This is a genomic window from Halomonas sp. SSL-5 (assembly GCF_030708455.1).
Classification (GTDB): Bacteria; Pseudomonadota; Gammaproteobacteria; order Pseudomonadales; family Halomonadaceae; genus Halomonas.
In genome coordinates, this window is the sequence record NZ_JAUYWF010000011.1 from 57672 (window position 1) to 173014 (window position 115343).

Annotated in this window: 106 protein-coding genes, 1 tRNA gene and 1 pseudogene (2 of these 108 cut by a window edge); 41 read left to right on the forward strand and 67 right to left on the reverse strand. The window is 61.9% G+C overall.

The window, feature by feature from the left end; all coding sequences use genetic code 11:
- Both RAN53_RS13625 and RAN53_RS13630 read right to left on the reverse strand, forming a co-directional pair.
- Positions 1–42, reverse strand: partial view of a Tfp pilus assembly protein FimT/FimU gene (locus RAN53_RS13625; RefSeq protein ID WP_305797361.1) — the start only. It extends 429 nt beyond the left edge of the window; 42 of the gene's 471 nt are visible here — the first part of the coding sequence; it begins with the start codon at positions 40–42; its stop codon lies off the left edge, out of view.
- A complete protein-coding gene (locus RAN53_RS13630) occupies positions 14–529 on the reverse strand; it encodes a type IV pilin protein (protein ID WP_305797362.1) in 516 nt (171 codons plus the stop codon). Before RAN53_RS13630 ends, RAN53_RS13625 begins: the two co-directional genes overlap by 29 nt.
- Before the next feature lie 300 nt (positions 530–829).
- On the opposite strand from RAN53_RS13630, the gene RAN53_RS13635 reads away from it, so the two are divergent.
- Positions 830–2071 carry an OmpP1/FadL family transporter gene (locus RAN53_RS13635; RefSeq protein ID WP_305797363.1) on the forward strand — a complete coding sequence of 414 codons (1242 nt, stop codon included), beginning with the start codon at positions 830–832 and terminating at the stop codon, positions 2069–2071.
- Between the two features lie 301 nt (positions 2072–2372).
- Here the strand turns inward: RAN53_RS13635 and ispH are convergent, their stop codons facing one another.
- From ispH to rplU, 11 genes are all read right to left on the reverse strand, one after another.
- Positions 2373–3326, reverse strand: coding sequence for a 4-hydroxy-3-methylbut-2-enyl diphosphate reductase (gene ispH / locus RAN53_RS13640; protein WP_305797364.1), 954 nt, complete (start codon positions 3324–3326; stop codon positions 2373–2375).
- Between the two features lie 185 nt (positions 3327–3511).
- Positions 3512–3973 (reverse strand): FKBP-type peptidyl-prolyl cis-trans isomerase, encoded by a 462-nt coding sequence (fkpB, locus tag RAN53_RS13645; protein ID WP_305797365.1) that lies wholly within the window; start codon positions 3971–3973, stop codon positions 3512–3514.
- A gap of 253 nt (positions 3974–4226) precedes the next feature.
- Positions 4227–4715, reverse strand: a complete 489-nt coding sequence (lspA, locus tag RAN53_RS13650; RefSeq protein WP_232912663.1) for a signal peptidase II — start codon at positions 4713–4715, stop codon at positions 4227–4229.
- 91 nt (positions 4716–4806) lie between these two features.
- Complete coding sequence (gene ileS / locus RAN53_RS13655) at positions 4807–7644, reverse strand: isoleucine--tRNA ligase (protein ID WP_305797366.1); 2838 nt, start codon at positions 7642–7644, stop codon at positions 4807–4809.
- Between the two features lie 10 nt (positions 7645–7654).
- Entirely contained in the window at positions 7655–8704 is a 1050-nt protein-coding gene (ribF, locus tag RAN53_RS13660) for a bifunctional riboflavin kinase/FAD synthetase (RefSeq protein ID WP_305797367.1), read from the reverse strand.
- 316 nt (positions 8705–9020) lie between these two features.
- A complete protein-coding gene (gene murJ / locus RAN53_RS13665) occupies positions 9021–10544 on the reverse strand; it encodes a murein biosynthesis integral membrane protein MurJ (RefSeq protein ID WP_305797455.1) in 1524 nt (507 codons plus the stop codon).
- Between the two features lie 195 nt (positions 10545–10739).
- Positions 10740–11006 (reverse strand): 30S ribosomal protein S20, encoded by a 267-nt coding sequence (gene rpsT / locus RAN53_RS13670; protein ID WP_305797368.1) that lies wholly within the window; start codon positions 11004–11006, stop codon positions 10740–10742.
- Between the two features lie 184 nt (positions 11007–11190).
- Positions 11191–12330 (reverse strand): glutamate 5-kinase, encoded by a 1140-nt coding sequence (gene proB / locus RAN53_RS13675; protein ID WP_305797369.1) that lies wholly within the window; start codon positions 12328–12330, stop codon positions 11191–11193.
- A gap of 13 nt (positions 12331–12343) precedes the next feature.
- A complete protein-coding gene (gene cgtA, locus RAN53_RS13680) occupies positions 12344–13531 on the reverse strand; it encodes an Obg family GTPase CgtA (RefSeq protein ID WP_305797370.1) in 1188 nt (395 codons plus the stop codon).
- Positions 13532–13616: 85 nt separating this feature from the next.
- Positions 13617–13874, reverse strand: coding sequence for a 50S ribosomal protein L27 (gene rpmA, locus RAN53_RS13685; RefSeq protein ID WP_305797371.1), 258 nt, complete (start codon positions 13872–13874; stop codon positions 13617–13619).
- Positions 13875–13906: 32 nt separating this feature from the next.
- Positions 13907–14218, reverse strand: a complete 312-nt coding sequence (rplU, locus tag RAN53_RS13690) for a 50S ribosomal protein L21 (RefSeq protein ID WP_305797372.1) — start codon at positions 14216–14218, stop codon at positions 13907–13909.
- Between the two features lie 272 nt (positions 14219–14490).
- Here rplU and ispB point away from each other — a divergent pair, with 272 nt between their 5' ends.
- Positions 14491–15489: an octaprenyl diphosphate synthase gene (gene ispB, locus RAN53_RS13695; protein ID WP_305797373.1), complete on the forward strand. Its 999-nt coding sequence runs from the start codon at positions 14491–14493 to the stop codon at positions 15487–15489.
- Positions 15490–15596: 107 nt separating this feature from the next.
- A tRNA-Pro gene (locus RAN53_RS13700) sits at positions 15597–15673 on the forward strand.
- Positions 15674–15770: 97 nt separating this feature from the next.
- Here RAN53_RS13700 and RAN53_RS13705 read toward each other — a convergent pair.
- The 3 genes from RAN53_RS13705 to RAN53_RS13715 form a co-directional block, all read right to left on the reverse strand.
- A complete protein-coding gene (locus RAN53_RS13705; RefSeq protein WP_305797374.1) occupies positions 15771–16223 on the reverse strand; it encodes a universal stress protein in 453 nt (150 codons plus the stop codon).
- A gap of 128 nt (positions 16224–16351) precedes the next feature.
- Positions 16352–17830 (reverse strand): SLC13 family permease, encoded by a 1479-nt coding sequence (locus RAN53_RS13710; RefSeq protein WP_305797375.1) that lies wholly within the window; start codon positions 17828–17830, stop codon positions 16352–16354.
- Positions 17820–18050: a hypothetical protein gene (locus RAN53_RS13715; RefSeq protein ID WP_305797376.1), complete on the reverse strand. Its 231-nt coding sequence runs from the start codon at positions 18048–18050 to the stop codon at positions 17820–17822. The genes RAN53_RS13710 and RAN53_RS13715 overlap by 11 nt, the downstream gene beginning before the upstream one ends.
- Before the next feature lie 164 nt (positions 18051–18214).
- Between RAN53_RS13715 and RAN53_RS13720 the strand changes: the two genes are divergently transcribed.
- Positions 18215–19018 (forward strand): TlpA disulfide reductase family protein, encoded by an 804-nt coding sequence (locus RAN53_RS13720; protein WP_305797377.1) that lies wholly within the window; start codon positions 18215–18217, stop codon positions 19016–19018.
- Between the two features lie 378 nt (positions 19019–19396).
- Positions 19397–22345: an RNA polymerase-associated protein RapA gene (gene rapA, locus RAN53_RS13725; protein WP_305797378.1), complete on the forward strand. Its 2949-nt coding sequence runs from the start codon at positions 19397–19399 to the stop codon at positions 22343–22345.
- On the opposite strand, the gene RAN53_RS13730 is transcribed toward rapA, so the two are convergent.
- Entirely contained in the window at positions 22342–23247 is a 906-nt protein-coding gene (locus RAN53_RS13730; RefSeq protein WP_305797379.1) for a TIGR01777 family oxidoreductase, read from the reverse strand. The two genes, rapA and RAN53_RS13730, sit on opposite strands and share 4 nt — an antisense overlap.
- 83 nt (positions 23248–23330) lie before the next feature.
- Here RAN53_RS13730 and RAN53_RS13735 point away from each other — a divergent pair, with 83 nt between their 5' ends.
- The 11 genes from RAN53_RS13735 to fabB all read left to right on the forward strand — a co-directional run bounded on the left by RAN53_RS13735 (position 23331) and on the right by fabB (position 33826).
- Positions 23331–24371 (forward strand): NAD(P)/FAD-dependent oxidoreductase, encoded by a 1041-nt coding sequence (locus RAN53_RS13735; RefSeq protein ID WP_305797380.1) that lies wholly within the window; start codon positions 23331–23333, stop codon positions 24369–24371.
- The gene (locus RAN53_RS13740; protein ID WP_305797381.1) at positions 24368–25288 is read left to right on the forward strand and encodes a MerR family transcriptional regulator; all 921 of its coding nucleotides are present in this window, start codon (positions 24368–24370) and stop codon (positions 25286–25288) included. Before RAN53_RS13735 ends, RAN53_RS13740 begins: the two co-directional genes overlap by 4 nt.
- 24 nt (positions 25289–25312) lie before the next feature.
- Positions 25313–26728: a deoxyribodipyrimidine photo-lyase gene (gene phrB, locus RAN53_RS13745; RefSeq protein ID WP_305797382.1), complete on the forward strand. Its 1416-nt coding sequence runs from the start codon at positions 25313–25315 to the stop codon at positions 26726–26728.
- Between the two features lie 17 nt (positions 26729–26745).
- Positions 26746–27186, forward strand: coding sequence for a nuclear transport factor 2 family protein (locus tag RAN53_RS13750; protein ID WP_305797383.1), 441 nt, complete (start codon positions 26746–26748; stop codon positions 27184–27186).
- A gap of 40 nt (positions 27187–27226) precedes the next feature.
- Positions 27227–28012 (forward strand): SDR family NAD(P)-dependent oxidoreductase, encoded by a 786-nt coding sequence (locus RAN53_RS13755; RefSeq protein ID WP_305797384.1) that lies wholly within the window; start codon positions 27227–27229, stop codon positions 28010–28012.
- On the forward strand, positions 28009–29355 hold the full coding sequence (locus RAN53_RS13760; RefSeq protein WP_305797385.1) for an NAD(P)/FAD-dependent oxidoreductase: 1347 nt from the start codon (positions 28009–28011) through the stop codon (positions 29353–29355). Before RAN53_RS13755 ends, RAN53_RS13760 begins: the two co-directional genes overlap by 4 nt.
- Positions 29352–30128, forward strand: a complete 777-nt coding sequence (locus RAN53_RS13765; RefSeq protein WP_305797386.1) for a DUF1365 domain-containing protein — start codon at positions 29352–29354, stop codon at positions 30126–30128. The genes RAN53_RS13760 and RAN53_RS13765 overlap by 4 nt, the downstream gene beginning before the upstream one ends.
- A gap of 11 nt (positions 30129–30139) precedes the next feature.
- Complete coding sequence (locus tag RAN53_RS13770; RefSeq protein ID WP_305797387.1) at positions 30140–31426, forward strand: SAM-dependent methyltransferase; 1287 nt, start codon at positions 30140–30142, stop codon at positions 31424–31426.
- Positions 31419–31955: a DUF2878 domain-containing protein gene (locus RAN53_RS13775; RefSeq protein WP_305797388.1), complete on the forward strand. Its 537-nt coding sequence runs from the start codon at positions 31419–31421 to the stop codon at positions 31953–31955. Before RAN53_RS13770 ends, RAN53_RS13775 begins: the two co-directional genes overlap by 8 nt.
- A 124-nt stretch (positions 31956–32079) precedes the next feature.
- A complete protein-coding gene (gene fabA / locus RAN53_RS13780; RefSeq protein ID WP_305797389.1) occupies positions 32080–32595 on the forward strand; it encodes a 3-hydroxyacyl-[acyl-carrier-protein] dehydratase FabA in 516 nt (171 codons plus the stop codon).
- A 13-nt stretch (positions 32596–32608) separates the two neighbouring features.
- The gene (gene fabB, locus RAN53_RS13785) at positions 32609–33826 is read left to right on the forward strand and encodes a beta-ketoacyl-ACP synthase I (protein ID WP_305797390.1); all 1218 of its coding nucleotides are present in this window, start codon (positions 32609–32611) and stop codon (positions 33824–33826) included.
- A 135-nt stretch (positions 33827–33961) separates the two neighbouring features.
- Here the strand turns inward: fabB and RAN53_RS13790 are convergent, their stop codons facing one another.
- From RAN53_RS13790 to RAN53_RS13820, 7 genes are all read right to left on the reverse strand, one after another.
- A complete protein-coding gene (locus RAN53_RS13790) occupies positions 33962–34711 on the reverse strand; it encodes a lysophospholipid acyltransferase family protein (RefSeq protein ID WP_305797391.1) in 750 nt (249 codons plus the stop codon).
- On the reverse strand, positions 34708–35595 hold the full coding sequence (locus RAN53_RS13795; protein WP_305797392.1) for a sugar nucleotide-binding protein: 888 nt from the start codon (positions 35593–35595) through the stop codon (positions 34708–34710). The genes RAN53_RS13790 and RAN53_RS13795 overlap by 4 nt, the downstream gene beginning before the upstream one ends.
- Positions 35596–35635: 40 nt before the next feature.
- Complete coding sequence (gene ssb, locus RAN53_RS13800) at positions 35636–36274, reverse strand: single-stranded DNA-binding protein (RefSeq protein ID WP_305797393.1); 639 nt, start codon at positions 36272–36274, stop codon at positions 35636–35638.
- An 83-nt stretch (positions 36275–36357) separates the two neighbouring features.
- Positions 36358–36951 carry a hypothetical protein gene (locus RAN53_RS13805; RefSeq protein WP_305797394.1) on the reverse strand — a complete coding sequence of 198 codons (594 nt, stop codon included), beginning with the start codon at positions 36949–36951 and terminating at the stop codon, positions 36358–36360.
- Complete coding sequence (locus tag RAN53_RS13810) at positions 36948–38735, reverse strand: tyrosine-type recombinase/integrase (RefSeq protein ID WP_305797395.1); 1788 nt, start codon at positions 38733–38735, stop codon at positions 36948–36950. The genes RAN53_RS13805 and RAN53_RS13810 overlap by 4 nt, the downstream gene beginning before the upstream one ends.
- Positions 38736–38738: 3 nt before the next feature.
- Positions 38739–40580: a hypothetical protein gene (locus RAN53_RS13815; RefSeq protein WP_305797396.1), complete on the reverse strand. Its 1842-nt coding sequence runs from the start codon at positions 40578–40580 to the stop codon at positions 38739–38741.
- On the reverse strand, positions 40580–41662 hold the full coding sequence (locus RAN53_RS13820; protein WP_305797397.1) for a hypothetical protein: 1083 nt from the start codon (positions 41660–41662) through the stop codon (positions 40580–40582). Before RAN53_RS13820 ends, RAN53_RS13815 begins: the two co-directional genes overlap by 1 nt.
- 358 nt (positions 41663–42020) lie before the next feature.
- On the opposite strand from RAN53_RS13820, the gene RAN53_RS13825 reads away from it, so the two are divergent.
- The 13 genes from RAN53_RS13825 (at position 42021) to RAN53_RS13885 (ending at position 63418) form a co-directional block, all read left to right on the forward strand.
- Complete coding sequence (locus RAN53_RS13825) at positions 42021–42635, forward strand: DUF1819 family protein (protein WP_305797398.1); 615 nt, start codon at positions 42021–42023, stop codon at positions 42633–42635.
- Positions 42636–42764: 129 nt separating this feature from the next.
- Complete coding sequence (locus RAN53_RS13830) at positions 42765–43373, forward strand: DUF1788 domain-containing protein (protein WP_305797399.1); 609 nt, start codon at positions 42765–42767, stop codon at positions 43371–43373.
- A 143-nt stretch (positions 43374–43516) separates the two neighbouring features.
- Positions 43517–47236, forward strand: a complete 3720-nt coding sequence (brxC, locus tag RAN53_RS13835; protein WP_305797400.1) for a BREX system P-loop protein BrxC — start codon at positions 43517–43519, stop codon at positions 47234–47236.
- 96 nt (positions 47237–47332) lie between these two features.
- Complete coding sequence (gene pglX / locus RAN53_RS13840) at positions 47333–50995, forward strand: BREX-1 system adenine-specific DNA-methyltransferase PglX (protein WP_305797401.1); 3663 nt, start codon at positions 47333–47335, stop codon at positions 50993–50995.
- A 26-nt stretch (positions 50996–51021) separates the two neighbouring features.
- Entirely contained in the window at positions 51022–51327 is a 306-nt protein-coding gene (locus RAN53_RS13845) for a hypothetical protein (protein WP_305797402.1), read from the forward strand.
- 41 nt (positions 51328–51368) lie between these two features.
- Entirely contained in the window at positions 51369–52340 is a 972-nt protein-coding gene (locus tag RAN53_RS13850; protein ID WP_305797403.1) for a toll/interleukin-1 receptor domain-containing protein, read from the forward strand.
- Positions 52341–52381: 41 nt separating this feature from the next.
- Positions 52382–55012, forward strand: a complete 2631-nt coding sequence (gene pglZ / locus RAN53_RS13855) for a BREX-1 system phosphatase PglZ type A (protein ID WP_305797404.1) — start codon at positions 52382–52384, stop codon at positions 55010–55012.
- A 105-nt stretch (positions 55013–55117) separates the two neighbouring features.
- Complete coding sequence (gene brxL / locus RAN53_RS13860) at positions 55118–57169, forward strand: protease Lon-related BREX system protein BrxL (RefSeq protein ID WP_305797456.1); 2052 nt, start codon at positions 55118–55120, stop codon at positions 57167–57169.
- Positions 57170–57222: 53 nt separating this feature from the next.
- The gene (locus RAN53_RS13865; RefSeq protein WP_305797457.1) at positions 57223–57441 is read left to right on the forward strand and encodes a BPSL0761 family protein; all 219 of its coding nucleotides are present in this window, start codon (positions 57223–57225) and stop codon (positions 57439–57441) included.
- A gap of 61 nt (positions 57442–57502) precedes the next feature.
- Positions 57503–57739, forward strand: coding sequence for a hypothetical protein (locus tag RAN53_RS13870; protein WP_305797405.1), 237 nt, complete (start codon positions 57503–57505; stop codon positions 57737–57739).
- 691 nt (positions 57740–58430) lie between these two features.
- The gene (locus tag RAN53_RS13875) at positions 58431–60134 is read left to right on the forward strand and encodes a hypothetical protein (protein WP_305797406.1); all 1704 of its coding nucleotides are present in this window, start codon (positions 58431–58433) and stop codon (positions 60132–60134) included.
- A gap of 139 nt (positions 60135–60273) precedes the next feature.
- On the forward strand, positions 60274–62022 hold the full coding sequence (locus RAN53_RS13880) for a hypothetical protein (protein ID WP_305797407.1): 1749 nt from the start codon (positions 60274–60276) through the stop codon (positions 62020–62022).
- Positions 62023–62242: 220 nt separating this feature from the next.
- Complete coding sequence (locus RAN53_RS13885; protein WP_305797408.1) at positions 62243–63418, forward strand: PIN domain-containing protein; 1176 nt, start codon at positions 62243–62245, stop codon at positions 63416–63418.
- A 766-nt stretch (positions 63419–64184) separates the two neighbouring features.
- Here RAN53_RS13885 and RAN53_RS13890 read toward each other — a convergent pair.
- Positions 64185–64379, reverse strand: a complete 195-nt coding sequence (locus RAN53_RS13890; RefSeq protein WP_305797409.1) for a hypothetical protein — start codon at positions 64377–64379, stop codon at positions 64185–64187.
- 246 nt (positions 64380–64625) lie between these two features.
- On the opposite strand from RAN53_RS13890, the gene RAN53_RS13895 reads away from it, so the two are divergent.
- The 3 genes and pseudogenes from RAN53_RS13895 (at position 64626) to RAN53_RS13910 (ending at position 68415) form a co-directional block, all read left to right on the forward strand.
- Positions 64626–65033: a hypothetical protein gene (locus tag RAN53_RS13895; RefSeq protein ID WP_305797410.1), complete on the forward strand. Its 408-nt coding sequence runs from the start codon at positions 64626–64628 to the stop codon at positions 65031–65033.
- Between the two features lie 12 nt (positions 65034–65045).
- Positions 65046–66296, forward strand: a pseudogene (locus RAN53_RS13905) (putative bifunctional diguanylate cyclase/phosphodiesterase); the annotation flags it as partial.
- Between the two features lie 1411 nt (positions 66297–67707).
- A complete protein-coding gene (locus tag RAN53_RS13910) occupies positions 67708–68415 on the forward strand; it encodes a hypothetical protein (RefSeq protein ID WP_305797411.1) in 708 nt (235 codons plus the stop codon).
- A gap of 275 nt (positions 68416–68690) precedes the next feature.
- On the opposite strand, the gene RAN53_RS13915 is transcribed toward RAN53_RS13910, so the two are convergent.
- The 5 genes from RAN53_RS13915 to RAN53_RS13935 all read right to left on the reverse strand — a co-directional run bounded on the left by RAN53_RS13915 (position 68691) and on the right by RAN53_RS13935 (position 74829).
- Positions 68691–70790: a TonB-dependent receptor family protein gene (locus tag RAN53_RS13915; RefSeq protein ID WP_305797412.1), complete on the reverse strand. Its 2100-nt coding sequence runs from the start codon at positions 70788–70790 to the stop codon at positions 68691–68693.
- A gap of 105 nt (positions 70791–70895) precedes the next feature.
- Positions 70896–71804: an ABC transporter ATP-binding protein gene (locus tag RAN53_RS13920; protein WP_305797413.1), complete on the reverse strand. Its 909-nt coding sequence runs from the start codon at positions 71802–71804 to the stop codon at positions 70896–70898.
- Between the two features lie 3 nt (positions 71805–71807).
- Complete coding sequence (locus tag RAN53_RS13925) at positions 71808–72899, reverse strand: FecCD family ABC transporter permease (RefSeq protein WP_305797414.1); 1092 nt, start codon at positions 72897–72899, stop codon at positions 71808–71810.
- Positions 72896–73927, reverse strand: coding sequence for a FecCD family ABC transporter permease (locus RAN53_RS13930; RefSeq protein ID WP_305797415.1), 1032 nt, complete (start codon positions 73925–73927; stop codon positions 72896–72898). The genes RAN53_RS13925 and RAN53_RS13930 overlap by 4 nt, the downstream gene beginning before the upstream one ends.
- Positions 73924–74829 (reverse strand): ABC transporter substrate-binding protein, encoded by a 906-nt coding sequence (locus tag RAN53_RS13935; protein ID WP_305797416.1) that lies wholly within the window; start codon positions 74827–74829, stop codon positions 73924–73926. Before RAN53_RS13935 ends, RAN53_RS13930 begins: the two co-directional genes overlap by 4 nt.
- Positions 74830–75575: 746 nt before the next feature.
- Here RAN53_RS13935 and RAN53_RS13940 point away from each other — a divergent pair.
- The 6 genes from RAN53_RS13940 to RAN53_RS13965 all read left to right on the forward strand — a co-directional run bounded on the left by RAN53_RS13940 (position 75576) and on the right by RAN53_RS13965 (position 80239).
- On the forward strand, positions 75576–76595 hold the full coding sequence (locus tag RAN53_RS13940; RefSeq protein WP_305797417.1) for an ABC transporter substrate-binding protein: 1020 nt from the start codon (positions 75576–75578) through the stop codon (positions 76593–76595).
- Positions 76592–77356 (forward strand): ABC transporter permease, encoded by a 765-nt coding sequence (locus RAN53_RS13945; protein WP_305797418.1) that lies wholly within the window; start codon positions 76592–76594, stop codon positions 77354–77356. The genes RAN53_RS13940 and RAN53_RS13945 overlap by 4 nt, the downstream gene beginning before the upstream one ends.
- Positions 77353–78123 (forward strand): ABC transporter ATP-binding protein, encoded by a 771-nt coding sequence (locus RAN53_RS13950; protein WP_305797419.1) that lies wholly within the window; start codon positions 77353–77355, stop codon positions 78121–78123. Before RAN53_RS13945 ends, RAN53_RS13950 begins: the two co-directional genes overlap by 4 nt.
- A gap of 37 nt (positions 78124–78160) precedes the next feature.
- The gene (locus RAN53_RS13955; protein WP_305797420.1) at positions 78161–78460 is read left to right on the forward strand and encodes a hypothetical protein; all 300 of its coding nucleotides are present in this window, start codon (positions 78161–78163) and stop codon (positions 78458–78460) included.
- A 241-nt stretch (positions 78461–78701) separates the two neighbouring features.
- Positions 78702–79247 (forward strand): ankyrin repeat domain-containing protein, encoded by a 546-nt coding sequence (locus RAN53_RS13960; RefSeq protein ID WP_305797421.1) that lies wholly within the window; start codon positions 78702–78704, stop codon positions 79245–79247.
- Between the two features lie 254 nt (positions 79248–79501).
- Positions 79502–80239: a hypothetical protein gene (locus RAN53_RS13965; RefSeq protein WP_305797422.1), complete on the forward strand. Its 738-nt coding sequence runs from the start codon at positions 79502–79504 to the stop codon at positions 80237–80239.
- Between the two features lie 78 nt (positions 80240–80317).
- Here the strand turns inward: RAN53_RS13965 and RAN53_RS13970 are convergent, their stop codons facing one another.
- Both RAN53_RS13970 and RAN53_RS13975 read right to left on the reverse strand, forming a co-directional pair.
- Entirely contained in the window at positions 80318–80692 is a 375-nt protein-coding gene (locus RAN53_RS13970; RefSeq protein WP_305797423.1) for a histone-like nucleoid-structuring protein, MvaT/MvaU family, read from the reverse strand.
- 241 nt (positions 80693–80933) lie between these two features.
- Positions 80934–81161, reverse strand: coding sequence for a helix-turn-helix domain-containing protein (locus tag RAN53_RS13975; RefSeq protein WP_305797424.1), 228 nt, complete (start codon positions 81159–81161; stop codon positions 80934–80936).
- Between the two features lie 100 nt (positions 81162–81261).
- Between RAN53_RS13975 and RAN53_RS13980 the strand changes: the two genes are divergently transcribed.
- Together RAN53_RS13980 and RAN53_RS13985 are read left to right on the forward strand one after the other, a co-directional pair.
- Positions 81262–81849 (forward strand): hypothetical protein, encoded by a 588-nt coding sequence (locus tag RAN53_RS13980; protein WP_305797425.1) that lies wholly within the window; start codon positions 81262–81264, stop codon positions 81847–81849.
- A 2-nt stretch (positions 81850–81851) separates the two neighbouring features.
- Complete coding sequence (locus RAN53_RS13985; RefSeq protein ID WP_305797426.1) at positions 81852–83237, forward strand: DEAD/DEAH box helicase; 1386 nt, start codon at positions 81852–81854, stop codon at positions 83235–83237.
- 567 nt (positions 83238–83804) lie between these two features.
- Here the strand turns inward: RAN53_RS13985 and RAN53_RS13990 are convergent.
- Positions 83805–85193, reverse strand: a complete 1389-nt coding sequence (locus RAN53_RS13990; RefSeq protein WP_305797427.1) for an MFS transporter — start codon at positions 85191–85193, stop codon at positions 83805–83807.
- A gap of 175 nt (positions 85194–85368) precedes the next feature.
- On the opposite strand from RAN53_RS13990, the gene uvrA reads away from it, so the two are divergent.
- Positions 85369–88230 (forward strand): excinuclease ABC subunit UvrA, encoded by a 2862-nt coding sequence (uvrA, locus tag RAN53_RS13995; RefSeq protein ID WP_305797428.1) that lies wholly within the window; start codon positions 85369–85371, stop codon positions 88228–88230.
- Between the two features lie 318 nt (positions 88231–88548).
- On the opposite strand, the gene rplQ is transcribed toward uvrA, so the two are convergent.
- The 34 genes from rplQ to rpoB form a co-directional block, all read right to left on the reverse strand.
- Positions 88549–88938 carry a 50S ribosomal protein L17 gene (gene rplQ / locus RAN53_RS14000; protein ID WP_161430193.1) on the reverse strand — a complete coding sequence of 130 codons (390 nt, stop codon included), beginning with the start codon at positions 88936–88938 and terminating at the stop codon, positions 88549–88551.
- A 39-nt stretch (positions 88939–88977) separates the two neighbouring features.
- Positions 88978–89976: a DNA-directed RNA polymerase subunit alpha gene (locus RAN53_RS14005; RefSeq protein ID WP_305797429.1), complete on the reverse strand. Its 999-nt coding sequence runs from the start codon at positions 89974–89976 to the stop codon at positions 88978–88980.
- Between the two features lie 86 nt (positions 89977–90062).
- Positions 90063–90683, reverse strand: a complete 621-nt coding sequence (gene rpsD, locus RAN53_RS14010; RefSeq protein ID WP_305797430.1) for a 30S ribosomal protein S4 — start codon at positions 90681–90683, stop codon at positions 90063–90065.
- Between the two features lie 12 nt (positions 90684–90695).
- Positions 90696–91082, reverse strand: a complete 387-nt coding sequence (rpsK, locus tag RAN53_RS14015) for a 30S ribosomal protein S11 (protein ID WP_132044117.1) — start codon at positions 91080–91082, stop codon at positions 90696–90698.
- Between the two features lie 39 nt (positions 91083–91121).
- Positions 91122–91478: a 30S ribosomal protein S13 gene (gene rpsM / locus RAN53_RS14020; RefSeq protein WP_161430190.1), complete on the reverse strand. Its 357-nt coding sequence runs from the start codon at positions 91476–91478 to the stop codon at positions 91122–91124.
- 126 nt (positions 91479–91604) lie between these two features.
- Positions 91605–91718 (reverse strand): 50S ribosomal protein L36, encoded by a 114-nt coding sequence (gene rpmJ, locus RAN53_RS14025; RefSeq protein WP_031384759.1) that lies wholly within the window; start codon positions 91716–91718, stop codon positions 91605–91607.
- Between the two features lie 72 nt (positions 91719–91790).
- Complete coding sequence (gene secY / locus RAN53_RS14030) at positions 91791–93122, reverse strand: preprotein translocase subunit SecY (RefSeq protein WP_305797431.1); 1332 nt, start codon at positions 93120–93122, stop codon at positions 91791–91793.
- On the reverse strand, positions 93123–93557 hold the full coding sequence (gene rplO / locus RAN53_RS14035; RefSeq protein WP_161430189.1) for a 50S ribosomal protein L15: 435 nt from the start codon (positions 93555–93557) through the stop codon (positions 93123–93125). It abuts the gene before it with no gap.
- A 3-nt stretch (positions 93558–93560) separates the two neighbouring features.
- A complete protein-coding gene (rpmD, locus tag RAN53_RS14040) occupies positions 93561–93746 on the reverse strand; it encodes a 50S ribosomal protein L30 (protein WP_305797432.1) in 186 nt (61 codons plus the stop codon).
- Positions 93747–93751: 5 nt separating this feature from the next.
- Positions 93752–94252 (reverse strand): 30S ribosomal protein S5, encoded by a 501-nt coding sequence (rpsE, locus tag RAN53_RS14045; RefSeq protein ID WP_213311999.1) that lies wholly within the window; start codon positions 94250–94252, stop codon positions 93752–93754.
- Positions 94253–94263: 11 nt separating this feature from the next.
- Positions 94264–94614, reverse strand: a complete 351-nt coding sequence (gene rplR, locus RAN53_RS14050) for a 50S ribosomal protein L18 (RefSeq protein ID WP_023007536.1) — start codon at positions 94612–94614, stop codon at positions 94264–94266.
- Positions 94615–94623: 9 nt separating this feature from the next.
- A complete protein-coding gene (gene rplF, locus RAN53_RS14055; protein ID WP_305797433.1) occupies positions 94624–95154 on the reverse strand; it encodes a 50S ribosomal protein L6 in 531 nt (176 codons plus the stop codon).
- Positions 95155–95163: 9 nt separating this feature from the next.
- A complete protein-coding gene (rpsH, locus tag RAN53_RS14060) occupies positions 95164–95556 on the reverse strand; it encodes a 30S ribosomal protein S8 (RefSeq protein ID WP_305797434.1) in 393 nt (130 codons plus the stop codon).
- A gap of 29 nt (positions 95557–95585) precedes the next feature.
- Positions 95586–95891: a 30S ribosomal protein S14 gene (gene rpsN, locus RAN53_RS14065; protein WP_161430184.1), complete on the reverse strand. Its 306-nt coding sequence runs from the start codon at positions 95889–95891 to the stop codon at positions 95586–95588.
- Positions 95892–95902: 11 nt separating this feature from the next.
- Positions 95903–96442: a 50S ribosomal protein L5 gene (gene rplE, locus RAN53_RS14070; RefSeq protein WP_305797435.1), complete on the reverse strand. Its 540-nt coding sequence runs from the start codon at positions 96440–96442 to the stop codon at positions 95903–95905.
- Positions 96443–96460: 18 nt separating this feature from the next.
- A complete protein-coding gene (gene rplX, locus RAN53_RS14075) occupies positions 96461–96775 on the reverse strand; it encodes a 50S ribosomal protein L24 (RefSeq protein WP_305797436.1) in 315 nt (104 codons plus the stop codon).
- 14 nt (positions 96776–96789) lie between these two features.
- Positions 96790–97161 (reverse strand): 50S ribosomal protein L14, encoded by a 372-nt coding sequence (rplN, locus tag RAN53_RS14080; protein ID WP_027962358.1) that lies wholly within the window; start codon positions 97159–97161, stop codon positions 96790–96792.
- Positions 97162–97201: 40 nt separating this feature from the next.
- Positions 97202–97462, reverse strand: a complete 261-nt coding sequence (rpsQ, locus tag RAN53_RS14085) for a 30S ribosomal protein S17 (RefSeq protein ID WP_023007543.1) — start codon at positions 97460–97462, stop codon at positions 97202–97204.
- 1 nt (position 97463) lies between these two features.
- Positions 97464–97655, reverse strand: coding sequence for a 50S ribosomal protein L29 (rpmC, locus tag RAN53_RS14090; protein WP_023007544.1), 192 nt, complete (start codon positions 97653–97655; stop codon positions 97464–97466).
- Complete coding sequence (gene rplP, locus RAN53_RS14095; protein ID WP_023007545.1) at positions 97655–98068, reverse strand: 50S ribosomal protein L16; 414 nt, start codon at positions 98066–98068, stop codon at positions 97655–97657. Before rplP ends, rpmC begins: the two co-directional genes overlap by 1 nt.
- A 15-nt stretch (positions 98069–98083) precedes the next feature.
- A complete protein-coding gene (gene rpsC, locus RAN53_RS14100; protein ID WP_305797437.1) occupies positions 98084–98782 on the reverse strand; it encodes a 30S ribosomal protein S3 in 699 nt (232 codons plus the stop codon).
- An 11-nt stretch (positions 98783–98793) separates the two neighbouring features.
- Positions 98794–99126: a 50S ribosomal protein L22 gene (rplV, locus tag RAN53_RS14105; RefSeq protein ID WP_010626471.1), complete on the reverse strand. Its 333-nt coding sequence runs from the start codon at positions 99124–99126 to the stop codon at positions 98794–98796.
- 18 nt (positions 99127–99144) lie between these two features.
- Entirely contained in the window at positions 99145–99420 is a 276-nt protein-coding gene (gene rpsS, locus RAN53_RS14110) for a 30S ribosomal protein S19 (RefSeq protein ID WP_084286553.1), read from the reverse strand.
- Between the two features lie 22 nt (positions 99421–99442).
- Complete coding sequence (gene rplB, locus RAN53_RS14115; RefSeq protein WP_305797438.1) at positions 99443–100270, reverse strand: 50S ribosomal protein L2; 828 nt, start codon at positions 100268–100270, stop codon at positions 99443–99445.
- 17 nt (positions 100271–100287) lie between these two features.
- Positions 100288–100584: a 50S ribosomal protein L23 gene (rplW, locus tag RAN53_RS14120; protein ID WP_305797439.1), complete on the reverse strand. Its 297-nt coding sequence runs from the start codon at positions 100582–100584 to the stop codon at positions 100288–100290.
- On the reverse strand, positions 100581–101186 hold the full coding sequence (rplD, locus tag RAN53_RS14125; RefSeq protein ID WP_305797440.1) for a 50S ribosomal protein L4: 606 nt from the start codon (positions 101184–101186) through the stop codon (positions 100581–100583). Before rplD ends, rplW begins: the two co-directional genes overlap by 4 nt.
- A 14-nt stretch (positions 101187–101200) precedes the next feature.
- A complete protein-coding gene (gene rplC, locus RAN53_RS14130; RefSeq protein WP_305797441.1) occupies positions 101201–101839 on the reverse strand; it encodes a 50S ribosomal protein L3 in 639 nt (212 codons plus the stop codon).
- Positions 101840–101990: 151 nt separating this feature from the next.
- Complete coding sequence (gene rpsJ, locus RAN53_RS14135; RefSeq protein WP_010626466.1) at positions 101991–102302, reverse strand: 30S ribosomal protein S10; 312 nt, start codon at positions 102300–102302, stop codon at positions 101991–101993.
- Between the two features lie 162 nt (positions 102303–102464).
- The gene (tuf, locus tag RAN53_RS14140; protein ID WP_305797442.1) at positions 102465–103658 is read right to left on the reverse strand and encodes an elongation factor Tu; all 1194 of its coding nucleotides are present in this window, start codon (positions 103656–103658) and stop codon (positions 102465–102467) included.
- A gap of 29 nt (positions 103659–103687) precedes the next feature.
- Positions 103688–105808, reverse strand: coding sequence for an elongation factor G (fusA, locus tag RAN53_RS14145; RefSeq protein WP_305797443.1), 2121 nt, complete (start codon positions 105806–105808; stop codon positions 103688–103690).
- Positions 105809–105853: 45 nt separating this feature from the next.
- Positions 105854–106324: a 30S ribosomal protein S7 gene (gene rpsG / locus RAN53_RS14150; protein WP_161430174.1), complete on the reverse strand. Its 471-nt coding sequence runs from the start codon at positions 106322–106324 to the stop codon at positions 105854–105856.
- A gap of 130 nt (positions 106325–106454) precedes the next feature.
- The gene (gene rpsL, locus RAN53_RS14155) at positions 106455–106829 is read right to left on the reverse strand and encodes a 30S ribosomal protein S12 (RefSeq protein WP_305797444.1); all 375 of its coding nucleotides are present in this window, start codon (positions 106827–106829) and stop codon (positions 106455–106457) included.
- A 180-nt stretch (positions 106830–107009) separates the two neighbouring features.
- Entirely contained in the window at positions 107010–111227 is a 4218-nt protein-coding gene (gene rpoC / locus RAN53_RS14160; RefSeq protein ID WP_305797445.1) for a DNA-directed RNA polymerase subunit beta', read from the reverse strand.
- Positions 111228–111312: 85 nt separating this feature from the next.
- Positions 111313–115343, reverse strand: the 3' portion of a protein-coding gene (gene rpoB, locus RAN53_RS14165) for a DNA-directed RNA polymerase subunit beta (protein ID WP_305797446.1). Its footprint extends 49 nt past the window's final position; 4031 of the gene's 4080 nt are visible here — the last part of the coding sequence; its start codon lies off the right edge, out of view; it ends in the stop codon at positions 111313–111315.

The window sequence follows — 115343 nt, forward strand, 5'->3', positions numbered from 1 at the left end:
ACCTTTTAGCCTTCTACTTCCAGCATTCATCGACTTTCCCATCAGGCCCTTTTTTTCCTGTCTGATCAAGTGTAAAGCTTGGACATGCCGCGTCATCACCCTGAGGTGAGCCGCTAGATGGTGAGGCACTTATAGTGTAACTGGAAGCCATTGCCGACACGTCTACATCGTAATAATCTTCGGAAGAATCAATTATAACTTGTTCAGTGGCATTTAGAGCAGACACATCCATTCCCTGTATACAAGGCGAATATGTTGCAACACCACCTGAGGAGGTGGCATTGCTAATACGGTAGTCGTTGGTCACGGTGTAACAACGTTCCAGTTGCCCCGCTGTCTGCATCAGGCTGGACATGGCATCGGTACGCCGCGTCTTCTGCACGTAACTGGTGTAGCTCGGGTAGGCGATGGAGGCCAGAATCGCGACGATAGCTACCGCAATCATCAGTTCGATGAGGGTGAAGCCGGCGCTGCGCCGGGTGCTGCCTGTGGGGCCCTGGGGCCTGCGTCGGGTGCTCGGTTGGGTCACGCCGCGCGTCTCCATGGTTCGTTACATTCGGTTTCAGTATGTATCAAGAGTGGCCATCCGGATAGGGTGGCGAGGCAAAATGCCGCCGCCTGACAAGGGGGGTGCCTACAGTCTAGCCGCTGATGGGCGGCGACACACACCGGGCGAGGCGACCACCCGGGCTGAGCGCTCGCCGGGCCATCGGGCTGGGCCCATGGCGCAACATATTTTGATATATATGAATAACCATTAATCACTTTTCATTATAACCAGCCTCCGGTAGAAAGATCCCCACTATTACCCTCCCCCGACAGGCACACCATGAACCGGAAGCACACCCTCCTGCTGCTGGCGGCGCTGGCACCCGCCCAGGCGCTGGCCACCAACGGCTACTTCTCCCACGGCTACGGCACCATCAACCAGGGCATGGCCGGTGCCGGCACCGCTCTGGCCCAGGACAGCATCGCCGCGGCCACCAACCCGGCGGGCATGGCCTTCATCGGCGACCGCGCCGATATCGGCGCCGAGCTCTTCTCGCCGCGCAGGGAGTACTCGGTGGAGGGTGGAGGCCCCCAGAGCCAGGAGACTTTCTACCTGATGCCCGGCACCCGCGAGAGCGAGAACGAGGCCTTCGTGATCCCCAGCGCCGGCTACAACCGCCAGATAACCGAGCGTCAGACCCTGGGCGTCTCGATCTTCGCCAACGGCGGCATGAACACCGAGTACAGCGGTCGCGACATGGGCACCTTCGGCGCCGGCGAGGCCGGGGTGAACCTGGAGCAGTTGTTTATCGCGCCCACCTGGACGTGGAAGCTCAACGAGGACCACGCCTTCGGCGTCTCACCGGTGATCGCCTACCAGCGCTTCTCTGCCGAGGGGCTGGGCAACTTCGCCCAGATGTCCTCGGACCCGAGCAGCCTCACCAACAATGGCACCGACGACGCCTGGGGCTACGGCTTCCAGCTCGGCTGGCAGGGCCAGCTCACCGATGATCTGCGCGGCGGCCTGAGCTGGCGCAAGGTGCTGAAGATGGAGGAGTTCGACGACTACCGTGGACTCTTCGCCGAGCAGGGCGATTTCGACATCCCGCAGATGTTCCACGCCGGCCTGGCCTGGTCGGGCATCGAGGATCACTGGCTGCTGCTGGACGTTCAGCATATCCGCTACAGCGAGATCAACAGCGTGGGCAATCACTTCGATCCCACTACCCGTCTGGGTGACGACAACGGCTCGGGCTTCGGCTGGGACGACATGACGGTGGTGAAGCTGGGCTGGCAGTGGCAGCAGAATGCCGATCACACCTGGCGCGCCGGGGTGAGCTATGGCGAGCAGCCGATCCCCGACAGCGAGGTGCTGTTCAATATCCTCGCCCCCGGGGTTCAGCAGTGGCATATCACCGGCGGCTTCACCCGCCAGATCGCCGATGGCCTGGAGCTCTCCGGCATGGCCTTCTACTCGCCGGAGGAGACTGTGCGCGGCGAGAACCCCATGGGGCCGGGCCAGGAGATCGAGCTCAGCATGCGCCAGATGGGCGCAGCGGTAAGCCTGGGGTGGCGGTTCTGATTATGCCAGCTTGTCCCAGGGGCGCCTGGCGGCGCCAGTCGCGATGCGGAGCATCCCTCTTACTAAGGAATTGCCACGGGCGCCTGACGGCGCCTTGCCGCTACGCGGCATTCGCCCGGCAAAGCCGGCCTCCCACAAGAAGCGTTTCGCCCGGGGAACCCTGGCTCCCACAAGGAGGGCTCTCATCGCCGTGCGGATGCGCGACGAGACCCTCGGCACCCTCACAGCAACGCCGCCGTCATCTACATGACGGCGGCGTTCGCTTTACTGCCCTTCCTGCTTTTTCTCTTGCCGTTACCCGCTACTCGCTGACGATGACGCGCTCGCGCAGTTCGCGGGGCATGGAGAAGGTGATGGTCTCCTCGCGGCCGGCGAGTTCCTCTGGGGCACTGGCGCCGAGGCTCTTGAGCCGTTCGATCACGCCCTGCACCAGCACCTCGGGGGCGCTGGCACCGGCGGTGACGCCGATAGCCTTCACGCCCTCGAGCCACGCCGGCTCGATCTGCTCGGCGCTGTCGATCAGGTAGGCGGGGGTGCCGACGCGCTCGGAGAGCTCGCGCAGGCGGTTGGAGTTGGAGCTGTTGGGGCTGCCCACCACCAGCACCAGGTCCGCGCCTTCGGCCAGCTCGCGCACGGCGTCCTGGCGGTTCTGGGTGGCGTAGCAGATGTCGTCCTTGCGCGGCCCCTGGATCTCCGGGAACTTGGCGCGCAGGGCGTCGATCACCCGGGCAGTGTCGTCCATGGAGAGGGTGGTCTGGGTGACGAAGGCGAGCCGGCTCGGGTCCTTGACCTCGAGGTTGGCGACGTCTTCCTCGTCCTCCACCAGGTAGATGGCGCCGCCGTGGGTGGTGTCGTAGCGCCCCATGGTGCCCTCTACCTCGGGGTGCCCCTCGTGGCCGATCAGGATGCACTCCTGGCCGCGCTTGGCGTAGCGCAGCACTTCCATATGCACCTTGGTGACCAGCGGGCAGGTGGCGTCGAACACCTTGAGGCCGCGGCGCTCCGCTTCCTGCTGCACGGCGCGGGAGACGCCGTGGGCGGAGAAGATGACGATGACGTCGTCCGGCACCTCGTGGAGCTCCTCGACGAAGATGGCGCCGCGTTCGCGCAGGCTGTCCACCACGAAGCGGTTGTGGACCACCTCGTGGCGCACGTAGATCGGCGGGCCGAACACGTCCAGGGCGCCGTTGACGATCTCGATGGCGCGGTCGACGCCGGCGCAGAAGCCGCGGGGGTTGGCCAGTTTGATCTGCATGGGTATCTGCCTTGATGCGTCTGGGGCATCTGCCTGAGATAAGAGGGAAAGCGCTGAGTTCCGTCGCGAGCGAAGAGAGGCTGGTCGCCGCCGGAGCACAGTCACCGGAATGTAGCCTGCTACATGAGGATGACGAGCACCGCCGGCGGCCAGGATATCGAGCGCAGCAGGAAGTCAGTGTTTTCCTAATGCGTGGTGGCGGGCTTCACGTTGATCACTTCCACCTCGAAGGTCAGGGTACGCCCCGCCAGCGGGTGGTTGAAGTCCACGTCCACCTGGTTGCCCTCGATGGCGCTGATCACGCCGGGCAGCTCGCCGCCGCCGGGATCGGCGAAGGACATCACGGTGCCGATCTCCAGCGCCTCCTCGTCGAAGTCATCGCGCTTGAGGCGCTGGATGTTCTGCGGGTTGTGCTGGCCGAAGGCGTGCTCCGGGGTGATCTCGAAGGTCGCGCTCTCGCCGGCGCTCATGCCCTTCATGGGGTGCTCGAAGCCGGGCGGCAGGTTGCCGTCGCCCACCTGGAAGGTGGCCGGGGCCTTGTCGCGGGTGGAGTCCACCACGGTGCCGTCTTCCAGCTTGAGGGTGAAGTGCAGGGTCACTTCCATGCCCTCGTCGATGCGGTGTTGGGGGCTATTCTGGTCGGTCATGGGTCTTGGGACTCGGTAAACAGGATTTCGGTTCGGTGGTCTCGCAGGGCGCCTTCGGCGCCATTCGCGCAGCGGAGCTGCCCTCCTACAGAAACTCGTCGTTGCTTTGGGTACCTCGCTGGGGCGCCTGACGGCGCCATTCGGCGAAACGTCGCACCGCCGGCGGAGCCGGCCTCCTACAGTGAGCCTGGTGACTAACCGGGGCGCCAGTCGCCCGATAGTCGGGCTCCTACGATGTCGATCACGGGTTATGTCAGCCCCGACGGCGGGCGCGGCGCTTCTCGCCGAACAGCGACTCCCAGATCAGGCCGATGGCGCCGAGGGTGATGCCGATGTCCGCCACGTTGAAGGCGGGGTAGTACCAGCCGGCCACGTGGAAGGAGAGGAAATCCACCACGTAGCCGTGCACCAGGCGGTCGTAGAGGTTGCCCAGGGCGCCGCCGATGATCATGGCGAGCGAGGCCGCCAGCAGCGTCTCGTCGCGCTTGAGGCGGCGCATCCATAGCGTTAGCCCGATGCTCGCCCCCACCGCGATGGCGGCGAAGAACCAGCGCTGCCAGCCGGGATGCCCGGCCAGGAAGCTGAAGGCGGCGCCGGTGTTGTGCAGCAGCGTCAGGTTGAAGAACGGCAACACCTCCACCGGCCGGGCATATGTGAGCCAGGCGCTGGCGGCGTACTTGGTGGCGAGATCCAGCACGATCACCGCCAGCGCCAGCCACAGCCAACGCAGCGGCTGCTGCATGGGAGCCACCTCCACGCCCCTTGCAGCACCCTGCCCTGCGCTCTCCTTGGCCTCTTCGCCCTTTTCTTCACTGCTGGCCATGCCGGGCACCTTACGCATAGCGGCGGGTTTCGCCGGGACCGTCCGGCAGATTGCTGATGCAGCGCCCGCAGAGGTCCGGATGCTCGGGGTGGGTACCCACCTCCTCGCGATGGTGCCAGCAGCGCTCGCACTTGTTGTTTGGGCTCTCGACCACGGCCACCTTGAGCCCCTCGAGCTCGGTGGCCTCGGCCTTTGCTCCTGCCTCGGCGAGGGGCGTGAGCGTCACCTCGCTGGTGAGCATCACGAAGCGCAGCTCGTCGCCCAGCTTGGCCAGCGTCTCGCGCAGGGTGTCGTCGACGTAGAGGGTGACCTCGGCGGCCAGGCTGCCCTTGATGGCCTTGGCGTTGCGGGCGTCCTCCAGGCACTTGTTGACCGCCTGCTTGACCTCCAGCACCCGCTCCCAGAAGTCGCGGCCCATGGCGGCGTCGCCTTCCAGGGTGGCGAGGCCGGTGTAGTACTCCTCCAGCAGCACGCTGTCGCCGCGGCGGCCCGGGATGTTCTCGAAGATCTCCTCGGCGGTGAAGGAGAGGATCGGCGCCACCCAGCGGCAGAGCGCCTCCACCACGTGATAGAGCGCGGTCTGGGCGCTGCGCCGCGCCACGGAATCGGCCTGGGTGGTGTACTGGCGATCCTTGATCACGTCCAGGTAGAAGCCACCCAGCTCCCGGGCGCAGAAGCCATGCACCTGCTGGTAGACGTCGAGGAAGCGGTACTCCTCATAGGCGATCTCGATGCGCGCCTGCAGCTGGGCGGCGCGGTCGACCACCCACTGATCCAGGGCCAGCATCTCGTCGAAGGGCAGCGCGTCGCGCTCCGGCGCGAAGCCGTTGAGGTTGGCGAGCAGGAAGCGCGAGGTGTTGCGGATGCGACGGTAGACGTCGGCGGTGCGCTTGAGGATCTCGTCGGAGACGGCCATCTCGCCGGAGTAGTCGGTGGAGGCCGCCCACAGGCGCAGGATGTCGGCACCCAGCTTGTCCATCACCTCCTGGGGTGCCACCACGTTGCCCACCGACTTGGACATCTTGCGGCCCTGGGCGTCCACGGTGAAGCCGTGGGTGAGCAGGCCGCGGTACGGCGGATGGCCGTCGATGGCGCAGCCGGTGAGCAGCGAGGAGTGGAACCAGCCGCGGTGCTGGTCGGAGCCCTCCAGGTAGAGGTCGGCCACCGGGCCGCTCTCATGGCCATGGGGGTGGGAGCCGCGCAGCACGTGGCGATGGGTGGTGCCGGAGTCGAACCATACGTCGAGGGTATCGGTGACCTTGTCGTAGTCGGCGGCCTCCTCGCCCAGCAGCTCGGCGGAGTCGAGGCGGAACCAGGCGTCGATGCCCTCGGCCTCGACACGCTTGGCCGCCTCCTCCATCAGCTCCACGGTGCGCGGGTGCAGCTCGCCGCTGGCCTTGTGCAGGAAGAACGGGATCGGCACGCCCCAGTTGCGCTGGCGCGAGATGCACCAGTCCGGACGGTTGGCGATCATGCTGTGCAGGCGCGCCTGGCCCCAGGCCGGGGTGAAGCGGGTGGCCTCGATGCCCTCCAGGGCGCGCTCGCGCAGGGTCTTGCCGTCGCGGCCGGCCAGGTCCATGCCCACGAACCACTGGGCGGTGGCGCGGTAGATCACCGGGGTCTTGTGGCGCCAGCAATGCATGTAGCTGTGCACGATGGGCGTGTGGGCCATCAGCGCGCCCACTTCCTCGAGCTTGGCGACGATCTGCGGGTTGGCCTTCCAGATCATCTGACCGCCGAAGAACGGCAGGTCGTCGACATAGACGCCGTTGCCCTGCACCGGGCTCTCGATCTCCTCGAACGCCATGCCATGGGCGCGGCAGGTGACGAAGTCATCCACGCCATAGGCCGGGGCGGAGTGGACGATGCCGGTGCTGCCCACCTCGCTTTCGACGTAGTCGGCGAGATACACCGGCGACAGGCGCTCATAAAAGGGGTGGCGGAAACGGATGCCATCGAAGGCCTCACCCCGGGCGGTGGCGATCACCTCGCCTTCCAGGCCGTAGCGCTCCAGGCAGGATTCCACCAGTTCCTCCGCCAGCACCAGCAGGCGGCTGCCGGTGTCCACCAGGGCGTAGGTGAACTCGGGATGCATGTTGAGCGCCTGGTTGGCGGGGATGGTCCAGGGCGTGGTGGTCCAGATCACGATCACCGCCGGCTTGGGCAGTTCACCCAGGCCGAAGGCGGCGGCCAGGCGGTCGGCGTCCTCCACCCGGAAGGCCACGTCGATGGCATCGGACGTCTTGTCCTGGTATTCCACCTCGGCCTCGGCCAGCGCCGAGCCGCAGTCGAAGCACCAGTTGACGGGCTTGAGGCCCTTGAACACGTAGCCGGCCTCGACCATGTCGGCCAGCGCGCGGATCTCGCCGGCCTCGTTGGCGAAGTCCATGGAGCGGTAGGGGTTGTCCCAGTCGCCGATCACGCCCAGGCGCACGAAGTCCTTGAGCTGGCCCTGGATCTGTTCGACGGCGTACTCGCGGCAAAGTTCGCGGGCGCGCGCCGGCTCCAGGTGCTTGCCGTGGGTGGTCTCCACCTTGTGCTCGATGGGCAGGCCATGGCAGTCCCAGCCCGGCACGTAGGGGGCATCGAAGCCGGCCAGGTTCTTCGACTTGACGATGATGTCCTTGAGGATCTTGTTGACGGCATGACCGATATGGATGCTGCCGTTGGCATAGGGAGGGCCGTCGTGCAGCACGAACAGCTCCCGGCCCTGGCGCTCCTCGCGCAGGCGGTGGTAGAGGTCGAGCTGCTGCCAGCGGGCCAGCCGCTCGGGCTCGCGCTTGGGCAGCATGCCGCGCATGGGAAAGTCGGTTTCTGGCAGGTTCAGAGTGGGCTTGTAGTCGCTCATATCCTGGGGGTCAGCCGTCGTCATGGTCGGCGGGCATGCCCGCCGAGGAATCGAGTGTCACGGCCTCGCGCGCCAGCGGCGCCGATGCCAGAGGAAGAGAATCGTCGTTATTGAGGCCGGGGCGCTGTAAAGGCTGCTGCGCAAAGTAGCCGCGCGCCCGCCGCTGATCGAGGCCGATCTGGTGCTTCAGGGCCGCGAAGTCGTCGAACTTCACCTCGCCGCGCAGCTTGGCGCAGGGAAACACCGCCAGGCGCTCGCCGTACAGCTCGCCGTCGAAGTCGAACAGGTGTACCTCGAGCACCGGGCGCGTGCTGCCCACGGTGGGGCGCCAGCCGATATTGGCCACGCCGGGCAGGCGGCGGCCGTCGGGCAGTTCGGTGATCACCGCATAGACGCCCTGCAGCGCCAGGGAGCGCACCGGCTGGGGCAGGTTGGCGGTGGGCACGCCGATGGTGCGGCCGAGCTTCTGGTCGGGCACCACTCGGCCGCCCAGGCGATAGGGGCGGCCCAGCAGGCGCGCGGCGGCCTCGAAGTTGCCGCTGGTCAGCAGGGTGCGCACCCGACTGCTGGAGACCCGCTCGTCGTCGACGGTGAAGGTGCGGGTGTGCTCCACGCCGAAGCCGTTGGCCTCGCCCACCGCGGTGAGCAGGTGGAAGTCGCCGCGGCGATCGCAGCCGAAGCGGAAGTCATCGCCGACCACCAGGTGGCGCACGCCCAGGCCGTCGATCAGCACGCGCTCGATGAAGGCCTCGGCGGTCAGGCTGCGCAGGGCGTCGTTGAAGGGCAGGCAGAGCACCCGCTCGACCCCCGCCTCGCCCAGCAGGCGCACCTTGTCGCGCAGGCGAGTGAGCCGCGGCGGGGCCTGCTCGCCGGCGAAGAACTCCCGGGGCTGGGGCTCGAAGACCACTACCACGACCGGCAGCCCGAGGCGGCGGGCCTGTTCGCGACACTGCTCGAGGATCGCCTGGTGGCCGCGATGAACGCCATCGAAGTTGCCGATGGTGGCCACGCAGCCGCGGTGCTCGTCGCGCAGGTTGTGCAGTCCTCGAATCACTTGCATGGCGTGGTGGAGCCCCGCTCGGCGTCGGTTGGGTGGTCAAAACGTCGATTATACCGGACAGCCGGCCCCTTGACAGCCGGGGCGGGCCACTGCATGCCATCTTGCTCGGGGCTGATCTGGCGACAGGCTTTCGAGGAGGCGCTGTAAATACCTCCCTGTACGCTACCTCGGCCCTGCAGCGCTCTCGCGTCCCGCTCCGCTTGCAGGTCCGGTGCTGGCCATCCTTGGCCAGCCCGTTCGGAGCGTTGCTCCTCACCCCTGGTCCTCGGACCTCCTCTTCAGCCTATCCCCAGCGCCCCTCGCGAGACGGTCGCGATCAGCTCTTCATCCTGAAATGCCGCAGGCGCACCCCGGTGGCGGCCAGCCAGGCGAAGTAGAGCGCCGCCCCGCCCACCACCAGCGCCGCCAGCCAGGCGACGCGCTGCCAGATGCCCCAGCCCAGCCACGCCTGCCAGTCGGGCGCGGCCCAGGCCAGGCCCAGCCCCATCACCGCGCAGCCGCCCAGCAGCTGCACCGCGTAGCGCCCCCAGCCCGGCTGGAACACCAGCACGCCCTGCTTCCTGAGCAGCCAACCCAGCAGGCCGGCGTTGAGGAAGGCCGAGAGCGCAGTGGCCAGGGCCAGGCCGGCGTGGGCCAGGGGCCAGATCAGGATCAGGTTGAAGACCATGTTGGCGACCATGGCGATGATGCCCACCTTCACCGGCGTCTTGGTGTCCTGGCGGGCGAAGAAACCCGGCGCCAGCACCTTGATCAGCATGAAGGCCACCAGGCCCAGGGAGTAGGCACGCAGGCTCATCGCCGCCATGGCGATATCACGCTCGGTCATGGCGCCGTAGTGGAACAGCGAGATCAGCAGCGGCTCGGCGAGCACCGCCAGGGCCAGCGCCGCGGGCAGACCCAGCAGCAGCACGGCGCGGATCGCCCAGTCGAGCATGGCGCTGAAGTGCTCGCCGGACTGCGCGGCATGGCGCTTGGAGAGCGCCGGCAGGATCACGGTGCCGATGGCGATGCCGAACACCCCCAGCGGCAGCTCCACCAGGCGGTCGGAGTAGTAGAGCCAGGAGACGCTGCCCGCCGCCAGCAGCGAGGCGAGCACGGTATCCAGCAGCAGGTTGATCTGGGACACCGAGACCCCGAACAGCGCCGGCACCATCAGGGTCATGATGCGCTTGACGCCGGGATGGGCGAAGCTCGGCCAGGGCCGCGGCGCCAGCCCCAGCCGCACCAGGAACGGCACCTGGAAGGCGAGCTGGACACCGCCGGCGATCAGCACGCCCCAGGCCAGCGCCATGGCCGGCTGCTCGAACAGCGGGGTCAGCAGCAGCGCCGCGCCGATCAGCGAGAGGTTGAGCAGCACCGGGGTGAAGGCCGGCACCGCGAAGCGATTCCAGGTGTTGAGCACGCTGCCGGCAAACGCCGTCAGCGAGATCAGCAACAGGTAGGGGAAGGTCAGCCGCAGCATGTCGGCGGTGAGCGCCAGCTTGGCCGGGTCGCGGCCGAAGCCCGGGGCGAACACCCACACCAGCCAGGGGGCCGCGAACATGGCCACCGCGGTGAGCAGGAAGAGCACCGCGGCGAGGCTGCCGGAGACGGCGTCCAGCAGCTCGCGCACCTCGCGCCGGCTGCCGCGGGTGGCGTACTCCGAGAGCACCGGCACGAAGGCCTGGTTGAAGGCGCCCTCGGCGAACAGCCGGCGCATGAAGTTGGGAATCTTGAAGGCAACGAAGAAGGCATCCGCGCCCTGCCCCGCGCCGAACAGCGCGGCGATGACCACGTCGCGCGCCAGGCCCATCACCCGCGAGAGCATGGTCATCACGCTGACCACCAGGCCCGAGCGCATCAGCCCGCCCCCCTTGGGGGCCACCACCTTGTCGTTCTCGTCCACCGGTGCCGGTGGCGACTGCTCGCGATCCGTCACGTCCGTTCCTCGGCTTTACATCCACCCCATGAATGGCAGCCACAAAAAAACCGGCCGCAGCCGGTTTTTCACGAGACGCCGGCCACGCAGGCCGCGCCTCGATGGCATCGGACCGGCTTAGGCAGCCAGGGCCTTGATGCGCTTGTTCAGGCGGCTCTTCATGCGTGCGGCACGCTTCTTGGAGAGCACATCCTTGTCGGCGATGCGGTCGATGACCGGCTGCGCCTTATGGAAAGCCGCCATGGCCTCGGCGTGATCGCCGCTGTTGATGGCCTTGATGACGTGCTTGATGTAGGTGCGGACCATGCTGCGCTGGCTGGCCTTCAGGACACGACGACCTTCGGCCTGACGGGCGCGCTTGCGAGCTTGCTTGCTGTTTGCCACTTGCTGTCTCCTTGGAGATTCATCGCCGCCCGTGTAATGACGGCTGCTATAACGTATTGATCCGGCAGGAAAGTACAAGCCTTTCCGCCGGCTTGGCCATCTGGCCGACCGCTGAAGATCAGCGCTCGTTCACGGGCCGTGTCTGAGAGGATGGCGCATCCTACCACAGCCCGCGCCGCGCTTGCTACAACACCACCAGGTTATCGCGATGGATCAGCTCCGGGGCCTCCATGAAGCCGAGGAGCGCCTCGATCTGATGGCTGGGCTGGCCGATGATGCGCAGCGCATCGTCGATGCCGTAGTTGACCAGGCCCTTGGCCACCCGCTCGCCGGCCTCGTCGACGCAGAGCACCATGTCGCCGCGGCGGAACGCGCCGGAGGCGGCCTTCACCCCCACCGGCAGCAGGCTCGAGCCGCTGCCACGCAACACCTTCACCGCCCCGGCATCCAGGGTCAGGGTGCCGCGCACCTGCAGCTGGCCGGCGAGCCAGCGCTTGCGCGCCGCGATGGGCGCCTGGTCGGGGTGCAGCAGGGTGCCCAGGCGCTCGCCGGCCATCAGCCGCGCGAGCACCTCGGCCTGGCGACCACCGGCGATGGCGGTCACCGCCCCCGAGCGCGCCGCCAGCCGCGCGGCGCGAATCTTGGTGGTCATGCCGCCGCGCCCCAGGGCACCCCCGCCACCGGCCACCGCGGCCAGCGCCGGGTCGTCGGCACGTCCCTCACTGATCAGCGAGGCCGCGGGGTTCGAGCGCGGGTCGGCGTCGAACAGCCCCTCCTGGTCGGTGAGAATGACCAGGGCGTCGGCCTCCAGCAGGTTGGCCACCAGGGCGCCGAGGGTGTCGTTGTCGCCGAAGCGGATCTCGTCGGTGACCACGGTATCGTTCTCGTTGATCACCGGCACCACCCGCAGGTCGACCAGGGTGCGCAACGCCGAGCGGGCGTTGAGGTAGCGCTTGCGGTTGGAGAGGTCGTCGTGGGTCAGCAGCACCTGGGCGGTCAGCAGGCCGTGGCGGGCGAAGTGGCCCTCGTAGCATTCGGTGAGGCCGTTCTGCCCCACCGCCGCGGCGGCCTGAAGCTCGTGCACCGCCGAGGGACGCGCCTGCCAGCCGAGACGCACCATGCCCGCGGCCACCGCCCCGGAGGAGACCAGCACCACCTCGATGCCGCGCTTGTGCAGCGCGGCGATCTGGTCCACCCAGCCACCGATCGCCGCCTCGTCGAGGCCGCGACCGTCGTTGGTCAACAGCGCGCTGCCGATCTTCACCACCACCCGGCGGGCACCGACCAACGCCTCGCGGCCCGTCACCTGCTCGTTGCTGTCCATTCGCTCTCGATCCTCAAGGCGCGTACTCGATCTCGACGTCGTAGTCGTCGTCATCGAAATCGTCGTCATCCTCGTCAACCGACCTGCGCTTGCGACCCAGCCGCGCCTCGGTGCGGGCCACCGCTTCGTCCTCCATGCGCGCGCGCATCTCGCGGGCGCGCTCGGCGGCTTCCTCGTCCTCGTTCTCGAGGCGACGCTGCTCGGTGAGCCAGCGATAGGCGGTCTGCACCAAAGCGTCGGTGCCGTCGGCGGAGATCGCCGAGATGCGGAACACCGGCCCATCCCACGCCAGACGCCGCACGATCTCGTCGGCGCGCGCCTCGCGCTCCTCGGCCGGCAGCAGGTCGAGCTTGTTGAGCACCAGCCAGCGCGGCAGTTCGGCCAGGGCCGGCGAGAACTCGCCCAGCTCGTGGATGATCGCCTCGGCGGCCTCCACCGGGTCGGACTCATCGAAGGGCGACACATCCACCACATGGAACAGCAGCCGGGTGCGGGTCAGGTGCTTGAGGAAGCGCAGCCCCAGGCCGGCGCCATCCGAGGCGCCCTCGATCAGCCCCGGCACATCGGCCATCACGAAGTGCTCGTGCATGCCGAGTTTCACCACTCCCAGATTGGGCACCAGGGTAGTGAAGGGGTAGTTGGCCACCTTGGGCTTGGCCGCGGAGACGGCACGGATCAGCGTCGACTTGCCGGCATTGGGCATGCCCAGCAGGCCCACATCGGCCATCACCTTCATCTCCAGGCGCAGGTTGCGGCGCTCACCCTCGGTGCCCGGCGTGGTGCGCCGCGGCGCGCGGTTGGTGGAGGACTTGAAATGGATATTGCCGAGTCCACGGCGGCCGCCCTGGGCCACCAGCACCACCTGGCCGATCTCGGTGACGTCGGCGATCACCTCGAGGGTGTCCTCGTCGATCACCGTGGTGCCCACCGGCACCTTGACGTGCAGGTCTTCACCGGCCCGCCCGCTCATCTGCCGACCCATGCCGGGCTGACCGTTCTGGGCCTTGTAGAAGCGCTGGTACTTGAAGTCGATGAGGGTGTTGAGGGAGTCGTCACCGATCAGGTAGACGCTGCCGCCATGGCCGCCGTCGCCGCCATCGGGGCCGCCCTTGGGCACGTACTTCTCGCGGCGGAAGCTGAGGCAGCCGTTGCCCCCATTGCCGGCCTCCACGATGATCGAGGATTCGTCGACGAACTGCATCTGTCACTCTCCAGACGGCATGTGCCGTCATGATACAAGAAGGCCCCGCCGTGGCGGGGCCTTCTCGCGGCAAGCATCAGGCGTCTCAGGCAGAGACGACGCTGACGAACTTGCGGTTCTTCGGACCCTTGGTCTCGAACTTGATCACGCCCTCGTCCAGTGCGAACAGGGTGTGATCACGACCGATACCGACGCCGGTGCCGGCGTGGAACTTGGTGCCGCGCTGGCGAACGATGATGTTGCCGGCGTTCACGGCCTGGCCACCGAAGAGCTTCACGCCAAGGCGCTTGGATTCGGAATCGCGACCGTTACGGGTAGAGCCCGCTGCCTTCTTATGTGCCATGGAATAAACCTCCGTTCAGGGGGATGGACCGCTTAGGCGGAGATCCCGGTGATCTTGACTTCAGTGAACCACTGGCGGTGGCCCTGACGCTTCATGCTGTGCTTGCGGCGGCGGAACTTGATGATGGTGACCTTGTCGCCACGGCCGTGGGAAACGACCTCGGCGGAGACCTTGGCACCGTCAACCAGCGGCGCGCCGACTTTGACCTCGTCCTCGCTGCCGACCAGCAGCACTTCGTCGAAATCGATGGACTCGCCGGTGGGGACTTCGATCTTCTCGAGCTTCAGGGTCTGGCCTTCCTGAACGCGGTACTGCTTGCCACCGCTCTTGATAACTGCGTACATGCTTCTCTCTCCAGGACTCATCGGGTTGGGCTCTTCGTCGGCCTGCTGCGAGTGGCGCCCCTTTTGGCAGCCATCTGACAGGGAGCGGGATGAGTGGGTCGCGAATTATAACGACAGGCGACGTCCCAGACAACCCGTGCCGCGAGCCGTTCGTCCCGCCGCCCGGCAGCCCGCCTTGACGCCCCCGAGGGGGCCCCATAGCATGGCCGGCAAACCAAGGCCAGAGGGGGCCGCCTCGCCCCGGCCCCAACCCGACTGTCGAAACCGCCTCCATGCCCACCCACGCCTCCGCTTCCGACACCGCCGCACCCTCCCCGATCCACGCCGCCGTGGCCGAGGACTTTGCCGCCGTCAATCGCACCATCATGGCCCAGCTCGGCTCGCGCATCCCGCTGGTCGAGACCATCGGCCAGTACATCATCGCCAGCGGCGGCAAGCGGCTGCGGCCGCTGCTGGTGCTGCTGGCCGCCCGGGCGCTGGGCTACCAGGGCGACAGGCACGTAACGCTGGCCACCCTGATCGAGTTCATGCACACCTCCACCCTGCTGCACGACGACGTGGTGGACGAGTCGCACCTGCGTCGCGGCAAGGCCACCGCCAACGACGCCTGGGGCAACGCCCCCTCGGTGCTGGTGGGTGACTTCCTCTACTCGCGCTCCTTCCAGATGATGGTGGAGGTGGGCTCCATGCGCATCATGAACGTGCTCTCCTCGGCCACCTGCGTGATCGCCGAGGGCGAGGTGCAGCAGCTCACCAACGTCGGCAACCCGGACATCGATGAGGCGGCCTACTTCGAGACCATCCAGGGCAAGACCGCCATGCTCTTCGAGGCGGCCAGCCACAGTGGCGCCATCCTCGCCGAGGCCACTCCCGAGCAGGAGACCGCGCTGCAGTACTACGGTCGCTACCTGGGCCTGGCCTTCCAGCTGATCGACGACCTGCTCGACTACCAGGGCGATGCCGAGGCCATGGGCAAGAACGTCGGCGACGACCTGGCCGAGGGCAAGCCCACCCTGCCGCTGATCCAGGCCATGGCCAAGGGCACCCCCGAGCAGGCGAAGTTGATCCGCCGGGCGATCCGCCAGGGCGGCCTCGACCACCTCGACGAGGTGCTGGAGATCGTCAACGCCACCGGCGCCCTGGAGTACACCCGCCGCCGCGCCGTGGAGATGGCCGACCTGGCCCTGGCCCAGCTCGAGTCGCTGCCGGCCAGCCCCTACCGCGACAGCATGGCCGAACTGACCCACCTGGCAGTGGATCGCCAGGCGTGAAGCCACGCATAAAGCCGGACATGAAAACACCCCGACGGGGTTGCATTCCGCCGGCGTTTGCGTAAACTACGCTGCGTCGATGAGGCGGAGCCCTCGAGAATCGACATCGGAGTATAGCTCAGCTTGGTAGAGCGCTGCCTTCGGGAGGCAGAGGTCGTAGGTTCGAATCCTGCTACTCCGACCAAGAATTCAAGGCCTTGCGATCACTCGCAAGGCCTTTTTCGTTGGCCTTCATGCTACCTGGCAGACGATCTCCGCCTCCCGAAGGCAGGAGTCGGTCGTCAGGTCACGGTGATCACGCTGCAGCCGGCGGTGTGGCTGACCTTGTGGGAGACGCTGCCGAACATCATGCCGCGCACGTCGCTGAGGCCGCGACTGCCCATCACAATGGCATCGGCATTGACCTTCTCGGCCTGCTCATTGATCAGGTCGGCCGGGCGCCCCTGGCGCACGCTCTCCTCTACTTCCAGGTCGCTCATATCGACCGCGTCACGCGCCTGCTCGATCACCTTGTGGGCTTCCTCCTTCATACCCGCGGCGAGCTTCTCGCGCTCCGCCTCGGAGAAGGGCTCGGCGGTGCCGCCGGTGAACAGCCCGATATTGTCTGGCGGAAACTCCGCCACGGTCATCAGGTGCAGCTTCGCTGCCCCGCCACGCGCCAGGGAGGCGGCGACATTCAGCGCCTTGATGGCGTGCTCGGAACCGTCGAGGGGCACCAGAATGGTCTTGAACATGACAAGTCTCCTGCAGTGGCGGAAGTGAACCGGGGGCGGTGACTCCCCCCCCCTCTCACTTCAGCATAGTGCCCGAGCGCCGCTTCGCCTTGTCCTGCGTCAAACCTCCTCCGGGCCAGGGGCCTGGGTCACGCCGCCCAGCCGAAGCCGAGCAACGGCATCGCCAGGGCGAAGACTACCGCCACGATCACCACCAGCGCCGCCAGGCTGACCAGCGCCCCGGCGCGCACCATCTCAGCCACGCTGAGCTGGCCGCTGGCGAAGACCACGGCATTGGGCGGGGTGGCCACCGGCAGCATGAAGGCACAGCTCGCCGCCATGGCCACGGGCACCGAGAGCAGCAGCGGGCTGTGGCCGAGGCTGACCGTCAGCGAGGCGGTGAGCGGCAGGATGGCGGCGGCCGTCGCAGTGTTGCTGGTCATATGGCTCATCGCCATCACCACCAGGGCCACCATGGCCACCAGCCCCCAGGTCGGCCAGCGCCCGAACACGGCCAGCCCCTCGGCCACCGCCGCGGCCAGGCCGCTGGACTCGATGGCACTCCCCAGGCTAAGCCCGCCCCCCACCATGATCAGCACACCCCACGGCAGGTTGGCGGCGGCCTCCCAGTCCATCAGGAACTGACGCTGGCGCCAGCGTGCCGGTACCACGAACAGCAGCACCGCGGCGGTGACCGCGATGCCGGCGTCGCTGAGCGGTACCTCCAGCCAGGCCTCGAGCAGCGGGCGAAACACCCAGGCCAGGGCCACCAGGGCGAAGATGGTCGCCACGCGCCGCTCCGGCCCGGTCATCCGCCCCAAGTCGCGGGCCTGCTCCTCGAGCATGGCGGCCACCCCGGGCAGCGGCTGGCGCCCCAGCGGATAGACCCAACGGGTGAGCAGCCACCAGGCCAGCGCCAGCAGCAGCAGCGCGGGAGGCAGCGCCACCGCCATCCACTGGGCGAAGCCGATCTCGATGCCATAGCTGTCGGCCATGAAGCCCGCCAGCAGGGCGTTGGGCGGCGTGCCGATCAGGGTGCCCATGCCGCCGATATTGGCGCCCAGGGCGATCCCCAGCAGCAGGGTCAGCGCCATGTGATGGCTGCCCCCCTCGCCACCTCGCTGCTTCAACATCTCCAGCACCGAAAGGCCGATGGGCACCATCAGCGCCGCGGTGGCGGTGTTACTCACCCACATGCTCAGCGCAGCGGTGGCGACCATGAAACCGGCCACCAGGTGGTCGGGGCGGCGCCCTGCCACACGCAGCACCAGCATGGCGATGCGCCGATGCAACCCCCAGCGCTGGATGGCCTCAGCCAGCAGGAAGCCCCCGAGGAACAGGAAGATCAGCGGATTGGCGTAGGGGGCGGCGACCGCCTCGATGGGCGCCACCTCGAGCAGCGGCAGCAGCACCAGCGGCAGCAGCGCCGTCACCGCAATGGGCACCGGCTCGAGCACCCACCACACGGCCATCCAGACGGTCAGCGCCACCACCCGCCAGGCCGGCTCGGCCAGCCCCTCCGGGGCTCCCAGCATCAGCAGCAGCCCCGCCAGCAGCGGCCCCAGCAGCAGGCCCAGAGGGACCTTGAGCCGCGCCAGCCGGGACTCCTGAGGCGCCTCAATCGTCATCGCCGAGGCCCCGGAGCCGCGCCTTGCGCGCCCGGTTGCGGCGATACAGCCGCACCAGGGCGATCGCCAGCGCCGCTACCACCATGGCGGCCAGGGTCCAGCCCTGCCAGGGACGGGCGGCATCGCCCATCACGGTCTCCAGGATGATGATCAGGATGAAGCCCATCGCCTGGCTGGCGATGGCCAGGGCACGCAGGGTGTCGAAGGCGGTCTTGGCCATGGGGGCTCCCGGTAGCGGATGCGTCGGATGACGTCGGATGACAGTCCCGTCCGCCGGCAGTAGGCTTGGCAGGTCCGGGGTCGGCTGCGCCACAGTGTAACCGCTCGTCACTCGCCCGCCGACCCTGCCCGCAAGGAGTTACGCCCCTAAGGAGTCACCACCCCATGGATGCCATCGCCCTGGGTCCGGTCCTGCTCTCGCTGCCACGCCTCTATGCCTTCGTCGCCACCCTGCTGCTGCTCGGCGCCAGCGCCTGGTTGCTGGGCCTGCCGCGGCGCGCCCACACCCGCTGGTTCAATGGCCTGCTGCTGGCCTGGCTGATCGGTGCGAGGATCGGCCATGTGGCGCTGAACCTCGACGCCTACGCCGTCGCCCCGCTGGACGCCCTCAAGCTGTGGCAACCGGGCTACCATGGGCTGTGGGGGCTGATGGCGGGACTCATCTGGACCGGCTGGACGCTGCGCGACCACCTGGGCCGGCTGGTCGGCGCCATGGCCATGCTGGTGGTGGTCTCGGCGCTGTGGCTGGCCACCGTCACCCTGGCCCCCTTCGGCGGCGGCATGGCGCTGAAGCAATTGCCCGACATTGTCCTGGAGGACCTCGACGGCGAGACCGTCAACCTGGGCGAACTCGCGGGCCAGCGGGTGGTGCTCAACCTGTGGGCCACCTGGTGTCCGCCCTGCCTGCGCGAGATGCCACTGTTAGCAGAGGCCGATGCCCGGGACGACGTCACCGTGGTGGTGGCCAACCAGGGCGAGTCGCTACTGCAGGTGGTGCGCTACCTGGACGACCAGGAACTCGACTTCCGCTATCCGTTGCTCGACCCGCACCAGGAGCTGATGGTGCTAAGCGAGTCCCCCGGCCTGCCCACCACCCTGCTGTTCGATGCCGAGGGCCGCGCCGTGGAGCGCCACGTGGGCGAGCTCACCCGCGCCCAGCTGGATAGCTGGCTGGGGCGGGAACAGTAGGATGCGCGGCTACGTATAGCGAAAGGCGCCGGAGACAGGTCGTAGAGGGGGTCCGAGGACCAGGGGTGAGGAGCACTGCTCCGAACGGGCTGGCAATGGATGGACAGCACCGGACCTGCAAGCGGAGCGGGACGCGAGAGCGCAGCAGGGCCGAGGTAGCGTACAGGGAGGTATTTACAGCGCCCCCTCGACGGTCCGGCGCTCCGGGGCCTGTCCCCGGGGAAGCCTTGAGCGTTGCCACCGTCTGCGATAGCCCGGCCGGGAGTAGTCTCAGGCTTAAGCCGCGCCGGGCTTTGCTGTAAGATACCGCGCCCTGTCCCCGGGCCGCCCCTTTCCCGCGGCCGTGAGCGCACCCTGTTACAGCATCCTCGAGGCATCATGAGCGACTTCTCCCCCGGCCAGCGCTGGATCAGCGACGGCGAGGCCGAACTGGGCCTTGGCACCATCCTCAGCTGCGACGCCCGCAGCGTCACCGTGCTGTTCGGTGCCAGTCAGGAAACCCGCACCTATAGCAGCCGCCAGGCCCCACTCACCCGCGTGGCCTTCGGCAGCGGCGACCGCATCCGCGCCGCCGAGGGCTGGACGCTGACCGTCGATGACACCAAGGAGGTCGGCGGCCTGATCGTCTACATCGGCGAGGACGACCAGGGCGAGCTCACCGAACTTCCCGAGGCACGCCTGGCCGACAGCATGCAGTTCGACCAGGCCCGCGACCGCCTGCTCACCGGCCAGGTCAACCGCAATGACTGGTTCGACCTGCGCTTCCGCACCCTGCACCACCACCACCGCGTGGAGCAGAATCCGGCGCTGGGCCTGGCCGGCCCGCGCATCGACCTGATTCCCCACCAGCTGTATATCGCCGACGAGGTCTCCCGGCGCCACGCCCCGCGCGTGCTGCTGGCCGACGAGGTGGGGCTGGGCAAGACCATCGAGGCGGGCCTGATCCTGCACCGCCTGCTGCTCACCGGCCGCGCCGAACGCGCGCTGATCCTGGTGCCGGCGAGCCTGACCCACCAGTGGCTGGTGGAGCTGCTGCGCCGTTTCGCCCTGGAGGTGACCCTGCTCGACGAGCAGCAGAGCCAGGCCCACGGCGACACCAACCCCTTCGAGGCCGGCCAGCTGGTGCTGGCCAGCCAGGACTGGCTGTTCGCCAACCCCCACCGCCAGGCCCAGGCACAGGCCTGCACCTGGGACCTGCTGATCGTCGATGAGGCCCACCACCTGGACTGGAGCGAGGAGCAGGTGGGGCCCGGCTACGCCTGCGTGGAGCGCCTGGCCGCCGAGAGCGAGGGGCTGCTGCTGCTCACCGCCACCCCGGAGCAGATGGGCATGCAGAGTCACTTCGCCCGCCTGCGCCTGCTCGACCCCGACCGCTACCACAGCCTCGCCGCCTTCCGCGAGGAGGAGTCCCACTACGTCGAGGTGGCCGAGGCGATCGATGCCCTGCAGGGCCTGCCCGGTGCCGAGGCAGACCGCGAGCGTATCGCCGCGGTGATCGACGAGCCCGACAGCCTGGCGCTGCTCGATACCCTGGCCGACCCGGAGCGCGGCGACGACCAGCACGCCGCCGCCCGGAACCAGTTGCGCGACCAGCTGCTCGACCGCCACGGCACCGGCCGGGTGATGTTCCGCAACAGTCGTCGCCACGTGGGCGGCTTCCCCGAGCGCCGCCTGCATGTCACCGAGCTGGCGCCCCCCGCCGCCTATCGCCGGGTGCTGCGCAAGCTGGGCCACGACGAGGAGTACCTCGATGACCTGCTGATCGAGACCGGCCTCGACCACCCCGAGGTGCTGATCTACCTGGACGCCATGTACCGCGCCCTGTCCGATGACCCATTGAACGGGGAGCCCTGGTGGCAGATCGACCCGCGGGTCAGCTGGCTGCTGGAGCGCCTGGCCGACGATGACGAAGGGGGCCTGGCCGGCGACAAGGTACTGGTGATCGCCCATAACCGCGAGACCGCCGAGGGGCTGGCCGAGGCGCTGCGCGTGCTGGGGGGTTACCACGCCCCGGTGTTCCACGAGGGGCTCTCGCTGGTGGAGCGCGACCGCGCCGCCGCCGCCTTCGCCGACGAGGAGGAGGGCTGCCAGGTGCTGGTGTGCTCGGAGATCGGCTCAGAGGGGCGCAACTTCCAGTTCTGCCGCCATCTGGTGATGTTCGACCTGCCGCTGCATCCCGACCAGCTGGAGCAGCGCATCGGTCGCCTCGACCGCATCGGCCAGCGCCACGCCATCGAGATCCACGTGCCGGTGTTCGCGGCCAGCCCCGGCGCGAAGCTGCTGCGCTGGTTCCGCGACGGCATGGACTCATTCAGCGCGCCCCACGGCATCGGCAGCGAGATCTTCGATGCCTTCGGCGATGCCCTGGCCGATGCCCTGCTCGACGACGAGGCCCTCGAGGAGGTGATCACGGAGACCCGGGCGCTGTTCGAGAGCCGCCTGGCCGAGCGCGACGCCGGCCGCAACCGCCTGCTGGAGCTCAACGCCTGCCGACACGAGCGTGCCGAGGCGGTGGCCGCGGCGATCGGCGAACTGGATGAGGACCGCGCCCTGCCCCGCTACCTGGACCTGGCGCTGGACATCTTCGGCGTCGACAGCCAGGAGCTGGGCGGCGGCATCCAGCACCTGGTGGCGGGCCCGCAGATGCTCGACGGCCTGCCCGGGCTGGCCAAGGGCGAGGAGGGTTTCTCGGCCACCTACTCGCGGGCGCGGGCGCTGGCCCGGGACGACGTCCAGCGGCTCTCCTGGGAACACCCCATGGTGCGCGAGATGATGGGACGCATCCTCGACGGCAGCATGGGCAACACGGCACTCGCGCTGCTCAGGCATCCATCGCTGCCGCCCGGGCGGGTGATGGTGGAGCTGATCTACCGCACCCACTGCCCGGCGCCGAAGAAGCTGCACCTGAACCGCTTCCTGCCGCCCACCGCGGTGCGCGTGCTGCTCGACGAGTCCGGCGCCAACCTGACCGACAAGATCTCGTTCACCGGGCTCTCGAAGAACCTGCAGAAGGTCAAGAAGGCCATGGCCCGGGACCTGATCCGCAGCCGGCTGGAGCTGCTGCGCGAGCTGCTCGATCGCGGCGAGGGCGAGGCGGAGCGCGAGCTACCCACCATCGTCGAGGCCGCCCAGACGCGCATGCGTGACGAGCTCGACGGCGAGCTGTCGCGCCTCACCGCCCTGGCGCGGCGCAACCCGGCGGTGCGCGAGGAGGAGCTCGCCGCGCTGCGCGCCGAGCGCGGCGCCCTGGACGAGGCCATCGAGGGCGCACGGCTGCGCCTCGACGCTGTGCGGGTGATCGTGACGGTGGGCGAAGAGACGCGCTAGCCCAGGATATCGGCCAGGGCGGCCTCCAGCCTCTCGAAGCGGAACTCGAAACCCGCCTCCTGGAGGCGCTTGGGCCGCATGTCGGCGCCGGTGAGCAGCAGCCGCGCCATCTCGCCGAAGGCGGTCTCCAGGGCGATGGCCGGCACCGGGAAGAGCGCCGGGCGCCCCAGCGCCTTGGCCAGGGTGCGGGTGAACTCGGCGTTGGTGACCGGGTGTGGCGCGCTGCCGTTGAAGGGGCCCTTCAGGTCGTCGCGCTCGAGCAGGAAGAGGATGGCGCGCACCAGGTCCTCGCGATGCACCCAGGGCATGAACTGCTTGCCGCTGCCGAAGCGCCCGCCCAGCCCCAGCTTGAAGGGCGGCAGCATCTTCGCCAGGCTGCCGCCGCCCTGATCGAGCACCAGGCCGATGCGCAGCCGGGCGACCCGCACACCGAAGGCCTCGACCTCCTGGGCGGCCTCCTCCCAGCGCCGGCAGAGGCGGTGGGCGAACTCGTCGTGAGGCGGCGTCTCCTCGGTCACCTCGCGGTCCCCCTGGTCGCCGTAGTAGCCCATCGCCGAGGCGGAGACCAGCGCGCGGGGCAGCCGTGCGCCGGTCTGCTGCAGCTGCTCACACAGGCCCACCAGCTCGCGGGTGGCGTTCAGCCGCGAGTCGAGCAACTTCTCCTTCTGGTCGTCGCTCCAGCGCTTGGCCGCGATGGACTCGCCGGCCAGGTTGACCAGGGCCTCGGGCGGGCTATCGACGAAGTCCAGCGCCGAGCGACGCACATCTACCGCCTCGGGGAGTCGACCTCGCGCCGCGGCGGGATCCCGCGAGACCACCTGCACCCGATGCCCCGCCTCGACCAGTCGCTGGCACAGCCGCTGGCCCACGAAACCGCTTCCTCCGGTGATCAGCACGCGCATCTGGCTCTCCTCGTATCCGCGATGAGTTATACAGCTGTTGTACACTTCTGCTAGTCTAGCGGAAAACCATCCTCGAGGGTGCCATGACTCAGCCCTACAACCATACCGCCATCATCGGCGCCGGCATCGCCGGCCTGGCCTGCGCCCGGGCGCTCGCCGCCGCCGGCCGGCAGGCGATCCTGTTCGACAAGGCCCGGGGACCGGGGGGCCGCATGTCCAGCCGCCGGCTGCCCGAAGCCACCCTGGACCTGGGCGCCCAGTTCCTCAGCGTACGCGACGCCACCTTCGCCGCGGCGGTCGAGGAGTGGCATGCGGCGGACTGCCTGGCCGAGTGGCCCACCTCGCTGTGGTCCGCCGCGGAGGACGGCTGGCACCGCCATCGAGACGACCTGCGCCGGCTGTGCGGCACCCCGAGCATGAGCGCGGTGACCCGCCACCTGGCGGAGGGGTTCGAGCTTCACGCCGGGACCCGCATCGAGCGCCTCGAAGGCGACCCACGGTCATGGTGGCTGGTGGACGCAGAGGGCGGGCGCCACGGCCCCTTCACCCAGGTGGTGCTCGCCATCCCCGCCCCCCAGGCCCGGGCACTGGTGGCGCCCCACGACACGACCCTGGCCGAGGCCTGCGCGGCGGTGATCCAGCGCCCCTGCTGGGCCGCCTGGGTGATGTTCGATACGCCGCTGCCCGCACTGCCCGGGGTCGATGATGACTGGCAGGCGGTGCGCCTGGCCGATCCGGCGCTGCGCTTCGCGGTACGCAACCATCTCAAGCCCGGACGCGGCGACCAGGGCGAGAGCCTGACGCTGCTGGCCAACCTCGAATGGAGCGAGACACGCCTCGAGGATGGCCCCGAAACCATCGCCGAGGCACTGCTCGACGCCTTCCAGCGCGGCCTGCCCGGCGATGTCGCGCTGCCCGAGCCCAGCGCCATGGGCGCCCACCGCTGGCGCTACGCCCAACCCGATGTCTTCGCCACGGGCGAGGCGATCAACGTCGACTATCGCCTCTCGCGCAACGGCCTGGCGCTGTGCGGCGATGGCTGGCGCGGACCGCGCATCGAGGACGCCTGGCTCTCCGGCCACCATCTCGGCGATGCCCTGACAGGAGGATCACCCGCAACATGAACGAGCCGACCCAGCACGGCGGCGAGACCCCGCTCTATCCGATTCGCGAGGTGTCGCGCCTCACCGGCGTCAACTCTGTGACCCTGCGCGCCTGGGAGCGTCGCTACGGGCTGATCAAGCCGCGTCGCACGCCCAAGGGGCATCGCCTCTACGCCAGCGAGGATATCGAGCGGGTCGAACAGATCCTGCAGTGGCTCAACCGCGGCGTGCCGGTGAGCCAGGTACGCGAGCTGCTCGACCGCCCCGATATCGCCGAGCCCGAGGCACCGCCCCCCGCCCCCGGCGACTGGCCGGCACAGCGCATCCGCCTGATCGGCGCCGTGGAGGCGCTGGACATCACGCGACTCGAGTCCCTCTACGCCCAGTCGCTGGCGCTCTATCCGGTCACCACCTGCGTGGTCGAGCTGTGGGCGCCGGCGATACGCGAACTGGAGGAGCGCTGGGGCGAGCGCCTGGGTGACGAGCTGCAGCGCCGCACCCTGGAGTCCTTCCTGCGCACGCGCATCGGCATGCGCCTCTATCACGGCAATGCACTCGCCGAGGGGCCGACCCTGCTGGCCATGCCGCTGCCCGACGACCCCGGCACCCTGTGGCTGCTGCTGGCCGCCCTGGTGGCCGGCGACCGCGGCCTGGACGTGCGGCTGCTTGACGTGGCGCCGCCGCTGGGCGAGCTGCCCCTGGCGGTGGAGCGCCTGAGCGCCAGCGGCGTGCTGCTGGCGGGCAGCCGTGCCGGGCGCACCGACCTGATACGCCGCCAGCTGCCACGCCTGGCCGAACAGCTGGCGGTGCCCCTGGGGCTGTGTGGCCCGGTGGCACGCATCCGCCAGGCCGAACTCGACGACAGCGGCGTGGCGGTGCTGGGTGATGACCTCGGCGAGGCGCTCACCCGGCTGCAGGCCCTGCTGCCCACTGCCTGATGACGCCGACCGACGGAGCCCCCCATGTCCCCGACCCTGATGTGGTTTCGCAGCGACCTGCGCCTGCATGACAACCGCGCCCTGGCCGCCGCGGCCAGGCGTGGCCCGGTGGTGGCCATCTATCTGCGCGCCCTGCCCCACTGGCAGCGCCACGGCCACGGCGCCAACCAGCTCGACTTCCGCGCCCGGGGCGTGGCCGCCCTGAAGGAGGACCTCGAGGGGCTCAATATCCAGCTGCTGCATCGCGATATCGACGACTTCGCCGAGGCCCCCGAGGCGCTGCTGGCCATCGCCCGGGACACCGGCGCCGGCGGGTTGCACTTCAACCGCGAGTACCCGCTGGACGAACTCGCCCGGGACAGCGCGGTGGTCGAGGCCTTCCGGGCGGCGGGACTCGAGGCCCATGGCCACCATGACGCCGTGGCCTTCGCCCCGGGGGAGCTGCTCACCGGCAAGGGCGACTACTACGGGGTCTTCACCCCCTTCGCCAGGGCCTGGCACCGCCAACTCAGCGCCGAGCGGCTGGCGCTCAGCGACCCCCCGACGCCCCAGGCGCCCACCGGGATCGCGAGCGACCCGCTGCCCGCACTGCCCGAACTCGCCGACACCCCCATCGACGGCCGCCAGTGGCCCGCCGGCGAGGCGCCGGCCGCCGACCGCCTGGAACGCTTCCTGCGCTTCCGTGGCCGCCATTACGCCAGCCAGCGCGACTTCCCGGCCATCCGCGGCACCAGCGAGCTCTCCCCCTACCTGGCGCTGGGCATGATCTCCCACCGCCAGTGCCTGCAGGCGGTGCTGGCCGAGAACGACGGCAGCCTGGCCGAGGGCGATGCGGGCCTGACCGCCTGGGTCAACGAGCTGGTGTGGCGCGAGTTCTACCGCCACGTGGCGGTGGGCTTCCCGCGGGTGTGCCGCCACCGCGCCTTCCAGCGCCATACCGAGGGGCTTGCCTGGCGCGACGACGAGGCGGGCTTCGCCGCCTGGTGCGAGGGACGCACCGGCTACCCCATCGTCGACGCCGCCATGCGCCAGCTGCTCGCCACCGGCTGGATGCACAACCGCCTGCGCATGGTCACCGCCATGTTCCTGAGCAAGCACCTGCTGATCGACTGGCGCCGCGGCGAGGCCTTCTTCCTGCGCCACCTGGTGGACGGCGAGTTCTGCGCCAACAACGGCGGCTGGCAGTGGGCCGCCTCCACCGGCACCGATGCCGCCCCCTACTTCCGCATCTTCAATCCCACCACCCAGTCGAGCCGCTTCGACCCCGACGCCACCTTCCTTGCCGAGTGGCTGCCGGAACTGGCCGCGCTGCCCGCCAAGGCGCGTCACGCCCCGCCCCGGGACCTGCTGGGCGGCAGCGGCTACCCGCCCCCCATCGTCGACCACAAGGCGGCACGGGCCCGGGCCCTGGACGCCTTCAAGGCCCTCAAGGCCGATTGATCCCTCGGAGAGATGCCATGCCGGACGATGCCCAGCTGGAGGCCTTCTGCGCCTTCTTCAATAAGCTCGACAAAAGCTGTACAAAAAGGCTTTACGAGTTCTATACTCCAGACGTCGTCTTTCAGGACCCGCTGCACCGTATCGAGGGCGCAGAGTCGCTTGAACGCTACTTTTCCGCCTTGTACAGAAACGTCACAGCGTGCCGCTTCGTCTTCCACGAGCGGCAGCGCAGCGACCGGGAGGCCTTCGCCACCTGGACCATGCACCTGGCGCATCCCCGGCTGGACAAGGGACGCGAGATCGCAGTTGAGGGGTGCTCTCACCTCACCTTCGCGGAGGACGGCAGCGGCCGGATCGCCCGCCATCGCGACTACTTCGATGCCGGCGCCCTGCTCTACGAGCGGCTGCCCCTGCTGGGCGGCACCATACGACTGATCAAGCGCCAACTCGACGCCTGAAGGCCGCGGCCTCGGGCACGGCAACCACCCCGGAGGCCCCATGTCCGACCCCCAACGCATCTGGCTCACCGGCGCCTCCTCGGGCATCGGCCGCGCCCTGGCCGAGCGCCTGTTGGCCCGCGGCGACCGCGTGGCACTCAGCGGGCGCAACACGGCGGTCCTCGACGAGCTGGCCGCCGGCCACGACAACGCCCTGGCGCTGCCCCTGGACGTCACCGACCGCGTGGCGGTACGCGACGCCGGCCGGCAGCTCGAGGCGGCCTTCGGCGGGCTCGACCTGGTGATTCTCAATGCCGGCACCTGCGAGTATCTCGACGCCCGGGAGTTCGACATCGACCTGGTGGAGCGGGTCTTCGCCGCCAACTTTCATGGGGCGATCCACTGCATCGACGCCGCCCTGCCGCTGCTGCGCCGCGCCCGGGCCGAGGGGGGACGGCCGCTGCTCACCGCCACCTCCAGCGCCGCGGCCTACCTGCCGCTGCCCCGGTCCGAGGCCTACGGCGCCTCCAAGGCCGCGTTGAGTCACTTCCTCGAAGCGCTGCGCCTGGATCTGGATGCCGAGGGAATCGACGTCAGCGTGATCCATCCCGGCTTCGTCAGGACCCCGCTCACCGACCGCAACGACTTCGCCATGCCGATGCGCGTCGAGGTCGATGCGGCCGCCGAGGCGACCCTCGAGGGCCTGGCGCACCGCCGCCTGGATATCCATTTCCCGCGTCGCTTCACCCTGCTGGTCAAGCTCGCGGGCATCCTGCCCGCCCCCCTGCGCTATCGGCTGGGGCGGCGCATGGCGCGCTCCGAGGCCGCCACGGAGACTCGCCCATGAACGTTCGCCATCCCCACGTCATGGCCCGGCGGCGCATCGCAGTGGTCGGTAGCGGCATCGCCGGCATGGCCGCCGCCTGGTACCTGTCGGGCCGCCACGAGGTGACGCTGTTCGAGGCCGACGCACGCCTGGGCGGCCACACCGCCACCATGGATGTGGAGCTCGAGGGCCGCCACTACGCCATCGATACCGGCTTCATCGTCTTCAACGACTGGACCTATCCGCACTTCCAGCGCCTGATGCAGCGCCTCGGGGTGCTGACCCAGCCCACCGAGATGAGCTTCTCGGTACACGAGACGAATCGCGACTTCGAGTACAACGGCCACACCCTGGCCAGCCTGTTCGCTCAGCGGCGCAACCTGCTGCGCCCCAGCTTCTACGGCCTGCTGCGCGAGATCCTGCGCTTCAACCGCGAGGCGATACGGGCCATGGACGACGGCACCCTCGATCCGGCCATGACCCTGGGTCAGTGGCTCGAGGCCCGGCGTTTCGGCGCGGCCTTCCAGCGCCGCTACCTGCTGCCCATGGGGGCGGCGATCTGGTCGGCGAGCCTCGGCGAGCTGCGCGACTTCCCGCTGCAGTTCTTCGTGCGCTTCTTCCGCCACCACGGCCTGCTGTCGGTCAACGACAGGCCCCAGTGGCACACCCTGGTGGGCGGCTCGCGCAGCTATATCCCGCTGCTCACCGCGCCCTACGCCGGCCGCATCCGCCTGTCGACGCCGGTGCGCGGTATCCGCCGGCTGGCCGACGGCGTGGCGCTGCGCAGCGACCTGGGCGTGGAGCACTTCGACGAGGTGGTGATGGCCTGCCACGCCGACCAGGCGCTGGCGCTGCTGGAGGACCCGAGCCCCGCCGAACGCGCGATCCTCGGCGCCCTGCCCTATCAGGACAACGAGGTGGTGCTGCATACCGACACCCGGCTGCTGCCGCGTCGCCGCCGTGCCTGGGCGAGCTGGAACTATCGTCTGGATGGCCGCGACGAGGCGGCACGGGTCTCGGTGACCTATGACATGAACATCCTGCAGCGCCTGGAGGCCCCTCATACCTTCTGCGTCACCCTCAACGACAGTGATGCCATCGCCCCGGAGAAGGTGCTGGGCCGCTTCACCTACGCCCACCCCCAGTTCACCCTGGCCGGCGAGGCGGCCAAGGCGCGCCATGCCGAGATCTCCGGCGCCGCCTTTCGCACCCACTACTGCGGCGCCTACTGGCGCAACGGCTTCCACGAGGACGGCGTCTGGAGCGCCCTGCGCGTGGCCCACGCCCTGGGCGGCGACGAGGCGGGCCCCGAGGGCGTCGCGGAGCTGCTGAGCCCGGTGGTCGAGGAGGCCGAACGCGCATGAACGCCACCCCCCGCTCACGCATCTACCGCGGCGAGCTGCGTCACCGGCGCTTCCTGCCACGCGACCACGCCTTCACCTATGGGGTGTGGATGGCCTGGCTGGACCTCGACGAGCTGCCCGGGCTGTTCGACGGCGTGCCCGGCTTCAGCGCCCGGGGGCCGGCCCTGGCGCGCTTCCGCCGAGAGGACTATTTCAGGGACGAGCTGACACCCCAGGATCGGCCGCTGAAGCAGGCGGTGCGCGAGGAGCTGACGCGCCAGCTGGGCAGCGCACCGGATGGCCGCATCTGCGTACTGACCCAGCTGCGCACCCTGGGCCTGGGCTTCAATCCCATCTCGCTCTACTACGCCTTCGACGGCGCGGGGGCGCTGCGCGCCGTGCTGGGCGAGGTGAGCAATACGCCCTGGGGCGAGCGCACCCACTACGCATGTCGCGTGGACCCGAGCCGGCACTCCCACGGGGCCGAGTTCGCCAAGGCGATGCATGTGTCGCCCTTCAACCCCATGGACATGACCTACCGCTGGCGCTTCAACACCCCCGGCGAGCGCCTGCTGATGCACATGGAGAACTGGCGCGAGGGGGAATGCCACTTCGATGCCACCCTCACCCTGACGGCCCGCCCGGCCACCCGCCGGGTGCTGCTGGGCACCCTGGCACGCCAGCCCTGGATGAGCGTCAAGACCCTGGCCGGCATCCACTTCGAGGCGCTGCGCCTGTGGGCCAAGCGCGTGCCGATCCATGACCACCCCGGCCCCGACGCCGATCGTTCGTAGGAGAGACCGACGTGAATACGCTGCGCTCCGCCACTACCACTCGTCCCCTGACGGACGACGCCGACCGCCTGACCCGCTGGCTGCGCCCGCGCCTGCTGGCCCAGCTCGACCGCCTGGAAGGCGGCAGGGTAACCCTGATCGATGGGCATCGTCGCCACCACCTGGGCCAGGGCGGCCCCCTCGCCGTCACCCTGGTGGTGCGCGACAGCCGAGTGTGGAAGCGCCTAGCCCTGGGCGGCACCGTGGGGGCCGCCGAGGCCTATATGGACGGCGACTGGGATGCCGACGACCTGGTCGCCCTGGTGCGCCTGTTCGCCGCCAACCTGGAGCGGGTCAACGGCGAGATCGAGACCGGCACCGCCCGCCTGGGCCGCTGGCTGCTGGCCGCCCTCTATCGCCTGCAGCGCAACAGTCTCTCGGGCTCGCGGCGCAACATCTCGGCCCACTACGATATCGGCAACGAGCTGTTTGCCACCTTCCTAGACCGCGACCACCGCATGTACTCCAGCGCCGTCTTCCCCTACCCCGAGGCGAGCCTGGAGGAGGCCTCCACCTTCAAGCTGGACATCATGCTCGAACGGCTCGACGTGCGCGCCGAGCACCACCTGCTGGAGATCGGCACGGGCTGGGGCGGGCTGGCCATCCACGCGGCGAAGACCCGCGGCTGCCGGGTCACCACCACCACCATCTCCGATGAGCAGTACGCCCATACCGCGCGGCGCATCGAGGAGGAGGGGCTGGGCGATCGCATCACCCTGCTCAAGCAGGACTACCGCGAGCTCGAGGGACGCTACGACCGGCTGATCTCGGTGGAGATGATCGAGGCGGTGGGCCACCAGTACCTGGAGACCTACCTCGCCACCCTGGACCGCCTACTCACCGACGACGGCCTGGCGATGCTGCAGGCGATCACCATCCGCGACCAGCGCTTCGAGGCCGCCAAGCGCGAGATGGACTTCATCAAGCGCCACATCTTTCCCGGCGGCTTCCTGCCCTCCCATCACGCCATCCTCTCGGGCCTTGCGCGGCGCACCTCGCTCAATGTGCTCGCCCTCGACGAGATCGGCCCGCACTACGCGCGCACCCTGCGCGAATGGCGCCAGCGCTTCGAGGCCAGCCTGGAGAGCGTGCGCAACCTGGGCTACGACGAGCGCTTCATCCGCATGTGGCGCTACTACCTCTGCTACTGCGAGGGAGGCTTCCTGGAGCGCACCATCGGCACCTGCCACCTGCTGCTGGCCAAGCCCGGCGCCCGCCCGACGACGCTCACCGGCGCCCTGGCCACAGTCGATGCCTGACGCCGTGGCCCGTCGCACCGGCACCGCTCGCCTGGTGTTCAACCTGGTCGCCTTCGAGGCGGGCTGGGCAGCCTGCGTGCTGGGTGGCAGCCTGGTCGGTGCGGCCGTGGCGGGGGCCATCCTCGCCGCCCATCTGCGCTGGCTGGCACGACCCCGAGAGTGGCGCTGGCTCGTCGGCTTCGCCCTGCTGGGCCTGGTAGTGGATGGAGGACTGGCGCTGTTCGGCGGTTTCACCTTCACCGAGACTCCCCTCGTTTTCGGCCTGCTGCCAGCCTGGCTATGGCTGCTGTGGCCACTGTTTGCCACTCTGCTACACCACTCCCTGGCCTGGCTGTGGTCGCGCCCCTGGCTCGCCGCCCTGGGCGGCGCCATCGGCGGCCCGCTCTCCTACTACGCCGGCGCCGAACTCGCCGGGGTGACCCTCGCTCCCTGGCTGCTGCCCGCCCAGGCGCTTGTCTGGGCCGGCCTCTGCCTGTGGCTATGTGGTCGAGTCGGCAACCGCGATACCCGCTCGTCCGTCCACGGCTGATGCAACGCTAGCCATGGGCCGACCAGGCAGCGACAATGACGCTGCCTGTCGCGCCTGGCGTGCATTCCCCCTGCACGGACAGTAGACTAGGCCACTAACAACATTCGACTCTCGGAATGACTCAGTGACCAAGCAACACTCCTTCGACCGCGATGAACTGCTGGCCTGCTCGCAAGGCGAGCTGTTCGGCCCCGGCAACGCCCAGCTGCCAGCTCCCAACATGCTGATGCTCGACCGCATCACCTCCATCACCGAAGGTGGCGGGGAAAGCGACAAGGGCGAGCTGATCGCCGAGCTGGATATCACACCCGACCTGTGGTTCTTCGACTGCCACTTCCCCGGTGACCCGGTGATGCCCGGCTGCCTGGGCCTGGATGCCATGTGGCAGCTGGTGGGCTTCTACCTGGGCTGGCTCGGCCATCCCGGTCGCGGCCGCGCCCTGGGCTGCGGCGAGGTGAAGTTCACCGGACAGATCCTGCCCGATGCCTCGAAAGTTACCTACCGCATCAATATCAAGCGCATCATCACCCGGCGCCTGATACTCGGCATCGCCGACGGCACTGTCTCCGTCGACGGCCGCGACATCTACCAGGCCAACGACCTGCGCGTCGGCCTGTTTACCTCCACCGCGAACTTCTGACCAGGAGGCTTCCATGCGACGAGTGGTAGTCACCGGCCTGGGCATCGTCTCCTGCCTGGGCAACGACCGACAGCAGGTTCTAGAGGCGCTCAAGGAAGGGCGTTCCGGCATTCGCTTCAAGGAGGAGTACGCCGAGCGGGGCTTCCGCAGCCAGGTGGCCGGCGTGGTCGATATCGACCTCGACGCCCTGATCGACCGCAAGCTGCGGCGCTTCATGGGCGACGCCGCGGCCTACGCCTATGTCAGCATGGCCCAGGCCATCGAGGACTCGGGCCTGGCGCCGGAGATGGTCTCCAACGAGCGTACCGGCCTGATCGCCGGCTCCGGTGGTGCCTCCAGCGCCAACCAGGTGGAGGCCGCCGACGTGATGCGCGAGAAGGGGCTGCGCCGGGTGGGACCCTACCGGGTCACCCGCACCATGGGCAGCACCGTGTCCGCCTGCCTGGCCACGCCGTTCAAGATCAAGGGCGTCAACTACTCGATCTCCTCGGCGTGCGCCACCTCCGCGCACTGCATCGGCAACGCCGTGGAACAGATCCAGCTGGGCAAGCAGGACGTGGTCTTCGCCGGCGGCGGCGAGGAGGAGCACTGGACGCTTTCCTGTCTGTTCGACGCCATGGGCGCCCTCTCCACTCACTACAACGACACCCCGGACAAGGCCTCGCGCCCCTATGACCAGACCCGCGACGGCTTCGTCATCGCCGGCGGCGGCGGCATGCTGGTGCTCGAGGAGCTGGAACACGCCCGGGCCCGCGGCGCGAAGATCTACGCCGAGGTGACCGGCTACGGCGCCACCTCCGACGGCCACGACATGGTCGCCCCCTCCGGTGATGGGGCGGTGCGCTGCATGCGCCAGGCCATGGCCACCGTGGATGGCAAGATCGACTACATCAATACCCACGGCACCTCCACGCCGGTGGGCGATGTGGCCGAGCTCAAGTCCATCCGCGAGGTATTCGGTGACTCGACCCCGGCGATGAGTTCCACCAAGTCGCTGACCGGCCACTCCCTGGGTGCCACCGGCGTGCAGGAGGCGATCTATTCGCTGCTGATGATGGAGAACGACTTCATCGCCGCCTCGGCCAACGTCGAGACCCTCGACGAGCAGGCCGACGGCTTCGATATCGTCACCCAGCGTCGCGACGGGGTTAAGGTCGAGCGCGTGCTCTCCAACAGCTTCGGCTTCGGCGGTACCAACGCCTGCCTGGTGCTGGAGAAGTTCCGGGACTGATCCCCGGGCCTGAGTCCCAGGAGCAACGCGAGCCGCAACGCAAGAGGCGCCCCATCGGGGCGCCTCTTGCGTTGGCGGGCCACGGCCGGTGTCCCAGGACCTATACCACCATGGGGCCAGCGCGGCGCCCTGGGCTCAGGCCGGCTCCCGCGCCTCGTCGCGCGCCGGCCTCGGCACCTCGGAGATCTCCGTCAGGGTCGCCTCGATCCACGCCTCCACCTCGGCCAGCACCTCCTCCGGGGTGCGCCCGGAGGTCTCGATGGGCTCCCCCACCACCAGCGTCAGCCGCCCCGGGTTCTTCACCCAGTGGCGGCCAGGCCAGCGTTCGCCGGCATTGTGGGCCACCGGCACCACCGGCACCCCGGCCCGACAGGCGATCACCGCACCGCTCTTGTTGTAGCGCTTGCGGCTGCCCGGGGCGACCCGGGTGCCCTCGGGGAAGATCAGCACCGACAACCCCTCCTCCAGGCGCCGCTTGCCCTGGGTGAGCACCTGCTTGATGGCCCGGGAGGGCCGCGAGCGATCCAGGGCGATGGGGTGCAGCAGGCGCAGGCCCCAGCCGAAGATCGGCAGGTTCAGAAGCTCTTTCTTGAGCACCGTGCACACGGGTGGGTGCAGCAGCTGCAGATAGACGGTCTCCCACTCGGACTGGTGGTTGGCGAGGATCACGCAGGGCCCGGCAGGCACACGCTCGCGCCCGCGAAACTCGTAGCGTACCCCGACCACCAGATGGAACCAGCTGATGATGAAGTGATTGTAGAGGTTGAGCAGGCGATAGCGGGAGCCGAGCGGCAGGAAGGGCGCCGGCGGCAGGAAGAGCACGCCGCACACCAGCATGGCGGCGAAGTAGCCCAGGTAGAAGACCAGGCTGCGCAGCACGTTCATGAGGCGCCCTCCTCCTCGCCACACGCTGGAGTGTTGGCCCGGCACCAGGCATCGAGCATATTGCCGAGCTCCAGCCGCCAGGGCTTCTGGTGCACGCCGAAGACCTCCAGCACCCGCCGACAGTTGAGCACGCGGCGCAGCGGATGGTCGTGATGGTGGTGCAGGGCGCGCAGCGGGCCCAGCTCACGATGGTCGCCGCGGCCCTCCAGGCGAGTGGCCAGTTGGGTGCGCACTACCGAGACGAAGGTATAGACGCTCACCGGCTCGGTGCCGGCCAGGTGGTAGCTGCCCCAGGCGCCGGCGCCGCACTGCTGCTGCTGCAGCATGCCGATCAGCGCCAGGGCCACCGCATCCGCCGAGGTGGGGCAGCAGGTCACATCGGCCTCGCCGCGCACCTCACCGGCGCTGATCAAGGTATCGATCAGCTCGTTGAGCCAGGCGTGGCTCCCGTCCAGGGCGAACAGCGGCCCCAGCCGGACGATCAGGTGGTGCGGATGCTCGGCGCGAATGCGGTCGCCGGTGGCCACCAGGCGCCGCAGGCTCTCGTCCCGGGGCCGCGGAATGACGTGCTCGTCGATGGGCTCGGCGAAGCCGTCCTCGTAGAGCTGGTCGGAGACGCACCACACCAGCGGAATATCCGCCTGGCGGCAGGCCTCCAGGCAGCGCTCCACCGCCTCGGCGTGTGCCGTCACCTCGGCCGGCGCGGCGATGATCGGCCGCGACAGCGGCGGAATCACCAGGGCATCCGGCGCGACCTCCGCCAGCCAGGCGGGATCCAGCTCCAGGCCCTCCTCGATGGTGAGCTCGGTATCCGAGCGGCGGTTGACCTCCCGGGCCAGGGCCAGGCTCAGACAGTGGCCGGCATCCAGTACCAGCAGATTCACGCGCGCACCTCCCTCGGCATGCCGTCAGCGAAACGACGAATCAGAACGGGATCTCGTCGTCGAAGTCGTCGAAGCTGCCCGGGTCAGGCGCCCCGAAGTTGCCACCCTGCTGCTGGCCACCGCCAGGCTGGCCGCCGTGGGCGGGGCGCTGGGGAGGCTGCTGCGGGGGACGCTGGGGCGCTCCGCCACCGAAGCCACCGCCCTGCTGGGGAGCACCGCCCGGCTGCGGGCCACCCGCCGGCTGACCGCCCCCCTGGGGCTGGCCACCATAACCGCCCTGCTGAGGCTGGCCGCCGTAGCCGCCCTGGGGCTGGCCGCCACCCTGGAAGTCACCGCCGCCGCCGCGGGAGTCGAGCATCTGCATGTCGTTGACCACGATCTCGGTGGTGTAGCGATCCTGCCCGTCCTGCCCCTGCCACTTGCGGGTCTGCAGGCGGCCCTCGACGTAGATCTTGCTGCCCTTCTTCAGATACTGCTGGGCGATCTCGGCGGTCTTGTTGAACAGCACCAGGCGGTGCCACTCGGTACGCTCCTGGCGCTGACCGCTCTGGCGGTCCGTCCAGGTATCGGTGGTGGCCAGGTTGAGGTTGGCAATGGCGGTCCCCGAGGGGCTGAAGCGCACCTCCGGGTCCTGCCCCAGATTGCCGATGAGGATGACTTTATTCACTCCTCTTGCCATATATATAGCCTCCAAGGCTCTGTATTTGAATGGTTTTTTCCAGCATAGCACAGCCTAGTGACTACACGGAACGCTGGCTTCCTTTATTTTCTCATGCCCGGTAGCGAAACCGTAACCCCCAACAGGTCCTGGCATAACTTTCCGGCCGCAGATTGCATCTCTTCAAGTCGCTCAGTTCCCCTGTGGGCTATTTCATACCTCCGTACGATAGAGTCCAGTACTTCATGGGAACCAGGAGATTTTTCTAAAAGTGTTTTTGCGAGCATGTAAATATCGTCATCCTTTGCTTGAGCAACTTTTTCACCCACACCTTTAAACGACTTTAACTTTATCAACTCCGACTCCTGTGTCACCAGCTGATCAACAAGAGCCTGGTTCTCTATCTTCAACTCTCTGATTTTTTCCTTCAACTCCATTAGAGCTTCTTTTTTAGTAGGCCTACCTCTAGACTTTCTCTGCCTTGATGCTGCATCATCAATCTCCACAAGCAGGTCTTTGTAAAAATGCTCTTTTGTTACAGCATCCTTACGATATAGCGTAGACTTCCCAACATTCCGTCCATTATCAAATGATGCATTTTCAATAACCGCCTTTTGGGTAATTGAAACCCTTTCATCCTCAAGTTTTTTTATTGACCGCCTAATAGCATCGCAAAATCTCTCACTGCTTTTGTTCACTCTCCACCCTCCCTATCGATCAGGCGAACAATACTTTCAGCTCTCTTAACCCCTTCTGAAGCCGCCTCATACATCAACCCTTTCTCATGCTCGTGATAGCTCATAACTTTAATATGCGCATCTCTTCGGCGCATCCAGTACTCCCTGCGCGTACTATCAACACCGAAATTAGGACATGATGCACAAGTAATTTCACTCCTGTTTGAATAGTCTTCTTTACGTCCATTATTTGAACACTTCGCTCTCGATCCTCTTCCAGGACTGATAAAACAGTAACCATCTGCATTAGGAATAACACGATATTTATGCCTCGCAACAACACTATCTACAAAATCAGAAACCCTATCAGGAGAGATTACATTAAATTTAGCATGGAAAATTCTTTTATATTTTCTCAACGTACTATTAATCCCTCCCACAACCGAAACATCCCCTACTAAAACTCGCTCAAGGTAATCATGCGTATACTCCCTAATCCCGCTATCGAGAAACTCCTCCACATCCTCATCGTCAACATAAGCTTTTGTATAGCGATAATCGTTGTGGTACAAAATACTCGATAAATATTCAAGGTCCCCAACATCAAACCGCCAGCTCCACATCATAGAAAATGCTCTTCTCATCATGTGGGGTCTAAGCTTGCAATCAAAGCCAGCCTCTTCTGAAAATATGTCAAACAATTTATATAGCTTATTTGTACTGATAGTATCATCGTGCTTTTCACCCTTTCTTATGCCATAGCCAAAAGGAAGGTCCAGCAACAACCTATCAGAATTACTTGAGACAGCACGAGTTTTATTTGTTAATGCAATAATTACAGACAGAGAGTTTATCACCTCCTTAGGCACTGGACGAGACGTTCTCTGGCCTGTCTGCGTGCCCGCAGTTTTATGCACAACCCCAGATATATAAGCCCCTGAAGATATTGATTCTATAGCATCATCATAGCTTATACTAGATGCTTCATGTTTACGCATTGCCGTAAGGGCCATAATCACCAAAATAGCAGAGCAGTACAATATCCTGACCTCTTTTTTCAACTGGACAACACTTACCCCATGTTGCGCCTCAACCTTTCGGCACCTACTTCTCCTGCTAAAATTTTCACCAACAGCTAAGTACCCTTCAAGTAAATTAATCACTCGCTCTGAATCCGAAACCTTCCCCAAAGCAAAATCTATTAGGCCGAGAAAATGCTTAGGGAAAATTGTTTTTGTATGCTGCCCCTTCCTTCCTATCTTTTTTGCCACCCCGGTGATATCATTCATATAAGGTGAAAACACTAGACCGCTTCCAACCTCTTTACTCAACGTAAACATATAAGAAAGGGCTGACAACTTTAAAGAAATAGTATTAACAGCAAGGCCTGCTTTGCTAATATATTGTTCATACGCATCAATATGCTTTCTATTGACCTCCTGCACACTACTTAGCCCACATGAAAAACAAAACCACTCTGCGATCGCTCTAACTTCTCGACAGTAACCAGCAAGAGTAGATGTCTTACTAACATCGGTCTTATCTGACTCCATTATGGAACATGCTAACCTTTGCGAATACCCCTGCCACCATTTCCACCTATGGGCCGAAGCAGGTGTTATCTCGCTAATGACTGGAGACCAGTTTACTGTGAAGTAAGAGGGGGATGATCCGGGGACCATTTGCTTAAGCCTCCACTTATCAGGCGTGGAGTCAGCATCTAGCCACCATATCCCCCCCTCTTTATCAAGGCTTGTTGTTCCTTGCAACAGACTTCCAAAGGTTAGGGTTTTTTTTTGTTCCATAATTCAGTCCAAAAATGGGAGGTGTTGCTCGATTTCAAGCGCTAAGCTATTGGCTTCTTCAACCTCTGAACGCGTACACAAAGAAATCAGGGACTCATACTCTGCAAGCCTCACCTCCCAATATCCACTCCATCTTTCAGGATTGTTATACTTCAATCTTTCAGCACTCTTTTTTATCTTACCAACCCATGCCAACCACTCAGATAGAGACCGAGTATCTTTCAAGATTATACGCTTAGCCTCACAGTTAAAACACATGTCGACACCCTTGCAAGTAACATCCTCTTCACTTTCAATGCCGCAAAGGTAGCCCGTGCCTGTTCTTCCTTCTCCCTCCCTACTAGAACTCAACAGATATTCTTGAAATTGCCTAAGCTTTATCTCAAGAGATGACTGTGTCTCAACTCGCAACGCATAACCAGCTGTTGTAGAAAAATCTGCATGGTGCAGCTTTTCCCTTACTTTTGAAAGAGGTAAACCTTCAGCCACATCCATTGCCACAATAGTAGGTCTAAAGGATTTACCCGTTATCTTTTTTACCAAAGACTTCAAGATTGGATAATCTTCTGAAAGATCTCGAGCTGCATACCTAACCATATTTACAGTTGAGCTTGGATCTACCAGCTTCAAGCGGTAATCACCACCTCTCTCTCCACAATAAATCACAAACAGCTCACAACGCTCTTTTCTCAACCAGCTGGCACCACCAGAAACCTCAGAAAGTAACCTTTTTTGTCTTTTTTGCAGGTTCATAAAAGCCTTGCATAGCGGGTCTTTAGCCGACAAAGTGGCATTTACAGCTCGACCCCTTTTTTTACCCAGAAAGACACTTACACCTCCTAGCTCATTCCCTTTTGAAAAAGAGTCTATGTAGGAATAGAATGCAACACTATCTACATTCGGCAAAAGACCTTTGTGAGTAAGCGCCGCGACTAAAAAATACTTTAAATTTCTTATGTTATTGAAAAATGCTGCAGCCAGCCTAGCTGGACCCCACCCCCTAGACTTAAGAAAGTCACTAACTCCAGGGGGCCATTCTAGAGATGTAGGGAGCAACCTGTTAAACCGCGCATATAAAACACCTATAGCGACATTAAAAGTTCTTTGCGGCACTAAATCACTTTGCCAATCACCGTGGCGCTCGCGAAAATCACTTATTCTCCCAAGCACAGCGATATCTTCCGCATCATATCCCTTTAATATTTCTTCAATTTTTTCGCAGTCCTCCTCCCACTCCCGAATTTTTTTTAGGGAACCATCATGAAATGCAGACAAAACTTCATTACCATATTTAATGATGATAGCCCCCTCTTCACCTACCCCCATTTCCTTCTGGAGCCTCTCAATTTCTTGTTCTTTCTCTTTCGCAAATTGCTCCATCTCGATGGCAGATAGCTCAAAAATACTCGGAGATGATTTACGCTTCACTCTTTTGAAGTTTTTAGGTATAACTTCATGTGCAATGACATTAGCAGCCATCAACCGTTTGACGAACCCGGCAGCAGCTGAATACAATTGTGTCTTCGTATTGACGTTCACATCCAAGTTTCTATCGAGATGTTTTTTATAACCCAAGAGGCTATGCGCACTTATTCCACTGCCTTCGCTCTCTACAAATCGCAAAAACCTAATCACACTATTGCCGACAGCTCTCTTGCTCCTTTGTCCTCTCAACAACAATGCAAGTTGCTGCTGAATTAAACGACCTCCTGCTACATTGTAGAGGAAGGATACATCTAGAGAGCTTCCAGACTCGACCTCCACACACCAATCATTCCAAGGAGCGACTTCAAGAATGTCCGCTGATCTTTTTACTTCTATCTTCTTTCTGGACAGCTTAGCCATCAACTAAAACCCTCATCATGCCGGCCGGATGAATACCCCGTTAACGAGCCCACTGATTTATGTCTCGATGACTGCCGGACATAGTTTTCAGGATTTCTTACCTTCAACTCATCAGCAACTTTGAAGCCAAGGCTTATAAAGTTATGTCTAAGCCCGTGAAGCCATACCCTCTCGTCAGCTGTCAACTTTTCATTTTCTACTGCTGCTAGGAAGGCTTTCCTCACTGCATTTGAAAGCCCCTTGGGAGTAACATGCTCTCCAGTCGCATTTGATAAAAAGATATATTCAGGCTCCAGGTAGGCCTCTCGCTTGCTTTTCTTTATCTTTTTATGCCTCCTTATTACATCCATCCTATAAATATCTACATATTCCCAAGTTTTAGTTACAAGCAACGGCGGTACATAAACGCTACCATCTTCACCGCCCTTAGTAACAAATAACTTTATCTTTATTTTTCTTTTATTTTCTAAAGACTTAAATGCCGACTTTTTATCCGGCAACTGCCAAATCTTTAAGTGGCATATTTCATGAGCCCTAAGACCTGCAAGGCGGCCCCAGTCGATCATCAGCTCGAATCTTCTAGCCAAATCTTCTCTCTTCGGCCCATATATTTTTATAGTTTCTATCCACTGACTCCAAGGTGCCGATATAGATCTCACATCGCTATTTTCATTTTTTATAAGGAAGTGTTTCACACCCCCCTTTCTCCCTTCATTGATTTTCACTCTATAGTTACACCCTTCGCCACATAGTGTGTCACTGAACCCCTGCTTCGTAAGCCAGGCACAATAAATAATCACTGTTCTAATTACTTGGCTAGCATAATTTTGGGTATTCTCAGGCCCTGAGCCATCCCTATGGACCAAATATTTTTTATAGGCTGATAACCAATCATCATCCACATCGAATACATCTAAATTGCCAACTTCAAGTTGGCTATAAAAATCTGTCAAATGGACAGCATATGTTTTTACCGAGCTAACAGAACTTCTTTTGAAAAGGTAAAAAATAAAATGAAGGGCTAGCCAGTTTACTCTGTAGTCTTCCGTAAGGATCAAAGGAAATCCTTTGATCCTCTCCAACCCTCCCACCTGAGCCTTGCTCGTTGTTCTAAGGTAAGCCATAAATCTGACCCCAGATTTTCTAATTTAACTGACCGACGAAATAAACGCCTCACCAAGAGAATTAATCATAAATTTTGATCTCGCAAGAAAAACTTTTAAATTCTTCGCAAGCCCTGAGTGCTATATATTGCAATACATAGCATATAAGGCTTTACTTTTTTAGCAGTACACCGAAGCAATGCCGCGTCCTCAGAAATGTTAGAAAGCCAGTCTTCAATTAAGTCCTCAGGTATACGCAAAAGAGAAGGTGTTGCACCTACGCACCAACACCCCCACCATATTCCTCTCAATAGACTACTGTGCTTTCATTACTGCCATGCCCCCCTCCCCCACCTTCCACTACAACTCCGACCTCATCGGCGGCTCGTTGATGGTGCGCGAGAGCCGCATCGTGGCGGAGCTCCTGCTGGCCGGCGTTGATGACGCGGCCTGGAGGGCGGCCATCCTCGACGAGAATCGCCTCCAGAAGGCGCGGCCGGCCACGGCCAGGCGCATGGCCCAGGCAATCCGCAAGCGGCTTGAGCGGCTTCCTGCGCCGTTTTGGCAGGTGTTGCACGATGGCGATGACCAGCTGGCCACCCAAATGGCGTTCTGTGCGGCGCTGGCCCGCAACCTGCTGCTGGTGGAGTTCCTGGAGACGGTGGTGGCTGATGCCTTCGTGACCCAGGCCGAGCGCCTTGAGCCCTACCAGTGGGATGACTTCCTCGCCGACCGTGCCTACCGCGATCCGGCCATCAACGGCTGGACCGGCTCCTCTAGACGAAAGATGGGTCAGGTGGCCTTTCGCATGCTATCCGAAGTAGGCTTGATAGAGAGTGTGCGTAGCCGCCGGCTGCGACCGCTGATGCTGCGGCCCGAGGTAGTGACCCTGCTGGAAAAGCACCACCTGATTCGGCTGCTGGACTGCCTGAGTGCCCTGGGGCCGCGTTGAACGCCATGGACCCGGGCTGGCGGTAGCGTGCCCGAAAGCCCGTTATCCACTGCAGGCCGCGGCACCAAGCATTATAAGACGCTCAACCATAACGAAAAGAACGACACCGGACGCAAGGATGAGAGCCGTATGTCACCGCTCACGCAGGGGCCGTCCCACCGCGAAGATCCTCACCTGAAGGATCGCCTCAACCAGATCGCCGAAAAGATCACCAGCCCGGCTTTCCTCTCCGGCCAGGGCCTGGGCAACGAGATCGGCTTCTGGATCTTCGACTATCCCCCCGAGCACGAGCTGCAGGTTCGCGAGTACCTCACCTTCCTGGAAGGGGTACTGTCCCGTCAGCACAGCGAGCTGACGGTCGACCACGTCAACCTGCTGCGCGTGTTGCGCGACTATCTCCATGAGCGTGGCTTTCTCGACAAGGCCATCGCCATGCAGCAGACCAAGGGCGATGCTGCGCTGCTCAAGGCGCTGCGCGGCCCGCTGCACATGGACAAGTTCGCCCCCTTCCTTATCCGACACGCGCTGTCGGACGACCCCGATATCATTCTTCTGTCAGGCGTGGGTAGCGTCTGGCCGGTGATGCGTGCCCACAGTTTGCTCAATGCGCTGCACGGCAGGCTCGGCCACAAGCCGTTGGTGCTCTTCTATCCTGGCCGCTACGACGGCCAGAGCCTGACCCTCTTCGACCAGATCGCCAGTAACCACTACTACCGGGCGTTTTCTCTCGTGCCGTGACGCATAGGCGCCCGGCTCAGTCAGTCCCCGGGGAACTCTCGATCTGAAGGCCAGCCGGCAGCCGCGCTGCCTGGCACCCGCTTTGTTGACCGCCTTGCCCCACTACGGGAGCGAGGCGTTGCCCGTTAAGGAATCGATCGGACATGCGTATCCAGGACCTCTTCCAGAAACCTTTGAACCGCCCCATCAATGGCGTGGTGAAGGCCGACCAGAAGGACCGCGAAACGGTCTACCAGGAGCTCGACGAGTACGTGGTGACCAACGAGTTGGAGAAGCACTTCCGTGCCTTCTTCGAGTCCTACGCCACGCCACTCAGTGATCCCTCCATCGCCAACCGGGTCGGGGTGTGGATCTCGGGCTTCTTTGGTTCGGGCAAGTCGCATTTCCTCAAGGCGCTGTCGTATCTGCTCGCCAACATCGAGGCCGAGGACGAGGTCGGCAACCACCGCCGCGCCGCCGAGTTCTTCGACGAGCACAAGCTCCACGACCCGATGATCCGTGCCGACGTCACCAAGGCGGTGCAGCAGCCGGCCGATGTCATCCTGTTCAACATCGACAGCAAGGCGAGCTCCAACGACGGCGGCAACCCGATCCTCAACGTCTTCCTGCGGGTATTCAACGAGTACCAGGGCTTCAGCGGCGACCACCCGCATATCGCCCACATGGAGCGCCACCTGGCCCAGCGCGGCGTGCTGGAGCGCTTCAAGACGGCCTTCCAGGAGGCCAGCGGCATGGTCTGGGAAGAGGAGCGCGACGGCTTCCAGTTCTACCAGGACGACATCGAGCAGGCGATCAGCCAGGCACTGGATCTCTCCCCGGAGGCGGCCCACAAATGGTTCGAGGATTCCGAGGAGACCTTCAGCGTCTCGGTGGAGAACTTCTGCCGCTGGGTGAAGGAGTACCTGGACGCCAAGTCGCCGACTCAGCGCATCGTCTTCATGGTCGACGAGGTGGGCCAGTTCATCGGCAGCAATACCCGGCTTATGCTGACCCTGCAGACGCTGACCGAGAACCTCGGCACCATCTGCGGCGGCCGCGCCTGGATCGTGGTCACCTCCCAGGCCGACATGGACGCCGTGCTCGGCGAGATGACTGCCGCCAAGGCCAACGACTTCTCCAAGATCGCCGGGCGCTTCAAGACCCGCCTGTCGCTGTCGAGCTCCAACTCCGACGAGGTGATCCGCAAGCGCCTGCTCGCCAAGACGCCCGAAGCCAGCGGTGAGCTGGCCCAGGTGTTCGAGGCCAAGGGCGCGGTGCTGCGCAACCAGCTCACCTTCGACCGCTCCGGCCCCACGCTCAAGAACGTCGACGGCGTGGAGAGCTTCGTCGCCAACTATCCCTTCGTGCCGTACCACTTCCAGCTGGTCCAGAAGGTCTTCGAGGAGATCCGCAAGGTCGGCGCCACCGGGGCGCACCTGGCCTACGGCGAGCGCTCCATGCTCGACGCCTTCCAGATGGCCGCCAAGGCGGTGGGGGATCAGGAGGTCGGCGCCCTGGTGCCGATGCACAGCTTCTACCGCGCCGTGGAGGGGTTTCTCGATACCGCGGTGAAGCGCACCATCGACCAGGCCAGCGAGAACATCGCGCTGGATGACTTCGACGTCGAGATCCTGCGCACCCTGTTCATGATCCGCTACGTGGATCTGGTCAAGGGCACCCTCGATAACCTGGTAACGCTCTCCATTACCCGCATCGACGACGACCGCCTGGCGATCCGCGAGCGTCTGGAAGGCACCTTGGCGCGGCTGGAGAAGGAGAGCCTGGTCACGCGCAACGGCGAGGAGTATCTGTTCCTCACCAATGAGGAGCGCGACATCACGCGCAAGATCAAGGCTACCGAGATCACCAGCAGCGACGAGAACAAGCTGCTGGCCGAGATGATCTACAAGGACCGCCTGCGCGACCGCAACAAGTACCGCTACCCCCTCAACAAGACCGACTACACCATCGGCCGCTACCTGGACGGCCACACCATCGACGGCCGCTTCCAGAGTCAGCTGCGCGTCGAGGTGGTCTCGCCGTTGGATATCGATTACGTCCAGAGCTACTCGGTCCAGAACGGCGAGGCGGGCTGCATCCACCGCAGCAATGAGAACCAGGGCCAGGTGTTGATCCGCCTGGGCGACAACAAGGCCTTCTTCGACGACCTGCGCACCTACCTCAAGACCGAGAAGTACATCCGCCTGAACGCCGCCTCCGGCGACAGCAGCGTGGAGCGTATCCTTGCCGACCGCGGTCGGGAGAACCAGGAGCGTCGCAAGCACTTGCTCGTTCGCCTGGAGGACATGCTGCTGGATGCCGATGTCTACGCCCTGGGCCAGAAGCTCGACATCAACCGCAGCAATCTAAGCACCCGCCTCGACGACGCCTGCCAGTACCTGCTGGAGAATACCTACAGCAAACTCGGCTACCTGCAGGTCCTCAACCCCGACCCCATGCGCGAGCTTGTCGCGGTGATGACCGCCGACGATATCGGTCAGCAGGCCATCGAACTCGATGGTGAGGAAGGCAACCCCCAGGCGGTGCGCGAGGTAGAGCAGTACATCGGCCTGCACGGCGGCGAGCCGGTGCCGCTCAACCCGCTGCTGGAGCGCTTCAACAACCGCCCCTTCGGGTGGCCGGTGGAGGAGACCCTGCTGATTCTTGGGCGGCTGTATGCCGCTGGAAGGCTCACCTTCCACACCGCCGGCCCGGCACTGCCCGGCAAGGAGGCCTTCGAGCTACTCAACAACAGCCGGCGGCGCAGCGAGGTGCGCATCCAGAAGAAGCGCCAGACCGATGATGCCGTGCTGCGCCAGGTGCGCAACCTCACCAAGGATCTCTTCACCAAGCTCGGGCCCTCCAGCGAGACCGAGCTCTACGGCTTCTACGTCGATCAGTTCAGCACCTGGAAGAAAGACCTGGAGGCCTACCGCAGCAAGACCGAGGTGGGCCGCTTCCCGGGCCGTGCGGCCATCGACAGCACCCTCAAGGAGGTCGAACGGCTGCTACGCATCGACGACAGCTTTGACTTCTTCAAGGCGGTGGCCGACCAGCAGGAGGATCTCCTCGATCTCGAAGAGGAGTACCGCGACCTCCACGAGTTCTTCACCAAGCAGCTCACCACCTGGAAGCAGCTCGACCAGGCGCTGACCCGCTTCCAGCCCAACCGCCCGGCGCTGGAGAAGGAGCCCGAGGCGAAGGCGGCGCTGGCCGAGCTGGACCGCATCTACGCCTCCGAGGCGCCCTACGCCATGCTGCAGAAGGTCTCCGGGTTGATCCAGACCGTCGATGAGACCAACACCCAGCTGCTGGAGCAGAAGCGCGAGCATGCCATCGGCCGGATCGACCAGCGTATCGCCAACGTCAGCGCCGAGATCGTCAAGAGCGGCATCGGCACCCCGGAGCTCAGCAACCGCCTGCTGCGCCCCCTGCAGCTGCTCAAGCAGGACATCGAAAGCGCGGCCAGCATCGCCCAGATCTACCTGCTGCAGGGTGATACCGCCAATGACCGCGAGCAGGAGAGCCTCGACGAGCTCCACCGCGAGCAGGAAGCCGAGGCCGAACGCCAGCGCATCGCCCGCCAGAAGGCGGATAACGGCGGCAAGCCGGACCGCGATGCCACGCCAGACGGCGAGGGTGACTCAACCCAGGGCGGCGGCAGCGGTGATACCGGCACACCGCCCGATGAAGTGCGTGAACCCGCGCCCACCCGAGTCGCCGCACCCAAGCCGGTGGCCAACGTCAGCGTCAGCCAGGTGCTCAGCCGCACCCATGAAGGGGTCTACCTGGAGAGCCAGCAGGAGGTCGATGCCTTCCTCGACGCCCTCAAGCGCGAGCTCGACGACGCCATCCAGGCCAACAAGCGCATCCGCATCCGCTAAACCGACGCTATACCGAGCAGCCCCGCCTCTCAGAGCACGGGGCCGCCATGCCTCATTTGCCAACCCCTCGGCAACCCGCGCGATCAGGAATCCAGCATGAACACAGGGAACATCAAGAAGTACGCCCCCAAGGCGCGTACCCGCTTAATCGAGACCATGACCCGCCAGGCCGCCCGCTACGGCATCACCAAGGGCCACGTGGCGCCCGCCGAGGTGCGTGGCGACGTGATGCTGATCAGTGCCCTGGATGGCCAGACCCACAGCTTCCCCAAGGCCCTGCGTGGCCCGCGCGAGGCGCTGGCCAAGTGGGTGACCCAGCTGGGCTTCGAGCAGGCCATGGAGCAGGCGGCCTACAGCTGGTTCAACCGCCTGTGCGCGATCCGCTTCATGGAGCTCAAGGGCTATCTGGATCATGGCCGACGGGTGCTCTCCCACCCGGACCACGAGGGCGGCTTCCAGATCCTCGATGACTGCCTGGAGATCGATCTGCCCGGGCTCGATACTGCCCGGGTGCGCGAACTCAAGCTCGACGGCACCCAGGACGAGGCGCTCTACCGCGAGCTACTGCTGGCCCAGTGCCACGCCTTGCACGAGGCCATGCCGTTCCTGTTCGAGCCGCTGGACGACGCCAGCGAGCTGCTGCTGCCCGACAACCTGACCAAGACCGACTCGCTGATCCGCGATCTGGTCGAGGCGATTCCCGAGGAAGACTGGCAGGACGTCGAGGTGATCGGCTGGCTCTACCAGTTCTACATCGCCGAGAAGAAGGACCAAGTGATCGGCAAGGTGGTGAAGAGCGAGGACATCCCCGCCGCCACCCAGCTGTTCACCCCCAACTGGATCGTCCAGTACCTGGTACAGAACTCCGTGGGCCGCCAGTGGTTGCAGACCTACCCGGACTCCCCCCTCAAGGGCGAGATGCCTTACTACATCGAGCCCGCCGAGCAGGAGCCCGAGGTGCAGGCCCAGCTGGACGCCATCACCCCGGCCAGCATCGACCCCGAGACGATCAAGGTGCTCGACCCCGCATGTGGCTCCGGCCATATCCTGGTGGAAGCCTACAACGTGCTAAAGGCCATCTACGAGGAGCGAGGCTACCGCTCCCGAGACATCCCCAAGCTGGTCCTGGAGAAGAATCTATTCGGGCTGGATATCGACGACCGCGCTGCCCAGCTCGCCGGCTTCGCGCTGCTGATGAAGGCCCGTGAAGACGACCGCCGCATCTTCAGCCGGGGCGTCCGCCTGAACGTGATGGCCGTGCAAAGTACCCAGCACCTGAACGCCAGCACACTATGGCGCGAGCTCAATCTGACCGGCGACTGGCACCAGGGCCAGTCCCAGAGCCTGTTCGAGGGAGAGCAGAAAGAGCTCTCCAGCAACGACAACACCTACAAGACCATCGTCGACCTGATCGAGCGCTTCCAGGACGCCAAGACCTTCGGCTCGCTGATCGAAGTGCCTAACAGCCTCGAAGCTCCGCTCAAGACCCTGCTGGAGGTGCTAACTGAGCTCAGCGATAGCGGCGACACCATGCAGAAGACTGCTGCCAAGCAGTTGATGCCGGTTGTACAGCAGGCGTGGTTACTGGCGCAGCGATATCACGCAGTGATTGCCAACCCGCCCTATATGGGCAGCAAGGGGATGAATAAAGCGCTTAAAGACCATGTCAAAAAGACATACCCGAACAGTAAAGCAGACTTATTTGCAGTTTTTATGGAGCATGCTTTCGGTTTGATAAGGGAGGGGGGATATAATGCGCAGATTAACATGCATACATGGATGTTTACTTCAAGCTTTGAAAAGCTTAGAAAGGAACTTATAAAGAACAAGGCTATAATAACAATGGCGCATCTTGGTGCAAGGGCTTTTGATCAAATCTCTGGAGAGATAGTTCAGACCGTTGCATGGGTTGTTAGTGAAAATGTCGCAGGGAAGTTTAGGCCAACTGTTTTTAGGCTTGTGGAAAAGACTGCAAGTGCAAAGCCCGTAGCTTTATTGAGGCGCGAGAATAGCTACTTCGATATTAGGCAAGAGGATTTTTCATATATTCCCGGCTCGCCGATTGCGTATTGGGCTGATCAGTATTCGGTTGAGGCTTTTAAAAAAAATCCGTTATTAGGAAGCTTGGCTTCGCCTAAAAAGGGAATGATAACAAGCGATAACGAACGCTTTCTAAGACTCTGGCATGAAGTGGATATCTCAAAATCCAGGTTTGAAGTTACGTCTAGGCAAGAATCAAAGGAAAGCGGGGGGAAATGGTTTCCATATAACAAAGGAGGCGGAAGCAGGAAATGGTACGGAAATAATGAAAACCTGATCAACTGGCAAGAAGATGGAGAAGAGGTTGTCTCTTATAATGCTATGCTATATGGCTCTGCGTCGCGACAAGTTCAGAACACATCATTTTATTTCTTGCCATCTCTTACATGGTCAGAAGTAAGCACTTCAGGGTTTTCTGTAAGGCGGACGTTCGGCGGGTGCGTCTTTGATTCAACTGGCCCTTCCATCTTTGGAGATGACCTGAGCTATATCCACGCAGTGTGCTGCTCTAGAGTGGCATCGCATTTTTTGGGCCTGATGAATTCAACGCAGCATTATGTGGTTGCTAACGTAAAATCAATTCCGGTTGTAAAACTTGGTGAAAAAGAAAAGGAAAGAGTTTGTGAAAATGCTGAAAGCTGTGTTTCCCTATCCAAGGAGGATTGGGATTCAAGGGAAACGTCATGGAGTTTTTCCAGCCTGCCACTGTTGAGACTTCATGGCTCCCAGTCAGCTATAAAGAAAAACTATGAAGAGATTCGCCACCAGTGGCAAGATAAGCTTACAAAAAGTCAGAGGCTGGAAGAAGAAAATAACCGTCTTTTTATCGAAGCCTACTGTTTGCAGGATCATTTGATACCAGAAGTGTCTCCGGCTGAAATCACTCTTACCTGCAACCCCCATTATCGCTACGGCGGCAACCGCAACGAGGAAGAGTTGGAAACTCTGCTTCAGTGCGACACGCTCAAAGAGCTAGTAAGCTATGCCATCGGCTGCATGATGGGCCGCTATTCGCTGGACAAGCCCGGCCTGATTCTCGCCAACCAAGGTGAAACCATCCAAGACTACCTTGCCCAAGTTCCTGAACCCAGCTTCACCCCGGATGACAACGCCATCATCCCTCTCACCGATCAAGAGTGGTTCCACGACGATGCCACCAACCGCTTCAGCGATTTCGTTCGCACCGTCTGGGGAGAGGAGCACCTGCAGGAAAACCTCAACTTTGTTGCCGAAAGTCTTTGTCTGCACGCCATCAAGCCAAAGAAAGGTGAAACCGCGCTGGATACCATCCGCCGCTACCTGAGTACGCAGTTCTACAAGGATCACCTGCGCACCTACAAGAAGCGGCCCATCTATTGGCTGTTCAGCTCCGGCAAGCAGAAGGCATTCGAATGCCTGGTCTACCTGCACCGCTGCAAAGAGAGCACCCTTGCCGAGATGCGTACCGACTACGTGATCCCGCTCATCGAGAAACTCGCCGGCTACGTCGAGAAGCTGGAGCAGGACAAGGAAACCAGCGCCTCCGCCGCCGAGGCCAAGCGCATCGAGAAGGAGTTGAGCAAGCTCTACAAGCAGCAGGCCGAGGTCAATGCCTTTGATGAGAAGCTCCGTCACTATGCCGACCAGCGGATCTCACTGGATCTCGATGATGGCGTGAAGGTGAACTATGGGAAGTTTGGGAATCTGTTGGCGGAGGTAAACCAAATCACCGGAAAATAAGGCCGATATAATATCAAGGAGCATTCATGATCAAGATATCAATTAACAATATCGAAAAAGATTTAGATGAAATTTCAGAGGGCTGGATTGCTGATCAGATAAATCATCAGCGTGGCATTGGTGCGGTTTGCGTCAAGGTGTATGTTAAGGCTCCGGGTATCGATCTAGCGCTTGCTTCTGCGGGATGTGGAAGTGGCCAGTCCGGAGGGAGAAAGCCCAATAGAGATGAGATGATTTTCATTGACGCTTGGCAGCAGTTTGAACTTGGGAGTTCACCAATGAATACGGGGCGTCTAATTGCATTCCTCAAACAGATCAGTCGCTATGTCTAGCTATAGATGATTGTATTTACTTTCTAACATCAGGGGGAAATATGGCGAAGCTTGTTTTTTCTTACTCACATGCAGACGAAGAGCTGCGTAACGAGTTGGAGAAGCACTTATCTCCTCTGAAGCGCATGGGGAAGGTTGATGCTTGGCATGATAGAAGAATTGTGCCTGGAGAAGATTTTGAGGGGAAGATTGACAAGAACTTCCTAGAAGCCGATATCATTTTACTGCTAGTAAGCAGTGATTTTATAAATTCCGACTATTGCTTCCAAGTAGAGATGGAAAGTGCATTGCAGCGAAATGATCGTGGCGAAGTAATAGTAATCCCTGTTATCCTTAGACCTTGTGCCTGGCATCAGCTGCCATTCGGGAAACTCCTAGCTGCTACTAAAGATGGTAAACCAGTTGTTCAATTTCCTAGTTATGATGAAGGGTTTGTTCAGGTCGTCGACGCAGTTTCAAGAGCGTTAGATAAAGTCGGCGCCCAGTCTTTCAGGCGTAACCATTTGAGCCCTGAGGCCACACAGTCATCGAGCTCTCCTGCTATTAAGGCTCCTCGCTCCAGCAACTTGGCTGTTCCCAAAAAAATCACTGATTTAGACCGAGATCGTGCTTGCAAGGAAGGGTTTGAATATTTGGTTAGATTTTTTGAAAACTCTCTTGAAGAGCTTAAGCGTAGGAATTCTGGCTTGGATATCGATTTCCAGATCCGTGACGCAGATTCTTTTTCATGCGCTATTTATAAAAGTGGACAAAAGGCTTGTCAGTGCGGCATATGGAGAAGTGATCGAAATTCCGGATTAGGGGATATTTGTTATAGCCAAAGTGGGATATCGAAAAATTCTTGCAACGAAAGCATGACTATAGATGATAACGGGCAAGTGATTGGTTTTCGCCCTCTCATGGGCGGCCATATGATGTCTGGAAATAGGGATGCCCTAATGACAAATGAAGGTATGGCCGAGCATTTCTGGGGGATGTTTATTTCCCCATTGCAGAATGCTAGTAGATATTGACCTATGGATGGAAGTAAAAAAATATCTCAGGCTGCCTTCGTATGAATACTCAAGATCTTACTCTGGGGCTGAGTCAATCCTTCTTCACTGAAGGCCACCGCCTCGTCTTCTGGTACGACGCCCCCGGCCACTTCGCCGAAGCGCTACATGACCTTTCTCTGGATGGCGTGCAGATCCTCAACATGGCCGGCCAGTCCACCTTTGGCGTGAAGCTGCGTCTGGAGCTGGAAGAGCCGGAGACGCAGACGCTGCTCTACTTCCCCTACGCCGAGCCCGCGCCGGAGGATGACTGGCTGCTGGACATCAAGCTCTACTCCGGGCGCTTCTACGCCGATCAGCTCTCGATGACCTTCAACGAGTTGGGCCTCACCCGGCATGCGCTGCGTGACCATCTGGCCCAGCGTCAGGCGTTTCTGGGCAGCCGCAAGCGTGTTGAAACGCTCAGGCGCCTGGTCACGCCGGAAATGGACGAGGATGGCCTCGACCTGGCCATGTGTGCTGCCGTGGTGGGCGCGCCCGCCGGCGATATCGCCACACTGCTGTTCCACCTCGGCGATGAGGCAGTGGCCGAGGAGACGGGGCTGGAGGGCAATCCCTCGTCGCTGGATGAGATGGCCAAGTACGCCCTGGTGCCAAGCCTGGTGCGGGCCCTGCAGTTGGAGGTGGGCTACCCCGCCAGTCAGGCGGAACTCAGTGGGGAAGCCCCTCTGCCGTTCGGCCAGCTGATGCTGCGCCTGCTGACCACCGGCTACTGCGAGAGCATCTCTGAGATCCCCGACTGGGCGCAGAGCCATGCCATCGCCTCGGTCAACGCCCGGGCCACCTCCCGGGCGCTGCTCTCCCGCTGGCGGGATAGCTCGCGCTTCTATCCGGCCTTCGATGTGATCTCCGGATGGGTGGCCGAAGCGTTGCGCATCGAGGACAAGATCCGCGACGTGCCCTTGGAGCGGCTGGCCAATGTGGCGACCTTCGAAGTCGTCGAGAAGCAGATCATCGTCGATCTGTGCCAGGCCATCCCCCAGGCCGATGTGCGCGACCTGGAGATGTTCCGCGGCATCATCGCCGAACGCCTGGACGGCTACTGGGCCTCACGCCACAAGAACGACGAGCGCCGAGCGCGCTACCGTCAGCTCTACGCCGCGCTGAGCGCCGCCATCGATCTGTTTGCTTTGCGACAGCAGCACCTCAACGGCTTCCACTACGAGAGTGTTGAGGCGCTCTACCAGGCCTACAGCACCGAGCTCTACCGCTTCGATACCGCCTACCGCCACTATGCGGTGGCCTCCGACAGCACCGGCGTGGAGCTGCTCAAGAAGCTCGATGAGGCGATGGAGCGCTGCTACGACGAGTGGTTCCTCGGCCAGCTCACCCGCAACTGGAGCGAGCGCATCGACACCGAGGGGCGCCTGCACGACTGGAAGCTGCCGCGCATCCCCAACCAGCAGCACTTCTTCCGCGACGTGGTACGCCCGCACCTGGACGCCCACCGCAACAAGCGCCTGGTGGTGATCATCAGCGACGCCTTCCGCTATGAGGCGGCCGAGGAGCTGCGCGAGCGCATCAACGCCAAGCGCTACAGCGAGGCCACCCTGGGCAGTCAGCTCGGTGTGGTGCCCAGTTACACCACCCTCGGCATGGCCTCGCTGCTGCCGCACCGTGAGCTCAGCTACCAGCCCGGCAGCGACAGCGTGCTGGTGGATGGCAAGTCCAGCCAGGGCACCGAGAACCGCAGCCAGCGCTTGAGCGCCGCCGTGAGCGGCCAGGCCATGGCCGTGACCGCCGAGGAGGTGAGGGGCTGGTCCCGCGAGCAGGGCCGGGAGACGATCAAGGGCATGCAGCTGGTCTACGTCTACCACAACGTGGTGGACGCCCGGGGGGATACCGCCAGCACCGAGAGCGAGACCTTCGCCGCGGTGGAGGACGCCATCGAGGAGCTCGATACGCTCACCCGCAAGATCCTCATGCACCTCAACACCAGCACCGTGCTGGTCACCGCCGATCACGGCTTCCTGTTCCAGCGCAGCAAGCTGGACGCCACCGACCGTACCAGCCTGACCGAGAAGCCTGCCGGCGCCTTCAAGAGCAAGAAGCGCTACGTGCTGGGGACCAACCTGCCCGATAACACCAGCGTGTGGCACGGCCACACCCGCGAGACCGCAGGCACCACCTGTGGGACCGAGTTCTGGATTCCCAAGGGCGCCCACCGCTTCCACTTCGTCGGCGGCGCCCGCTTCGTGCATGGCGGGATCATGCCCCAGGAGATCGTCGTGCCGGTGCTTACCGTCAAGCAGCTGCGTGGCGAGAAGGTCGAGAAGCGCACCCGCCGCAAGGTGGACGTGATCTCGCCCAAGGCCTCGCTGAAGATGGTCAACAACATCCAGCGCTTCGAGCTGCTGCAGACCGAGGCGGTCAGCGAGCAGCTCAAGCCTATCACCCTGGCCGTGGCTATCTTCGAGGGCGCCGAGGCCGTCTCAAGCGAGGAGACGGTGACCTTCGACAGCACGAGCGACAACATCAGCGATCGCATGAAGTCCGTGCGCCTGTCGCTGTCGGGTACCGACTTCGACCGCAAGCGCGACTACTTCCTGGTGCTGCGCGACAAGGACCTGCAGACCGAGCTTGAGCGTTACCGGGTGGTCATTGATCTGGCTTTCACCGATGATTTCTTCTAAGCCAAGGGCCCGGCTCCGCCGGCCGCTCACGATGGCACCCTGTCACCACCGTATCCTGGAGCCTCTGGCGTGACTTTCAGCATGGACAGTGAACCGCAGCCCGATATGCCACCTCACCCCGCCGCGGAGCAGGAGAGCGACCTCGACACCCTGCTCAACGCCCACTTCGCCGGCCGGGTGGTGCGCAAAGATCTGACCCAGCGGGTCAAGGAAGGCGCCAACGTGCCGGTCTATGTGCTGGAGTATCTGCTCGGCATGTACTGCGCCACCGACGACCCGGAAGTGATCGCCGAGGGCCTGAAGAACGTCAAGACGATCCTCACTGACAACTACGTCCGCCCCGACGAGGCCGAGAAGGTGAAGTCGCTGGTCCGTGAGCGCGGCAGCTTCAAGGTCATCGACCGGGTGACCGTGCGCCTCAACGAGAAGCAGGACTGCTACGAGGCCGCGTTCAGCAACCTGGGGATCAAGGATGCCGAGATCTCCGCCGGCATCGTCAAGGAGCATGAGAAGCTGCTGGTGGGCGGGATCTGGGTCATCGCCACCCTGAGCTACTACCACGAGGAGGGCCAGCGCGGTTCACCGTTCGGGGTCAGCCAGCTCAAGCCGATCCAGATGCCCCACATGAACATGGAGGAGTTGTTCGAGGGGCGACGCGGTTTCACTACCGACCAGTGGCGCGAGGTGCTGATCCGCTCCATCGGTATGGAGCCCGCCGAGCTCGACGCCGAGGTGCAGTGGCACCTGCTGGCCCGGATGATTCCGTTTGTGGAGAACAACTACAACGTCTGCGAGCTGGGCCCCCGCGGCACCGGCAAGAGCCATATCTACAAGGAGTGCTCGCCCAACAGCATCCTGGTCTCCGGTGGCCAGACCACAGTGGCCAACCTGTTCTACAACATGAGCTCGCGGCGCATCGGCCTGGTCGGTATGTGGGACCTGGTGGCCTTCGACGAGGTGGCCGGCATCTCGTTCAAGGACAAAGATGGCGTGCAGATCATGAAGGATTACATGGCCTCCGGCTCCTTCGCCCGCGGGCGGGAGCAGATGGAAGCCTCCGCCTCCATGGTGTTCATCGGCAACATCAACCAGAGCGTCGAGTCGCTGGTGAAGACCAGCCACCTGCTGACCCCGTTCCCCGAGGCCATGATCGACGCCGCCTTCTTCGATCGCTTCCACGCCTACATCCCGGGCTGGGAGATCCCCAAGATGCGGCCGTCGTTCTTCACCCAACGCTACGGCTTCATCGTCGACTACCTGGCCGAGTTCTTCCGCGAGATGCGCAAGCGCAGCTTCGCCGATGCCATCGACCAGCACTTCCGTCTGGGTGACAACCTTAACCAGCGCGATGTCATCGCCGTGCGCAAGACCGTATCCGGCCTGCTCAAGCTGCTCTACCCGCATGGGGAGTACCAGAAGGACGACGTGCGCCAGTGCCTGGAGTACGCCCTGCAGGTGCGCCGCCGGGTGAAGGAGCAGCTCAAGAAGATCGGCGGCATGGAGTTCTACGACGTCCACTTCAGCTACATCGACAAGGAGACGCTGGAGGAGCACTTCGTCTCGGTGAAGGAGCAAGGCGGCGGCGGGCTGATCCCCGAGGGCCTCGGCAAGCCCGGCGTGGTGCATACCATCGGCTTGAGCGACAAGGGCATGCCCGGGGTCTACCGCATCGAGCTCCAGGTCACCGCCGGTAGCGGTAAGCTCGCCATGTCTGGGCTGTGGAACTCCACCTCCGCCAAGGAGCAGGTCAAGATGGCCTTCGATTACTTCAAGGCCAACGCCAGCCGTATCAGTGGCTCCAGCAAGGTGCTGGAGCACGACTTCCACCTGCATGTGGTCGACCTGCAGAACACCGGCGTGCTTCGCGACCTCGCCCTCTCCAGCCTGGTGGCTTTCTCGTCCGGGTTGCTGGGCCGGCCCACCCAGAGCCAGATGGTGGTGTTAGGCGACATGAGCCTGGGTGGCAGCCTTAAGCCCGTGGAGAACCTCGCCGAGTGCCTTCAAGTCGCCTTCGACGCCGGTGGCAAACGGGTCACCCTGCCCATGGCCAGCGCTGCGGATATTCCAACCATTCCCGCCGAGCTGTTCACCAAGTTCCAGACCAGCTTCTATGCCGAGCCAGTGGATGCGGTGGTGAAGGCGTTGGGGGTGGAGTGACCTTACTGTCGCCGCCGCATGTGGCCTGATCGGGTGAGGAGATGCCGATGACCATGCCATCTGAACGCACACGCGCTGTGATTCACACTGGGGAGTTTCTGCAGGCGCTTTCGCAGGATGCCTCCCTCCCAGAATCTGTCCGCCGCCAGGCGAGGGGGCTGCTGCGTCACTACCCGTCTCGGGAAGAGACGCTACACGCCGGCCAAGTGGAAGAGCAGTTGACCGAGGGAACTCTCTTCCAGCCCACCTTCAGCTCCACGATAGATGAATAGGCCGGCTCGACGCCGCAACGCCACCCGGCGCCGCTCGCTCCGCCAACCACGAGACACCGCCATGAGCACTGAACCCGAACTGATCCAGAGCCCCCTGAGCCAGACCATCACCCGCGACGGCCACACCCTGCGGGTGGATATCTACCGGCTGGAGGAGGAGACCGACTGGCTGCTGGAAGTCGTCAACGACGATGGCACCTCCCATGTGTGGGACGACCGTTTCACTACCGACCAGGCCGCTCTGGATGCGGTACAAGAAGTGATCGACGAGGAAAGTATCTCTGCTTTTCTGGACTGATGCTGGTACCCGTTGAAGCAACAGTAGTCCGCGTTGGCCATGGGCTACCCTGATAGCCACACTATCCGCTGGGTAGCCTACCCATGATACAGCCCTCCCCTCCCCCACAGACCCGCTAACCGGGCCATCGATCTTCGTGACAGCTTCACACAGCCCCTGGAGAGCTTCCGCGAGGCATTGGAATGCCTGCGGAGCGACCGTTCCTACATGGCCGCCATGAGCGGCGAGATCATCGTCTACCTGCGCAGCGGCTTCTTCCTGACCATTCCTGACGAGGTTTCATCCTTCGCAGCGGCGAGGTCGCACACTGGTAGATGTATGGTTGACGATTCTCTACTGGTTTACAGCCTTATCATGCGACTGGAGTAAGGGGGGGGTATACATAAAGGAAAGACCGCTATCGACCCAAAGCGGACATGCCGGCAAAGGCAGCAAGTACGCTCGTTGGAGATATGTGGCATGCAGGATGATCGGTGTTATGCTTCCAAGCTATACTTAACTTCTGAGTTTTTCAATGAGATAAGAGGTGGGCGAGCGCGCAGCATAACATTATTGAACGCGCGTGCGCGTTCATGTGGAATATCAAGCGTGCGGCCTAATGCCTGTTAGGCACTAGTAGTGTGGCTTGCTTTCTGGGGTTTCTACGTCTATTCAAGACAATCAAAAAAATAGGTGTTAAATAGGGGGAAAGGTGTCGAGCAACTACTGTTATGGATTTTTGTGTTTTGTTCCGCTTGATGCGAATGCTCCAAGATTCTTTGGTTTCTCCGAGTTTCTTGCTGGACTAGCGCTCATGGTGTTGGCATGGACAATAGCGGATGTGCGCTACCGCTTTAGGGTCAGAACAACACCGATACCGCTCCAAGGGATAACATTCTCTGTGGTAGCAGCTGTGGGCGTTTTGACTCTCCTGACGGATCTGTGGCGTGCGGAGCAATGGCTGGTTCCACGGGGGAATCTCTTGACACCGTCAGGGTGGCAGGCGTTCCTCGGAGGTCTTTTTCTTCTGACGTTTCTAACATGGGCATGGTTCGCTTTCATTCGTCCTCCTGTCTTTGGTAAGAGGAATGCCCAGCGGTATGGCCAAATTCTTTATCAATTCATTCTCAAAGGTTCTCCTTCTGAGCTATCTGTGATTGCAGATGAAGTTTCACGATCGGCGAAGTCGTTGATTCGCCACGCGACGGATAGGGGCGAGTTTAAAAACTACCGCAGGCACGAAAAGGAAGATAAGAACCCGCCGAAGGTGACAGCCTGTGCTAATGATATATTGCTTCTTATAGCCGATAAGAGGTTCTGCCGGGCAATTGTCGAATCGTCCCCCGGTACTGCGTTAGCTGTGTTCCATGAGATTGGAGAGACACAGAAGTACGGCATCCCAGTAGAGATTTTCTCCAAGAATATCGTGAACGAGGCCCTCGCAAATAAGAATTCTTTTCTATTCCATGAGGCCGAAGGGTACGAATCCGGCTTGCTCGGCTATCACAAGCCGCTGAGCCAAGCCATGTTTTCAAACCACAAGATGGTTGAGGTAATCGGAACACTTTTAGATCCAGACATATGGGACAAAAGAAAGTGGGATGCTGCGCAATGGAAAGCTTACTGTCGGGTAGTTTTGATGACCCTCCGCGATTATGTAGAGAAGGACTTTTGGAATCACTCCTTCGTACTTTACCGCGCAAAGGGCTACATTGAGCACGCTGTGTTCGATCTCTACAAAATTGATGGAATCGCGAACAGCGGCTGGGATGACGATGTACAAGCGAGACTTCGAGTTGTCGTTGACTTCATCAAGGACGCTATCGAGATTCTCGAAAAGAGTGGGGTTCCTGAGGGCCTCCAGCTAAGAGTTCGGGAGGAGCATCGCTGGGAATCCTTCTATGATCACCTAGCTTCCTTAATCTTCGAGGTCATATTCTCCGCATCCGCGGTACGATCCCCTGCCAACCAATGTTGGTGGATCCAGCATAACTCCGTCTGGGGTGAGCTGTTCAATTTTAGAAGTCTAAATGGAGCTGCGGGCAAGGTAGTAAAATTCAAAGTGCGTCGCCTTGTCTACAATGAGATAGTAGATATGGTGCGCTTCCCAAATTTTAAGGGGGCCAGGATTCTTGGCTTCTGTCTGAACGTGATGGGAATCACCGTCAAGGATCAGGACTATTTTGACGACAGTAGGGCACTGCAGAAGGTGGTGCTATCGTGGACGAAACAAAATTATGCGTGGCTGTATTCCTACAATCCGCAAGTAGCTGAAGCGTGTTTGGTCGATGGCATTACGTATGACAAGGGTAATCGACGTTTGGTCAAAACGTACCCGGCTGAAGGTTTGAGACGCGAGCCAGAGTATGTCTACTTTGATGTGGACCCGCCACCGCCTGAAGTAGAGAAGTCCTAGAACCATCATGCACTACCAAGACGAGAAAAAGCGCCTAGCAATCAGCTGCACAGGAAAAATCACTCGCTGCACTCGCAATTTTCCTGTGAGCTCGGCGTTATGAGTCACGGGAATCGGGCAAAAAATTAAGGGGCATGGATTGACAATAAAGAAGATCGAGATAAAAAATATAAAAGGGATCGAGAAGAAGGCCTTTGAGCTAGATATTCTCGCTAACCGACCTAGCCTGCTGGTCGCACCAAATGGATTTGGGAAAAGTTCATTTGCTGCTGCATTCTTAAGCCTGCTGCAAAATCGGCTTTCAGTTCAAGAAGATAACCATCACAAGGCAGACTCTGATCTGCCTCCTGAGCTCTGTATAGAATATGAAGATGTAACTCATCAGGTGTACTCGCTTACAGCCAATGGTGAAAAAAACGAAATACAGCAGCATTTTTCGTGGTTCGTTATCAATAATCAGATAAAGGCTAAAGGTGTAGGGCGAAATTTTGGCGGACGAAATGTCGTCAGTGCTTCCATTGATGTTGAGCCAGTTGTACTTATTGAGACTATCCCAGCGCAGGAGTCTTTCGGATATAGCTACACTAAAAAGAAGCGAAAATTCGGAACGAATGGAAAAGTCTTGCCGAACATTACGCAGTTCTCTGATAGCTCGAGTTTTATTAAAGGTATTGGTGACAAGTTCGTTGAGCTTGATCGGATCGGCCAAGTTCGCAACTCACAGGCAATCGCGGATTTAGTCGAAGACGTCAATCGACAGAGGGGAAACACTGATCAGCTATTAGCATGGATAGAAGCCAATAAGCTGGACGAATTTGAAGCAATTGAGCCTCTTAAGCAAATAGCTGAACTAATATTGTCTAGCAACCTAGGCTTTACAGAAAGGCACGTTGCTTATCTGGCAGCGATTCAGATATCTAGTCTGTATGCTGCCGATAAGCCTAAGTTCAAGCGAGCGCAGAAGTACGCCGATTATGTGCTTGAGAAAAAGCAGTATTCTCAAATCCTCGCAGCATTCAACACGTCGTGGTGTAAAATTGCCCCCAAAGAAAAGGGCCGTAAGCTGGTCGTCGAGTTCCCAAAAGCAAAGCACATTTCTAACGGACAAAGAGATGTAATTACCTTTGTTGCGCTGCTGCATCGCGCCCAAAACAAATTACGTAGCAAGAATGGCATTTTAATCATAGATGAGGTGTTTGATTACCTGGATGACGCGAACCTTGTTGCGGTTCAATATTACATTACCAAAATGATTGACCGCTACAAAGGCGAAGGACGGCGACTCTACCCTCTAATCTTGACGCACTTGAATCCGCATTATTTTAAAAATTTCGTATTCAGCAAACAAAAGGTTTATTACTTATACAAGCACGACATCAATGCAAAACCAGCAATGATCAAGTTGCTTAGAAATAGACAGCAGCCGAACATTGAGCAAGATGTATCGAAGTACTTGCTCCACTACCACCCTGGCGAGATCAATAAGAGGCAGGATTTCGAATCGCTAAACTTGAAGGCGACTTGGGGCGAGGGACAAAACTTTAATACGTTTATCAGCGAGGAATGCCGAAAATACGCTGATAGTGAAGAAGAGTTTGACCCGTTGGCGGTGTGTTGTGCGGTGAGAAATCTGGTCGAGAAGAATGCGTATCAACAACTGCAATCGCAGGCAGATCGCGATACCTTTATCAATACTTTCAAGACTCGAAAGAAACTAGAGTTCGCCGAAAGCGTAGGTGCGTCTATCCCTGAATACTTTTATCTTTTGGGCGTTATCTACAACGAGGGTATGCACTGGCGAGAAGAGCAGGACAATCTGTCGCCGATTGCTGCAAAGCTTGAGAACAGTATAGTTCGGTCTCTGATATGCAAGGTCCGGCAGGCTTGAGGGCAGTGTTTCATAAATTTTCCGCTGCCGCTCCAAATTGGCGGCTTATTCAGAGCGTTATACATCAGAATATTCTCAATGGCCGCTTCTGGCCGATAGGTGAATTTTAGACTATACTGATGAAACTTTTTCAGCTTTTGGTATAACGGGACGATGCTAGGAGCCTGTGTATTTAATAGTCTGCAAGGAACCAAACACCTCAACGTGAGCATTGTATAATATGTCTGTCAAAGATGCGCTTCTGTTCATTGATGCTAACAAGTACCTAGACTTATATCGTACTGACAAAGGACGGAAGTTGCTAGGTCCATTGGCCGAACAAGCTTCATATGTTTTTGTTACACAGCAAGTGGTTGATGAAGTTGAGAGAAACAAACTTGGCGCTGCTGCTGAGTTTCTTAGAACAAAAAATCAAGGCATGAAACTTCATGGTATCAACGTACCTGATCATTTCTCCGGTTCTGAAGCTGGAAAGAATGATGAAATCCTCAAAAGTATTAAGAGTATAAGCAAGTCAGTGTCTACTGTAAATGCAGAAATAGATTTACACACACTGGAGATTTTGGCACAGGTATCCGAGTCGAAAGACGAGGTTTCAAAGGAGTTGGCCTCCATTTTTTCAGGTGCAGTTACGGCCACTCCTGACGAGTTACGACGTGCTCGTGAGAGGAAAGAAGTTGGAAATCCACCTGGAAAGCGCAATGACCCACTTGGTGACGAGATTACCTGGGAGCAAATTCTCAGTAATTTCAAACGAAAAAAGCGGCTATGGATAATTTCACGAGACGGGGACTATGGTACAGAGTTTGGAGGAAAGTTCTTCCTAAATGGGCTATTAAGGTCGGAGGTGATGCAGGTTTCGGAGAGTGCTAGTGTCTATATATTTAAAGACCTATTCGAAGGGCTGAAGCATTTCGTAGAAACGACTAAGGTAAAAGCCGAAGTAAAACTGACTCCGGAAGAGGTGGCGGACATAGAAGCCGAAGAAAAGTCTCTACCTATAGAGGATGCGACTTATCATGCATCTACTTTTCCAGAATATGCGAGGTCTTCAGTTGATACCAGTCAGGCTCTAGCTGCGATGCAGTCTTCAGCTGAGATTCAGAGAGCTCTGGATGCGATACGATCTTCAGCTGATATTCAGAGGGCTCTGGATGCGATACGACCTTCAGCTGAGATTCAGAGGGCCCTGGATGCGATACGACCTTCAGCTGATATTCAGAGGGCTCTGGATGCGATACGACCCTCAGCTGAGATTCAGAGGGCTCTGGATGCGATATCACCTTCAACTGAGACTCAGAGAGTTCTGGATGCGATAAAATTCTCAACTGAGACCCAGAGTTTTTTAGATGCGAAAAAACGCTCATCCGATATGCCAAAAGATGAAGATGAATAGTTCTAACTCAGAATATTTAAAGCATTGATATCGCGTAAGTCGGGCAGTGAGCGAGCCACTGGTTGCGGCTTTGTGTGAGAACTCTCTGAACGACCTCTTCTGGCCGAAAAGAGATATTTCTACTACCCTGAGTTTGAAAGGACTGATTAAATGTGCGTAGCCCGGTAGGGATGATGTCTGCATGCTTAATCATTCTTATAATTTGTTCATCCCTTGGATGACTGGTTTTAAAATAGAGGTTTGCTATGGCTGTCAAGCACACACCTACAGGGGTGGTTCATAAGGGAACCAAAGGTGGTACTACTGGTTGCGGATTTAATACACGGGAGAATGCTGGCCATTGGGTTTCATCCTCTCAACGAGTAACTTGCGACAAGAACGGATGTAAAAACTAGGGGAGCAATAAGTGCAACCCCACTCGGCTTTTAGTTATTAGGGCTGAATGGGTATAAGATGCCTAGCCAGCGAACGATAGAAACTGTTTCCAGAAAAGTCATATTTGAGATATCCAAATGTCAGCTTCTGGCCGGTAACGGCTGTGTATCATGTGGTCTCTTTCTTTACGTTCGCCGACCGCCCCTCCAGGCAGGCCGCGACGATCTTGGCCTTGAACGACGGGGCGTAGCGACGGCGGCGACGGATCTCACGCTCGGTGCTTGGGGAAGTTATGAATAGGTGCCCACTTAACAATAGATGGGCACCTAATGTCGCTGGCCTGAGGGTTCCGCGGAAGGCGTGTTCACCGGCCCGTTACGCCGATCCGCTGTTAGCGCGTCATCAGGCCGACGGCCGACCAGCGCAGCTCCACCAGCTCAGAAAACCGCAGACCGTATTCGAAGGCCAGGCGGAGTATCAGCGCGCTGCACTGGCCATGGCGCTTGCCACGGGCGGCGCGGCTGCGCACTGTCCGGATTTCAGATAAAAGCCAGGCGCTACCACGCAACGTCTTTCCATTTTCCATCCGATGGCCATGAAGGCGCCTCTCAGCAGTGAATTAAAGGCGCTGAGCGGAGAAAGAGGATATCGTTTATAGCGGGTTGAAAAGGGCTGGGGCTAGGGATCGATATGGAATGGATATGAACCATACTTTATAACTAGATAAAGAGATCAACACGAATAATCCGTCAGAAATCTCAGTTATCTTTGGTAAGAAATTGTTAATTTAATGAGATGGGTAGGGGGGGGGCAGACCATGAGACCAACTTGGGTGACGAAGCCGAAGCCGATGGCGTGGCCTGAGCGGGTGGAGCTGCTGCTAGCGGGACGCCATACCTCTCAGGTCGGGATCGCAGTGCTGCTCTTAAGCCTGGGGACTGGGATTGTATATGCTACCGGCGGTACCGCGTACGCCTACCCCTATCTGATGCTGATTCCCGTATTGCTCGCCGCCGCCTGGTATGGCTTGGCTGGCGGTCTGGTATCCGCCCTGGCCGCGAGCATCGCGATGGCGCTGATGCCTCTGGATGTAGCAAATGGCGTCGAGCAGCATTACACGAATTATATGTTACGCATCGCGCTGTACTTGCTTCTGGGCGGTATCGCGGGATGGCTGTTCCAGTCGCGCCGCCAAGCGTTCCTCGACCACCGGGATATTGCCCGAACCGACCTGCATTAGGGGCTCGCCAATCAAGTCGCCCTCCGTGAGGACCTCGACACACTGCTGTTTCCTCTGAGGCCGCCCGTGACGAAGGTCGGAGTGATCAAGGTGAAAGTCACAGACCTCGCCGACGTCATCGAGGCGCTGGGCCTGGAGGCGGCCGATGAGCTCATCGTCGCGATGAGCCAGCGGCTGAGTCAGGTGGTTCGTGGCGGTGGTCAGACCTACCGTATCGCTCCCGATGAACTGGCTCTGATCGTACTGGATATCGAGACGAGTGATCTCCACACCATCAGCCAGCGGCTTCTCGAGATCGGCGAAGAGAGCTTGCCGATCCGCCAGGTGCCCGTCCGCGTCCAATTATCGATAGGCAGCGCGATCGCAGATGGCCGCAAGACGGTGACGGAGCTGCTCCGCGAAGCCCGCCTCGCGATGATGGCATCTGTTCACCAAAGGAAAGGTTACATGCACTTCAGTCCGACCTTCGACCAACGCTCCCTGGAGGCCTTCAAGCTGATCGGGCAGGTGCGAGCGGCGTTGGCCGAGCGGGAATTCGAACTGCATTACCAGCCTAAGATTCGTCTGGCCGATGGCCAGGTCTGTGGCTGTGAAGGCCTCATCCGCTGGCGGGGCAGCCAGGGCAGGCTGATCCCCCCGGGCCAGTTCATGCCCAAGGTGGAAAGCACCTCGCTCATTGGGCCGATCACCCATTTCGTCGCGCAGGCCGCCGGGGCGTTTTCCTTGCATCCAGGCAGCGAAAGCGCGATCAGCATCAACCTGTCGGTACACAACCTGTACGACGAGAAGCTGTTTGAGCTGCTTCAAGAGCTGATCGAGCATACCGGAGTGAGCTCCGAACGCCTGGAAGTAGAGCTCACCGAAAGCGCCTTCATCGGCGACCTCGGCGCCGCCCGCGATGCCGTGCAGCGCCTTCGTGATCTCGGCCTCAGTGTGAGCATCGACGATTTCGGTACCGGGTTTTCCTCGTTCGAGTACTTGCAGCACCTGCCCATTACTGGCCTCAAGATCGATCGTACCTTCGTGTCTCACCTCGGTGAGGACGCGCAGGCACGAAAGCTGATGGCCTGCATGATCGATATCGGACATGCCCTGGACCTGGTGGTCACCGCAGAAGGCGTGGAAACCCAGCTGCAGGCCGAGACCCTGCATCAACTGGGCTGCGATCAGGCCCAGGGCTTTTACTACTCACCGGCCCTCCCGGCCGAGGACTACCATGCCTGGTGCCAGCGTCATGCGGCAGCCTTTCGTCTCGATCACTAAACAAACACCTGTGCCTTAGTCATAACCCTGTACGCAAACCCGTCGGGCAACGTGGCGTGCTCGCTTAACCAGCACACCCACAAGCTGTCGGTGTATGCCCAGGGCATGCCCTATGCCTGAAGGCGGAGGTTCTGGATCTATATCTCAGCACCGGCCGCATGGTGCTGGCAGTGGAGTACACGTTTCGATCCTCATGTTCGACCACGCATAGGCTTTCCCCCATCCTTTTAGCTGGACGCCACGGTGTAGTCATTATCTAGCCTTGGCATGACTTCCAGATTGAAGCACCATGTAAAGAAAATGAAGGTTTGCTTACCACCAGCCGTGCTGAGTTGGTGGTTCCGGCGGAATGGCCGCTTCTGGCCGAAAAGAGATATTTCGACTACCCTGCATTAGAGTGGATTGATTAAATGTGCGTAGCCCGGTAGGGCTATCTTCAGGCTTAATCGCTCATATATATTGTTTATCCCTTGGATGACTGGTTTGAAAAAGAGGTTTCGTATGGCTGTCAAGCACACACCCACAGGGGTGGTTCATAAGGGAGAAAAAGGTGGTACTACTGGTTGCGGATTTAATACGCGAGAGAATGCTGACCATTGGGTTTCATCCTCTCAACGAATAACCTGCGACAAGAACGGATGTAAAAATTAGGGAGGCGAGAAGTTAAATCCCACTCAGCTTGTAGTTATGAGAGCTGAGTGGGGGTTAGATGCTTAGCCAGCGAGCTAATAGAAGATGTTTTCGGGAAGTTGTCATGTTATAGGTTTTTAAATGTTAGCTTCTGGTCGGGTTCAGTGATTCAGTCTATTCTGATAGGTAGTGAGAAGCAGTGGCTGAACTAAAGCGATTGTGCTGGAGATATCTTATTACTGTTATGGAGAAAGGGGTGGCTAGATTTGGAGCTTGTATCTAATTTATATGCCTGTAGGCATTGCGCTGGAACAGGGACCTGTTCAAATGGTGAGGATAATACTTCCTGTGTTGCTTGCGCAAAAAAACATGAGCTCCCTTTTTGGCGGCAGAGAGGGCAGCTCGGATTGATGTGTGGGTCGTGTGGTGGTATAGGGCAGGCAGAGCCACTTACGGAGCGAATGAATAAGCGTATCGCCCCAATGTTAGCTATTTTTCTTACTATTTCACTTCTCGTTATTATTTCAACTGCGGCCTTGCTAAATAGCCAGCACTTCACTGAGCTTCTGGCTTTTGGGAGTGCAATAATTGGCTCTGTGACAGGATTTTACTTCTCTTCGCGTCACTATACGAAGTAAGCTTGGCCAGAACCGACGCTGTAGATTAGTGAAAATAAGCCGTAAATTGTATTATTAAGCAATCGTCCGGCTTCTGGCTGGAAGCGGCAAGGCGATCTGGAATTTTATTTAGATATATTTTTTCAGCCTCTGGGGGAGGGGAAATGTCTCGATGGTTGATTAAATTGTGCGGGGATAATTTTGATCTTGAAGAGTTCCCTCGTTGGTTTCCTGATGGTGATATTTTCTCGTTTGAAGAGAATGGGTCCGTGTATCTTTCTGGGCCTGCATTCGAATCGCACGAAGAGTTTTCAAAAATCCAAGATATGGCTCTTCAAGTCATTTATGAGTTCTCGGCTGTAATATCACTTTTATGCCCGGGTCATCGTAGGCCAGCGGATTTTGAGGTAATTAAAGAGACAGATGATGGTAAGCATGAAAGGTATATCCCTGCATCCACTATTGCTACGATTCGCTCGAAAGTAAAGGCAGTCCCTGTTGTAGGCGGCCAGGGTTTAGAGGAGCTTTCTATAACACAGGGGCAAGTGCTACTTTCTGGCGCTATTGATAACTATCATTTGCGGACAGCGCTAGCTTTATGGGGTGACCCTATTAAAACATGGCCTCGCCTGTATCGCATACTTGAAGATATTGAGAGATATCTTGGACAGCATGTTAATAAAAGCGGACTATGCTCAGCCAAACAGCGCGAACGTTTTGCCCGTTCTGCAAATTGTGCAGAGGTGTCTGGGAAAGATGCGCGACATGCTGCAGGTAAGTTCAATTCGCCCAATGAACCAATGATTCTAACAGAAGCTTGTGGCTTTATTTCAAATATCCTGATGGAAACGCTGAATAACGCGGCCAAATAGGATGTATGTAAATCTTATGGTGCGTAGCTTTTCCATATGTCCGCTTCTGGCCGGAAGCGGCTTTATATGATGCGAAGTTTTATTTTTATGAGCCGGATAGATATGCGTGATAAGTACCCATGGATCATTGCACTTTGGGGCTGGTTACTAAGATCATTTCTTTGCCTCCATTCAATCACTGTTCTGAAAATGATATATTTCAGATGTTAAATAATTGTTAGGGCGACGGCCCGAAGGCCGCCGCCGATGATAGACAGGATATCCCTGCCCGTTGATCAGAATTCGAGGCGAGCCTCCAGCATATAGGCACGACCCGGCATCGGAACGCGTCCGACCGGGCTGACGTCGGTGCCACGGAAGTAGGCGTCATCATCGAGCAGGTTGGTGGCAGAGAGTCCAACGTTCAGGAGAGTATCATCGCTGAGGCTGATATCGCGGCCGATGCGGGCGTTGACCAGGGTGTAGGCAGGCAGTTCGCCGGCATCACCGTTAGCGGTTTCCTGTTGGGTATTAGCAGCATCGCTGAAGCTGTCACTGACCCGGTTGACACTCACGCTCGCCAGCCACTGATTCATCTCATAACGAGCGTTGGCGCTGATGTGATGTTTCGGCGCGTTGGGCAAGTCATTACCGGCGTTGTCGCCCGTGCGTTGCTCGGTGGCGAGGTAGGTGTAGCCAAGACCCAGTGACAGGCGATCAGTGGTCTGCCAGTCAGTCTCCAGCTCGATGCCTTCGTGGCGCGTCTCGCCCAGGTTGACGAAGCGATCATTGGCCTTGTCGAACTGGATCTGGTCCTCGTAGTCGATGCGGAACAATGTCGCCGAAGTGGTGAGAGTCGGCGTTACATCGACGCGAGCGCCGAGCTCATAGTTCCAGGCGGTCTCGTTGGCCACGTCGCCCTCCCGGGTAGCTTGGGCAATCTGGACCGGCACCAGCGATTTCTGTGCGTTGGCGAACACGAAGACCTCATCGGTGGCGGCATAGCCCACCGTCAGCCCCGGCAGTATTTCGTCTGTATCATTGGTCGAGGGGGTATCGTTGATGGCGTCATAGAAGTCCATGCGCACATCTTCGTAGCGTACCCCTGGGGTGATCTCCAGCTGTCCATCCATCAGGCTCAATGTGTCACTGGCGTAAAGCGCGACGGCGTCTGTCTCCAGGTCCCAGCGCCGCACTTCATTATAGCTGCCGTCGCTCAGATCCCGACGATTGACGTCGAAGTCGACATCCTCACTCACATAACGCGCACCCAGCGTCATGGTGTGGATACCCCCGCGCAGGGTCAGGCGCGGCTCGGTCCCCCATACATGAAAGACTCGCGGAGAGTCGGCTACATGACTTGATTCCGCCTCTGGGTCGGACCAGGCACCGCCGCTGACCAAGTCCTGGCCGAAGAAGAAGGTGCGGTCGGCACGGTGGGCAAAATTGCGCCAAGTGAATTCGACGTCGTCGTTGGGACGATAGGTCCAGCCCAGTGTCCCGCGCAGCATGTCCGCTTCATAGGCGTCATAAGGCCGCTGGGAGGCAGTGCGGTCGCGTTCGTAGGCCGCGGGGCTGAGGGCGCCGGGCAGCTCGGCGTCCACCTCATAGTACTGCAGGCTCGCGTCCAGGCTGTGGCGGTCGTCGATGAAGTACTCGGCGTCGACCAGGAAGTTCTGGACATCGGTGTCGGAGTGCTCGCGGAAACCTTCACCACCCTGGACGTTGGCCTGGAACTGCAGCGCCAGGTCGTCATTGACGAAGCCACCGACACGGTAATAGGTGTCATGGAAGACATTTCCCGTGTCTTCGGCGATGGTCACCCGCTCCGACAGGGTCTGCCCAACCTCCCCAGGGATGGGTTTGGTCAGGAAGTTGACCACACCGCCGACGTTGTTGGGGCCGTAATGGACCGCCGCGCCGCCGCGTACCACGTCGATGGTGTCGATGCTCTGCAGCGTCACCGGGAACAGGGAGGCGCTGACGTTGCTGTAGGGGCCGATGGCGATCGGGTAGCCATCCACCATCATCTTCAAACGTTCGCTGCGTAGCGGATTTAGGCCACGCAGGCCGATATTGGGCAGCACACCGGTGCCGGTCTCGTCGAGCACCTGTACACCCGGCACCGAGCGCAGCGCGTCCTCGATGTTCAGCGCGCCGCTGTCATGGAGCTGCTCGGGCTCGATCACCGTGCGTGTGCCGGCGTAGGTCTGCACTTCTTCCTCGGTCGGATTGCCGAGCCAGTCGCCCTGGACGACCAGGGTATCGAGTTGGGCGGTCTCCTGAGCTTGTACGCCGGCGCTGATCAGCACGGAGACAAGGCCAATGGCGGCGGCGAGGGGTGTCTTGGGGGAGTCGCCTGCGAGTGTCGAGAGGGTGGAGCGTGAGGTTTCCATGATGAGCCCATTTTTCTGGTTATAGAATATAATGAGTCTCAATGGTAAATGAGAAAGATTGTGAAGTATAGGCCCTGAGACTTGCCGTTACCCTTCTCCCGTGCGCTATAGCGTCGGCGGGGTTAGAGACGCCACCGGCACGAAATAGGGGGATGAAGCGGCTTGGGTGTCGTTGTCAGCTTGCGAACCGTCATCGATGATACGGGCGCGAATGCGGAAGACCTCGGCCAGGAGTTGTTCGGTAAGCACCTCGGATGGCAGCCCTGCCTTGATAAGCTCTCCTGCCCGCATGGCGACCAGCCGGTGCCCCACCCAGGCTGCTTGGTTGAGGTCATGCAGTGACATGATCACGGTGAGACCCTGCTCACGGTTGAGTGCCTGCAACATTTCCAGGATCTCCAACTGATGGCCCAGATCCAGAAAGGTAGTGGGTTCATCCAGAATCAGCAGATCGGCCTGTTGGGCCAGGCACAGCGCGATCCAGGCTCGCTGACGTTCGCCTCCAGACAGTGCCGACAGCGAACGGGCTTCGTAGCCGGTCAGGCCCGTGACCCGAATCGCCCAGCGCACCCGGGTGTGATCCTGCTCGCTGAGGGGGGCAAACAGGCGCTGGTGAGGAAAGCGGCCGTAGCGTACCAGCTGCTCGACGCTCAGCCCCTCAGGCGCCTGGGGATGCTGGGGTAGCATGGCCAGGCGCCGAGCCAAGTGTCTCCGGGGCCAGCTCGTCACCGTGCGGCCATCAAGTAGTGCCTGGCCGTTTTGGGGTGTCATCAGGCCTGCCAAGGCACGCAGCAAGGTGCTTTTGCCGCAGCCATTGGGACCGATCAGACAGTGGATGTGACCCGGTTCGAAATCGAGAGTCATGTTCGGCACGATGATCTTGTCGGCGTAACCCAGTCGCAGGTTTTGCGCCGATAGCCGCGGGGCCTGGGAGCCTGCATCGCCAGGACCTACTTGGGCCTGGAGACGGACGGGCTTACCTGCTTGGGAAGGGGGGGACATGCTGGGTGTCATCGCTTAGCGCCTCCTGGCCAGTAGAGCGAGAAAGAAGGGAACCCCGAGCAACGAGGTAACCACTCCGATGGGGATCTCAGCTGGCACCAGTACGAAACGCCCGATCAAATCCGAGGCGAGCACGAGCAAGGCACCCAATATCGGGCTGACGATGAGCTGACGCTTAAGGTCGGGGCCGACCATCAGTCGCGCGATATGCGCGACGATCAGGCCGACGAAGCCCACGGGGCCGACGACCCCCACGGCACTGGCGGCGAACAGTACCGCCACCAGCAGCAGGACAAAGCGCGAGCGCTCGACGCGAAGCCCGAGGGTGGCAGCGACCTCGTCACCCAACTGCAGCAGGTTGGCGCCTCGAACCAGCAGCGGCAGCAGGACAAGGCTGGTTGCCGTCCATGGCAGCAGCGCCGTGAGGTGCGTCCAGTCGCGGCCATACAGGCTGCCCGAGAGCCAGGCCAGCACCGTTTCGGTAGTGGCCTGGGCCCAGCCGGCCAGGACCCCGGTCGCCAGGGCATTGAGCAGGCCCGCCACGGCGATGCCGCACAGGACAAGCCTCACCGGGGTCGAACCACGATTCCAGCTCAGGCGGTAGACCACCCCTGCCGCCGCGAGCCCGCCGAGGCAGGCGATGAACGGCAGCCAGTCGAGGCTGAGTGCCGCGCGGAGATAGGGGTTACCGTCGCCGGTAAGACGCTCGGCGGCTGCGAAGACCAGCACTGCCGCGAGGCTCGCCCCTGCGTTAATGCCCATCACCCCGGCGTCGGCCAGCGGGTTGCGCATAACCGCCTGTAACAACGATCCTGCGATAGCGAAGTGGATCCCGACCAGGGCCCCCACCAGCAGGCGCGGCAGGCGCAGGTTCCAGATGATGTCCTGAGCCACCGGATCGCTGACCGCCGAATCGCCGGAGCCAGTCATCGCCAGCCAAGCTCGGCTCGGTGACAGGGGGACGGCCCCAAACAGCAGGTTGGCGAGAGCAGCTAGAATCACCAGGCCCAGCAGCACAGCAACCCCGAGTGGTAGGCGGGTTTTCACGGGTTCGCTGTCGGCGGCGTGGGGCAAGATAGGTGTCGCGGCGTGAGCGGAGAGGGTCATAGCGTTCTCGAGCGAATCAGGGCAATGAACAGGGGACCACCGATCAGCGCGGTGAATAGCCCCAGTGGCAGTTCCTGGGGAGCCGCCAGAGTGCGGGCGAGTAGGTCACTGAGGGTGACGAGCAGGGCGCCGGTCAAGGCGACCAGCGGCAGCGCCTGCCGCTGGTCGACTCCCGCCGCCAGGCGCACTAGGTGGGGGGCGACCAGACCGATGAAACCCACCGGCCCGGCGACCGCCACCGAGGCGGCGGTCAGCGCCACGGCAAGCGTCACAAAACCGAGACGCAACAACGTGACGGCCCCGCCTAGGGAGCGCGCCACGCTATCTTCGAGCTGCATCAGATTAAGCCAGCGGCCGGTACCGAGCGACACCGCGAGGCCGCCGAGGGCCCAGGGCAGGATCTGGATGACATGGGCCCAGCCGCGCCCCTGAAGACCACCGGCCAGCCAGCTGTAGAGCTGTTGCGCCTGGGCGCCGGAGAACAGCAAGAAGGCGGTGACCAGGGCCGAGGCCAGGGCGGTGACCGCCATCCCGGCCAGGGCCAGCATCAAGGGCGAGAAGCCACTGCGCGCTGCCAGCAGGAAGGTCAGGGTGGCGGCGCCCGCGCCCCCGAGCATACCGATGCCAGGCAACCAGGTGACGTCCACCCTCCAGGCAACTTGTGCTATCACCACCGCCATCGAAGCCCCGGCGACGACGCCGGTGATGCCGGGCGACGCTAACGGGTTGCGGGTCACGGTCTGCATCAACTGGCCGGCCAGGCCCAAACTTGCCCCCACCAGTAGGCCGGCGATGAAGCGGGGCAGGCGAAGTTCCAGCACCAGGATCGTGGCCATGTCATCGCCCCGGCCGGTGAGCACATCGGTTAGCTCGTGAAGCGACACCGGTACGCTGCCGGTGACCATGGCCAGTCCCCCGATGACGGAAATGACGATGACGAGCAGTACGCTCCACCGAGCGAGGCTCGGACGGCGAGGTGCAGGTGCCGCATGAGTGCCGTCGGCAGATGGCGGGGCAGCGGCGTTCATGAATAGGGATGGCTGGCGATGGAAGGCGGCAACTCAGGACGCGCAACGTCTTCGGGATATAGCCGCCAGGCCATCTCGTCGAGGATCAAGCGGCGGGCGATGGGGCCACCGCCCTCTTTCCAGTGTGGGCCGACCTCGTATACCCGGCCGTTCTTCACCGCCTCGAGATAGGGCCACACCGGGTTGTTGGCGAAGGCTCGCTCGCTGCCGGTGGCGAACAAGAAGATGACGTCTGGGTTGAGGGCCAGCAGACGTTCCAGGCTGATGGTGTAGCCGAAGGGGATAGTTTGCTCCGGCGTCGGAGACGGGCCGGCGGCGTTGGTGGCGTTCAAGTGTTCGAGCAGAGTGGCACTTAGGAAATGATCGTAGTAAGCGAAGGGTGCCTCGCCGGCACCGGCGAGCAGGATGGCGCTGACGCCCCCGGGGGCCTCGTCGAGCTTGGCAAGGCGAGCGTCGAAGGCCTGGTTCAGCGCCTCGCCTTCGGCGCGTTTGCCCAGTGCCGTGGCGATACCCGTCACCGCGCGGTGGCTGTCCGCAAGGCTGACCACATCGAAGGCGTAGAACGGGGCGATAGCCTCGAGCTGGCGGGCGTGGGGCTCGGTGTAGCGGTGAATACCGATGATTAGCTCAGGCTTGAGCTCGGTGAGCAGCTCCAGGTTGGTGCTGGCACGTTGGCCAAGACTTCGAGTGTGGGAGAGCGGGGCACCAAGATAACTAGGCAGTGGCTCACTGCCGAACGTCGAGGCACCGACGGGCGAGACGCCGAGTGCCACCAGGGTATCGGCGGCGAAGGTCGAAATGGCCGCCACCCGCTCGGCCTGCATGGCTTCGATCGGGGTGCCACGGTCGTCACGAAGTGGTTCGTCGGCGTTCGCTGGCTGGGCCAGGGCGCTGTGGTCCATGACCAACATAAGCCCCAACAGCAAGGCGAGCGCTGTGCCGGGAAACGAGCATTGCATGCGTTTTCTTTCCATCAGGCATCGGCAAAGTTATAACGGTGGACTGTAAACGAAAAAATAATGGTTTGCATTAGTATTGATAACACCCCGGCTCGCTTACCACGCGCCCGAATGTTCGTCTGTCCGGGCCATGGAGTGGTCGGGACGTAATTCCTTCAGCGTCTTCCGCCCGTCGTGAGGCTCGCGTCAGTTGTGGCCGGGGCCGCTGGGCTGAGGTCGAAGGAAGCGCGCAGTCACGCAGACGGCGAAACAGGATGCCGCGGTCTTCGCCCACCAGGAGGTTGATCACCCGCGCCCTCGTCAGTACCGGTGCTGGCCCAAGGAATCGCACAGAACAGGCAGCACGTAGAGTTGGCATCGATGCACTCGACGGTCACTTGGCACAGGGGCAGACCTTCGGCAACAGCAACAGCAGTGAGCCGGATGGGCAGCCACACCTCACGAGCAGGTGTCATGAACCGCTGGGAACCCATGGGCTTATCCTGAGCCGCTCGACGGTGGCCAGATGGCAATGATGATCCGGTCCGCGCTTAGCTGACCTGTCAGGTGGTCCCAAGGATGGGGTCCGCTTCGTTTGATGGGATGCTATAAATTAAATATGGGTATAAAAAATTATTTTAAATAAACATTAAAGAATAAGAAGGCGCCGCGTTAGGATGGGCTGAATGATTCATCCTTGGAGAGATTCCATGCTACGCATCCCAAATCTGCTAGCTGCTCTGCTGATCGCCGCCGGTCCGGCCCAGGCCGAGGACACCACCCGCCTCGAGGTGGGCTACATGCCGATCCTCCCGGTCGCCCAGCTGTTCGTGATGGAGGGCGAGGGCTGGACGAAGGAGATCGGCCTCGAACTCGAGCTGACTCGCTTCTCCAGTGGTCCGGCCATGGTGCAGGCGCTGGCCTCCGGTGAGCTCGACGTCATGTACTTCGGCATTGGACCGGCCATGGTCGCCCGCGCCAATGGCGTGCCGATCAAGGTGCTGGCTGCGAGTATCCGCGAGCAGATCGGCCTGGTGGCTCGAGGCGAGCTGGCTGAGACGTTCGCCCAAGTCGACGACCCTTCCGAAGCCATCGCCCGCTTTACCGAAGAGCAGGGTCGCAAGCCGCAGATTGCCACTTTCCCCCGCGGCTCGGTGCCCGACACCGTGCTGCGCTACTGGCTGGTCGAACGACTGGGCGTGGGCGAGGAGGCCGTGGAGATCGTCGCTATGGGCGCCGACCGAGTCCAGCAGGCACTATTGGCCGGGGCGGTGGATGGCGCCTCGATCCTCGAGCCGATCCTCACCACCGTGCAGGAGCGCGACGACAGCGCTCGGGTCGTCGCTCGGGCCGACGAGATGCTGCCTGGCCAGCCTGGTGCAGTGCTGGCAGCCCGTGAGAGCGTGCTGGCGGAGCACCCCGAGGCGATGCGCGAACTGATGGCACTGCACTTGCGCGCCACCGAGGTACTGGTCGAGGAGCCCGAGCGAGCCGCACCCCACGTCCGGGAGTTCGTCGGCAAGCGCCTGATCGAGCTCGATACCGTGGAGGCCGCCCTGCGCTCTCCGTCCTCCAACTACCTGGCCGACCCCCATGCCATCCTGGAGGCCACCCGCACCATGCACGACTTCCAGGCTGCCCAGGGCACGCTTAGAAAGCGCGTCGACCTGGACGCGCTTTTCGACACCGACCTCTACGATGCGGTGGCCGAGGACCACACAGGCTCATGACATCGGTCCAGGCACGGCATCGACGAAGTCTACTGGGCGCCCTAGGCCTGACCGCCTTCCTGCTGCTCTGGGAACTGGCTCTGCGCAGCGGCCTGTTGCCAGGCAGCCTGGTGCCGCTGCCCTCGACGATTCCCGGTGTACTGGCCGCAGAGGTTGCTGACGGCATCTGGTTCGAGGTGGTGATGTCGAGCCTCACCCACTACAGCGTGGGCCTGCTGCTGGGCTCGCTGCTGGGCATCACCGTGGGCGTGTCGGCGGCCCTGCTACCGGCCGTCGATGCCCTACATGCCTGGCTGGCCCGGCTATTGCGCCCGATTCCGCCGCTTGCCTGGATCCCCTTCGCGATCATCTGGTTCGGCATCAATCCCACAGCGGCGGCCTTCATCATCAGCATCGGCGTGTTCTGGATCAACTACTTCGCCAGCTACAGCGCGGTGAGCTCGGTGGATCCAGGTTATGACGAGGTTGCCCGTGCCTTCGGCCAGGGCGGCTTCCTGGCACGGCTGGCCAAGGTCAGCCTGCCGGCTGCCGCCCCAGGCATCCTCGGCGGGCTGCGCGCCGGCCTGGGCCAGGGCTGGATGACGGTGGTGGCCGCCGAGCTGTTCGGCATCCCGGGCATCGGCCAGCGCATGATGGAGGCGTCCAGCCTGCTCGCCACCGACATCGTGGTGGTCTACATGCTGACCATCGCCGGGCTCTATGCGGCCTTCGACTTCCTGTTCATGACCCTGCAGCGCCGACTGCTCAGGTGGCAGCCGTGACCGCCTCCCAGACGACCCTGCCCCCGGTGCTTCGCGCACGCGGCATCCGCCTGGGCTTCAGTGGCACGCCGGTGCTCGCCGGCGTCGACCTCGACCTCCACCCCCGGGAGTTCGTCGCCGTGGTGGGCGCCTCGGGGGTCGGCAAGTCGACCCTGCTGCGCGCCCTGGCCGGGCTGCTCGCTCCCCAGGAGGGCACGGTCGAGATTCCCGAGGGCGGAGCTCGCGACACTCGGGCCTGGTCCATGGTCTTCCAGGCACCACGGCTCTTCCCATGGCGTCGTGTACGCGCCAATGTAGAACTGGGGCTGGAGGGGCTCGCCCTCTCACGGGCCGAGCGGCGACAACGGGCCCTGGAGCCCCTGGCGCTGGTGGGGCTTGAGGACTATGCCGAGCGCTGGCCGCATACCCTGTCTGGAGGCCAGCAGCAGCGAGTAGGTATCGCCAGGGCCCTGGCTGTGCGCCCGAGGGTGCTGTTCATGGACGAGCCCTTCTCGGCCCTAGACGCAATCACCCGGCGCCGCCTCCAACAGGAGCTGGTCGACCTGCGCCGCCGTACCGAGGCCGCCATCGTCTTCGTCACCCACGACATCGAGGAGGCCGTGCTGCTCGCCGACCGGGTGATAGTGCTGGGCGGCCAAGCACCGGATCGGCCGGCAGGGGTGGTGGAGACCCTCAATATCCCGCTGCCGTTGGACGACCGCCGCGACCACCCGGATTTTGCCGACTGCCTGCAGGCCGTCGAGCGCCATATCGGGGCCGCCCACTGACGTCCGTCCCCCCCACTCCCGAGAACCAGGAGGCCCCATGGCCGCGCTTCGCGTCCTGCTGCATGCCCCCACCGCCGACGCCCTCGTCCGGGCACGGCGCAACTTCCGCAACCTGAGCAAGGCCCGCCCCGATGCCGAGGTGCTGATAGTGGCCAATGCGGGGGCGGTGGCCGCAGCCTTGGCGAATCCAGACGAAACTGACCCCCATCTGCGACTGTGCCACAACTCCCTAGTCGCGCAGGGCCTCGATAACACAACCGGCCTCGCGGAGGTAGCGGCAGCAGTAGTCACCCTCGCGGAGCTTCAAGCTGCCGGATGGTGCTACATTCGCGCTTGACGTGGGTGGAATGCAGCATTAACGGATATTAGGACAAAAGTTGGCGAGTCGATTGATGAGTAGATGTTAAGAAATGAGAATTTCTATCGGTGGAATGTAGGTGGCCAAGTAAGCTAAGCGATTTCCGCTCCAGAGAATCGCCGACTTCAAAGTCCGCTTATGGCCGTTTGGAGCATATTTTTCAGATGATGTTATGAGATTAGGAAGGTTATTTAAATTATTTTTTATAAAGGAGGTGGCCATGAGTGAGCTGAAAGTTATCATAGAAGAAATTTACGATCAGGCAAAAATAGGGCGCTGGCAGAAAGTTTTATCCGAATGGAAGGACTTTCCGGTTATCGCGAAACGATGTAGCCGCTACGAAAAGGAAACATCTGGATGGTCTTTTTTACATCAAGCAGCTTATTTTGGAAATGTCCAGGCTTGTAGAGAATTAATTCGACTTGGTGCTTCAGCTAACAAGCCATCTCGTGACGGGAAAACTGCTGTAGATGTGGCTGTGGAAAAGGGTTTTGTCGAATTGGCTGCTCTCTTGAAGAGATCATTACACGATGAGGGGTCGCTGTGGGCTAGTTCCACTGATTCCGACTTGGGACCAAGCAGTGACCGATGGGAGGAAGCCATAGAGCATTGTGCAAGGGAAGCAATGCTTGTGGCTTATGCTGGAGGGGTGGTAAAGATTACACTTGGTGCACGATATTTTTCAGATTCGTTTGGTCGCGTGTTAATTGGTTGGCATGGTACTTATGATCCGCCTTGCGGAATGGACGGATATTCGATGTTATAATGTTTTTCACTGAAGCCGTCCCAGCAGGGTGCTGCATAGGGCCACAATCCCGCTAATGTTCATTGCCGTCTATGGCTTAGTGACATATGCGAGTCAGCTGAAAGTCTGCTCTTGGCCGGATGCCGAATTTTAGGCTAAGCTGATGGAGCTGAATTGGCAGCTAGCTAGCCGAAGCAGATATGCATGTCGGCAATAGCCGCATGAGCGTTTATCCGAGTTGAAAAAGTGGTGACAGTTTGGAAGAAGGAAGATAGATGGCGTACGAGCCAACAATCAGAAAAAACCCTAGGCAGTTAACCATTGATCAGCATTACCATACGGCACATGCTATTTCAATGTTTTACGATTCGGACGATAAGGTGGAAGTAATGGATTTATCTTCCGGTCAAATAGTTAGAAGGCATAAACGAGCAAAGATATTTTGTACTAAACGCACATGGGACCAACGTGCAGAAAAGGGATACATGACTCCTATTGAAGATAGGTTTCATGAAGAGATTGATAATATCAAGAACTTTTCAGAAAGAGATCATGAGGCTATTTCTAAATATTGCCTTCTCTGGCGGTTAAGGCATGAATTCCACTTAAGTAGCCATACAGATGTAGTTCTAAATGGCATATCCGATTCAGGCCTAACAAAAGATCAGGAGGAAATCCTTGAAAACAAAAATTGTAGTTTTGTTCGGGAAGGCGGAGTGGTAGCATCCCGCTTTTCGTCTGGGCTTGAAATTCAAACTTTACTTGATCAATATTGGGATGCTTGTAGCCAATTTAAATGGGGGTTGATTGAGGCTCAAGATGGTGAGTTTTTGGTTGCAGATGGTTATGGAGATTTTGCATTTATTCCCATTTCTCCAAAACGGGCCTTCTGGGCTGGTGAAAGCGACCAAAGAATTAATAGAAGACAATTGGCTGAAGTAAATAAAGAGTCTATATCTCGAGCAAAAAAATACTACTTTGCGCGAAAAATTAGTGAGTGTCCAGTTGCCTAATATCCGGTTTAGCTGAATGTCAGCTTCTGAGCGAAAGCTGACCTGTCCACCTGTTTTGGGTGAGCAGGTGAGTACTCTTTAGTCTTCAGTTCGTACTACCCAACTTTCTACGGTATCGGCACCGTATTCTTCTTTCCAGGCCTTCAGCGTCTTCTGGTTACCGCCGCGGGTCTCGACGACTTCGCCTGTGTTCGGGTTCTTGTAGATCTTCAGCTTGCGTTTGGCGCGGCCGGTGCTCTTGGTGCTGCTGGATCCCTTGTTAGAAATCGATGTCGGATCGAGTAGCTTGATGACGTCGGCGGCTGACTTGTCGAACTCCCGCATTAGGTCTTCGAGGTGGCTCTTGAAATCCAGCTCGGTTTTCAGGCGATCGTCGTTCTTTAGCCTATCCAGTTCTTCCTGGAGCTGCCTAAGCTGCTGTTCCTTCTGCATGTAGGTAGTGAGAATTGACATGGAGCTCCTCATGAAAGTGAATGATGATTACGATTATGGTGTCAAATCCTAAGATTATCAATCTATATGTTCACAATGGCAAGATGCCTTCATAATCGCCTTCAAGCAATGGTCTGTACTCGGCCTCATGAGATAGATCACCGGAATGGGCGGAAACCTGTCCACATTCATTGGTGGTGGCATGGGCAATGTTAACTGGCTCGTATAATAGTGACACCATACCAGTGATGGCTGAACAATATTACTTAAAGATATCTTGGAATTCGGGAAGCAGCGTGGCGGGATCGCAGGCGAGCACCCTGGCGATTAGGTAGAGCTTCTCCACAGTGATGTTGACTTCACCCCTCTCAATGCGACCCACATAGCTTCGGTCAATACCGCTCAACAGGGCTAGGTTATCCTGAGATAGCCCGCGAGCCTTCCTCCGGTGCCGAATCCGTTCCCCTACCGCTTTCGCCAGCTGGTCCATGGACGCCTCAAAATCTCTTGAGGCGGCACTATCATGCGTTTGCGGACCCACAAGCCACGGATTATAATCCGCATTTCATTCCTTCTTCCTCGGATCTCCCATGAAGCCCACTTCGTTCACCCTCGACAAGCGGCTATATGAGCTGCTGCAGGACGAGGGGCTCACGCAATTCACTACCGCAACCCTGCGGGATGCCTATGCCTCCCGACTAGGGGACAGCCCCTATAAGCTCGGTGAGGTTCGCCGCTATGTGTACGAGCAGATTCGCCGCATGCTGCGGGCAGGCTGGCTCGTACTCGACGATGAGCGCCGTAAGCGGGGGCAGGTCTATCATCTGCGTCCCATGCCGGAACACTTGCAGCTGATGCTGGTTGACAAAGGATTTGAGAAGAGCTTGAAGCCCCAATACAAGGCAAAGCGGGCGTCGCCGGAACCCGCGATGAGCCTTGCTGCTTCCGGAACCGATGCTGAGGTGTACCAGCGCTTGGAGGCGACCCTCAAGGAAGTCCGTCTGGACTTCCTGACATCGATGGGGGAAACAGAGCGATACAAGCAACTACTCGATGAGATGCCTCACCTCCGCAGCCACGTGGAACACGAGTATCAAGAGGCCAAGGATCGCAGCTCGCGCCTTTTGGGCCACCTCCGAGCGGTAGAGAAGACGCTCACTGCGTTGCCCTCGCAATGACGATGCCGGGACTGCGTACATGGCAGCAGCGGTGCATCGAAGCAGCGCTGGCCCATTTTGTTGCCACACCGCACTTCCTATGCCAGGCAACACCGGGCGCCGGCAAGACACGCTTGGCAGCGGCGCTGGCACGCTGTCTCTTTGAGATCAACAAGATCGATCTGGTGCTCTGCTTTGCGCCCTCATGCCAGGTAGTGGACGGGTTTCGTACGACCTTCGCAGACGTACTTGGCAAGCGGCTCGATGGCTTGGTCGGTGCCGTTGGCGGTGCTTACACCTACCAGGCAATGGAGCACCGGGATGAAACCTTCTGGCGGCTACTTGATGAGTATCGCGTGTTCGTCGTCTTTGATGAGATCCACCACTGCGCCGGACATGATCCCCTGTTGAGCAATGCCTGGGGGCAGCAAATCCTAAAGAGAATCCAGGACCGTGCTGCCTATACGTTGGCATTGTCGGGCACTCCGTGGCGCTCTGATGACCTACCCATAGCCCTAGCACGTTATTCATCACCAGAAGGTGAATTGATCTGCGACTATCAATACGGCCTAAGAGAGGCCATCCTTGATAATGTGTGCCGCTCTCCGCGTATCGTTCTTCTAGATAACCAGGAGGTTAAGCTAACCGAGGAAATGAAGGCCAAGAGCGCCGCCAGGCTCTTTCCAAGCATTGCTGCATTGCTCGGAGATTCCCCAATCACCTACGAGGACCTCCTTCGTCACGATGATGTGATGTCTCATATTTTAGGCCTAGCTTGTGAGAGGTTGGATGAAGTGCGGCGAAAAGAGCCGGATGCGGCAGGCTTGGTCGTTGCAACCGATATCGAGCACGCCCACCAGATCGCCCTAGCCCTAGAGGCAAAAGGAGAGGCCTGCCATGTTGTCACTAACAAGACCCCGGGAGCCCATCAGGTCATCAACCGCTTTCGACATAGTGATTGCCGATGGATTGTGGCAGTTGGGATGATTAGCGAAGGAACAGATATCCCACGCCTTCAAGTATGCTGCTATTTAAGCCGCATTAGGACAGAGCTTCACTATCGCCAGGTTTTGGGGAGAGTACTGAGGCGAAAGGGGAAGAAAGATGACAAGGCTTGGTTTTTTATGTTAGCAGAGTCCAATCTTAGTCGATATGCTGTACGCGTTGCGGAGGACCTTCCTAATGACCTCTCTGTACTAAGGAAAGTGAAATCTCCTTTCAGCAAGACGAAAACACCCCTCGCTACAACCGGAGCCAGCCACGACGAAGACCATCCTGACGAAAACAAACCCTCTGCCCCCGAACGCGATGAAATCATAAAAAAATACTCATACGACTATCCAGGCGATGCGATTTATAGGGTTGATTTTTCCGGACAATACCGACAGACCCTTCTCAACTTGTTATAGCGCCATCAACGATAACTTCGCACTCTTCCATTTCAAAAACTGAAGGAAAGCCAACATTCAGAAAATAAATTAAAATATTAAACCCACCAAGCCAGAAAAAGTTAAAGACAGAAAATTAAATGGGAAAGAAAGACTGGAAAAAATGGGCGCTAACCAAAACGCCTTCGCTATTTTCAAACATATGGTGACTATGTCGCTATGCTTATGCAAACGAGCCATACTAAGAGCAGCAGGTTCCTCTCAGCTCTGCTCCTTCGGTTCTATACGACTGCAGCCGGGTGAGCTTTACAGAATCTCTCAGTCATCCAACAACGCAAGGCATCCATAGGTATCTAGCCGCCAGGACTCACAGCCCGACCATAGAGCAGAATCGTATAGTTAGGTGGCAGTGATAAAAGATGACCTTGTTGATGCCACGGGCCATGAGTGACTCCTTGTGATCTTGAATACGATGTCTTGAGTACGTTGTCTTGAGCACAGCGCCATGGATACGCTGTCATGCATGCATCGTGTCGCGGGCCGGGGCCGCCGCCTGGCGCCCCGCGCCATGAAGTGAAGGGCACGCCGTCAGGCGTGCTCCCTTCCCGTATCGATCAGTCTTGCCAGCGCCTCCTCGTCGAGGCGCTGACGATCCACCTTGAGGTAGGCCAGGCGCTCCTCCGGGACGACCAGCACGTCCTCCACGCCGGCCACCTCGGCGAACCTTGCCATCAGGGTCTCCAGGGCATCATCGCCGTGATCGTCGTCAAGCGCCACCACCTCGCTGACCAGGTGCGGCGGCTGACGCATGCCCACCATCACCGCCAGCCAGGCCGTGGTCAACGCGGCGGCGCCGAGGAACACCGCCGGCAGGCCCCACTGCTGGGAGAGGGCCCCGCCCAGCACGCCACCCAGGAAGGCACCCAGGAACTGGCTGGTCGAATAGACCCCCATGGCCGTGCCCTTGGCGCCGGCCGGGGCCAGCTTGCTGATCATCGACGGCAGGGTGGCCTCGAGCAGGTTGAAGCCGATGAAGTAGAGCAGCAGCCAGCCCAGCAGCCCCCAGAGCCCGGCACCGACCATTGCCATGCCCAGCAGGCTGGCCAGCATCGCCGCGATGGCCAGCAGGCACATCGCCTTCATGCGGCGGTACTTCTCGGCGATCACCACCAGCGGCACCATGCCGACGAAGGCCAGCAGCATCACGCCCAGGTAGGCCAGGCCGTGGCGCTCGCTGGGGAGCCCCGCGTCGAGCAGCCGGAAGGGGACCGCGACGAAGATCGCCATCAGCACCAGGTGCAGGGCAAAGATCGAAAGATCCAGGCGCAGCAGGTCGGGGCGCCCCAGGGTGCGCCCCAGCTGGGCGCGGTCGATGCCCACGTCGCGATGGCGCAGGCGCCGCGGCGCCGCCGGCACCAGCTTCCACAGCACCGGCAGCCCCAGGGCGGCCAGGGCGGCGGTGAACCAGAACACCCCGGAGAGGCCGAAGTTGGCCGCCACCAGCGGCCCCAGTACCATGGCCACGGCGAAGGCCACGCCGATGGAGAGACCGATGGTGGCCATGGCGGCGGTACGCACCTGCTCGCGGGTCTGGTCGGCGAGCAGCGCCATGATCGCCGCGGCCACCGCGCCGCTGCCCTGCAGGCAGCGGCCCAGGATCACCCCGCCAATGGTATCGGCAGTCGCCGCCACCACGCTGCCCAGCAGGAACAGCACGAGGCCGCCGGCGATCACCGGCTTGCGCCCCAAGCGGTCGGAGAGCAGGCCGAAGGGAATCTGCAGGGTGGCCTGGGTCAGGCCGTAGATGCCCAGCGCCAGGCCCACCAGCAGCGGTGTGGCGCCGGCCAGATCGTCGGCATACAGGGCCAGCACCGGCAGCACCATGAACAGGCCCAGCATGCGGGTGGCATAGAGACCGGCCAGGCCGGTGATGGCGCGCCGTTCAGCGGGGAGCAGCAGCCCGGAGACCTTGCGCATAGGCGTAGCGATTCTTCCCTGGAGGGGCGTCGTGCGCCCAGGAGTGGACCGCCTATTCTAGCGGTTTGCCACCTGCCAGGGAAAGCCGACATCTACCGCCGCTTTGCCGCCGCCGGACGCCGGCCCGTATAATCGATCTTTTGCCGCGCTCTTTTGCCGCGCTCATGAGGTGGGAATGGACAGGATTCTGGTCAGGGGTGCGCGCACCCACAACCTGAAGAATATCGACGTCGAGCTGCCCCGCGACAGGCTGATCGTGGTCACCGGGCTCTCCGGCTCGGGCAAGTCGTCGTTGGCCTTCGACACGCTCTACGCCGAGGGGCAGCGGCGCTATGTGGAGTCGCTCTCCACCTATGCCCGCCAGTTCCTGTCGATGATGGAGAAGCCCGACGTCGACCATATCGAGGGGCTCTCGCCGGCGATCTCCATCGAGCAGAAGTCCACCTCCCACAACCCGCGCTCCACCGTGGGCACCATCACCGAGATCTACGACTACCTGCGCCTGCTGTTCGCCCGCGCCGGCACTCCGCGCTGCCCGGAGCACGGCGAGGACCTCGAGGCCCAGACCGTCTCCCAGATGGTCGACCAGGTGCTGGCACTGCCCGAGGGCAGCAAGCTGATGCTGCTGGCGCCGGTGGTCAAGGGCCGCAAGGGGGAGCACCTGCAGCTGCTCGCCGAACTGCGCGCCCAGGGCTTCGTGCGCGCCATGGTCGACGGCCAGGTGCTGGAGCTCGACGACATCGCCCCCCTGGAGAAGACCCGCAAGCACGACATCAGCGTGGTGGTGGATCGCATCAAGGTGCGCGAGGGCCTGCAGCAGCGTCTGGCGGAATCCTTCGAGACCGCCCTGGGCCTCGCCGACGGCGTCGCCATGGTCCACTTCATGGACGGCGAACAGGAGGACATCGCCTTCTCGGCGCGCTTCGCCTGCCCGGTGTGTGGCTACTCCATCGCCGAGCTCGAGCCGCGCATGTTCTCCTTCAACAACCCGGCCGGCGCCTGCTCGACCTGCGACGGCCTGGGGGTGCAGCAAGTCTTCGACCCGGAGAAGCTGATCAGCCATCCGGAGCTCTCCCTGGCCGAGGGCGTGATCAAGGGCTGGGACCGGCGCAGCGTCTTCTACTTCAACCAGCTCCAGGCCGTGGCCGACCACTACCGCTTCACCCTGGAAACGCCGTGGCAGGAGCTGGCGCGCCACGAGCGCGAGGTGATCCTCCACGGCAGCGGCCACGACGAGGTCGCCTTCCACTACGTCAACGACCGCGGCCGCAAGGTGACGCGCGAACACCCCTTCGAGGGCGTGCTGCCCAACCTCCAGCGCCGCTATCGCGAGACCGAGTCGAGCATGGTGCGCGAGGAGCTGGCGCGTTATATCGCCGTGCAGCCCTGCCCGGCCTGCGAGGGCAGCCGGCTGCGCAAGGAGTCGCGCCATGTCTTCATCGACGAGCGCAGCCTGCCGGAGATGGTGCGCCTGCCCATCGGCGAGGCCTGGCGCTACTTCAAGGCGCTCGAGCTGCCCGGGCGCCGCGGCGAGATCGCCGTCAAGATCGTCAACGAGATCCATGCCCGGCTGGAGTTCCTGGTCAACGTGGGCCTCGACTACCTCAACCTGGAGCGCAGCGCCGAGACCCTCTCCGGTGGCGAGGCCCAGCGCATCCGCCTGGCCAGCCAGATCGGTGCCGGCCTGGTGGGTGTGATGTATATCCTCGACGAGCCCTCCATCGGCCTGCACCAGCGCGATAACGACCGCCTGCTGCAGACCCTGGAGCGCCTGCGCGACCTGGGCAATACCGTGATCGTGGTGGAGCATGACGAGGATGCCATCCGCGCCGCCGACCACGTGCTCGACATCGGCCCCGGCGCCGGCGTGCATGGCGGCCGCATCATCGCCCAGGGCACCCCCGCAGAGGTCATCGCCAACCCCGAATCGTTGACCGGGCAGTACCTCGCCGGCACCCGGCGCATCGAGGTGCCGCCCTGGCGCATCCCCGGCAATCCGGAGAAGGTGGTGCGCCTCGCCGGCGCTCGCGGCAACAACCTCCAGGACGTCACCCTCGAGCTGCCGCTGGGGCTGTTCGTGTGCGTCACCGGCGTCTCCGGCTCCGGCAAGTCGACGCTGATCAACTCGACCCTGATGCCCATCGCCGCCCGCGAGCTCAACCACGCCACCAGCCTGACGCCGGCGGCCCACGATGGCATCGAGGGCCTCGATCAGCTCGACAAGGTGATCGACATCGACCAGAGCCCGATCGGGCGCACCCCACGCTCCAATCCGGCCACCTACACCGGCATCTTCACGCCGATCCGCGAGCTGTTCGCCGGCACCCAGGAGGCGCGCTCGCGGGGCTACAAGCCCGGCCGGTTCTCGTTCAACGTCAAGGGCGGGCGCTGCGAGGCGTGCCAGGGCGAGGGCATGATCAAGGTAGAGATGCACTTCCTGCCCGACATCTACGTGCCCTGCGACGTCTGCAAGGGCAAGCGCTACAACCGCGAGACCCTGGAGATCGCCTACAAGGGCAAGAGCATCGACGAGGTGCTGGGGATGACCGTGGAGGAGGCGCTGGCGTTCTTCTCGCCGGTGCCGGCCATCGCCCGCCGCCTGCAGACGCTGCTCGACGTGGGCCTCTCCTACATCCGCCTGGGCCAGAGCGCCATCACCCTCTCGGGCGGCGAGGCCCAGCGTGTGAAGCTGGCCCGGGAGCTGGCCAAGCGCGACACCGGCAAGACCCTCTATATCCTCGACGAGCCCACCACCGGCCTGCACTTCGAGGACATCCGCCAGCTGCTCACCGTGCTGCACCGCCTGCGCGACCACGGCAACACCATCGTGGTGATCGAGCACAACCTGGACGTGATCAAGACCGCCGACTGGATCATCGACCTGGGCCCCGAGGGCGGTGGCGGCGGCGGGCGCATCATCGCCGAGGGCACCCCGGAGCAGGTGGCGCGCAACGCGGCCTCCCACACCGGCCGCTTCCTCAAGCCGCTGCTGGAGCGGGCCAAACACTCACGAAAAGAGACAGCAGGCACGACTTGACGCGACACCGAAGCGAGCGGCGTCGGGGACAGGCCTGGAGGGGGTCCTACGCCAGGGGTGAGAAGCACTGCTTCGAACGGGCTGGCCATGGATGGCCAGCACCGGTCCTGCAAGCGTAGCAGGACGCGAGAGCGAAGCAGGGCGTCGGTAGCGCCCAGGGAGGGGTTCACAGCGCCCCCGCTCAGGCCTGTCGCCGAATGAGCCGCGACTCAGGGACTCCAACAGAATAGTCAGACGCCCCATGAAAAAAACCGGCCCCTTGCGGGAGCCGGTTTTTCTTTACAGCGCTTGCCGGATCGCCGGAAGACCGGCCGAGGATCACTCCTCGGCGGCTTCCTCGTCCTCGACGACCGGACGGTCGACGAGCTCGACGAAGGCCATGGGCGCGTTGTCGCCGGTGCGGAAGCCGCACTTGAGGATACGGACGTAACCGCCCGGACGCTCGACGTAACGCGGACCCAGCTCATTGAAGAGCTTGCCGACCGCTTCCTTCGAGCGGGTGCGGCTGAAGGCCAGACGACGGTTGGCGACGCTGTCCTGCTTGGCCAGGGTGATCAGCGGCTCGATGACGCGACGCAGCTCCTTGGCCTTGGGCAGGGTTGTCTTGATGACCTCGTGCTCGATCAGCGACACGCTCATGTTCTTGAACATGGCCTGGCGATGCGAGCTCGTACGATTGAGGTGACGACCACTCTTACGATGACGCATGGTTGTGATTCCTTACCAAACTGGGACTCGAGTCGGCGCTCACGCGGAGGCCTTGTCGTCCTTCAGGCTTGCCGGCGGCCAGTTTTCCAGCCGCATGCCCAGGGAAAGACCGCGTGCTGCCAGAACGTCCTTGATCTCGTTCAGGGACTTCTTGCCGAGGTTCGGCGTCTTGAGCAGCTCCACCTCGGTGCGCTGGATCAGATCGCCGATGTAGTAGATATTCTCGGCCTTCAGGCAGTTGGCGCTGCGAACGGTCAACTCGAGATCGTCTACGGGGCGCAGCAGGATGGGATCGATATGATCCTCCTCCTCCTCCACTTCCTGTTCCTTGTCGGCTTCCAGATCGACGAACGCGGCCAGCTGATCCTGCAGGATGGTCGCGCTGCGACGGATCGCCTCTTCGGGATCCAGGGTGCCGTCGGTTTCCAGATCGATGATCAGCTTGTCGAGATCGGTGCGCTGTTCGACACGCGCGGCCTCGACGCTGTAGGAAACGCGACGCACGGGGCTGAAGGTCGCATCCAGCTGCAGGCGGCCGATGGCACGAGATTCGTCGTCGGCACCGACACGCGCATCCGCCGGCTCATAGCCGCGGCCGCGAGCGACCTTGAGCTGCATCTTCAGCTCGGCACCCTCGTTGACGTGGCAGATGACATGCTCGGGGTTGACGATCTCGACATCATGGTCGAGAGCGATATCGCCCGCAGTCACGACGGTCGGGCCCTGCTTGTTCAGCGAGAGCACCGCCTCGTCGCGGCTATGCATCTTGATCGCCACATCCTTGAGGTTCAGGAGGATCTCGATGACATCTTCCTGGACGCCCTCGATCGCGCTGTACTCATGCTCGACGCCGCTGATCTCGGCCTCTACCACGGCACAGCCGGGCATGGACGAGAGCAGGATGCGACGCAGGGCATTGCCCAGCGTATGGCCGAAGCCACGCTCGAACGGCTCGAGCACGATCTTCGCGTGGTGTGCACTGATCTCTTCGACCTTGATGTCGCGCGGGCGAAGAAACTCTGTCACTGAACGCTGCATATGAACACCTTTCAGGCTGCCAAACGGATACTGGGTACTCTTGGCCTGCTCCCGCCAGCGGGAGCAGGCACGGCGCTTGGCACCGTTTACTTGGAGTACAGCTCGACGATCAGGGCCTCGTTGATGTCGGCAGACAGGTCGCCGCGCTCGGGCAGCGCCTTGAAGGTGCCTTCCATCTTCTTGGCATCGATCTCGATCCAGGCCACGTCGCCGCGGTTGGCGGCCAGGGCCAGGGCGTTCTGGATGCGCGCCTGATTCTTCGCCTTCTCGCGAACGGAGACGACATCACCGGGCTTGACCTGGTAGGACGCCACGTTGACGCTCTTGCCATTCACGGCGATGGCCTTGTGACTGACCAGCTGCCGAGCCTCGGAGCGGGTCGAGCCGTAGCCCATGCGATAGACGACGTTGTCCAGTCGGGATTCGAGAAGCTGCAGCAACACCTCGCCGGTCGCGCCCTTGAGACGGGCCGCTTCCTTGTAGTAGTTGCGGAACTGCTTCTCGAGTACGCCATACATGCGGCGTACTTTCTGCTTCTCGCGAAGCTGCAAGCCGTATTCGGAAATACGCTGACGGCGCTGGCCGTGCACACCCGGGATCTGCTCGGATTTGCACTTCTTCTCGAAGGGAGTGACACCGCTCTTCAGGAAGAGATCGGTCCCCTCACGACGAGACAGTTTGCACTTCGGTCCAATGTAACGAGCCATGAATCTGTCTCCTTAAACGCGGCGTTTCTTCGGCGGACGGCAGCCATTGTGGGGAATGGGCGTCGCGTCAATGATGCTCTGCACGCGGAAGCCGGCGGCGTTGAGCGCGCGCACGGCGGATTCACGGCCAGGACCGGGGCCCTTGACCAGCACGTCGACGTTTTTCACACCATACTCGGCTGCAGCGGTCGCTGCACGCTCGCTTGCTACTTGAGCAGCGAACGGGGTGCTCTTGCGAGAACCACGAAAACCCGAACCACCGGCAGTTGCCCAGGAGAGAGCATTGCCCTGGCGGTCTGTGATCGTAATGATCGTGTTGTTAAAAGAGGCGTGGATATGCGCAACGGCATCCACCACCTGCTTTTTAACCTTCTTGCGATTGCTACGCGGGTTAGCCATGTTGATGATTCTTCCTGTCTTTACGCCAGAACGTGCGTGTTATTTGCGGATCGGCTTGCGCGGGCCCTTACGGGTACGCGCATTGGTCTTGGTACGCTGACCACGCAGCGGAAGACCACGACGATGACGCAGACCACGGTAGCAACCCAGGTCCATGAGACGCTTGATATTCAGCGTCACATCACGACGAAGGTCACCTTCAACGGTATACTTGCCGACTTCTGAACGCAGGGTGTCGATCTCTTCAGATGACAGTTCCTGGATCTTGGTAGTCGGCGCGATGCCGGACGCGGCACAGATATCCTGTGCCCGAGTGCGGCCAATCCCGAAGATATAGGTCAGCGAGATCGCCGCATGCTTGTTGTCCGGGATATTGACGCCTGCAATACGGGCCATCAGCTTACTCCGAATATGTGAGCGGCTTGCTCGTTGTGTCTACTACAAAAGGCGCAACAGCATACCCCTTTACCCTGCAGAGGGCAAGGGGCATGCCGGCACCCGGTTCAGCGCAGTGCCAGGGGTTCAGCCCTGGCGCTGCTTGTGCCGCGGCTCCGTGCAGATGACGCGGACGGCGCCATTGCGACGGATGATCTTGCAGTTGCGGCACATTTTCTTCACGGAAGCTCGAACTTTCATCGTTCCATCTCCAAAGTCGGCTAGCGAGGCGACCCTTGCGGGCCGCAACGCGCCAGTTCGACGGGCGGCGCCTCAGCGCATGATGCCGCCGCCGCCGTAGCCTTTCAGGTTGGACTTCTTCATCACCGACTCGTACTGATGCGACATGAGGTGCGACTGCACCTGACCCATGAAGTCCATGATAACCACCACCACGATCAGCAGCGAGGTACCGCCGAAGAAGAACGGCACGTTCCAGGCCACAATCAGGAACTGGGGCATCAGGGAAACCGCAGTGATGTACAAGGCGCCAAACAGGGTCAGACGGGTCATGACCTTGTCGACGTAGCGAGCGGTCTGCTCACCAGGACGAATCCCCGGCAGGAAGGCGCCCGACTTCTTGAGGTTGTCGGCCACATCCTTGGGATTGAAGACCAGCGCTGTGTAAAAGAAGCAGAAGAATACCACCGCCGCGGCAAAAAGCAAGATGTACAACGGCTGCCCCGGGCCGAGGGCCTGGGACGCACGCTGCAGCCAGTCGAGACCGTCACCGGCACCCACCCACTGCCCCAGCGACGCCGGGAACAGCAGGATACTGGAGGCGAAGATCGGCGGAATCACACCCGCCATGTTCACCTTCAGCGGCAGGTAACTGCTCTGGCCGGCGTACATCTTGTTGCCGACCTGACGACGCGGATAGTTCACGGTGATGCGGCGCTGACCGCGCTCGATGAACACCACGAAGGCCACGGTGGCCACGCCCAGGGCAGTGAGGGCCAGCAGCGGCAGGACGTTCCACGCCCCTTCGTTGCGGGCCAGCTCGAAGGCCTGGCCGACGGCGCCGGGCAGCCCCGCCACGATACCGGCGAAGATCAGCAGCGAGATGCCGTTGCCGATCCCCTTCTCGGTGATCTGCTCACCCAGCCACATCAGGAACACCGCACCACCCACGAAGGTGACGATGGCGGTGAAAAAGAAGCTGAAGTCGGCGGTATAGGCGATGCCCTGGCTGGCCAGGCCCACCGACATGCCGGTGGCCTGGACCAGCGCCAGGGCCACGGTGCCGTAGCGGGTGTACTGGCTGATCTTGCGACGCCCGGCCTCACCTTCCTTCTTGAGCTGCTCGAGATGGGGCGAGACGGCGGTCAGCAGCTGCATGATGATCGACGCCGAGATGTAGGGCATGATGCCCAGGGCGAAGATGCTCATGCGCTCCAGGGCGCCACCCGAGAACATGTTGAACATGCCGAGGATGGTGCCCTGCTGCTCCCTGAACAAGGCAGCGAGCTGGTCAGGATTCATACCGGGCACGGGGATGTGGGCACCGATACGGTACACCACGATGGCGAGGAGCACGAAGCGCAGACGCGCCCACAGTTCACCCAGACCGCTGCCCATCGCCGGCATTTTTCCTGACTTCGCCATTTAGTCCTCTACCTTGCCACCGGCGGCTTCGATCGCGGCACGGGCACCCTGGGTGACCTTGAGGCCGCGGACGGTAACCGCCTTGTTCAGATCGCCGGAGAGGATCACCTTCGCATGCAGCGTGGCGTCCTTCAGCACGTTGGCCTGCTTGAGGGTCTCGAGGGTGACCTCGTCACCGGCAACCTTGGCCAGTTCGGCCAGGCGCACTTCCTCGGAGACCAGCGACTTCGCGGAGGTGAAGCCGAACTTCGGCAGACGCCGCTGCAGCGGCATCTGGCCGCCCTCGAAGCCGGGCTTGACGCTGCCGCCGCTGCGCGACTTCTGGCCCTTGTGGCCGCGGCCACCGGTCTTGCCCAGACCGGAGCCGATGCCACGACCGACGCGCTTCTCGGCGTGCTTGGAGCCCGGTGCCGGGCTCAGGCTATTGAGTTTCATGGATTACTCTCCCTCAACGCGCACAAGGTAGTTTACCTTGTGGATCATGCCGCGCACGGCGGGGGTATCTTCCAGTTCAACCGTATGACCGATGCGGCGCAGGCCGAGGCCCTGAATGGTGGCCTTGTGCTTGCCCAACACGCCGATGGTGCTGCGGGTCTGGGTAACCTTGATCGTTGCTGCTGCCATGGTGCTCACCCCGTGATCGCTTCGACAGGCATACCGCGCTTGGCGGCGATGTCTTCCGGCGACTGCATGGCGGTCAGGCCCCTGACGGTAGCCCGCACCACGTTCACCGGGTTGGTGGAACCGTAGCACTTGGCCAGTACGTCATGGACACCAGCCAGCTCCAGCACGGAGCGCATGGCGCCGCCGGCGATGATGCCGGTACCCTCGGAGGCGGGCTGCATGTACACCTTGGAGGCTCCGTGACGGGCCTTGACCGGGTACTGCAGGGTGCCGCCGGAGAGGTGCACCTTGACCATGTTGCGACGCGCCTGGTCCATCGCCTTCTGGATCGCGACCGGCACTTCACGCGCCTTGCCGCGGCCGAAGCCAACACGACCCTTGCCGTCACCCACGACGGTCAGGGCGGTGAAACCGAAGATACGGCCACCCTTGACCACCTTGGCAACACGGTTGACCTGTACCAGTTTCTCCTGGAGGTCGCCGCTTTGCTGTTCGTTCTTCGCCATCGTAAAACCCTTTAGAATTCCAGGCCGCCTTCACGAGCGGCGTCGGCCAGGGCCTTGACGCGGCCGTGGTACTTGAAACCGGCGCGATCGAAGGCTACCTGGGTGATGCCCGCTTCCTTGGCGCGCTCGGCAATCAGCGCGCCAACCTTGGCGGCGGCGTCGGCGTTGCCAGTCGCACCCTCACGCAGTGCCTTGTCCAGCGTGGAAGCGCTGGCCAGGACCTTGCCACCATCCGGCGAGATGATCTGCGCGTAGATGTGACGCGGGGTACGGTTGACGCACAGGCGATACACGCCCAGCTCGCGGATCTTGGCGCGAGCGCGGCGGGCACGACGGAGACGAGATTCTTTCTTCGCGTTCATAACCCTGCCTTACTTCTTCTTGGCTTCTTTGCGACGCACCTGCTCGTCGGCGTACCTGACACCCTTGCCCTTGTAGGGCTCGGGCGGACGGAAGGCGCGGATTTCCGCGGCGACCTGACCGAGTGCCTGCTTGTCCGCGCTCTTCAGCACGATCTGGGTGTTCTTGGGCGTTTCCGCCGTGACACCTTCAGGCAGTGAGTACTCGACCGGGTGCGAGAAGCCCAGTGACAGATTGAGCGTCTGGCCCTTGGCCTGGGCACGATAACCGACGCCGATGATTTCGAGGGAACGGGTGAAGCCTTCGCTCACGCCGGTCACCAGGTTCTGAACCAGGGCGCGGGTAGTACCGGCCATGGCCCAGCTCTTGGCAGACTCGCTGGGGGCGAAGGTCAGCTGACCCTCTTCCTGACCCACCACCACATCGCGGTGGATGGTCAGTGACAGTGTGCCCTGGCCGCCCTTGGCGGTCAGCTGGTCACCGTCGAGCTTGATCTCGACGCCAGCGGGCACTTTAACTGGATATTTGGCTACGCGGGACATTCCAAACTCCTAGAATACGGTGCAGATGACTTCGCCACCGACACCGGCCTTGCGAGCCGCGCGATCGGTCATCACCCCGTTGGAGGTGGTGACGATAGCGATACCCAGGCCATCGGCGACCTTCGGCAAGTCGTCCTTGCCCTTGTACTGGCGCAGAGACGGCTTGGAAACTCGCTGAATGTGCTCGATGACCGGCTTGCCCTCGAAGTACTTGAGGGTCACGGTCAGCTCGGGCTTGGCGCTTTCGGACACCACGAAGTCGTTGATGTAACCCTCTTCCTTCAATACGCGGGCCACCTCGACCTTGAGGCGGGAGGACGGCATGGTGACCGTCTCCTTGGTGGCCATCTGCGCATTGCGGATACGGGTGAACATATCCGCCAGAGTGTCTTGCATGCTCATTTACGTTGCGCTCCTGATTCTTGCGTGGCTTACCAGCTGGACTTCTTGAGTCCGGGGACATCGCCACGCATGGCGGCTTCACGCAGCTTGTTGCGGCCGAGGCCGAACTTGTTGTAGAAGCCGTGCGGACGGCCAGTGATGCGGCAGCGGTTACGCTGACGCACCGGGCTGGAGTCACGCGGCAGCTGCTGCAGCTTAAGCGTTGCCTCGAAGCGCTCTTCGTCGGAAGCATTCACGTCCTGGATGATCGCCTTGAGCTGGCTGCGCTTGGCGGCATACTTCTCCACCAGCTTGGTGCGCTTGAGCTCACGCTCTACCATGCTTTTCTTTGCCATGATCCCACCCCTTATTTCTTGAACGGGAAGTTCAGCGCGCTCAGCAGCGCACGACCTTCATCATCGGTGTTGGCGGTGGTGGTGATGGTGACATCCAGACCACGAATCCGGTCGATCTTATCATACTCGAGCTCCGGAAAGATGATCTGCTCACGCACCCCCATCGAGTAGTTGCCACGACCGTCGAAGGACTTCGGGTTGAGACCACGGAAGTCACGAACGCGGGGGATCGCGATATTCACCAGGCGATCGAGGAAGTCCCACATGCGCGCACTGCGCAGTGTGACCTTGATCCCGATCGGCCAGCCTTCACGCACCTTGAAGCCCGCGATGGACTTGCGTGCCTTGGTCACCATCGGCTTCTGACCGGAGAGCTTCTCCAGGTCACCGATGGCATTGTCGATCAGCTTCTTGTCGCTGGTCGCTTCGCCGATGCCCATATTCAGAGTCACCTTGGTGATCCGTGGCACCTGCATCACGTTGGCGTAGCTGAACTGCTCTTTGAGTTGAGCCACCACCTCGTTCTGATAACGTTCTTTCAAGTTCGCCATTTTGCTACCCGACTCGCGTTAGGCGTCGATCTGCGTCTGCGTCGACTTGTAGATACGTACCTTGGTACCGTCTTCCTGAACCTGGAAGCCGACGCGATCCGCCTTTCCGGTCTCCTGGTTGAAGATGGCCACGTTGGACGCGTGAATCGGAGCCTCGCGCTCGACGATACCGCCTTGATTACCCGCCATGGGATTGGGCTTGGTGTGACGCTTGATCATGTTCACACCGGACACCACGAAGCGGTTTTCGAGAACCCGCTTGATGGTGCCACGCTTGCCCTTGTCCTTGCCGGCGATGACGATTACTTCATCGTCACGTTTGATCTTTTGCATATCCGCCTCGCTCCTTACAGCACTTCAGGCGCCAAGGAAATGATCTTCATGAACTTCTCGTTACGAAGCTCACGGGTCACTGGCCCGAAGATACGGGTGCCGATCGGCTGGTCGTTGGTGTTGTTCAACAGAACCGCCGCATTTCCGTCGAAGCGGATCAGCGAGCCGTCGGAACGACGGACACCGCTGCGGGTGCGTACCACCACCGCCTTGAGGACCTGGCCTTTCTTGACCTTGCCCCGCGGGATGGCTTCCTTCACCGTGACCTTGATGATGTCACCAACGTGGGCGTAGCGACGGTGTGAACCGCCCAGCACCTTGATGCATTGCACCCGGCGCGCCCCGCTGTTGTCGGCGACATCCAGCATTGTCTGAGTCTGAATCATCGGTTTTCTCCAAACCTAATCTGACAGCAGGTGTTGGGACTTAGCCCTTGGCCTGCTCGACCACCTCGACCAGCGTCCAGGACTTGGTCTTGGACAGCGGACGGCACTCCTGGATGGAGACCGTATCACCGGCCTTCGCCTGGTTAGCCTCGTCATGGGCGTGCAGCTTGGTGGAGCGCTTTACGTACTTGCCGTAGATCGGATGACGCACACGGCGCTCGATCATCACAACGATGGACTTGTCCATCTTGTCGCTCACCACCTTGCCGGTGAGCGTACGGGTTTTCTTCTCTTCGGCCATCTCAGTCACCTGCCTTCTCGTTGAGCACAGTCTTCACCCGGGCGATGTCCCGACGAACCTGCTTGAGCAAGTGCGTCTGGCTGAGCTGGCCGGTGGCCTTCTGCATGCGCAGGTTGAACTGCTCGCGGAGGAGTTCGAGGAGCTGATCATTCAGCTCGTCGACTGACTTTTCACGGATTTCCTGGGCTTTCATCACATCACCGTCCGTTTCACAAAGGTGGTGGAGACCGGGAACTTCTGCGCCGCCAGGCCGAAGGCCTCGCGGGCGAGCTCCTCGGACACGCCTTCGATCTCGTAAAGGATCCGGCCGGGCTGGATCTGTGCGACCCAGTACTCGACGGAGCCCTTACCCTTACCCATACGGACTTCGAGGGGCTTCTTGGAGATCGGCTTGTCCGGGAAGACCCGGATCCAGATCTTGCCGCCACGCTTCACGTGGCGGGTGATCGCACGACGACCGGCCTCGATCTGACGGGCGGTGATGCGGCCACGGCCGGTGGCCTTGAGGCCATATTCGCCGAAGCTGACCTTGCTTCCGCGATGCGCCAGGCCACGATTGCGGCCCTTCTGCATCTTGCGGAACTTCATACGCTTGGGTTGTAACATCGACTCGCTCTCCCCTTACCTGGAACCTTTCTTCTTGGAGGGCGCGGCCTGCGGCTGTTTAGCCTTGGCGCGTACCTCCTCGATGCCCCCGAGGATTTCACCCTTGAAGACCCACACCTTGACACCGATGATGCCGTAGGTGGTCTTGGCCTCGTAGGTGGCGTAGTCGATGTCCGCACGCAGCGTATGCAGCGGAACACGACCTTCCCGATACCACTCGGTGCGGGCGATTTCCGCGCCGCCGAGACGACCGGAGAGCATCACCTTGATGCCGCCGGCGCCCAGGCGCATGGCGTTCTGGACGGAACGCTTCATGGCACGACGGAACATCACGCGGCGCTCGAGCTGGCCAGCGATGTTCTGGGCCACGAGCATGGCGTCCAGCTCGGGCTTGCGAACTTCCTCGATGTTGACGTGCACGGGCACGCCCATCATCGCGGTGACGTCGCGACGCAGCCGGTCAACGTCCTCACCCTTCTTGCCGATCACGATGCCCGGACGGGCAGTGTGAATGGTAATACGGGCGTTGTTGGCCGGACGCTCGATGGTAATGCGGCTCACGGAGGCGTTCTTGAGACGCTCCTCCAGGAAGCGGCGAACCTCGAGGTCGCTGTTGAGCTTGTCGGCATAGGCGCCGCGCTCGGCATACCACACCGAGGTATGGTCCTTGACGATACCCAGGCGGATGCCTGTTGGATTGACTTTCTGACCCATCTGGTCGACTCCTACTTCTCGGCTACCTTGACGGTGATGTGGCAGGTGCGCTTCAAGATACGATCCGCGCGGCCCTTGGCACGCGGCTTGATACGCTTGAGCGTCATGCCCTCATCGACGCAGATGGTCGAGACACGCAGCTCGTCGATATCCATGCCGTTATTTTCTTCCGCATTCGCGATGGCGGACTGCAGCACCTTCTTGACCAGCTTGGCAGCCTTCTTCGGTGAGAAGGTCAGCAGGTCCAGTGCCTCGGCGACCGGTTTACCGCGCACCTGGTCAGCCACCAAACGGGCCTTCTGGGCGGATAAACGAGCGCCACGCAGCTTAGCTGTGACTTCCATCTCTCAATCCTCTCTGGCTTACCGTTTGGCTTTCTTGTCCGCCGCATGACCGCGATAAAGGCGGGTAGCAGCGAATTCGCCCAGCTTGTGGCCAACCATTTCCTCGGAGACATGCACCGGGACGTGCTGGCGACCGTTATGGACAGCAATGGTGAGCCCGACCATGTTGGGCAGGATCATGGAGCGACGCGACCAGGTCTTGATCGGCTTGCGGTCGCTCTTTTCCACTGCAGCCTCAACCTTCTTCAACAGATGAAGGTCAATAAAGGGACCTTTCTTCAGTGAACGTGGCACAGCCGTTACCTCTTAAAGTGTGTTACTTGGCCTTGCGGCGACGAACGATCAGCTTGTCGGTGCGCTTGTTCTTGCGGGTCTTGTGGCCCTTGGTGGGAACACCCCACGGAGACACCGGGTGACGACCACCGCTGGTGCGGCCTTCACCGCCACCGTGCGGGTGATCCACCGGGTTCATGGCCACGCCGCGAACGGTCGGACGCACACCTTTCCAGCGCTTCGCACCGGCCTTGCCAAGCTGACGCAGGCTGTGCTCTGAATTGCCCACTTCCCCCAGGGTCGCGCGGCACTCGCTGAGCACCTTGCGCATCTCGCCGGAGCGCAGGCGCAGGGTAGCGTAGTTGCCTTCACGAGCGACCAGCTGGGCGCTGGTGCCGGCGCTGCGAGCGATCTGGGCGCCCTTGCCGGGCTTGAGCTCGATGCAGTGCACGGTGGAACCCAGCGGAATGTTACGCAGCGGAAGCGCATTGCCCTTCTTGATCGCCGCGTTGACGCCGGACTCAAGACGGTCGCCGGCGCTCACGCCCTTGGGGGCGATGATGTAGCGACGCTCGCCGTCCAGGTACTTGAGCAGCGCGATGTTGGCGCTGCGGTTCGGATCGTACTCCAGACGCTCGACGATGGCCGGAACGCCATCCTTGGTGCGCTTGAAGTCGATGATCCGGTAGTGCTGACGGTGTCCACCGCCCACGTGACGGGTGGTGATACGACCGTTGTTGTTACGTCCGCCGCTGCGCGACTGCTTCTCGAGCAGGGGCGCATGGGGCGCGCCCTTGTAGAGCTCGTCGTTCACGACCTTTACAAGGTGGCGACGACCGGCGGATGTGGGTTTGGTCTTGACGATTGCCATTGTCCGTACTCCTGCCCTTATTCGGCGCCAGAGAAGTCTTCAAGGGTCTCGCCGGCGGCCAGCGTAACGTAGGCCTTGCGATACCCCTTGCGGTGACCCAGACCATGCGCGGTGCGCTTGGTCTTGCCCTTGACGTTCAGCGCCTGAACGCGGTCGACCTTCTTGCCGAACAGGGCCTCGACGGCCTTCTTGATCTCGGGCTTGGTCGCGTCGCCGGCCACCTTGAACACGTACTGGTTGCGTTCGGCAGCCATGGCGGCCTTTTCGGTCACGTGCGGACCGAGCAGCACCTTGAATACACGCTCCTGGTTCATGCCAGCTTCTCCTCGAATTTACGCAGGGCGGAGACGGTGGCCAGCACCTTGTCGAAGGCGACCAGGCTCACCGGATCGGCGGCGGCCACATCGACCACATCCACGTTGGGGATGTTGCGGGCGGCCAGGTAGAGCTTCTCGTCGACTTCCTCGGTGACGATCAGCACCTTCTCCAGGCCCAGCTCGTTGAGCTTGGCGACCAGTAGCTTGGTCCGCGGCTCGTCGACGGTGATCTCCTCGACGGCCACCAGACGATCCTGACGCACCAGCTCGGAGAGGATCGAGCGCATCGCCGCACGGTACATCTTCCGGTTGACCTTCTGGGTGTAGTCCTGGGGACGAGCCGCGAAGGTCACGCCGCCGCTGCGCCACAGCGGAGAGCGGATGGTACCGGCGCGAGCGCGACCGGTGCCCTTCTGACGCCACGGCTTCTTACCGCCGCCACGCACGTCGGAACGGTTCTTCTGAGCGCGGGTACCCTGACGACCACCGGCCAGATAGGCGGTGACGACCTGGTGCACGAGCGCTTCATTGAATTCTTTGCCAAAGGTGGCGTCGGACACATCGACGGTGCCGGCGCCGGCAGCAAGATTCAGATTCATCGGTAAGTTCCCCTTCAGCCAGCTTTCACGGCGCTGCGCACGATGACGTCACTGCCGGTGGCACCGGGCACGGCGCCCTTGACCAGCAGCAGATTACGTTCGGCATCGACGCGCACGACTTCGAGACTCTGGACGGTGCAACGCACGTTGCCCATCTGGCCAGCCATCTTCTTGCCCTTGAACACTCGTCCAGGGGTCTGGCACATGCCGATGGAACCCGGCGCGCGGTGCGACAGGGAGTTACCGTGGCTATTGTCCTGGGTGCGGAAGTTCCAGCGCTTGACGGCGCCCTGGAAGCCCTTGCCCTTGGAGCTGCCGGTCACGTCGATCATCTGACCAGCTTCGAAGAGGGATACGGTGAGTTCGCCGCCCACTGCCGGAGCCTCATCACCTTCTGACAGGCGGAACTCCATCAGCGAACGACCGGCCTCGATACCTGCCTTGGCGAACTGCCCAGCCTGGGCCTTCGACAGGTGCTTGGCCTTGCGGGAGCCAGTTGTGACCTGAACCGCTGCGTAGCCGTCGCTCTCGACGGTCTTGACGCTGGTGACGCGGTTAGGCTCAACCTCGATCACGGTCACGGGCACGGATGCGCCGTCTTCGGTGAAGACACGGGTCATCCCGGCCTTCTTGCCGACTAAACCGATAGTCATTCTCAGTCTCCTATAGTGTACGGGGCTGTCACCCGCTATGGCTGCCCTTTCCAGAGCATTCCACTAGCACGTTGTGTGGCGCCTCACGGCGCGGCGGCTGCTGCTCGAACGTGATGCCGAGCGCTGGGCCGCGGTGTCTAGTGTGGCTAAATCAGTCGAGCTTGATCTGCACGTCCACGCCGGCGGCGAGATCGAGCTTCATCAGGGCATCGACGGTCTTCTCCGTCGGCTCGACGATATCGAGCACGCGCTTGTGCGTGCGAATCTCGTACTGGTCGCGCGCGTCCTTGTTGACGTGCGGCGAGATCAGCACGGTGTAGCGCTCGCGGTTGGTCGGCAGAGGAATCGGACCACGAACCTGGGCGCCGGTACGCTTGGCGGTATCAACGATCTCCGCGGCGGACTGGTCGATCAGGCGATGGTCGAAGGCCTTCAACCTAATGCGAATCTTCTGGTTCTGCATTTGCCCTAACTCCAATGGATTCTGACGGCGCGAGCCGTCAACCCACGCATTCAAAGGATGCGCATTATAGGCACGCCGGCGACGAGAGTCAAACACTCGTTACCGGTGCGCAGAAGGGGGCTCCTCACGGAGCCCCCTTCGATCGTTCAAGCAGCGAAACGCTTACTCGACGATCTTGGCCACGACGCCGGCGCCGACGGTACGGCCGCCTTCACGGATGGCGAAGCGCAGGCCGTCATCCATGGCGATCGGAGCGATCAGGGTGACAACCATCTTGACGTTGTCGCCCGGCATGACCATCTCGACGCCTTCCGGCAGCTCACAGGTACCGGTGATGTCGGTGGTACGGAAGTAGAACTGCGGACGATAGCCCTTGAAGAACGGAGTGTGACGACCACCCTCGTCCTTGGACAGCACGTACACCTCGGCCTCGAACTTGGTGTGCGGGGTGATGGTGCCCGGCTTGGCCAGGACCTGACCACGCTCGACGTCGTCACGCTTGGTGCCGCGCAGCAGGGCGCCGACGTTCTCACCGGCACGACCTTCGTCGAGCAGCTTGCGGAACATCTCGACGCCGGTCACGACGGTCTTGACGGTGTCCTTGATACCGACGATCTCGACTTCCTCGCCAGCCTTGACGATGCCGCGCTCGACGCGACCGGTCACCACGGTGCCACGACCGGAGATGGAGAACACGTCCTCGATCGGCATCAGGAACGGCTGATCGATGGCACGCTCCGGCTCCGGGATGTAGTCGTCCAGGGCCTTGATCAGGTTGGCAACGGCGGTGGTACCCATGCCGTTGTCGTCCTTGCCTTCCAGGGCCATCAGGGCGGAACCGGTGATGATCGGGGTGTCGTCACCCGGGAAGTCGTACTCGTCGAGGAGCTCACGAACTTCCATCTCGACCAGCTCGAGCAGCTCTTCGTCGTCGACCATGTCGGCCTTGTTCAGGAACACGACGATGTACGGAACGCCGACCTGACGCGACAGCAGGATGTGCTCGCGAGTCTGCGGCATGGGGCCGTCGGCGGCGGACACGACCAGGATCGCGCCGTCCATCTGGGCGGCACCGGTGATCATGTTCTTGACGTAGTCGGCGTGTCCCGGGCAGTCGACGTGGGCGTAGTGACGCGCCTCGGACTGGTACTCGACGTGGGAGGTGGCGATGGTGATACCACGCTCACGCTCTTCCGGGGCGTTGTCGATGGCGTCGAACTCGCTCCAGTCACCACCGAACACCTCGGCGGAGACGCGGGTCAGGGCCGCTGTCAGCGTGGTCTTGCCGTGGTCGACGTGACCGATGGTGCCGACGTTGACGTGCGGTTTGGAACGCTCAAATTTTTCCTTAGCCACTGCTATAACCTCTTTACGTTAGCTAACGGTTAACCGTTTTGGTTGATGACGGCTTCAACGACGCTGGACGGCGCCTCTTCGTAATCCGCAAACTCCATGACGTAGCTTGCGCGTCCCTGGGTCTGAGAACGCAGATCGGTCGCGTAACCGAACATCTCAGCCAACGGAACCCTGGCGCGGATGATCTTGCCCATGGACGAGTCATCCATGCCAGATACCAGGCCACGACGGCGGTTCAGGTCGCCCATGACATCACCCATGAAGTCCTCGGGGGTCACGACCTCGACCTTCATCACCGGCTCGAGCAGCACCGCCTTGGCCTTCTTGGCGCCTTCCTTGACGGCCATGGAAGAGGCGACCTTGAACGCGGTCTCGTTGGAGTCCACGTCGTGGTAGGAACCATCGTACAGCGTAACCTTGACGTCGATCATCGGGTAGCCCGCGATGACACCGTTCTGCAGCTGCTCGTAGGCCCCTTTCTCGACGGCCGGCACGTATTCCTTGGGAACCACGCCGCCGACGATCTCCGAGACGAATTTGAAGTGCATGTCTTCATCTTCGCCCTTGTCTTCCGCAGTGAGCGGCTCGATGCGCAGATGCACATGGCCATACTGGCCGCGACCACCGGACTGACGGACGAACTTGCCTTCCTGCTCCACCTTGCCGCGAATGGTCTCGCGGTAGGCCACCTGCGGCTTGCCGATGTTGGCCTCGACCTTGAACTCGCGACGCATGCGGTCGACGAGGATGTCGAGGTGAAGCTCGCCCATGCCGGAGATGATGGTCTGACCGGTCTCCTCGTCGGTACGCACCTGGAAGGAGGGGTCTTCCTGGGCCAGCTTGCCCAGCGCCACACCCATCTTCTCCTGGTCGGCCTTGGACTTCGGCTCGACGGCCACGGAGATGACCGGATCCGGGAACTCCATGCGCTCGAGAACGATCTTCTCGTTCAGGTCGCACAGGGTATCACCGGTGGTGACGTCCTTGAGGCCGATACAGGCGGCGATGTCGCCGGCGCGCACTTCCTTGATCTCCTCGCGGGAGTTGGCGTGCATCTGGACGATACGGCCCACGCGCTCCTTCTTCTGCTTGACGGAGTTGTAGACGCTGTCGCCGGAGTTGAGCACGCCGGAGTAGACGCGAATGAAGGTCAGGGTGCCGACGAAGGGGTCGGTGGCGATCTTGAACGCCAGGGCGGCGAAGGGCGCGCTGTCGTCCGCCTCGCGGGTCTCGACGGTGCCGTCCTTGTCGTCCAGCTCACCCTCGATGGCCTTGACCTCGGTGGGTGACGGCAGGTACTCGACCACGGCGTCCAGCACGGCCTGCACGCCCTTGTTCTTGAACGCGGAGCCACAGGTGACCAGCACGATCTCGTTGTCGAGGGTACGACGACGCAGGCCAGCCTTGATCTCTTCCTTGGTGAGCTCGCCGCCCTCCAGGTACTTGTCCATCAGCTCTTCGGAGGCTTCGGCGGCGGCCTCGACCATCTCCTCGCGGTACTTGTCCGCGGTCTCCTGGAGCTCGGCGGGGATATCGACCAGGTCATAGGTGGCACCGAGGTCGGACTCGTTCCACAGGATGGCCTTCATCTCGAGCAGGTCGATGACACCCTTGAAGTCTTCCTCGGTGCCCCAGTTGATCTGGATCGGCACGGCGTTGGCGCCCAGACGATCCTTGAGCTGGTCGACCACCATGAAGAAGTCGGCGCCGGTGCGGTCCATCTTGTTGACGAACACCATGCGCGGCACTTCGTACTTGTTGGCCTGGCGCCAGACGGTCTCGGTCTGGGGCTGCACGCCGGAGGAGCCACACAGCACCACCACGGCACCGTCGAGCACGCGCAGCGAGCGCTCCACCTCGATGGTGAAGTCGACGTGTCCGGGAGTATCGATGATGTTGACGCGATGCTCATCGAACTGGTGGTTCATGCCCTTCCAGAAGGTGGTGACGGCAGCGGAGGTGATGGTGATACCACGCTCCTGCTCCTGCTCCATCCAGTCGGTGGTGGAGGCACCTTCGTGAGTCTCGCCCAGCTTGTGGTTGATACCGGTGTAGAACAGCACGCGCTCGGTCGTGGTGGTCTTGCCGGCATCGACGTGGGCGACGATCCCGATGTTGCGATAGCGTTTTAGCGGAGTTTTGCGAGCCACGGTGGAACTCCCCGTTGGTTGGCGATGCGTTGAGATGCGCGCTGATCAGAACCGGTAGTGAGAGAAGGCCTTGTTGGCTTCTGCCATACGGTGCACGTCTTCACGCTTCTTGACCGCAGAACCCTTGCCCTCGGCGGCATCGAGCATCTCGCCGGCGAGGCGCAGCACCATGGTCTTCTCACCACGGCGACGCGCCGCGTCTGCCAGCCAGCGCATGGCCAGCGCCTGGCGGCGCGACGGACGCACCTCGACCGGCACCTGATAGGTCGCACCGCCAACGCGGCGTGACTTCACCTCGACCATGGGCTGGATGCTTTCCAGCGCCTTGTCGAAGATCTCCAGCGGCTCTTCGTTACTGCGCTCGGCAACCCTGTCCAGCGCACCATAGACGATACGCTCAGCTACGGACTTTTTGCCGCCGATCATCAGGTGGTTCATGAACTTCGCCAGGCGCTCGCTTCCGAACTTGGGATCCGGCAGGATCTCGCGCTTGGCCGCAACTCTTCTTCTAGGCATGATAAGCCCTCTGTTGAAGGGTCCTTCAGGTAAACCCGGGACTCCCGCACGCTCATCTCGAACCCGCGACGCCCGACCTTACTCTTATCAGACCGGTATCAATTGGTGATGAAATCGCGAACCGGGCCGATCAGGCCTTGGGACGCTTGGCACCGTACTTGGAACGGCCCTGCTTGCGGTTCTGCACGCCGGAGGTATCCAGGGCGCCGCGCACGGTGTGATAACGCACACCGGGAAGGTCCTTGACGCGCCCGCCGCGGATCAGCACCACGGAGTGCTCCTGGAGGTTGTGACCCTCACCGCCGATGTACGAGGAGACCTCGAAACCGTTGGTCAGACGAACACGGCACACCTTACGCAGTGCGGAGTTCGGCTTCTTCGGGGTGGTCGTGTAGACGCGGGTGCAGACGCCGCGCTTCTGCGGGCAGGCCTGCAGCGCGGGCACGTCACTCTTGGTGACGGGGCGCTTGCGCGGCTTGCGCACCAGCTGATTGATCGTTGCCATCTATTGCTCCAATGGGTTGCCTTGGCGGAAACGAGTAGCCGCTCGCTTTCCTGTACTGCGTTGCCTCATCAGCGGGTGCGGGCGCACCCGCCCCACTGTTAAAGGCTGCGCATTCTACTGGCTGACACCCCCGACCGTCAAGCCCGGCCGCCATGGCGGCCGGGCCCGGGTCGGCCGGCGTCAGATCTCTTCGTCGTCCGAATCCAGCGCGGTAAGCTGGGCGCCCAGTTCCTGCTCGACGTCATGGGCCGACGGTGCCGCCGGCTCCTCGACGCCATCGCGACGGCGGCGACGCTCGGCGTGGTGGGTGAGGCCGGTACCGGCCGGGATCAGACGACCCACCACCACGTTCTCCTTCAGGCCGCGCAGGTAGTCGCGCTTGCCGGTGACCGCCGCTTCGGTCAGCACCCGCGTGGTCTCCTGGAAGGAGGCCGCGGAGATGAACGACTCGGTGGCGAGGCTGGCCTTGGTGATGCCGAGCAGCACACGCTGGTACTTGGCCGGGAACTTGTCGGCCTTCTCGAGGCGTGCATTCTGCTCCAGGACGCGGACCAGCTCGGCCTGGTCACCCGGGATGAAGTCAGAGTCGCCGGCATCGGTGATCTCCACCTTGCGCAGCATCTGACGCACGATCACCTCGATGTGCTTGTCGTTGATGCCGACGCCCTGGAGGCGGTAGACCTCCTGGATCTCGGCGGTGATGTACTTGGCCAGCTCCTCCACGCCCAGCAGGCGCAGGATATCGTGGGGGTTGCTGGGACCGTCGGAGATCACCTCGCCCTTCTCGACCGACTCGCCCTCGAAGACCGCGATCTGGCGCCACTTCGGGATCAGCGCCTCGAAGGGATCGCCGTCTTCCGGGGTGATGGTCAGGCGACGCTTGCCCTTGGTCTCCTTGCCGAAGCTGATCACGCCGCTGATCTCGGCGAGGATCGAGGGCTCCTTGGGCTTGCGCGCCTCGAACAGGTCGGCGACCCGCGGCAGACCACCGGTGATGTCCTTGTTGCCGGACGCCTCCACCGGGATCCGCGCAACCACCTCACCGACGCCGATCTTCGCGCCGTTGTCGGCGGTGACGATCGACTTGCCGGGCAGCGGGTACTGCACCGGGGTGTCGGAGCCGGTGACGGTGACCGGCTGGCCCGCCTCGTCGTTGAGCATGATCATCGGACGCTTGTCGCGACCGGCCATGGGACGCGCCGCCGCCTCGATCACCTCGATGGAGGAGAGACCGGTCATCTCGTCCACGCTGCGGTGGATGGTGACGCCCTCGTCCATGTCGGCGTACTGCACGGTACCCTCGGCCTCGGCGACGATGGGGTGGGTGTGCGGATCCCACTTGGCCACCGCCTGTCCGGCCTCGACGCTGTCGCCATCACGCACCGACAGCTCGGCGCCATAGGGCAGCTTGTAGTACTCGCGCTCCCGGCCATGGTCGTCGGCGACGGCCAGGGCGCTGGAGCGGGAGACCACCACCAGCTTGCCGTCGCCGCGCTCGACGTACTTGATGTTGTGCAGGCGTACCTTGCCGCCGTGCTTGACCTGGACGCTGTCCACCGCGGAGGCCCGCGATGCCGCCCCACCGATGTGGAAGGTACGCATGGTCAGCTGGGTGCCCGGCTCGCCGATCGACTGGGCGGCGATGACACCGACCGACTCGCCGATGTTGACCTCGTGGCCGCGCGCCAGGTCGCGGCCGTAGCAGGCCGAACAGACGCCGTGGGAGGTCTGGCACGAGATGGTCGAACGCACCACGATCTCGTCGACGCCCATGGTGTCGAGCTCGGCACACCACTTCTCGTCGAGCAGGGTGCCACGCGGAATCAGCACCTCGTCGCTGGCCGGATCGATGACGTCCTGGGCCACCACGCGACCCAGCACGCGCTGGGCCAGGGAGACGATGATATCGCCACCCTCGATCACCGGGTGCAGGGTCAGGCCGCGATCGGTGCCGCAGTCGGTCTCGGTGATCACCATGTCCTGGGCCACGTCGACCAGGCGGCGGGTCAGGTAACCGGAGTTGGCGGTCTTGAGTGCCGTATCCGCCAGGCCCTTACGCGCGCCGTGGGTGGAGATGAAGTACTGGAGTACGTTCAGGCCCTCACGGAAGTTGGCGACGATCGGGGTCTCGATGATCGAACCATCCGGCTTAGCCATCAGGCCACGCATGCCCGCCAGCTGACGGATCTGGGCCGCGCTACCCCGGGCACCGGAGTCGGCCATGATGAACACGCTGTTGAAGGAGTCCTGCTCGACCTCCTTGCCTTCGCGGTCGATCACGGTCTCCTTCGAGATCCCCACCATCATCGCCTTGGCCACCTTGTCGTTGGCCTTGGACCAGATGTCGATCACCTTGTTGTACTTCTCGCCGGCGGTGACGAGGCCCGAGGAGAACTGGTCCTCGATCTCCTTCACCTCCTCCTCGGCGGCCTCGACGATCTCCGCCTTGGCATCCGGGATGACGAAGTCGTTGACGCCGATGGAGGCACCGGACCAGGTAGCCAGGCGGAAGCCGGTGTACATCAGCTGGTCGGCGAAGATCACCGTCGGCTTGAGGCCGGCGCGGCGATAGACCTCGTTGAGCAGGCCCGAGATCGCCTTCTTCTTCATCGGCTGGTCGACCAGCTCGAAGGGCACCCCTTCCGGCAGGATGCGGAACAGCAGCGCACGCCCCACGGTGGTGTCGCGCAGCACGCGCTGGTGGGTCTTCTCGCCGCTCTCCTCGTCGATCAGCACCTCATCCAGGCGAACCTTGATGCGGGCATGCAGCGCCACGTTCTGGGTGCTGAAGGCGCGCTCGGCCTCGTTGAGGTCGGAGAACACCATGCCCTCGCCCTTGGCGTTGATCTTCTCGCGGGTCATGTAATACAGACCCAGCACCACGTCCTGGGAGGGCACGATGATCGGCTCGCCGTTGGCCGGCGACAGCACGTTGTTGGTCGCCATCATCAGCGTCCGCGCCTCGAGCTGGGCTTCCAGGGTCAGCGGCACGTGGACCGCCATCTGGTCACCGTCGAAGTCGGCGTTGTAGGCGGCACACACCAGCGGGTGCAGCTGGATCGCCTTGCCCTCGATCAGCAGCGGCTCGAAGGCCTGGATGCCGAGGCGGTGCAGGGTCGGGGCGCGGTTGAGCAGCACCGGATGCTCGCGGATGACGTCGGCGAGGATGTCCCACACCTCCGCCGTCTCGCGCTCGACCATCTTCTTCGCCGCCTTGATGGTGGAGGCGTGGCCGAGGCTCTGCAGCTTGGAGTAGATGAACGGCTTGAACAGCTCGAGCGCCATCTTCTTGGGCAGGCCGCACTGGTGCAGGCGCAGGGTCGGGCCCACGGTGATGACCGAGCGGCCGGAGTAGTCGACACGCTTGCCCAGCAGGTTCTGACGGAAGCGACCCTGCTTGCCCTTGATCATGTCGGCCAGGGACTTCAGCGGGCGCTTGTTGGAGCCGGTGATGGCCCGGCCGCGACGACCGTTGTCGAGCAGCGCATCCACGGCCTCCTGCAGCATGCGCTTCTCGTTGCGCACGATGATATCCGGCGCATTGAGGTCGAGCAGCCGCTTGAGGCGGTTGTTGCGGTTGATCACCCGACGATAGAGGTCGTTGAGGTCGGAGGTGGCGAAGCGGCCACCGTCCAGCGGCACCAGCGGACGCAGGTCCGGCGGCAGCACCGGCAGCACCTCCATGACCATCCACGCCGGATCGTTGCCGGAACCCTGGAAGGCCTCCAGCAGCTTGAGCCGCTTGGAGAGCTTCTTGATCTTGGTCTCGGAGTTGGTCTGGGGGATCTCCTCGCGCAGGCGCTCGATCTCCTCGAGCATGTCGATGTCCTTGAGCAGCGCCTGGACCGCCTCGGCGCCCATGCGGGCGTCGAAGTCGTCACCGAACTCCTCGAGGGCCTCGAAGTACTGCTCGTCGTTGAGCAGCTGGCCGCGCTCCAGCGTGGTCATGCCCGGGTCGATGACCACGAAGCTCTCGAAATAGAGCACGCGCTCGATGTCACGCAGGGTCATGTCCAGGAACATGCCGATGCGCGACGGCAGCGACTTCAGGAACCAGATGTGCGCGACCGGGCTTGCCAGCTCGATGTGGCCCATGCGCTCGCGGCGCACGGCGGCCTTGGTGACCTCGACGCCGCACTTCTCGCAGATGATGCCACGGTGCTTCATGCGCTTGTACTTGCCGCACAGGCACTCGTAATCCTTCACCGGGCCGAAGATCTTGGCGCAGAACAGGCCGTCACGCTCCGGCTTGAACGTCCGGTAGTTGATGGTCTCGGGCTTCTTGACCTCGCCGAATGACCAGGAGCGGATCATGTCCGGGGACGCCAGGGTAATCTTGATCGCGTCGAACTCGTCGGACTGAGACTGCGATTTGAGGACTTTCACCAAATCTTTCATGGGGTCGGCTCCGCTGCGGAGTTGTCATGGGCGGGGGCAATGCTGCCGCCCCCGCGGACCGTCATAATGTGAAGCGTCGGCCGCCTCAGCTCTCGAGCTCGATGTCGATGCCCAGCGAGCGGATCTCCTTCACCAACACGTTGAAGGACTCCGGCATGCCCGCCTGCATGGCATGGTCGCCATCCACGATGTTCTTGTACATCTTGGTGCGACCCTCCACGTCGTCGGACTTGACGGTGAGCATCTCCTGCAGGGTGTAGGCGGCGCCGTACGCCTCCAGGGCCCACACCTCCATCTCACCGAAGCGCTGACCACCGAACTGCGCCTTGCCGCCCAGCGGCTGCTGGGTGACCAGCGAGTAGGAGCCGGTGGAGCGCGCGTGCATCTTGTCATCCACCAGGTGGTTGAGCTTGAGCATGTACATGTAGCCCACGGTCACCGGACGATCGAAGGCGTCACCGGTACGGCCGTCGTAGAGCGTCATCTGACCGGAATCCGGCAGCTCGGCCAGCCGCAGCAGGTGCTTGATCTCGTGCTCGTCGGCACCGTCGAACACCGGCGTGGACATCGGCACGCCCGCCTTGAGGTTCTTGGCCAGGGCGATCACCTCGTCGTCGGAGAGCGACTCGAGCTCCTCGACGCGGGTGCCCGGGGTGGTGTTGTAGACCTGCCCCAGGAAGTCGCGGATCTCGGCGACCTGCTGCTCGCGAGCGTCGCGCAGCAGGGCATCGATCCGGCGACCCAGGCCCCAGGCGGCGAGGCCCAGGTGGGTCTCGAGGATCTGCCCCACGTTCATCCGCGACGGTACGCCCAGCGGGTTGAGGACCACATCCACCGGCTCGCCCTGATCGTCGAAGGGCATGTCCTCGATGGGCATGATCGCCGAGATGACACCCTTGTTACCGTGACGACCGGCCATCTTGTCGCCCGGCTGCAGGCGACGCTTCACCGCCATGTAGACCTTGACGATCTTGAGCACGCCCGGCGCCAGATCGTCGCCCTGGGTCAGCTTGCGCTTCTTGTCCTCGAAACGCTCGTCCATCTCCTTGCGGCGCGTCTCCAGCTGCTCGTCGGCCTGAGCCAGCAGCTCGTTGAGGGCCTCGTCCTGCAGGCGCAGCTTGAACCACTGCTGACGCGGCAGTTCCTCGAGGTAGCTCGTGGAGAGCACGTCGCCCTTCTTGAGCTGGGGGCCGCCGTTGACGGCCTGACCGGAGAGGGTGCGCTTGAGGCGCTCGAAGGTGGCGTCCTCGGCGATGCGATAGGTCTCCTGGAGGTCCTTGCGCACCTCATCGAGCTGCATCTGCTCGATGGAGAGGGCACGCGAGTCCTTCTCCACGCCATCGCGGGTGAACACCTGGACGTCGATGACGGTGCCCTTCATGCCGGTGGGGGCACGCAGGGAGGTGTCCTTCACGTCGGACGCCTTCTCGCCGAAGATCGCACGCAGCAGCTTCTCTTCCGGCGTCAGCTGGGTCTCGCCCTTGGGCGTGACCTTGCCGACCAGGATATCGCCCGGGCCGACTTCCGCACCGATGTAGACCACGCCGGCCTCATCCAGCTTGGAGAGCGCCGACTCGCCGACGTTGGGGATGTCGGAGGTGATCTCCTCCGGCCCCAGCTTGGTGTCGCGGGAGACGCAGGTCAGCTCCTGGATATGGATGGTGGTGAAACGGTCTTCCTGGACCACCCGCTCGGAGAGCAGGATGGAGTCCTCGAAGTTGTAGCCGTTCCAGGGCATGAAGGCGATGCGCATGTTCTGGCCCAGGGCCAGGTCGCCCATGTCCACCGAGGGGCCGTCGGCGAGGATGTCGCCGCGGGCCACGGAGTCACCGGGGCGCACGATCGGGCGCTGGTTCTGACAGGTATTCTGGTTGGAGCGCACGTACTTGGTGAGGTTGTAGATATCGACGCCGGCCTCGCCGCCGATGATCTCGTCCTCGTTGATGCGCACCACGATGCGCTTGGCATCCACGGAGTCGATCACGCCGCCGCGACGGGCCACGGCGCAGACGCCGGAGTCGCGGGCCACGAAGCGCTCCATGCCGGTGCCCACCAGCGGCTTGTCGGCACGCAGGGTCGGCACCGCCTGACGCTGCATGTTGGCCCCCATCAGGGCGCGGTTGGCATCATCGTGCTCGAGGAAGGGGATCAGCGCCGCGGCCACGGAGACCACCTGGCGCGGCGAGACGTCCATCAGGGTCACCTGATCGGGACGCATGAAGGTGGTCTCGCCCTTGTGACGCACCTGCACCAGGTCATCGACCAGCTGGCCGGCCTCGTCTACGGTGGCGGAGGCCTGGGCGATGACGAAGTCGCCCTCCTCGATGGCCGAGAGATGGACCACATCGTCGGTCACCTTGCGATCCACCACCTTGCGGTACGGCGTCTCGAGGAAGCCGTAGCTGTTGGTGTGGCTGTAGGTGGCCAGGGAGTTGATCAGGCCGATGTTGGGACCTTCCGGGGTCTCGATCGGGCACAGGCGGCCGTAGTGGGTGACGTGGACGTCGCGCACCTCGAAGCCGGCCCGCTCGCGGGTCAGGCCGCCCGGGCCGAGCGCCGAGACACGGCGCTTGTGGGTGACCTCGGAGAGCGGGTTGTTCTGGTCCATGAACTGGGAGAGCTGGCTGGAACCGAAGAACTCCTTGACCGCCGCGGCGACGGGCTTGGCGTTGATCAGGTCCTGGGGCATCAGGCCCTCGCTCTCGGCCATGGAGAGGCGCTCCTTGACCGCGCGCTCGACGCGCACCAGGCCGACGCGGAACTGGTTCTCGGCCATCTCGCCCACGCAGCGGATACGACGGTTGCCCAGGTGGTCGATATCGTCCACCTCGCCGTAGCCGTTACGGATGTAGATCAGCTCCTTGAGCACGTCGAGGATATCGCGACGATCCAGCACGCCGGCGCCGGTATCGGCCTCGCGACGCAGGCGACGGTTGAACTTCATGCGACCGACGCCGGAGAGGTCGTAGCGGTCCTCACTGAAGAACAGGTTGTTGAACAGGGTCTCAGCGGCCTCCTTGGTGGGCGGCTCGCCGGGACGCATCATGCGGTAGATCTCGACCAGCGCCTCGAGCTGTGACCCGGTGGTGTCCAGCTTGAGGGTGTCGGAGACGAAGGACCCGCAGTCGAGATCGTTGGTGTAGAGGGTCTCGAGGCGGGTGATACCGGCTTGTCCGATGCGCTCGATCAGCTCCGGGGTGATCTCGGTGTTGCAGGGACAGATCAGCTCGCCGGTGTTGGGATCGACCTGATCCTTGGCCAGGGTCTTGCCGAACAGGTACTCCATCGGCACATCGAGACGCTCGAGGCCGACCTTCTCCAGCTGACGGATATGCTTCTGGGTGATGCGACGCCCTTCCTCGACGATCATGCCGCCATCGGCGTCCTTGATGTCGAAGGTGGCGGTCTCGCCACGCAGGCGCGACGGCACCAGTTCCACCGAGAAGCCGCCCTTCTCGACATGGAAGGTGCTGGTCTCGAAGAACTCCTCGAGCACTTCCTCGGCGCTCATGCCCAGGGCACGCAGCAGCACCGTGGCCGGCAGCTTGCGGCGACGGTCGATGCGCACGAAGACGTTGTCCTTAGGATCGAACTCGAAGTCGAGCCAGGAGCCACGGTAAGGGATCACCCGAGCGGAGTAGAGCAACTTGCCGGAGGAGTGGCTCTTGCCCTTGTCATGGTCGAAGAACACGCCGGGGGAACGATGCAGCTGGGAGACGATGACACGCTCGGTACCGTTGACCACGAAGGTACCGTTCTCGGTCATCAGGGGAATCTCCCCCATGTAGACTTCCTGCTCCTTGATGTCCTTGATCGCCTTGTTGGATGACTCCTTGTCATAGATGATCAGGCGAACCTTGACGCGCAGGGGAGCCGAATAGGTGACGCCACGCAGCTGGCACTCCTTGACGTCGAAGGCCGGAGTGCCGAAGCGGTAGCTGACGTACTCCAGGGCGGCATTGCCGGAGAAGCTCTCGATCGGGAACACCGACCGGAAGGCGGCGTGAAGGCCGACCTCGAGACGCTCCTCGGGCGCACGGTCCTGCTGGAGGAAGTCGTAATAGGAATCAAGCTGGATCGCCAGCAGGTAGGGCACATCCATCACTTGGGGCAGTT

Bases quoted from the DNA above. Each gene is read 5' to 3' on its own strand.
- RAN53_RS13635 (WP_305797363.1), top strand. From the start codon at position 830: ATGAACCGGAAGCACACCCTCCTGCTGCTGGCGGCGCTGGCACCCGCC.
- ispH (WP_305797364.1), bottom strand. From the start codon at position 3,326: ATGCAGATCAAACTGGCCAACCCCCGCGGCTTCTGCGCCGGCGTCGAC.
- fkpB (WP_305797365.1), bottom strand. From the start codon at position 3,973: ATGACCGACCAGAATAGCCCCCAACACCGCATCGACGAGGGCATGGAA.
- lspA (WP_232912663.1), bottom strand. From the start codon at position 4,715: ATGCAGCAGCCGCTGCGTTGGCTGTGGCTGGCGCTGGCGGTGATCGTG.
- ileS (WP_305797366.1), bottom strand. From the start codon at position 7,644: ATGAGCGACTACAAGCCCACTCTGAACCTGCCAGAAACCGACTTTCCC.
- ribF (WP_305797367.1), bottom strand. From the start codon at position 8,704: ATGCAAGTGATTCGAGGACTGCACAACCTGCGCGACGAGCACCGCGGC.
- murJ (WP_305797455.1), bottom strand. From the start codon at position 10,544: ATGCGCTCGGGCCTGGTGGTCAGCGTGATGACCATGCTCTCGCGGGTG.
- proB (WP_305797369.1), bottom strand. From the start codon at position 12,330: ATGGACAGCAACGAGCAGGTGACGGGCCGCGAGGCGTTGGTCGGTGCC.
- cgtA (WP_305797370.1), bottom strand. From the start codon at position 13,531: ATGCAGTTCGTCGACGAATCCTCGATCATCGTGGAGGCCGGCAATGGG.
- rpmA (WP_305797371.1), bottom strand. From the start codon at position 13,874: ATGGCACATAAGAAGGCAGCGGGCTCTACCCGTAACGGTCGCGATTCC.
- rplU (WP_305797372.1), bottom strand. From the start codon at position 14,218: ATGTACGCAGTTATCAAGAGCGGTGGCAAGCAGTACCGCGTTCAGGAA.
- ispB (WP_305797373.1), top strand. From the start codon at position 14,491: ATGCCCACCCACGCCTCCGCTTCCGACACCGCCGCACCCTCCCCGATC.
- RAN53_RS13705 (WP_305797374.1), bottom strand. From the start codon at position 16,223: ATGTTCAAGACCATTCTGGTGCCCCTCGACGGTTCCGAGCACGCCATC.
- RAN53_RS13710 (WP_305797375.1), bottom strand. From the start codon at position 17,830: ATGACGATTGAGGCGCCTCAGGAGTCCCGGCTGGCGCGGCTCAAGGTC.
- RAN53_RS13715 (WP_305797376.1), bottom strand. From the start codon at position 18,050: ATGGCCAAGACCGCCTTCGACACCCTGCGTGCCCTGGCCATCGCCAGC.
- RAN53_RS13720 (WP_305797377.1), top strand. From the start codon at position 18,215: ATGGATGCCATCGCCCTGGGTCCGGTCCTGCTCTCGCTGCCACGCCTC.
- rapA (WP_305797378.1), top strand. From the start codon at position 19,397: ATGAGCGACTTCTCCCCCGGCCAGCGCTGGATCAGCGACGGCGAGGCC.
- RAN53_RS13730 (WP_305797379.1), bottom strand. From the start codon at position 23,247: ATGCGCGTGCTGATCACCGGAGGAAGCGGTTTCGTGGGCCAGCGGCTG.
- RAN53_RS13735 (WP_305797380.1), top strand. From the start codon at position 23,331: ATGACTCAGCCCTACAACCATACCGCCATCATCGGCGCCGGCATCGCC.
- RAN53_RS13740 (WP_305797381.1), top strand. From the start codon at position 24,368: ATGAACGAGCCGACCCAGCACGGCGGCGAGACCCCGCTCTATCCGATT.
- phrB (WP_305797382.1), top strand. From the start codon at position 25,313: ATGTCCCCGACCCTGATGTGGTTTCGCAGCGACCTGCGCCTGCATGAC.
- RAN53_RS13750 (WP_305797383.1), top strand. From the start codon at position 26,746: ATGCCGGACGATGCCCAGCTGGAGGCCTTCTGCGCCTTCTTCAATAAG.
- RAN53_RS13755 (WP_305797384.1), top strand. From the start codon at position 27,227: ATGTCCGACCCCCAACGCATCTGGCTCACCGGCGCCTCCTCGGGCATC.
- RAN53_RS13760 (WP_305797385.1), top strand. From the start codon at position 28,009: ATGAACGTTCGCCATCCCCACGTCATGGCCCGGCGGCGCATCGCAGTG.
- RAN53_RS13765 (WP_305797386.1), top strand. From the start codon at position 29,352: ATGAACGCCACCCCCCGCTCACGCATCTACCGCGGCGAGCTGCGTCAC.
- RAN53_RS13775 (WP_305797388.1), top strand. From the start codon at position 31,419: ATGCCTGACGCCGTGGCCCGTCGCACCGGCACCGCTCGCCTGGTGTTC.
- fabB (WP_305797390.1), top strand. From the start codon at position 32,609: ATGCGACGAGTGGTAGTCACCGGCCTGGGCATCGTCTCCTGCCTGGGC.
- RAN53_RS13790 (WP_305797391.1), bottom strand. From the start codon at position 34,711: ATGAACGTGCTGCGCAGCCTGGTCTTCTACCTGGGCTACTTCGCCGCC.
- ssb (WP_305797393.1), bottom strand. From the start codon at position 36,274: ATGGCAAGAGGAGTGAATAAAGTCATCCTCATCGGCAATCTGGGGCAG.
- RAN53_RS13810 (WP_305797395.1), bottom strand. From the start codon at position 38,735: ATGGAACAAAAAAAAACCCTAACCTTTGGAAGTCTGTTGCAAGGAACA.
- RAN53_RS13815 (WP_305797396.1), bottom strand. From the start codon at position 40,580: ATGGCTAAGCTGTCCAGAAAGAAGATAGAAGTAAAAAGATCAGCGGAC.
- RAN53_RS13825 (WP_305797398.1), top strand. From the start codon at position 42,021: ATGCCCCCCTCCCCCACCTTCCACTACAACTCCGACCTCATCGGCGGC.
- RAN53_RS13830 (WP_305797399.1), top strand. From the start codon at position 42,765: ATGTCACCGCTCACGCAGGGGCCGTCCCACCGCGAAGATCCTCACCTG.
- brxC (WP_305797400.1), top strand. From the start codon at position 43,517: ATGCGTATCCAGGACCTCTTCCAGAAACCTTTGAACCGCCCCATCAAT.
- pglX (WP_305797401.1), top strand. From the start codon at position 47,333: ATGAACACAGGGAACATCAAGAAGTACGCCCCCAAGGCGCGTACCCGC.
- RAN53_RS13845 (WP_305797402.1), top strand. From the start codon at position 51,022: ATGATCAAGATATCAATTAACAATATCGAAAAAGATTTAGATGAAATT.
- RAN53_RS13850 (WP_305797403.1), top strand. From the start codon at position 51,369: ATGGCGAAGCTTGTTTTTTCTTACTCACATGCAGACGAAGAGCTGCGT.
- pglZ (WP_305797404.1), top strand. From the start codon at position 52,382: ATGAATACTCAAGATCTTACTCTGGGGCTGAGTCAATCCTTCTTCACT.
- brxL (WP_305797456.1), top strand. From the start codon at position 55,118: ATGCCACCTCACCCCGCCGCGGAGCAGGAGAGCGACCTCGACACCCTG.
- RAN53_RS13865 (WP_305797457.1), top strand. From the start codon at position 57,223: ATGCCATCTGAACGCACACGCGCTGTGATTCACACTGGGGAGTTTCTG.
- RAN53_RS13870 (WP_305797405.1), top strand. From the start codon at position 57,503: ATGAGCACTGAACCCGAACTGATCCAGAGCCCCCTGAGCCAGACCATC.
- RAN53_RS13885 (WP_305797408.1), top strand. From the start codon at position 62,243: ATGTCTGTCAAAGATGCGCTTCTGTTCATTGATGCTAACAAGTACCTA.
- RAN53_RS13890 (WP_305797409.1), bottom strand. From the start codon at position 64,379: ATGGAAAATGGAAAGACGTTGCGTGGTAGCGCCTGGCTTTTATCTGAA.
- RAN53_RS13910 (WP_305797411.1), top strand. From the start codon at position 67,708: ATGTCTCGATGGTTGATTAAATTGTGCGGGGATAATTTTGATCTTGAA.
- RAN53_RS13915 (WP_305797412.1), bottom strand. From the start codon at position 70,790: ATGGAAACCTCACGCTCCACCCTCTCGACACTCGCAGGCGACTCCCCC.
- RAN53_RS13920 (WP_305797413.1), bottom strand. From the start codon at position 71,804: ATGACACCCAGCATGTCCCCCCCTTCCCAAGCAGGTAAGCCCGTCCGT.
- RAN53_RS13925 (WP_305797414.1), bottom strand. From the start codon at position 72,899: ATGACCCTCTCCGCTCACGCCGCGACACCTATCTTGCCCCACGCCGCC.
- RAN53_RS13930 (WP_305797415.1), bottom strand. From the start codon at position 73,927: ATGAACGCCGCTGCCCCGCCATCTGCCGACGGCACTCATGCGGCACCT.
- RAN53_RS13935 (WP_305797416.1), bottom strand. From the start codon at position 74,829: ATGGACCACAGCGCCCTGGCCCAGCCAGCGAACGCCGACGAACCACTT.
- RAN53_RS13940 (WP_305797417.1), top strand. From the start codon at position 75,576: ATGCTACGCATCCCAAATCTGCTAGCTGCTCTGCTGATCGCCGCCGGT.
- RAN53_RS13945 (WP_305797418.1), top strand. From the start codon at position 76,592: ATGACATCGGTCCAGGCACGGCATCGACGAAGTCTACTGGGCGCCCTA.
- RAN53_RS13955 (WP_305797420.1), top strand. From the start codon at position 78,161: ATGGCCGCGCTTCGCGTCCTGCTGCATGCCCCCACCGCCGACGCCCTC.
- RAN53_RS13960 (WP_305797421.1), top strand. From the start codon at position 78,702: ATGAGTGAGCTGAAAGTTATCATAGAAGAAATTTACGATCAGGCAAAA.
- RAN53_RS13965 (WP_305797422.1), top strand. From the start codon at position 79,502: ATGGCGTACGAGCCAACAATCAGAAAAAACCCTAGGCAGTTAACCATT.
- RAN53_RS13970 (WP_305797423.1), bottom strand. From the start codon at position 80,692: ATGTCAATTCTCACTACCTACATGCAGAAGGAACAGCAGCTTAGGCAG.
- RAN53_RS13975 (WP_305797424.1), bottom strand. From the start codon at position 81,161: ATGGACCAGCTGGCGAAAGCGGTAGGGGAACGGATTCGGCACCGGAGG.
- RAN53_RS13980 (WP_305797425.1), top strand. From the start codon at position 81,262: ATGAAGCCCACTTCGTTCACCCTCGACAAGCGGCTATATGAGCTGCTG.
- RAN53_RS13985 (WP_305797426.1), top strand. From the start codon at position 81,852: ATGCCGGGACTGCGTACATGGCAGCAGCGGTGCATCGAAGCAGCGCTG.
- RAN53_RS13990 (WP_305797427.1), bottom strand. From the start codon at position 85,193: ATGCGCAAGGTCTCCGGGCTGCTGCTCCCCGCTGAACGGCGCGCCATC.
- uvrA (WP_305797428.1), top strand. From the start codon at position 85,369: ATGGACAGGATTCTGGTCAGGGGTGCGCGCACCCACAACCTGAAGAAT.
- rplQ (WP_161430193.1), bottom strand. From the start codon at position 88,938: ATGCGTCATCGTAAGAGTGGTCGTCACCTCAATCGTACGAGCTCGCAT.
- RAN53_RS14005 (WP_305797429.1), bottom strand. From the start codon at position 89,976: ATGCAGCGTTCAGTGACAGAGTTTCTTCGCCCGCGCGACATCAAGGTC.
- rpsD (WP_305797430.1), bottom strand. From the start codon at position 90,683: ATGGCTCGTTACATTGGACCGAAGTGCAAACTGTCTCGTCGTGAGGGG.
- rpsK (WP_132044117.1), bottom strand. From the start codon at position 91,082: ATGGCTAACCCGCGTAGCAATCGCAAGAAGGTTAAAAAGCAGGTGGTG.
- rpsM (WP_161430190.1), bottom strand. From the start codon at position 91,478: ATGGCCCGTATTGCAGGCGTCAATATCCCGGACAACAAGCATGCGGCG.
- rpmJ (WP_031384759.1), bottom strand. From the start codon at position 91,718: ATGAAAGTTCGAGCTTCCGTGAAGAAAATGTGCCGCAACTGCAAGATC.
- secY (WP_305797431.1), bottom strand. From the start codon at position 93,122: ATGGCGAAGTCAGGAAAAATGCCGGCGATGGGCAGCGGTCTGGGTGAA.
- rplO (WP_161430189.1), bottom strand. From the start codon at position 93,557: ATGAAACTCAATAGCCTGAGCCCGGCACCGGGCTCCAAGCACGCCGAG.
- rpmD (WP_305797432.1), bottom strand. From the start codon at position 93,746: ATGGCAGCAGCAACGATCAAGGTTACCCAGACCCGCAGCACCATCGGC.
- rpsE (WP_213311999.1), bottom strand. From the start codon at position 94,252: ATGGCGAAGAACGAACAGCAAAGCGGCGACCTCCAGGAGAAACTGGTA.
- rplR (WP_023007536.1), bottom strand. From the start codon at position 94,614: ATGAACGCGAAGAAAGAATCTCGTCTCCGTCGTGCCCGCCGCGCTCGC.
- rplF (WP_305797433.1), bottom strand. From the start codon at position 95,154: ATGTCCCGCGTAGCCAAATATCCAGTTAAAGTGCCCGCTGGCGTCGAG.
- rpsH (WP_305797434.1), bottom strand. From the start codon at position 95,556: ATGAGCATGCAAGACACTCTGGCGGATATGTTCACCCGTATCCGCAAT.
- rpsN (WP_161430184.1), bottom strand. From the start codon at position 95,891: ATGGCAAAGAAAAGCATGGTAGAGCGTGAGCTCAAGCGCACCAAGCTG.
- rplE (WP_305797435.1), bottom strand. From the start codon at position 96,442: ATGGCGAACTTGAAAGAACGTTATCAGAACGAGGTGGTGGCTCAACTC.
- rplX (WP_305797436.1), bottom strand. From the start codon at position 96,775: ATGCAAAAGATCAAACGTGACGATGAAGTAATCGTCATCGCCGGCAAG.
- rplN (WP_027962358.1), bottom strand. From the start codon at position 97,161: ATGATTCAGACTCAGACAATGCTGGATGTCGCCGACAACAGCGGGGCG.
- rpsQ (WP_023007543.1), bottom strand. From the start codon at position 97,462: ATGGCCGAAGAGAAGAAAACCCGTACGCTCACCGGCAAGGTGGTGAGC.
- rpmC (WP_023007544.1), bottom strand. From the start codon at position 97,655: ATGAAAGCCCAGGAAATCCGTGAAAAGTCAGTCGACGAGCTGAATGAT.
- rplP (WP_023007545.1), bottom strand. From the start codon at position 98,068: ATGTTACAACCCAAGCGTATGAAGTTCCGCAAGATGCAGAAGGGCCGC.
- rpsC (WP_305797437.1), bottom strand. From the start codon at position 98,782: ATGGGTCAGAAAGTCAATCCAACAGGCATCCGCCTGGGTATCGTCAAG.
- rplV (WP_010626471.1), bottom strand. From the start codon at position 99,126: ATGGAAGTCACAGCTAAGCTGCGTGGCGCTCGTTTATCCGCCCAGAAG.
- rplB (WP_305797438.1), bottom strand. From the start codon at position 100,270: ATGGCAATCGTCAAGACCAAACCCACATCCGCCGGTCGTCGCCACCTT.
- rplW (WP_305797439.1), bottom strand. From the start codon at position 100,584: ATGAACCAGGAGCGTGTATTCAAGGTGCTGCTCGGTCCGCACGTGACC.
- rplD (WP_305797440.1), bottom strand. From the start codon at position 101,186: ATGAATCTGAATCTTGCTGCCGGCGCCGGCACCGTCGATGTGTCCGAC.
- rplC (WP_305797441.1), bottom strand. From the start codon at position 101,839: ATGACTATCGGTTTAGTCGGCAAGAAGGCCGGGATGACCCGTGTCTTC.
- rpsJ (WP_010626466.1), bottom strand. From the start codon at position 102,302: ATGCAGAACCAGAAGATTCGCATTAGGTTGAAGGCCTTCGACCATCGC.
- rpsG (WP_161430174.1), bottom strand. From the start codon at position 106,324: ATGCCTAGAAGAAGAGTTGCGGCCAAGCGCGAGATCCTGCCGGATCCC.
- rpsL (WP_305797444.1), bottom strand. From the start codon at position 106,829: ATGGCAACGATCAATCAGCTGGTGCGCAAGCCGCGCAAGCGCCCCGTC.
- rpoC (WP_305797445.1), bottom strand. From the start codon at position 111,227: ATGAAAGATTTGGTGAAAGTCCTCAAATCGCAGTCTCAGTCCGACGAG.